69 protein-coding genes and 1 other RNA gene are annotated in these 87,244 nt (G+C 59.9%); 30 read left to right on the top strand and 40 right to left on the bottom strand.

The features are described from left to right. Window positions 1–379 precede the first annotated feature (379 nt). Window positions 380–1,762, top strand: coding sequence for an oxygen-independent coproporphyrinogen III oxidase (gene hemN, locus F2P67_RS18745; RefSeq protein ID WP_166222345.1), 1,383 nt, complete (start codon window positions 380–382; stop codon window positions 1,760–1,762). On the opposite strand, the gene F2P67_RS18740 is transcribed toward hemN, so the two are convergent. Further along, window positions 1,759–2,241: a hypothetical protein gene (locus F2P67_RS18740; RefSeq protein ID WP_166222344.1), complete on the bottom strand. Its 483-nt coding sequence runs from the start codon at window positions 2,239–2,241 to the stop codon at window positions 1,759–1,761. The two genes, hemN and F2P67_RS18740, sit on opposite strands and share 4 nt — an antisense overlap. A gap of 154 nt (window positions 2,242–2,395) precedes the next feature. Between F2P67_RS18740 and fnr the strand changes: the two genes are divergently transcribed. Next, entirely contained in the window at window positions 2,396–3,130 is a 735-nt protein-coding gene (fnr, locus tag F2P67_RS18735; protein ID WP_025110355.1) for a fumarate/nitrate reduction transcriptional regulator Fnr, read from the top strand. Between the two features lie 75 nt (window positions 3,131–3,205). Next, a complete protein-coding gene (locus tag F2P67_RS18730) occupies window positions 3,206–3,754 on the top strand; it encodes an adenine phosphoribosyltransferase (protein ID WP_166222343.1) in 549 nt (182 codons plus the stop codon). A gap of 120 nt (window positions 3,755–3,874) precedes the next feature. Here F2P67_RS18730 and F2P67_RS18725 read toward each other — a convergent pair whose 3' ends face one another. The 5 genes from F2P67_RS18725 to dnaX all read right to left on the bottom strand — a co-directional run bounded on the left by F2P67_RS18725 (window position 3,875) and on the right by dnaX (window position 9,666). Next, on the bottom strand, window positions 3,875–5,023 hold the full coding sequence (locus F2P67_RS18725) for an acyl-CoA dehydrogenase family protein (protein WP_166222342.1): 1,149 nt from the start codon (window positions 5,021–5,023) through the stop codon (window positions 3,875–3,877). 183 nt (window positions 5,024–5,206) lie between these two features. Further along, entirely contained in the window at window positions 5,207–5,809 is a 603-nt protein-coding gene (gene recR / locus F2P67_RS18720) for a recombination mediator RecR (RefSeq protein WP_166222341.1), read from the bottom strand. Window positions 5,810–5,875: 66 nt separating this feature from the next. Next, entirely contained in the window at window positions 5,876–6,910 is a 1,035-nt protein-coding gene (locus tag F2P67_RS18715; RefSeq protein ID WP_166222340.1) for an NADP-dependent oxidoreductase, read from the bottom strand. A gap of 262 nt (window positions 6,911–7,172) precedes the next feature. Next, a complete protein-coding gene (locus F2P67_RS18710) occupies window positions 7,173–7,511 on the bottom strand; it encodes a YbaB/EbfC family nucleoid-associated protein (protein WP_003223337.1) in 339 nt (112 codons plus the stop codon). Between the two features lie 67 nt (window positions 7,512–7,578). Next, window positions 7,579–9,666 (bottom strand): DNA polymerase III subunit gamma/tau, encoded by a 2,088-nt coding sequence (gene dnaX / locus F2P67_RS18705; RefSeq protein WP_166222339.1) that lies wholly within the window; start codon window positions 9,664–9,666, stop codon window positions 7,579–7,581. Between the two features lie 145 nt (window positions 9,667–9,811). Between dnaX and F2P67_RS18700 the strand changes: the two genes are divergently transcribed. Continuing rightward, the gene (locus tag F2P67_RS18700) at window positions 9,812–10,561 is read left to right on the top strand and encodes a substrate-binding periplasmic protein (RefSeq protein WP_166222337.1); all 750 of its coding nucleotides are present in this window, start codon (window positions 9,812–9,814) and stop codon (window positions 10,559–10,561) included. 64 nt (window positions 10,562–10,625) lie between these two features. Here the strand turns inward: F2P67_RS18700 and F2P67_RS18695 are convergent, their stop codons facing one another. The 11 genes from F2P67_RS18695 to F2P67_RS18645 form a co-directional block, all read right to left on the bottom strand. Then, complete coding sequence (locus tag F2P67_RS18695; RefSeq protein ID WP_166222336.1) at window positions 10,626–11,114, bottom strand: OB-fold protein; 489 nt, start codon at window positions 11,112–11,114, stop codon at window positions 10,626–10,628. 154 nt (window positions 11,115–11,268) lie between these two features. Continuing rightward, window positions 11,269–11,619: a hypothetical protein gene (locus tag F2P67_RS18690; protein WP_343045163.1), complete on the bottom strand. Its 351-nt coding sequence runs from the start codon at window positions 11,617–11,619 to the stop codon at window positions 11,269–11,271. A gap of 49 nt (window positions 11,620–11,668) precedes the next feature. Next, window positions 11,669–12,811, bottom strand: coding sequence for a polymorphic toxin type 44 domain-containing protein (locus F2P67_RS18685; protein WP_166222335.1), 1,143 nt, complete (start codon window positions 12,809–12,811; stop codon window positions 11,669–11,671). 224 nt (window positions 12,812–13,035) lie between these two features. Continuing rightward, on the bottom strand, window positions 13,036–13,308 hold the full coding sequence (locus F2P67_RS18680; RefSeq protein ID WP_166222273.1) for a hypothetical protein: 273 nt from the start codon (window positions 13,306–13,308) through the stop codon (window positions 13,036–13,038). A 240-nt stretch (window positions 13,309–13,548) separates the two neighbouring features. Further along, window positions 13,549–13,645: signal recognition particle sRNA small type (ffs, locus tag F2P67_RS18675), an RNA gene on the bottom strand. Window positions 13,646–13,756: 111 nt separating this feature from the next. After that, the gene (locus F2P67_RS18670) at window positions 13,757–14,923 is read right to left on the bottom strand and encodes a zinc-binding metallopeptidase family protein (RefSeq protein WP_166222334.1); all 1,167 of its coding nucleotides are present in this window, start codon (window positions 14,921–14,923) and stop codon (window positions 13,757–13,759) included. Window positions 14,924–15,199: 276 nt separating this feature from the next. After that, window positions 15,200–17,557 (bottom strand): NAD-dependent DNA ligase LigA, encoded by a 2,358-nt coding sequence (gene ligA / locus F2P67_RS18665; RefSeq protein ID WP_166222333.1) that lies wholly within the window; start codon window positions 17,555–17,557, stop codon window positions 15,200–15,202. An 87-nt stretch (window positions 17,558–17,644) separates the two neighbouring features. Then, window positions 17,645–18,508 (bottom strand): cell division protein ZipA, encoded by an 864-nt coding sequence (zipA, locus tag F2P67_RS18660; protein WP_166222332.1) that lies wholly within the window; start codon window positions 18,506–18,508, stop codon window positions 17,645–17,647. Window positions 18,509–18,767: 259 nt separating this feature from the next. Beyond that, on the bottom strand, window positions 18,768–22,256 hold the full coding sequence (gene smc, locus F2P67_RS18655; protein WP_166222331.1) for a chromosome segregation protein SMC: 3,489 nt from the start codon (window positions 22,254–22,256) through the stop codon (window positions 18,768–18,770). A gap of 2 nt (window positions 22,257–22,258) precedes the next feature. Further along, window positions 22,259–22,918 carry a GntR family transcriptional regulator gene (locus F2P67_RS18650; protein ID WP_166222330.1) on the bottom strand — a complete coding sequence of 220 codons (660 nt, stop codon included), beginning with the start codon at window positions 22,916–22,918 and terminating at the stop codon, window positions 22,259–22,261. Next, a complete protein-coding gene (locus F2P67_RS18645; RefSeq protein WP_166222329.1) occupies window positions 22,915–23,085 on the bottom strand; it encodes a hypothetical protein in 171 nt (56 codons plus the stop codon). The genes F2P67_RS18650 and F2P67_RS18645 overlap by 4 nt, the downstream gene beginning before the upstream one ends. A gap of 100 nt (window positions 23,086–23,185) precedes the next feature. Here F2P67_RS18645 and xdhA point away from each other — a divergent pair, with 100 nt between their 5' ends. From xdhA to guaD, 4 genes are all read left to right on the top strand, one after another. After that, on the top strand, window positions 23,186–24,640 hold the full coding sequence (gene xdhA, locus F2P67_RS18640) for a xanthine dehydrogenase small subunit (RefSeq protein WP_166222327.1): 1,455 nt from the start codon (window positions 23,186–23,188) through the stop codon (window positions 24,638–24,640). Next, window positions 24,633–27,026: a xanthine dehydrogenase molybdopterin binding subunit gene (gene xdhB, locus F2P67_RS18635; RefSeq protein WP_166222326.1), complete on the top strand. Its 2,394-nt coding sequence runs from the start codon at window positions 24,633–24,635 to the stop codon at window positions 27,024–27,026. Before xdhA ends, xdhB begins: the two co-directional genes overlap by 8 nt. A gap of 127 nt (window positions 27,027–27,153) precedes the next feature. Then, window positions 27,154–28,011 (top strand): xanthine dehydrogenase accessory protein XdhC, encoded by an 858-nt coding sequence (xdhC, locus tag F2P67_RS18630; protein WP_166222325.1) that lies wholly within the window; start codon window positions 27,154–27,156, stop codon window positions 28,009–28,011. Between the two features lie 13 nt (window positions 28,012–28,024). Next, complete coding sequence (guaD, locus tag F2P67_RS18625) at window positions 28,025–29,329, top strand: guanine deaminase (RefSeq protein WP_166222324.1); 1,305 nt, start codon at window positions 28,025–28,027, stop codon at window positions 29,327–29,329. A gap of 208 nt (window positions 29,330–29,537) precedes the next feature. On the opposite strand, the gene F2P67_RS18620 is transcribed toward guaD, so the two are convergent. Beyond that, complete coding sequence (locus tag F2P67_RS18620) at window positions 29,538–30,302, bottom strand: GntR family transcriptional regulator (protein WP_038365431.1); 765 nt, start codon at window positions 30,300–30,302, stop codon at window positions 29,538–29,540. 269 nt (window positions 30,303–30,571) lie between these two features. On the opposite strand from F2P67_RS18620, the gene F2P67_RS18615 reads away from it, so the two are divergent. Further along, window positions 30,572–31,762, top strand: a complete 1,191-nt coding sequence (locus F2P67_RS18615; protein ID WP_166222323.1) for a benzoate/H(+) symporter BenE family transporter — start codon at window positions 30,572–30,574, stop codon at window positions 31,760–31,762. A gap of 59 nt (window positions 31,763–31,821) precedes the next feature. Here F2P67_RS18615 and F2P67_RS18610 read toward each other — a convergent pair whose 3' ends face one another. Next, window positions 31,822–32,166, bottom strand: a complete 345-nt coding sequence (locus F2P67_RS18610; RefSeq protein ID WP_007952029.1) for a YggL family protein — start codon at window positions 32,164–32,166, stop codon at window positions 31,822–31,824. 234 nt (window positions 32,167–32,400) lie between these two features. Here F2P67_RS18610 and dacB point away from each other — a divergent pair, with 234 nt between their 5' ends. Beyond that, window positions 32,401–33,861, top strand: coding sequence for a D-alanyl-D-alanine carboxypeptidase/D-alanyl-D-alanine endopeptidase (gene dacB, locus F2P67_RS18605; protein WP_166222322.1), 1,461 nt, complete (start codon window positions 32,401–32,403; stop codon window positions 33,859–33,861). Window positions 33,862–33,983: 122 nt separating this feature from the next. On the opposite strand, the gene F2P67_RS18600 is transcribed toward dacB, so the two are convergent. Next, window positions 33,984–36,365 (bottom strand): sensor domain-containing diguanylate cyclase, encoded by a 2,382-nt coding sequence (locus F2P67_RS18600; protein ID WP_166222321.1) that lies wholly within the window; start codon window positions 36,363–36,365, stop codon window positions 33,984–33,986. A 144-nt stretch (window positions 36,366–36,509) separates the two neighbouring features. Continuing rightward, complete coding sequence (gene rlmKL, locus F2P67_RS18595) at window positions 36,510–38,780, bottom strand: bifunctional 23S rRNA (guanine(2069)-N(7))-methyltransferase RlmK/23S rRNA (guanine(2445)-N(2))-methyltransferase RlmL (RefSeq protein ID WP_166222320.1); 2,271 nt, start codon at window positions 38,778–38,780, stop codon at window positions 36,510–36,512. Window positions 38,781–39,311: 531 nt separating this feature from the next. Between rlmKL and rmf the strand changes: the two genes are divergently transcribed. After that, window positions 39,312–39,527, top strand: coding sequence for a ribosome modulation factor (gene rmf, locus F2P67_RS18590; protein ID WP_003223300.1), 216 nt, complete (start codon window positions 39,312–39,314; stop codon window positions 39,525–39,527). 337 nt (window positions 39,528–39,864) lie between these two features. Here rmf and F2P67_RS18585 read toward each other — a convergent pair whose 3' ends face one another. Continuing rightward, window positions 39,865–40,884: a quinone-dependent dihydroorotate dehydrogenase gene (locus F2P67_RS18585; RefSeq protein WP_166222319.1), complete on the bottom strand. Its 1,020-nt coding sequence runs from the start codon at window positions 40,882–40,884 to the stop codon at window positions 39,865–39,867. Window positions 40,885–41,107: 223 nt separating this feature from the next. Between F2P67_RS18585 and F2P67_RS18580 the strand changes: the two genes are divergently transcribed. From F2P67_RS18580 to cobA, 8 genes are all read left to right on the top strand, one after another. Beyond that, window positions 41,108–42,319, top strand: a complete 1,212-nt coding sequence (locus F2P67_RS18580) for a CmpA/NrtA family ABC transporter substrate-binding protein (RefSeq protein ID WP_166222318.1) — start codon at window positions 41,108–41,110, stop codon at window positions 42,317–42,319. Window positions 42,320–42,334: 15 nt separating this feature from the next. After that, a complete protein-coding gene (locus F2P67_RS18575; RefSeq protein ID WP_134826004.1) occupies window positions 42,335–42,910 on the top strand; it encodes an ANTAR domain-containing response regulator in 576 nt (191 codons plus the stop codon). Window positions 42,911–43,354: 444 nt separating this feature from the next. Beyond that, on the top strand, window positions 43,355–44,566 hold the full coding sequence (locus F2P67_RS18570) for a nitrate/nitrite transporter (RefSeq protein ID WP_166222316.1): 1,212 nt from the start codon (window positions 43,355–43,357) through the stop codon (window positions 44,564–44,566). A 7-nt stretch (window positions 44,567–44,573) separates the two neighbouring features. Then, window positions 44,574–46,244, top strand: a complete 1,671-nt coding sequence (locus F2P67_RS18565; RefSeq protein WP_166222315.1) for a bifunctional protein-serine/threonine kinase/phosphatase — start codon at window positions 44,574–44,576, stop codon at window positions 46,242–46,244. Window positions 46,245–46,547: 303 nt separating this feature from the next. Next, window positions 46,548–49,016 carry a nitrite reductase large subunit NirB gene (gene nirB / locus F2P67_RS18560; RefSeq protein WP_166222314.1) on the top strand — a complete coding sequence of 823 codons (2,469 nt, stop codon included), beginning with the start codon at window positions 46,548–46,550 and terminating at the stop codon, window positions 49,014–49,016. Continuing rightward, the gene (gene nirD / locus F2P67_RS18555) at window positions 49,013–49,330 is read left to right on the top strand and encodes a nitrite reductase small subunit NirD (RefSeq protein ID WP_166222313.1); all 318 of its coding nucleotides are present in this window, start codon (window positions 49,013–49,015) and stop codon (window positions 49,328–49,330) included. Before nirB ends, nirD begins: the two co-directional genes overlap by 4 nt. Beyond that, complete coding sequence (locus F2P67_RS18550; RefSeq protein ID WP_166222312.1) at window positions 49,330–52,044, top strand: nitrate reductase; 2,715 nt, start codon at window positions 49,330–49,332, stop codon at window positions 52,042–52,044. The genes nirD and F2P67_RS18550 overlap by 1 nt, the downstream gene beginning before the upstream one ends. Before the next feature lie 13 nt (window positions 52,045–52,057). Beyond that, window positions 52,058–52,801 carry a uroporphyrinogen-III C-methyltransferase gene (gene cobA, locus F2P67_RS18545; RefSeq protein WP_166222311.1) on the top strand — a complete coding sequence of 248 codons (744 nt, stop codon included), beginning with the start codon at window positions 52,058–52,060 and terminating at the stop codon, window positions 52,799–52,801. 90 nt (window positions 52,802–52,891) lie between these two features. Here cobA and F2P67_RS18540 read toward each other — a convergent pair whose 3' ends face one another. From F2P67_RS18540 to ppsA, 8 genes are all read right to left on the bottom strand, one after another. Beyond that, window positions 52,892–53,926 carry an OmpA family protein gene (locus F2P67_RS18540; protein WP_166222310.1) on the bottom strand — a complete coding sequence of 345 codons (1,035 nt, stop codon included), beginning with the start codon at window positions 53,924–53,926 and terminating at the stop codon, window positions 52,892–52,894. A gap of 107 nt (window positions 53,927–54,033) precedes the next feature. Beyond that, window positions 54,034–54,624, bottom strand: a complete 591-nt coding sequence (gene sigX / locus F2P67_RS18535) for an RNA polymerase sigma factor SigX (protein ID WP_166222309.1) — start codon at window positions 54,622–54,624, stop codon at window positions 54,034–54,036. A gap of 90 nt (window positions 54,625–54,714) precedes the next feature. Next, window positions 54,715–55,539, bottom strand: a complete 825-nt coding sequence (locus tag F2P67_RS18530) for a mechanosensitive ion channel family protein (protein ID WP_007916401.1) — start codon at window positions 55,537–55,539, stop codon at window positions 54,715–54,717. Between the two features lie 2 nt (window positions 55,540–55,541). Next, window positions 55,542–55,790 (bottom strand): hypothetical protein, encoded by a 249-nt coding sequence (locus F2P67_RS18525; protein ID WP_008076827.1) that lies wholly within the window; start codon window positions 55,788–55,790, stop codon window positions 55,542–55,544. Between the two features lie 63 nt (window positions 55,791–55,853). Then, a complete protein-coding gene (locus F2P67_RS18520) occupies window positions 55,854–56,849 on the bottom strand; it encodes a zinc transporter ZntB (protein ID WP_166222308.1) in 996 nt (331 codons plus the stop codon). Window positions 56,850–56,871: 22 nt separating this feature from the next. Further along, the gene (gene rraA / locus F2P67_RS18515) at window positions 56,872–57,363 is read right to left on the bottom strand and encodes a ribonuclease E activity regulator RraA (protein WP_166222307.1); all 492 of its coding nucleotides are present in this window, start codon (window positions 57,361–57,363) and stop codon (window positions 56,872–56,874) included. 226 nt (window positions 57,364–57,589) lie between these two features. Beyond that, a complete protein-coding gene (locus F2P67_RS18510) occupies window positions 57,590–58,579 on the bottom strand; it encodes an alpha/beta fold hydrolase (RefSeq protein WP_166222305.1) in 990 nt (329 codons plus the stop codon). Between the two features lie 98 nt (window positions 58,580–58,677). Further along, window positions 58,678–61,053 (bottom strand): phosphoenolpyruvate synthase, encoded by a 2,376-nt coding sequence (gene ppsA / locus F2P67_RS18505; protein ID WP_166222304.1) that lies wholly within the window; start codon window positions 61,051–61,053, stop codon window positions 58,678–58,680. 174 nt (window positions 61,054–61,227) lie between these two features. On the opposite strand from ppsA, the gene ppsR reads away from it, so the two are divergent. Continuing rightward, a complete protein-coding gene (gene ppsR / locus F2P67_RS18500) occupies window positions 61,228–62,046 on the top strand; it encodes a posphoenolpyruvate synthetase regulatory kinase/phosphorylase PpsR (RefSeq protein ID WP_007951980.1) in 819 nt (272 codons plus the stop codon). A gap of 115 nt (window positions 62,047–62,161) precedes the next feature. Here ppsR and F2P67_RS18495 read toward each other — a convergent pair whose 3' ends face one another. Further along, a complete protein-coding gene (locus tag F2P67_RS18495) occupies window positions 62,162–63,571 on the bottom strand; it encodes an aminotransferase-like domain-containing protein (protein ID WP_166222302.1) in 1,410 nt (469 codons plus the stop codon). A 90-nt stretch (window positions 63,572–63,661) separates the two neighbouring features. Here F2P67_RS18495 and F2P67_RS18490 point away from each other — a divergent pair, with 90 nt between their 5' ends. After that, a complete protein-coding gene (locus tag F2P67_RS18490; protein ID WP_166222300.1) occupies window positions 63,662–64,591 on the top strand; it encodes a DMT family transporter in 930 nt (309 codons plus the stop codon). Here the strand turns inward: F2P67_RS18490 and prpD are convergent. From prpD to F2P67_RS18460, 6 genes are all read right to left on the bottom strand, one after another. Beyond that, window positions 64,584–66,068, bottom strand: a complete 1,485-nt coding sequence (gene prpD / locus F2P67_RS18485; RefSeq protein WP_166222298.1) for a 2-methylcitrate dehydratase — start codon at window positions 66,066–66,068, stop codon at window positions 64,584–64,586. The two genes, F2P67_RS18490 and prpD, sit on opposite strands and share 8 nt — an antisense overlap. Before the next feature lie 307 nt (window positions 66,069–66,375). Beyond that, entirely contained in the window at window positions 66,376–67,566 is a 1,191-nt protein-coding gene (gene prpF / locus F2P67_RS18480) for a 2-methylaconitate cis-trans isomerase PrpF (RefSeq protein ID WP_166222296.1), read from the bottom strand. A 56-nt stretch (window positions 67,567–67,622) separates the two neighbouring features. Continuing rightward, on the bottom strand, window positions 67,623–70,217 hold the full coding sequence (gene acnD, locus F2P67_RS18475) for a Fe/S-dependent 2-methylisocitrate dehydratase AcnD (RefSeq protein WP_166222294.1): 2,595 nt from the start codon (window positions 70,215–70,217) through the stop codon (window positions 67,623–67,625). Window positions 70,218–70,422: 205 nt separating this feature from the next. Then, a complete protein-coding gene (prpC, locus tag F2P67_RS18470) occupies window positions 70,423–71,550 on the bottom strand; it encodes a bifunctional 2-methylcitrate synthase/citrate synthase (RefSeq protein WP_166222292.1) in 1,128 nt (375 codons plus the stop codon). Between the two features lie 43 nt (window positions 71,551–71,593). Next, on the bottom strand, window positions 71,594–72,484 hold the full coding sequence (gene prpB / locus F2P67_RS18465; protein ID WP_166222290.1) for a methylisocitrate lyase: 891 nt from the start codon (window positions 72,482–72,484) through the stop codon (window positions 71,594–71,596). Further along, a complete protein-coding gene (locus F2P67_RS18460; protein ID WP_178120942.1) occupies window positions 72,481–73,203 on the bottom strand; it encodes a GntR family transcriptional regulator in 723 nt (240 codons plus the stop codon). The genes prpB and F2P67_RS18460 overlap by 4 nt, the downstream gene beginning before the upstream one ends. A 290-nt stretch (window positions 73,204–73,493) precedes the next feature. On the opposite strand from F2P67_RS18460, the gene rloA reads away from it, so the two are divergent. From rloA to pabB, 4 genes are all read left to right on the top strand, one after another. Further along, window positions 73,494–74,030, top strand: a complete 537-nt coding sequence (gene rloA / locus F2P67_RS18455) for a retropepsin-like aspartic peptidase RloA (RefSeq protein ID WP_007916436.1) — start codon at window positions 73,494–73,496, stop codon at window positions 74,028–74,030. A 5-nt stretch (window positions 74,031–74,035) separates the two neighbouring features. Further along, complete coding sequence (gene rloB, locus F2P67_RS18450; RefSeq protein WP_166222287.1) at window positions 74,036–75,571, top strand: osmotic stress tolerance membrane protein RloB; 1,536 nt, start codon at window positions 74,036–74,038, stop codon at window positions 75,569–75,571. Further along, window positions 75,571–76,557, top strand: coding sequence for an alpha-L-glutamate ligase-like protein (locus F2P67_RS18445; protein ID WP_103303866.1), 987 nt, complete (start codon window positions 75,571–75,573; stop codon window positions 76,555–76,557). Before rloB ends, F2P67_RS18445 begins: the two co-directional genes overlap by 1 nt. A 231-nt stretch (window positions 76,558–76,788) precedes the next feature. Further along, window positions 76,789–78,132 (top strand): aminodeoxychorismate synthase component I, encoded by a 1,344-nt coding sequence (pabB, locus tag F2P67_RS18440; protein WP_166222285.1) that lies wholly within the window; start codon window positions 76,789–76,791, stop codon window positions 78,130–78,132. 87 nt (window positions 78,133–78,219) lie between these two features. On the opposite strand, the gene thrH is transcribed toward pabB, so the two are convergent. Beyond that, window positions 78,220–78,837, bottom strand: coding sequence for a bifunctional phosphoserine phosphatase/homoserine phosphotransferase ThrH (gene thrH, locus F2P67_RS18435; protein WP_166222283.1), 618 nt, complete (start codon window positions 78,835–78,837; stop codon window positions 78,220–78,222). Between the two features lie 164 nt (window positions 78,838–79,001). Here thrH and F2P67_RS18430 point away from each other — a divergent pair, with 164 nt between their 5' ends. The 3 genes from F2P67_RS18430 to F2P67_RS18420 all read left to right on the top strand — a co-directional run bounded on the left by F2P67_RS18430 (window position 79,002) and on the right by F2P67_RS18420 (window position 82,539). After that, on the top strand, window positions 79,002–79,736 hold the full coding sequence (locus F2P67_RS18430) for a phosphoadenylyl-sulfate reductase (RefSeq protein ID WP_166222281.1): 735 nt from the start codon (window positions 79,002–79,004) through the stop codon (window positions 79,734–79,736). A 480-nt stretch (window positions 79,737–80,216) separates the two neighbouring features. Further along, window positions 80,217–81,755 (top strand): NCS1 family nucleobase:cation symporter-1, encoded by a 1,539-nt coding sequence (locus tag F2P67_RS18425; RefSeq protein ID WP_166222279.1) that lies wholly within the window; start codon window positions 80,217–80,219, stop codon window positions 81,753–81,755. Between the two features lie 55 nt (window positions 81,756–81,810). Beyond that, window positions 81,811–82,539 (top strand): aspartate/glutamate racemase family protein, encoded by a 729-nt coding sequence (locus tag F2P67_RS18420; protein WP_007988885.1) that lies wholly within the window; start codon window positions 81,811–81,813, stop codon window positions 82,537–82,539. A gap of 132 nt (window positions 82,540–82,671) precedes the next feature. Here the strand turns inward: F2P67_RS18420 and F2P67_RS18415 are convergent, their stop codons facing one another. Beyond that, window positions 82,672–83,598 (bottom strand): LysR family transcriptional regulator, encoded by a 927-nt coding sequence (locus tag F2P67_RS18415; protein WP_166222277.1) that lies wholly within the window; start codon window positions 83,596–83,598, stop codon window positions 82,672–82,674. Window positions 83,599–83,724: 126 nt separating this feature from the next. Here F2P67_RS18415 and F2P67_RS18410 point away from each other — a divergent pair, with 126 nt between their 5' ends. Continuing rightward, a complete protein-coding gene (locus F2P67_RS18410; protein WP_166222275.1) occupies window positions 83,725–84,471 on the top strand; it encodes a 3-oxoacyl-ACP reductase family protein in 747 nt (248 codons plus the stop codon). Window positions 84,472–84,545: 74 nt separating this feature from the next. On the opposite strand, the gene F2P67_RS18405 is transcribed toward F2P67_RS18410, so the two are convergent. Further along, entirely contained in the window at window positions 84,546–85,241 is a 696-nt protein-coding gene (locus F2P67_RS18405) for an HAD-IA family hydrolase (RefSeq protein WP_166222346.1), read from the bottom strand. 246 nt (window positions 85,242–85,487) lie between these two features. Here F2P67_RS18405 and F2P67_RS18400 point away from each other — a divergent pair. After that, on the top strand, window positions 85,488–87,244 hold a 1,757-nt coding region (locus F2P67_RS18400), incomplete at its 3' end, for a DUF6531 domain-containing protein (protein WP_246226524.1).

Genomic DNA, 87,244 nt, shown 5'->3' with positions numbered 1-87,244 from the left:
GTTCCGGACGAATGGCGTCGGTCATGCTGTCATACCCCCGGATAGGCTGTCGGTGTGGCGTGGCCATCGGGGTGCGGGTATGGGGCTGTTGATTTGCATCAACGGTGGTGGGTGACAGCGGGTCTGTGATGAGGACGTTTATATGGGCGAGGGGATTTATCCCCGTTCGGCTGCGCAGCAGTCGTAAAACCCACCTGCTCGGTAAGGCTAGATAGTGCAGGGGCTGCTGCGCAACCCGACGGGGATAAATCCCCTCGCCACAATAAATGTCCTCATCACAGACTCGCTGTGACCCACCACCGTTGATGCAAATCAACAGCCCCATCGCCGCACCCCGATAGACTCGCCACACTGCCAGCCTATCCGGGGGAATGCCCGCATGCTCGACGCCATTCGTTGGGACACTGATTTGATCCGCCGCTACGACCTGGCGGGGCCGCGTTACACCTCATACCCCACGGCCGTGCAATTCAACAGTCAGGTCGGCACGTTCGACCTGTTCCACGCCCTGCGCGACAGCCGCAAGGCCCTGCGCCCCTTGTCGCTGTACGTGCATGTGCCGTTCTGCGCAAACATTTGTTACTACTGCGCCTGCAACAAGGTCATCACCAAGGATCGCGGCCGCGCCCTGCCTTACCTGCAGCGGCTCGAGCAGGAAATCCAGCTGATTGCCTGCCACCTCGACCCGGCACAGCAAGTCGAGCAACTGCACTTCGGCGGCGGCACGCCGACCTTTCTCAGCCACGACGAACTGCGCCAGTTGATGGCGCATCTGCGCAAGCATTTCAATCTGCTCGACGATGATTCTGGTGATTACGGCATCGAAATCGACCCGCGTGAAGCGGACTGGTCGACCATGGGTCTGCTGCGCGAACTGGGCTTCAACCGCGTCAGCATCGGCCTGCAAGACCTCGATCCGGCGGTACAACGGGCGGTCAATCGCCTGCAAAGCCTGGAAGAAACCCGCGCGGTGATCGACGCCGCGCGCACCCTGCAGTTTCGCTCGATCAACATCGACTTGATTTACGGCTTGCCCAAGCAGACGCCTGACAATTTCGCCCGCACGGTCGAGGAAGTCATCAGCCTGCAACCGGACCGCCTCTCGGTGTTCAATTACGCCCACCTGCCAGAACGCTTCATGCCGCAACGGCGGATCAACGGCAACGAATTACCCAGCCCGACGCAGAAACTTGAAATGCTCCAGCGCACCATCGAGCAATTGACCGTCGCCGGTTACCGCTACATCGGCATGGATCACTTCGCCCTGCCTGACGACGAACTGGCGATTGCCCAGGAAGAAGAAACCCTGCAGCGTAACTTTCAGGGCTACACCACTCACGGTCATTGCGATCTGATTGGTCTGGGGGTGTCGGCGATCAGTCAGATTGGCGACCTGTACTGTCAGAACAGCAGCGACCTCAACGAATACCAGAACACCCTCGCCGCCGCGCAATTGGCGACCAGCCGGGGATTGGTGTGCAACGCCGATGATCGGCTGCGCCGAGCGGTGATTCAGCAATTGATCTGTAACTTCAGCCTGGATTTCGCCGAGATCGAGCAGCAGTTCAACATCGACTTTCAGGGTTATTTCGGCGCGCTGTGGCCGTCATTGCAAGGCATGGCCAACGATGGCCTGATCACCCTTGATCGCGAACGGATCGAGGTGTTGCCCGCCGGGCGCCTGCTGGTGCGTTCGGTGTGCATGGTGTTCGACGCTTATCTGGAACAGCAGAACCGCCAGCGGTTTTCCCGGGTGATCTAGTTTTTCATCAGCAATGCGGCGGTTTTCATGGTTTGCTCCGGGGTCAGGTTCGACTGGTTCATGACCTTGGACAGCGACAGATTGGCGGTAATCAAACCATTGTTCAGGGCGGCGATGGCGCCCTTGAGCGCGGCGAGTTTGGCGATTCTCTCTTCGGTGGAGAGCGTCTTGTCGGCCATCACCGCTTTGATCCGCGCATTCTTTTCAGCGATCTGCTGCTGCAACTGGCGAATCATCTTCAACAGTTGCTGGATGTTTTCCGGCAAGCCGCTTTCTTCGATGTCGCGGTTATCCCCGCCGGCGCTGGCGGACTTTTCGATGGCGGCACCGGACAGCGACACTTTGACGCTCTCGACCAAGGTCGGGGTTGCCAGCAATGGCGAATCGGTTGCCGGCTCCTTGCCGTTAGCGCTGCCGTTGTTCTCCAGCAACGACGCAACGCCGCTGTTACCGGGGTTCAGCGTACCAATGGCGGTCATCGAAGCGTTCCTTGTATGCGGTTTGATACCTGTTTATCGGCGGCTTGCCCCGCGGCTTTATGACGGTGGGACAAAGTCGCCACAGACTGGCCTGAATGTCCTCCCGTGGGTTACCCTTACGGCTTATGTGTGTTTTCCCACAAGGATTTAAGAAATGTCCGAGCCAGTTAAACTGCGCGCTCACAACCAGGCTCATTGCAAGGATTGCAGCCTGGCCCCTCTCTGCCTGCCACTTTCTCTGAATCTGGAAGACATGGATGCGCTGGACGAAATCGTTAAACGCGGCCGCCCGTTGAAAAAGGGTGAGTTCCTGTTCCGTCAGGGCGACACGTTCGATTCCGTTTATGCAGTACGCTCCGGCGCTCTGAAGACGTTCAGCCTGAGCGACACCGGCGAAGAACAACTGACTGGTTTCCACCTGCCGAGCGAACTGGTCGGCCTGTCCGGCATGGACACCGAGAAACACCCGGTATCCGCCCAGGCCCTGGAAACCACCTCGGTGTGCGAAATTCCTTTCGAACGCCTCGATGAACTGGCGCTGCAATTACCGCAGCTGCGCCGCCAGTTGATGCGCGTGATGAGCCGGGAAATCCGCGACGACCAGCAAATGATGCTGCTGCTGTCGAAGAAAACCGCCGACGAGCGCATCGCCACGTTCCTGGTCAATCTGTCGGCGCGTTTCCGCGCTCGCGGCTTCTCGGCCAATCAGTTCCGCCTGAGCATGTCGCGCAATGAAATCGGCAACTATCTGGGCCTCGCGGTGGAAACCGTCTCGCGAGTGTTCACCCGTTTCCAGCAAAACGAACTGATCGCCGCCGAGGGTAAAGAGATTCACATCCTCGATCCTATCCAGCTGTGCGCACTGGCCGGCGGCTCGCTCGAAGGCTGATCTCGATCCGCGGTTGAGCGAACCGTTTCAGCCGCGGGTATACTGCGCCGTTTGCAGCCCTGCCAGGACACCTCGATGCCCTTCGATTCCTTCGACATCAAATCCCTGATCCGCCCTGTGATCGACTTCCCGAAACCGGGCGTGATCTTTCGCGACATCACCCCGCTGTTCCAGTCGCCAACGGCCCTGCGCCTGGTGATGGACAGCTTCGCCCACCGCTACGTCGAAGCCGACTTCACCCACATCGGTGCGATGGATGCCCGTGGTTTCCTGATCGGCTCGGTTTTGGCTTATCAGCTGAACAAGCCTTTGGTGCTGTTCCGCAAGCAAGGCAAACTGCCGGCGGACGTGCTGGCCGAAGGTTACGCGACCGAGTACGGCGAAGCGTTCCTGGAAGTGCACGCCGACAGTCTGTGTGAAGGCGACTCGGTGGTAATGTTCGATGACCTGATCGCCACCGGCGGCACGCTGATCGCCGCGGCCAACCTGATTCGCCGCATGGGCGCGCGGGTGCATGAAGCAGCGGCGATCATCGATTTGCCGGAGCTGGGTGGTTCGCAACGGCTGGAAGACATGGGGATTCCTACCTTCTGCCTGACGCAGTTTGCTTTGACCGATAAGTAAGCGGCGTCTGTACTGCCGCCTTCGGGAGCAAGCCCGCTCCCACAGGGGATTTGTGAACGCCACAGATCCAGTGTGGGAGCGGGCTTGCTCGCGAAGGGGCCGGCAACCTCAACGCAAAACCTAAAGCCCCATCTGCTTGCTGATGATTTCGTTCATCACTTCACGCGTCCCGCCGCCAATCGACAGGATGCGATTGTCGCGGTACAACCGCTCCACCAGGCTCTCACGCATGTAACCCAGCCCGCCAAGAATCTGCACTGCATCCGTGGTGATCCGGTCCGAGGTGTCCGTGGCAAAGTTCTTCGCCATGGAAATCTCCTTGATCACGCTCTGCCCCGCCGCCATTTTCGCCGCTTGCCGATAAGTGAATTCGCGCGACACTTCCAGCGCCGTGGCCATTTCCGCAAGGCGATGTTTGATGACCTGAAACTTGCCGATCGGCTTGCCGAATGCCTCACGCTCACGCGCCCACTTCAGCGCCTCTTCCAGTGCCAGTTGAGAAGTCATGTTGGCCATCAGCGCCAGGGCCAGCCGTTCGCTCTGGAAGTTGCCCATGATGCAGGCGAAGCCCATGTTTTCACCGCCGATCAGGTTCCCCACCGGTACGCGGCAATCGTCGAAGAACAATTCAGCGGTGTCCGAGGCCCACCAGCCCATTTTCTTCAGCTGACGGCCGACGGTGAAACCCGGTGTTCCCTTCTCAATCAACAACAGGCTGATGCCGGCAAAACCCGGCGCACCGGTGCGCACCGCGACGGTGTAGTAATCCGCGCGTACGCCACTGGTGATGAAGGTTTTGCTGCCGCTGACGCGATAGAAGTCGCCTTCGCGCACGGCGCGGGTTTGCAGGTTGGCGACGTCGGAGCCGCCGCCCGGTTCAGTCACGGCCAGCGCGCTGATTTTCTCGCCGCTGAGCACGTGCGGCACCACGCGTTCGCGCACCTCGGGGCGGGCCCATTTGACGATCGGCGGCAGGCCGATATCCAGCGAGCCCAGCCCTGCCACCAGGCCGCCGGAGCCGCAACGCATCAATTCCTCACTGGCGGCAACCTTGGCGAACAGGTCGCCTTCATGGCTTCCACCCAGCGCTTCGGGGTAGCCAATGCCGAGAATCCCGGCCGCGCCGGCCTTCAGGTACAACTCACGGGGAAAGCTTTCGGCTTCTTCCCACTGATCAATGTCCGGCAGGATCTCGCGCTCGACGAAACGTCTGACGCTGTCGCGGACCATTTGGTGGCTGGGATCGAAGTATTCCTGGAAGGCAGGCATCGGCGAACTCCACTGAAGGGTTCGCCGAACTTAATCGAGCGCTTGCTTGGTTTTCAACACAATTGTTTGAACCAAAAAGACCGAGGCGCCTTGATCGCAAACAGGCTCACTCCTACAGGGGAATGCATTCCCAATGTAGGAGTGAGCCTGCTCGCGATGAGGCCAGAACAGCCAATGCAGAACTCAGAGAGTGATTGGCTTGCGTCCGGCAAACGAGTGGGCCAGCGTGCCGCCGTCCACCAATTCCAGTTCGCCACCCAACGGCACGCCGTGAGCAATGCGCGAGGCGATCAGGCCTTTGTTCTGCAATAGCTGCGCGATGTAATGCGCCGTCGCCTCGCCTTCTACGGTCGGGTTTGTCGCCAGAATGACTTCGGTAAAGGTACCGGCCTCTTCAATCCGCGCCATCAACTGCGGAATGCCGATTGCCTCAGGCCCGAGCCCGTCGAGCGGCGATAAATGCCCCTTGAGGACAAAGTAGCGGCCACGGAAACCGGTCTGTTCGACCGCATAAACATCCATCGGCCCTTCCACCACGCACAGCAACGTATCGTCGCGGCGGGTATCGGCGCATTGCGGGCACAGATCGTCTTCGGTCAGCGTGCGGCACTGGCGACAGTGACCGACTCCTTCCATGGCCTGGCTGAGTGCCTGGGCCAGACGCGTGCCGCCGCTGCGATCACGTTCGAGCAACTGCAACGCCATGCGCTGGGCGGTTTTCTGACCCACACCCGGCAGAATTCGCAGGGAGTCGATCAGTTGGCGAATCAAAGGGCTGAAGCTCATGGGTAAAAAGTCCGACAAAACAACGAGACGCGGTTTATACCCGCGCCTCTGGCCAGCGTCAAATACTCAGTCCTGGGCGACCTTCACCACCAGTTTGCCGAAGTTGCGTCCTTCCAGCAGACCGATAAACGCTTCGGGCGCCTGCTCCAGGCCATCGACCACGTCTTCGCGGAATTTCACCTTGCCGTCACGCACCCACGGCACCATGGCGCTGATGAATTCCGGCTGGCGATCACCGTAGTCATCAAACACGATGAAACCTTGAATGCGTACACGCTTGGTCAGCAGCGTGCGTTGCAGCAGCGGCAGACGATCCGGGCCTTTCGGCGCCTCCGAGGCGTTGTAACCTGCAATCAGGCCACACAGCGGGATCCGCGCCGTGGCATTGAGCAGCGGCACGACGGCGTCGAATACATGTCCACCGACGTTTTCGTAATAGATGTCGATGCCTTTCGGGCAAGCCTTGGCCAGTTGCTCGGCAAAGTCCGGCGCCTTGTGATCGATACAGGCGTCGAAACCCAACTCCTCGACCACGTATTTGCACTTCTCGGCACCGCCCGCCACGCCAACCACACGCAGGCCTTTGATCTTCGCCACTTGACCGACCACCGAACCGACCGCGCCGGATGCCGCGGCGACCACCAGCGTCTCGCCGCTTTTCGGCTGACCGATGTCCATCAACCCCATGTAGGCGGTCATGCCGGGCATGCCCAGCACACCAAGGGCCATCGACGGGCTCGGCAACCCGGACGGGATCGGAATGATGTTGCGTCCGTCGCTGATGCTGTGGCTCTGCCAACCGGTGGCGCCAACCACTAGATCACCGGCCTGGAATTTCGGGTGCGTCGAGCGCTCGACCCGGCTGACCGCGCCACCGGTCATGACTTCGCCGATTGCGACCGGTGCCGCGTAAGACGGCGCGTCACTCATACGCCCGCGCATGTAAGGATCGAGCGACAGGTACAGGGTTTTCAGCAGCACCTGCCCTTCTTCAAGATCCGGCAACGCTTCGCGTTCCAGACGGAAGTTTTCCGGGATCGGCGCGCCAACCGGACGCGAGGCCAGAACATAGCGTTGGTTGAGGGTAAGAGGATCGGACATGTCAGCGTCTCCTGTGAATGGTGAATTCGGTGGTATAGGGAGCAGACCGTTGTGGCGACAGGGTGTTCGATGTTTATTCCGATGAACCGTACTGACGCATTCGCGAGCAAACCCGCTCCCACAGGAGAATGCATTTCAATTGTGGGAGCGGGCTTGCTCGCGAAGGCGTCATGACCGCCAACACATTTCTACCGGCCAGAAACAAAAATGCCAGGCGCAATGCCTGGCATTTTGTGTAGCTCATCTGCCGCCGGATGGCGAATCAGAATGGCAGTTTCATACCGGCCGGCAGGTTCATGCCAGCGGTCATGCTGCCCATTTTTTCCTGGCTGTTGGCTTCGATCTTGCGCACGGCGTCGTTAACGGCGGCAGCTACGACGGCTTCCAGCATTTCTTTGTCGTCTTCGCTCAGGCCTTCGACCAGGCTTGGGTCGATGCTCACGCTTTTAACGTCGTGACGACCGGTCATCACCACGGTGACCATGTCGCCGCCGGCCTTGCCGGTGACTTCGGCGTTGGCCAGTTCTTCCTGCATCTTGGCCATTTTTTCCTGCATCTGCTGCGCCTGCTTCATCAGGCCGGCCATGCCACCTTTCATCATGGGAATCACCTCAAAAGTACTTGGATCAAAACAGCGCCCTGTCATGAAAACCGGGCACCTTCAGTTATTAGCCCTGAGTGACCAGAGCATCGACAGGTTCAATAGTATCGTGTCGCACCACCGCGCCGAACTGCTGAACCATCTGCTGGATGAACGGATCGCCGTGAATCGACTCCTCCGCCTCGCGCTGACGGTTGGCACGGCGCCGCGAGGCTGCCTGGGCCGGGGTTTCCTGCTCGGGCTTGATCAGCTCGATGGTCAGGCCCAGCGTGCGGCCATGGAACTGGTTCAACGCATCGTTGAGACGACGCTGCTGCGTGGCGTTGAACAGCGCACTGTGCGCCGGGTCGAGGTGCATCAGCCAATGGTCGCCATCGACCGCGATCAGCGTGCAGTTGGCGGCGATGCTGCCGGTCATGCCGGAAATCGGCAGTTTCGGGAACAGCTCCAGCCATTGCAGGGCCAGACCGGTGGCCGGCGCGGCGGCAGGTTCCGGTTCGGGCTCGGGCGCCGGTTCGGCGGCGTGTTCGCTGGCCAGCTCATCGAGGTAGCTGTAGGCCGAATCGATGTCCGGCTCGATGTAATCCTCGTCCAGCGGCGGCTCGTCGTCCATGTCCATGCCCGGTGTCGCAGCATCGACGTCGGCGACCGACGGCTCTGGAATCGGCGCTGCAGCCCACTCAGGGGCGTCCGGGACGACGCTGTCCGGGGTCGGTAACGGCATCGGCGGCAGCTCGGGTTGCTCGCCAGCGGTTTCCAGTACCGGCTCGACAGCGGGTTGCTGCACCGGCTCTGGCTCAGGTTCTACCGGGTCGTTCCAAGGCAGGTCGACTACCGCTTCGACGGCGACTGGCTCCGGCTCGGGTTCCGGCGCTGGTTGCGGATCAGCCGCGACCACGGGCTCGGGAATCGGTGCAGGCGCAGCCACAGGCGCTGGCGCGGGTGTCGGTGCAACAGCCGCAGCGACCACCGGCGCAGGTTTCGGCGCGGCAGCCACGGAGTTTGCGGAATCAACTGTGGCCTGGCTGATCCCCACTGGCTTTAGCGGTTGCCTCGGGGCGTCCGCCGTGTCTGCCGGCCGGAAGGCCAGCATCCGCAGCAGAACCATCTCGAAGCCGCCGCGTGGATCCGGCGCCAGCGGCAAATCACGGCGGCCGATCAAGCCCATCTGGTAATAGAACTGCACGTCTTCGGCGGGCAAGGCCTGGGCCAATGCCAACACCCGGTCACGATCACCATGGCCGTTGTCGACACCTTCCGGCAACGCCTGGGCGATGGCCACACGGTGCAGCACATTGAGAATTTCCGAGAGTACGCCATTCCAGTCCGGGCCTTGTTCGGCCAGGTGACGCACCGCTTCAAGCAGCGCCCTGGCGTCGCCTTCGATCAACGAATGCAGCACGTCGTAAACCTGACCGTGATCCAGCGTGCCGAGCATCGCCCGCACGTCGGTGGCCAGAACCTTGCCCTCACCGAAGGCGATAGCCTGATCGGTCAGGCTCATGGCGTCACGCATCGAACCGTCAGCAGCGCGACCGAGCAGCCACAGTGCATCGTCTTCGAACGGCACGTTTTCGGCGGTGAGGACGTGGGTCAGGTGCTCGACCACGCGTTCCGGCGTCATGTTCTTCAGGGAGAACTGCAGGCATCGCGACAAAATCGTTGCCGGAAGTTTCTGCGGGTCGGTGGTCGCCAGGATGAACTTGACGTACGGCGGCGGCTCTTCGAGGGTTTTCAGCAGCGCATTGAAGGAATGGCTGGAAAGCATGTGCACTTCGTCGATCAGGTAGACCTTGAAGCGCCCACGGCTTGGCGCGTACTGCACGTTGTCGAGCAGCTCGCGGGTGTCTTCGACCTTGGTGCGGCTCGCGGCGTCGATTTCGATCAGGTCGACAAAACGACCTTCGTCGATTTCACGGCACACCGAGCACTCGCCGCACGGGCTGGAAGTGATACCTGTTTCACAGTTCAGGCATTTGGCGATGATCCGCGCAATCGTGGTCTTACCCACCCCGCGCGTACCGGTGAACAGGTACGCGTGGTGCAGCCGTTGGCTGTCCAAGGCATTGATCAGAGCCTTGAGCACATGGGTCTGGCCGACCATTTCGCGGAACGAGCGCGGACGCCATTTACGTGCAAGAACCTGATAACTCATCGAAAACCGTCGCAACGAAGGAAGCTGAAGCGGCTAATGCTAGCGGAGCAAGGGCAAAATTGCATCCGGTGTCCTCGTCTAATGTGGCTAAGCTGCATGAGCAGAGGCTTTTATCGGCTCGGGATGGGGAATTACCGGAGCATTTATGCGTTGGGCCTTTGGGGCACTGCTGGGAATCAGCCTGAGCGTGGCGGCAGCGCAACCGCCGTTGCGCTTTGCCATGCCCGATAGCTGGGCGATGCCGATGGTGCAGTTCGAACGCGGTCGCCCGACCCAGGGCATTCTCTACGACCTGATGCTCAGCCTGGCCACCCAGGTCGGCGCGCCAGCGCAATTTCACGTCCTGCCCCGCGCGCGGGTACAGAGCGCCATGGAGCACGGCGAGATCGACGTACGCTGCTACGCCGCGCAATCGTGGCTGCCGAATCAGTCGGGGGATTACATCTGGAGCATTCCGCTGCTGTTTCAGCGTGATCTGTTGATCAGCCGCAAGGATCAACCCACCAGCGCCGATCCCGCCAACCTGCCCCGCCAATCCATCGGCACCGTTCTGGGCTACACCTACCCCACCCTGCAGCCGCTGTTCGATGCCGACCGACTGCAACGCGAAGATGCGCGCAATCAGGAACAAGTGCTGGAGAAACTGCTGGCCGGGCGCTATCGCTACGCGGTGAGCAATCAATGGACGCTGGACTGGTTCAATCAGCGGCTGATGCCTGAGCAACAACTGCAAGGGGTCGCGGTGCTGCAGGAACAGAAGGTCGGCTGCTACGTGAGGAATGATCCGAAGGTGCCGGTGCAGCGGATTTTACGCACGTTGCTGCGGATGAAAATGTCGGGGGAGATTGATGAGATTATCCGGTTGTATACCGGCAGCTCGGGTAGCGAACCGTGAGCCTCTGACGAAAACAAAAAAGGGACTCATAAAATGAGTCCCTTCCTCGTATTCACCGAACAAATCAAAGCAGAGCGCAAGAACCTGACATTGGGATCTTGGCTACGTCACCCTTTCCGACACACAGCAAAGTGACCTTCGTACCCTTTTTGAGTGAAGCAAGTGCATTAGCATCACTCTTCTCGAAGGAAAACTGCGGTTCCATGAACTGATTCACACCGCCGCGCAACGTGAGATACGGGTTGCCCATAAAATCAGTGTTGATGTCTGTGACAGTGCCCGAGACTTTGAATTTTTTACCTTTAAACTTCTGATCAGCAGCAACGGTGTTGTCGTTGTATGCAACGGCGATGTCACCAGCCGTCACAGTTGGCGTAGCTGCCAGCTCCTGTTTTGCCTTTTCCAGCTCTGCTTGCGCGCGGGCCTTTTTCGCGTCGGCAAGTGCCACCGCCTCAGCTTGTTTCTGCTCTGGAGATTTCATCGCGTTGCTGATGAAACCGATGACGAACAGAACACCGATGATGATGCCGACCCATTTGAACAGTTTTTTCACGCCTTTCTTCCTCTGATAGTCGAGTTTCCATTACTGCATTGCAAACGTTCGCCGATGTTGTCCGGCGATTTGGAGCGAGGTGATTCTCTAGAACTGGCCGTAACGACGCAAGGCCAGTTGCCATCATCGAAACGATTTTAGGAACACTGGTCGATCAGGGCTTGGCCAAATCCCACTGGCACTCCTTCAAACGATCTGCGTCAGTACCACTTTCTTTCCGCATATCAATGTTGCCGTCTGCGTCGAGATAGATGTTCGTGTTTGGCCATTTGGGAGTGATGCTGATGCAATGATTACGACCACCTTTGTTGCTCCACCACGAAAACTCCATAAAGAATTCGTCGTCGGGGAAAAGGACGCCATTATCCATCGCCCCCCCACCTGGAAGCATCCCGCCTTTGTAAATGCGATCCTGCACGTTCCAGATATACCGAAACTCGTCCCGCCCTGCTTTAGAGTAGTGAACATTCACCGTCGGCAAAGCTATGTCCCAGTGAGTGATCACTAAATACGCTACCGGTATCCAGAGTATCCGCATCAACCATGTGCGACTCTTACTGACATTTGTGAGCACGAACTCCATCTCCCCAGTTCTCTGGTGGTATTGCTACAACTTCATCCATGATCATCTTCGCGGTCACTCCACCTGCAGGATACTGCTTGGCGAGCCTCATCCCGATTTGAATTGATACTCTATCGGCAACATCATCCCAGGATCGCGGTTCATACCACGGGCTCGCCGTCGTATGCGGACCGGGATGGACTCTCTCCTCCTCCGGCCTGCTCAACTCGCCAGCTTTGGTGGCGGCATCTGACAAAAACTGCGCAGCCCCGGCTCCATCCAACAGTTCGCTCTCTGACATGCCCGCTACGACTCCGACATACCCATAATGGATGTTCGACCAGATGTCGTAGAAGTAATCGTAGCCTCCCTGTTTGTGATAAACGCCAACAAAGAGTTTGCGCAACTTCGGCTTATGGTCCCAGTCCATTCTCGGGCCTACTTTACCTGCCCAGATTGCCCACGCTGCGGCTATATCCATGTAACTGCCGAGTAGACGGGAAGTTGGACCGCCCTCCCCCTTGAATAGCGGAGGCTTCCTGTCCGGTGAAGCCGGATCATAGCTATAGAGCTTTTGCATCGCTGAAACCTCAGAGCTCAGGATGTTTCGATTCATCTCAGCAGCGATATAGTTAGCCACCGGTTCCATCTGGTCAGGATGGTCGCATACAGGAGACTGCACGCTCTCTGCCTGCTGTTCCGGGGGTGGAGTGCCAGTATGTACAAGTGCGTTGGCCGCTACAGCCTTATCTTTCAACCGCGGATCGGCGAGTAGCGTGGCCATTTTTTCCTCGTCTACCGTGCCGTTTGGACGAATCGCTCCCAGCGCCATGAAGTTGATGATTGTTGCCCCTCCTGCGTCCCCCAAGACGAAGCCACCACCGACATCACCTGATCCGGTGATGATCGTTCCGCCGTGACTGGTAGGACTTCCTAAATGAGCCATAGGACGGCCATTTACCAGAATCGATGGAAATCCCGTGGTGATGACAGCGCCGCACCCACAGGAATCGCCCACACGAGCGGACCCCATGAAATTGATATTTGTATCAGCAGATGCAGACGCGATTGGGGTTGTACCGTGTCCCGGAAATGGGCAGACATGCTTGTCTCCCAATCGAGCAGAAGAAATCATTCGTCGTCCTTGTGTCGAAAATAAAACCTCCGTCATTGGAGGCGAAAGCGTGTTGCAGGCGCCGCGATGGTACCGCACGCTTCGGCGGGTGGTCTTTAGGAAAAGTCCGATCTTGAGGCAAGAATTGCCTGAGGACACAACTTCAGTTTCTGTGGATGCCGGCCTGCCTGCAACAGGCTTTCAGGTACTGCCTCCTGCAACTCTGCGGCTGGCTGCGTTGGCCACTATGTCCGTGAGAAGGCCGTCAAAGGCACGTACCAACCAAACGAAGGCGCTCTTGTGGCTTTCCCATTCGGTGTTTGTGACATGTCTTGCTGAGGTTGATCCGCGCGCTTGCTAGCGGTTGCACCACTTAGAATCGCAGCATGTTCTTCGTCCATGAGATCAAGCACCCTCGAAAGCTCAAGGGTTTTTTCGGGATGCAATTGCATCTGCTCCTTGATCTCTAGACGGCGTAGCTGCCAGTCCCGAATTTTTGCTTGGGTCGAGTTTTCCATTTCACCCACTTAGACTAGTTTTCAATACTGGGTAACGGAGTATGACAGCCTTCATCCGCGATGGTTAAAAGCACGTGCAAGACAGGGAGGACATTTCACTTCATATGGCGGCGTTGCGAGATGGGACTTTCCTACAGGAAGATTTTGCGTGCTCCGACAAATCACAGGCACAAAAAAACCGCAGTGGGCGAAACCCATGCAGTTCTGTTTGAAGCATTCGATTGTTCGTTAAGGTGGTAACCCTACCAGCCACACCCCGGCACACAATGTTCCCGCTGTGGCTGCTGCCTTCCGGCTCTGACCAGGTTCACGGGTAATCGTTGCGGGGGGACCGATAGGGTCACCATAACGATGCTTGCCTGTCGGCGAGCCGCGCCATTGTACCTATCTGAGACGAAGTTACAACCGTTGGTTTCAGATTAAAAACATCAAGGGCTTCAAGCACTTGCTATTGCGCCTGCAACACCTCGTCCGCCCTGCCGCCCGCCTGCTGGATCACCAGGTGAATGAAGTGCAGCTTGGCAATGGCCGCCGCCGGCAGCACGAACGGGTAGAAATCCGGCTGGCCCATACTGCGGGACAACTCATTGAGCATTCCGGCCAGTTCGATCCACGCGTTGACGAACGACAGGAACGCCTCGCCGCCGGGGTGTTCCGGCTCGTACAGGGTGCTGGCGGGAAACGGCTGGTAGTCGAAATCCATTTCCCGCGCGCTCATGCCGAAGCCCAGCGCCGTGTCCACCGCGTCCATCATGTGCAGGTAATGCGCCCAGGTTTCTGCCCAGTCTTCCCACGGGTGCATGGTCGCGTAGGCACTGACGTAGCGCTGCGTCCAGTCCAGCGGCGCGCCTTGCCGGTAATGGCGGTCGAGCGCTTCGGCGTAACTGGCGCGCTCGTCGCCGAACAGGTTGCGGAAGGCGTCGAGCCACGGGCCGTTGGCGATCAGTCGATCCCAGTAGTAATGCCCGACTTCGTGGCGAAAATGCCCGAGTAACGTGCGATAGGGTTCATGCATCGCCGCCCGCACCTGCTCGCGATGGGCGTCGTCGGCCTCTTTGATGTCGAGGGTGATCAAGCCATTGGCATGACCGGTCATGGGCGCATTGCCCTCGAGGTCGACGCCGATGAAATCGAAAGCCAGACCGGCATCCTCGTCCACGCTTTTCGGGATGACCTGCAAACCGAGGGTGATCAGTTGCGCGACCAGGCGCCGCTTGGCGATTTCGACTTTGCGCCAGCGTTCTGGGTTATCCGGGTCGGACAGGTCAGGGATGGTGCGATTCAGGCTGCAGGCGACGCACAAGGCGTTGTCCACGCTGTCAGGCAGCAACCAGTTGCACGCCGCCGGAGTGTCGAGGTTGGCGCAGCGGCGAAAAAGTCCCGCGCCGGGATCGGCATCCAGCGTCCAGGTGCCGTTCTGCGTACCGGGCGACAGCGAGGTGATGCGACTTTCTTCAGGCTGATAACCCAACACTGCGCTGCAGGCCAAGCACTGACTGTTGCGAAAAAACAGCGACTGGCCGCAGCGGCACGGCCAGACTTTGCTGTTGCGTGAGGATTCGCCCATGAACGGCGCGACGATGCGGGAACTGAGCTGCTCGAAAAAGCGGTACATGGCGATCTCTCCCTGGGGCTTGCCAAGACTAGATCATTCTGAAGACAACATCGTTCCCGCCCATGACAGCGCAAACAGGTGATAACACCCTTGTGGCGAGGGGATTTAGCGAAACGTCGCACCGCCCCGTTGGGTTGCGAAGCGACCCCAAATCCATACAACGCGGTAAATCAGGTGTACCGAGCCGTATGGTTTTGCGACGACTGCGTCGCCGAACGGGGATAAATCCCCTCGCCACAGGGTTTTGTGTCAGACCTGAAGGCCATGGGTTTCGCGTCAGACCTGAAGTCCGTGGGTTTTGAGGAAAGCGATGAACGCTTCTTCGTCCATCACTTTCACGCCCAGTTCATTGGCCTTGGTCAGTTTCGAGCCAGCACCCGGGCCGGCGACTACGCAATGGGTCTTGGCAGACACGGAACCGGCGACTTTCGCACCGAGGCTTTCGAGGTGCTCCTTGGCGACATCGCGGCTCATCAACTCGACTTTGCCGGTCAGCACCCAGGTTTCGCCGGACAGCGGCAGGCCTTCGACGACTTTCTTCTCGCTTTGCCAGTGCATGCCGAAGTCGCGCAGTTGTTTCTCGGACGCCTCGGCCAGTTGACGATTATCAGGCAAGGCGAAGAACTCACGCACGGCGTTTGCCTGTTTCTCCGGGAGCGCCTGACGCATGTCCAGCCAGTCGGCATTCATCACCGCTTCGAGCGAGCCAAACTTGTCCGCCAGTTTCTGCGCGCCACCCGGGCCGACCGAAGGAATGTGCAGCTTGTCGAGGAAACCGCCCAGCGTGGTGCTCGCCGCAAATTCGGCGCCCAGCTCACCTTGATCCTGAATCTGCAAACCGTGCCCCAGCAGCTCAGTGATGACCTGCTGGTTGTGCGCATCTTCGAAGAAGCTGTGAATCTCGTGCGCCACCTCCAGACCGACATCCGGCAGGTAGGTCAGCACTTGCGGCAAAGCCTGCTGAACGCGCTCCAGCGAACCCAGCGAGCGCGCCAACACCTTGGCCGTTTCTTCGCCGACATCAGGAATGCCCAGCGCATAGATGAAGCGCGCCAGCCCCGGCTTCTTGCTGTCTTCGATAGCGGCCAGCAACTTATTGCTCGACACCTCGGCAAAGCCTTCCAGGTCGACGATGTCGTCGAACTTCAGTGCGTACAGGTCGGCCGGCGAGCTGACCAGACCTTCGTCGACCAGTTGCTCGACGCTCTTGTCGCCCAGGCCTTCGATGTCCATCGCGCGGCGCGAGACGAAGTGGATGATCGCCTGCTTTAGTTGCGCGCCGCAGGCCAGACGGCCGACGCAGCGATACACCGCGCCTTCGCTGACGGTTTCCTTGCCTTTGCTGCGCTTGATCAGTTGCGTGCGCTCGACGTGCGAGCCGCAGACCGGGCAACTCTCGGGGATCGCCACTGGCCGTGCGTTTTCCGGGCGGCGCTCCAGCACCACCTGCACCACTTGCGGAATCACGTCACCGGCACGACGGATGATCACGGTGTCGCCGATCATCAGGCCCAGACGCGCGACTTCGTCCATGTTGTGCAGCGTGGCGTTGGCCACGGTGACGCCGGCAACCTTGACCGGTTTCAGTCGTGCGACCGGAGTCACGGCCCCCGTGCGGCCTACCTGAAACTCGACGTCGAGCAATTCGGTGAGTTCTTCCATCGCCGGAAATTTATGCGCGATCGCCCAACGCGGCTCGCGGGCGCGGAAGCCCAGCTCACGCTGATCAGCGATGCTGTTGACCTTGAACACCACACCGTCGATTTCGTAGGCCAGCGAGTTGCGCCGTTCGCCGATGTCGCGGTAGTAATCCAGGCACTCGCCGATGCCCTTGGCCAGTTTCAGTTCGTGACTGATCGGCATGCCCCACTTCTGCAACTGCTTGAGGTTGCCGATGTGGGTGTCGGAAATATCGTGGGAAACCTGACCGATGCCGTAGCAGCAGAATTCCAGCGGACGGTTGGCGGTGATCTTCGAATCCAGCTGACGCAAGCTGCCGGCGGCGGCGTTGCGCGGGTTGGCGAAGGTCTTGCCTCCGATTTCCAGTTGCGAGGCATTAAGACGCTCGAAACCGGCCTTGGACATAAACACTTCACCGCGCACTTCCAGCGTCGCCGGCCAGCCTTCGCCGTGCAGCTTCAGCGGAATGTTGCGCACCGTGCGCACGTTGACGCTGATGTCTTCACCGGTTGTGCCGTCGCCGCGCGTGGCGCCGCGTACCAGCACGCCGTCCTGATACAGCAGGCTGACCGCCAAACCATCGAGCTTCGGCTCACAGCTGTACTCCACCGCCGCACCACCGCCAAACAGATCGCCCGCCGGCAGGTCCAGTCCTTCGGTGACCCGACGATCAAACTCGCGCATGTCGGTTTCTTCAAAGGCGTTGCCGAGGCTGAGCATCGGTACTTCGTGGCGCACCTGGGTGAACGCCGTCAGTGCCACGCTGCCGACACGCTGGGTCGGCGAGTCGCTGGTGATCAACTCGGGGTTGGCCGCTTCCAGCGCCTTGAGCTCGTGGAACAACCGGTCGTACTCGGCATCCGGAATGCTCGGCTCATCGAGGACGTGATAACGGTAGTTGTGCTGATCGAGTTCAGCGCGCAGCTCTAGAATGCGGTTTTTGGCGGCGGTCATGGGTGTTCTCTCATAAAGCAAAAGAGCAGCCGAGGCTGCTCAATCTATATTGCCGATTGCCTCTTCAAGACGAGGCAATCTTATCAATCAGCGCTTCTGGGTCAGGGCGCGACGTTCGAACTCGACGATGCGCTGACGGTAGTGCTCGATGGTCTGCGCGGTCAGGACACTACGCTGGTCATCTTTCAACTCGCCGTTCAGTTCCTGCGACAGCTTGCGGGCTGCGGCCACCATCACGTCGAAGGCTTGCTTCGGATGACGCGGGCCTGGCAGGCCGAGGAAGAAGCTCACCGCCGGGGTGCTGAAATGGTCGATGTCGTCCAGATCGAAAATGCCCGGCTTTACCGCGTTGGCCATGGAGAACAGCACTTCACCGTTGCCGGCCATGCTTTCATGGCGGTGGAAAATATCCATCTCGCCAAAACGCAGACCGCTTTCCAGGATGTTCTGCAACAGCGCCGGGCCTTTGAAGCCAGCAGCGTCGCGGCAGATCACGCTGATCACCAGGACTTCTTCAGCTTGTGGCTGATCTTTGTCGGCAACCGCAGGCGTTGGCTTGCTGTCTTCGACGAAGTCATCGTCACGGCTGCTGAAGCTCGGGCCGCCGTCCAGATCCAGATCAAGATTCAGGTCGCCCTGGGCCGGACCGTTGCTGCCACGCTTGCCACGCTTCGAGCCGGATTCGCGAGGCTCGCGTGCTTCGCGGGCCGGCATGCTCACCGACGGCAGATCATGTTCGTCCAGTTGCGGTTCTTTGTGCGTGTCCAGAACGCGGGCCGGGCCCAACAGCTCGGCGCTGGTGTCCTCGTCCGGCAAGTTGGACAGGTTTCGGTCAAGACGGAATTTCAGTTTTCCCTTGCCGCCGCGCATACGGCGCCAGCCATCGAAAAGAATACCGGCTATCACAATGATGCCGATGACGATCAGCCACTCGCGCAGACCGATTTCCATGTAATCCCGTGCCTCTATAAAAAATGCTGAAAAATAAGGGGTTTACACTGCGTAAACCGCTTTAAAACGTGGCGCCAACTCTATGTTCTGACAGGCGTTTTGCCCACGTATACGAAAAATTGACATTAAACTAGCACGACCAAAGACAACTTTACACCGTCTGTCTCGTTGGCTTGCGCGAATATGTCGATTGGCCAGCAAGTCGAAGAAGGTAAAAAAGTCCTACAAGCCTCTAATACCTCTCCTACGCCGCGCTGACTCAGGCGTCCACCATCGCCATCGCCTCCTCGACATCCACGGCCACCAGTCGCGAACAACCCGGCTCATGCATCGTCACACCCATCAATTGCTCGGCCATTTCCATGGCGATCTTGTTGTGGGTGATGTAGATGAACTGCACGGTCTGCGACATCTCTTTAACCAATCGTGCGTAGCGTCCAACGTTAGCGTCATCCAGTGGCGCGTCAACTTCATCAAGCATGCAGAACGGCGCCGGATTCAATTTGAAGATCGCAAAAACCAGTGCCAGCGCGGTCAGGGCTTTTTCCCCGCCGGAGAGCAAATGGATGGTGCTGTTCTTCTTCCCTGGCGGCTGCGCCATGATCGTCACCCCTGTATCGAGTAGATCTTCGCCCGTCAGTTCCAAATAGGCGCGCCCGCCACCGAAAACTTTTGGGAAAAGCGCCTGCAAACCGCCATTGATCTGATCAAAGGTATCTTTGAAGCGGTTACGGGTTTCCTTGTCGATCTTGCGGATAACGTTTTCCAGGGTCTCGAGTGCTTCGACCAGATCGGCGTCCTGCGCGTCCAGATAACGTTTACGCTCGGATTGTTGCGTGTATTCGTCGATGGCCGCGAGGTTGATCGCGCCCAGGCGTTGAATCCGCGCATTGATCCGTTCGAGTTCTTCTTCGGCTTCGCGTTCACTGGCTTGCGCGGTCAATGTCGCGAGCACGCCATTGAGATCGTAGCCGTCTTCGAGCAGTTGATCCTGCAAGGCCTTGCGGCGCACGGTCAGGGCTTGCCATTCCATGCGCTGTTGTTCGAGCTGACCGCGTATCAGCTGTGATTGCTGCTCGGCCTGAGTCCGGCGTTTTTCCGCGTCGCGCAGTTCGCGGTCGGCGTCTTCCAGAGCGATCTGCGCGGTCTTGAGTTCTTCGTCGACGGTCATGCGCTTGTCGAGCAGCTCTTCGAGTTTCAGGCGCAGCTCTTCCAGCGGCGCCTCGCCCTCTTCCAGATTGAGACTCAACTGTTCGCGTTTTTCGGTCAGGCGTTCAGCCTGCATTTCGAGACGTTCCAGCGCCTGACGCGTGGAGTCGTGCTGGGCGCGCAACGAGCCGAGACGCACGGCCAATTGGTGCGCGTGATCCTTATGCTGCCGCGCCTCCTGACGCACCCGATCAAGACGCTCGCGCAGGCTGTCGCGCTGGGCCAGCAGCAACTCGCGCTGTTCAGTGTCCAGCGCCATCGCGTCGAGGGCTTCCTGCAACTGCATGCGCGCTTCGCCGATCTGCTCGTGCTCGAGTTCGCGTTGCTCGCCAAGTTCGACCAGTTCTTCATCGAGGCGAGTACGGCGCAAGGTCAGTTGTTCGGCCTTGGCTTTACCGGCAGACAACTGGGCTTTGAGTTCACCTTGCTGGCGCGCTTCGTCTTGCAGCAAACGACGCAAATGTTCGCGGCCGTTTTCCTGCTGACGCTGTTGCGCGCGCAGGGTTTGCAAGCGGGTTTCCATGGCCTCGACGGTGGCTTCTTTCTCCTCACGCTCAAGCTGCAGCGCTTCGATTTCCTGGCCACGGGCGAGCATGCCGCTTTCCGCTTCACTGGCCCGGCGTACACGCAGGAAGTGTCGGCCGACCCAGTAACCGTCACGACTGATCAGGCTTTGGCCTGCGCTTAACTGCCCGCGCAAGGCCAGCGCCTGCTCCAGGCTATCGACCGGTTTGACCTGACCCAGCCACGGCGACAAATCGACCTGTGCCTCGACTTTATCCAGCAGGCTGCCCGCCACCCGCACGCCCTCGCTGGCCGGGCTGAGCAGGCGCAAATCGCCCTGAGTGAAACCGGACAGATCGAAGCCGCTGAAATTGTCGACCAGCACCGCTTGCAGATCGGCGCCGAGCACGGTTTCCACCGCCAATTCCCAACCGGCCTCGACTTTCAGGCCTTCGGCCAGACGCGGACGCTCGGCGAGGTTGTGTTCCTTTAGCCATTCAGCGGTGCCGGTGCCCGGATCGAGCGCGGCTTGTTGCAAGGCTTCAAGGGACGCGAGACGACCGTTGAGGCGCTGCAAATCACCCTGTGCCTGCTGCTGCGCGGTCAGCGCCTGCTGCAACTCCTGACGCAGTTGTTCAAGCTTTTCGACCTGCGCTTCTTCGCTGGTCTGTAAATCTTCGAGCGTCGCTTCGGACTCGGCGAGCTGCTCGTTGAGCGCCATGATCGCTGCGTCTTCGGGATCAGCCGAGAGCAGCGCGCGTTCTTCGCCGAGACGCTTCTGCCGATCGGCGAGGCGTTCCATGCTGGTTTCCAATTGCTGGATGCGCGACTGCTGCACTTCGGCCTGACGGCGCGGTTCGGCGGCGGTCAGGTTGAATGTGTCCCACTGCTCCTGCCAGCCGTGCATGACGCTTTCGGAATCTTCCAGCGCAGCGGCGGCCTCTTCGGCGGCAGCGCTGGTGACTTCCTGCTCGGGGGTGAGCATGTCCAACTCTTCGCCGAGGGTCAGCAGCAACGTACGGTCGTGGCCCAGGTGCGATTCGGTTTCCAGGCGTGCGCGTTCGGCTTCTTTCAAGTCGTCCTGCAACTGACGCAAACGTTGCTGGCCATGCTGAATGCTCTGCTCGACCCGGGCGATGTCGCCGCCGACAGAATAAAAGCGCCCTTGCACCAGATTGAAGCGCTCAGACAGATCATGGTGCCCGTCGCGCAGGCGTTCGATGGCCGCGTCGGCATTACGCTGCTCGGCGACCAACGCTTCGAAACTGATTTCCTGGGTGCCGATGATCGACTCACGCTGGCCGACCTGATCGTTGAGATCCTGCCAGCGCAGGGCCGACAGCTGCGCCTTGAGCTGACGCTCCTCGGCCTTGAATTCCTGATACTTCTTCGCCGCTTCGGCCTGGCGGTGCAGCCGTTCGAGTTGACGTTCGAGCTCTTCGCGCAGGTCGGTCAGACGGGCAAGGTTTTCGTGGGTGCGACGGATGCGGTTTTCCGTCTCGCGCCGGCGCTCCTTGTACTTGGAAATGCCGGCGGCTTCTTCGATGAAGTTACGCAGGTCTTCCGGCTTGGATTCGATAAGCTTGGAGATCATCCCCTGCTCGATGATCGAGTAGCTGCGCGGGCCGAGGCCGGTGCCGAGAAAGATATCGGTGATGTCGCGACGACGGCATTTGGTGCCGTTGAGGTAATACGTGGTCTGGCTGTCGCGGGTGACTTTACGGCGGATGGAAATTTCCGCGTACGCCGCGTATTCGCCCAGCAAGGTGCCGTCGGAATTGTCGAAGACCAGCTCGATACTGGCCTGACTCACCGGCTTGCGGCTGGTCGAGCCGTTGAAGATGACGTCGGTCATCGACTCGCCACGCAGGTTCTTCGCCGAGCTTTCGCCCATCACCCAGCGCACGGCGTCGATAATATTCGACTTGCCGCAACCGTTCGGCCCGACGACCGCCGCCATGTTACTGGGGAAGTTCACCGTGGTCGGGTCGACGAAGGATTTGAATCCCGCCAGTTTGATGCACTTGAGCCGCACGCTTAGGCAACCGTCAGGGCAGACACCACCAGATCGCAGCTGCGCTGGGCGTATGCCGTCAGCACGATGCGGATCTGCGGCAAATCACGGGCGAGCACGGCGGCCAGCAAGCGTTCGAACAGTTCGAGGAACTCGCTCATTTCCGCCTTGCGCTGTTCGAGGGCGAGGAAATACGCGCGACTCATGGCCGGCTGCAGGTTCTCGACGGTCTCTTGCAGGTACGGGTTGTTAGCGAACGGATAGGCGGCGCGCATCACCGCGAAGCTGTCGTCGACGAACGTGCGGATGTCCTGACGCTCGTAGCTGGCGGTCAGGCGCTGCTGGATCTGCACGAACGGCGCCATGTCGGACTGCACTTTCCAGCCGTTGGCCACCGAGTTGCCGAGCAGGATGTACAGCTCGCTCATCAGCGTGCACAGGCTCTGCACCTTGTGCGCCGTCAGCTCGGTGACGTGTGCGCCACGGCGAGGCAGGATCGCGATCAGGTGGCGGCGCTCGAGGATCAGCAAGGCTTCGCGGACCGATCCGCGGCTGACATTGAGTGCCAGCGTGACCTTCTGTTCCTGAATGCGCTCTCCCGGCTTCATTTCGCCACGAATGATGCGTTCGGCGAGGTGGTGAGCGATTTGCTCGGCGAGGCTGTCCGGCGCCTTGAACGTCATGGTTGTCCTTCAAACTCTTCGATCTGCACAAGCGGCGCAGTGTAGCGCAAATGCGCGGTCATGGCGGAGTGCCCACTCAGCGGTTTTTGGCACGAATCCCGCAAAAAAGCGGGGTGACCGATGAGGGTCAATACTGAATAGACACGTTGTCGATCGACGAAACGCATTTTCCTGACCTTTAAGTCAGAAAACCATTGACCGAAAAGTCAGACCTGCTAAATTCGGTTCACGTCGGTTAACAACAATAATGAGTCTGCGAGGCCTTCCGTGATCCAGTTTTTACTTAACCAGGAACTCCGTAGCGAGCACGCCCTGGACCCGAATCTGACTGTGCTCAATTACCTGCGTGAACACGTCGGTAAGTCCGGCACCAAAGAAGGTTGCGCCAGCGGCGACTGCGGCGCCTGCACCGTGGTGGTCGGCGAGTTGCAAACGGATGACGGCGGTCGCGAACACATTCGTTATCGCAGCCTCAATTCGTGCCTGACGTTCGTTTCGTCGCTGCATGGCAAACAACTGATCAGCGTCGAAGACCTCAAGCACAAGGGCGAACTGCACAGCGTGCAGAAAGCCATGGTCGAGTGTCATGGCTCGCAGTGCGGTTTCTGCACCCCCGGCTTCGTCATGTCGCTGTTCGCCCTGCAAAAGAACAGCGATGCACCGGATCATGCCAAGGCTCACGAAGCGCTGGCCGGCAACCTCTGCCGCTGCACCGGCTACCGGCCGATTCTGGCTGCCGCCGAACAATCCTGCTGCGCCAAGCAACCGGATCAATTCGACGCTCGCGAAGCCGACACCATCGCTCGCCTGAAAGCCATCGCCCCCACCGATATCGGCGAACTCAATAGTGGCGACAAGCGCTGCCTGGTGCCGCTGACCGTCGCTGATCTGGCCGATCTATATGACGCTTATCCACAAGCACGCCTGCTCGCGGGCGGCACCGATCTGGCGTTGGAAGTCACTCAGTTCCACCGCACCCTGCCGGTGATGATCTACGTCGGCAACGTCGCTGAAATGAAGCGCATCGAAACCTTCGATGACCGCATCGAAATCGGCGCCGCCACCCCCCTCTCCGACTGCTACGAAGCACTGAACGCCGAGTACCCGGACTTCGGTGAACTGCTGCACCGGTTTGCTTCCCTGCAGATCCGCAACCAGGGCACCCTCGGCGGCAATATCGGCAACGCCTCGCCGATCGGTGACTCGCCACCGCTGCTGATCGCCCTCGGCGCGCAAGTCGTGCTGTGCAAGGGCGAAACCCGGCGCACGCTGAACCTCGATGACTACTTCATCGATTACAAGGTGACTGCCCGTCAGGAAAGCGAGTTCATCGAGAAGATTATCGTGCCGCGTGCCAGCGCCGAGCAGCGCTTCCGCGCCTACAAAGTATCCAAGCGTCTGGACGATGATATTTCCGCCGTCTGCGCCGCGTTCAACCTGCGCATTGAAAACTGCATGATCACCGACGCCCGCATGGCCTTTGGCGGCATGGCGGCGATTCCGAAACGCGCGGCACATTGCGAAGCCGCACTGATCGGCCAACCGTTCAACAACGCCGTGATCGAGCGTGCCTGCGCTGCGCTGGCCGAAGATTTCACGCCGCTCTCGGACTTCCGCGCTAGCAAGGAATATCGCCTGCTCAGCGCGCAGAACCTGCTGCGCAAATACTTCATCGAACTGCAAACACCGCACATCGAGACTCGGGTGACCGCTTATGTCTAATCATCACGGCGTAGAGAAAACTCAGGCTGAACTGGCTGAATTGTTCGCCAAGGATCTGACCTCCGGTGTCGGCCGCAGCGTCAAGCACGACAGCGCCGCCAAGCACGTGTCCGGTGAAGCGCAGTACATCGATGATCGCCTGGAATTTCCGAACCAGTTGCACCTGTATGCACGCATGTCGGACCGCGCCCACGCGAAAATCATCAGCATCGACACTTCGCCGTGCTACGCCTTCGAAGGCGTGCGCATTGCAATCACCCACGAAGACGTTCCGGGCCTGAAAGACATCGGCCCGTTGATGCCCGGCGACCCGTTGCTGGCCATCGACGACGTGCAGTTCGTCGGTCAGCCGGTGCTGGCCGTTGCCGCGAAAGACCTGGAAACCGCACGCAAGGCCGCCATGGCCGCGATCATCGAATACGAAGATCTCGAGCCAGTGCTCGATGTAGTCGAAGCGCTGCGCAAACGCCATTTCGTGCTCGACAGCCACACCCATCAGCGCGGCGATTCGGTCTCGGCGCTGGCCACCGCTGAACACCGTATTCAAGGCACGCTGCACATCGGCGGTCAGGAGCACTTTTATCTGGAGACGCAAATCTCCTCGGTGATGCCGACCGAAGACGGCGGCATGATCGTTTACTGCTCGACGCAGAACCCGACCGAAGTGCAGAAACTGGTCGCCGAAGTGCTCGACGTGTCGATGAACAAAATCGTCGTCGACATGCGTCGCATGGGCGGTGGTTTCGGCGGCAAGGAAACCCAGGCCGCCAGCCCGGCGTGCCTGTGCGCAGTGGTTGCGCACCTCACCGGCCAGCCGACCAAGATGCGCCTGCCGCGCGTCGAAGACATGCTGATGACCGGCAAGCGCCACCCGTTCTACGTCGAATACGACGTCGGTTTCGACAGCACCGGACGCCTGCACGGGATCAACATGGATCTGGCCGGCAACTGCGGCTGCTCGCCTGACTTGTCCGCGTCGATCGTTGACCGCGCTATGTTCCACTCGGACAACTCGTACTACCTGGGCGATGCGACCATTCACGGTCACCGCTGCAAGACCAACACCGCGTCGAACACCGCTTACCGTGGTTTCGGTGGCCCGCAAGGCATGGTCGCGATTGAAGAAGTGATGGACGCGATTGCCCGTCATCTCAACCTCGATCCGCTGGCCGTGCGCAAGGCCAACTACTACGGCAAGACCGAGCGCAACGTCACCCACTACTACCAGACTGTCGAGCACAACATGCTCGAAGAGATGACCGCGGAACTTGAAGAAAGCAGCCAGTACGCCGAGCGCCGCGAAGCGATCCGCCGCTACAACGCCAACAGCCCGATCCTGAAAAAAGGTCTGGCGCTGACCCCGGTGAAATTCGGCATTTCCTTCACCGCGAGTTTCTTGAACCAGGCCGGCGCGCTGATCCACATCTACACCGACGGCAGTATTCACCTGAACCACGGCGGCACGGAAATGGGTCAGGGTCTGAACACCAAAGTCGCGCAGGTTGTGGCCGAAGTGTTCCAGGTCGAAATCGACCGCGTGCAGATCACCGCGACCAACACCGACAAGGTGCCCAATACCTCGCCGACCGCTGCATCGAGCGGTGCTGACTTGAACGGTAAAGCGGCGCAGAACGCTGCGGAGACCATCAAGAAACGCCTGGTCGAATTCGCCGCACGGCAGTACAAGGTCAGCGAAGAAGACGTCGAATTCCACAACGGTCATGTGCGCGTTCGCGACCACATCCTGACCTTTGAAGCGCTGATCCAGCAGGCGTATTTCAATCAGGTATCGCTGTCGAGCACCGGGTTCTACAAGACCCCGAAAATCTACTACGACCGCAGCCAGGCCCGTGGCCGTCCGTTCTACTACTTCGCCTTCGGCGCGGCGTGCTGCGAAGTGATCGTCGACACCCTGACCGGCGAGTACAAGATGCTTCGTACCGACATCCTTCACGACGTCGGCGCCTCGCTGAACCCTTCCATCGATATCGGTCAGGTCGAGGGCGGTTTCGTCCAGGGCATGGGCTGGCTGACCATGGAAGAGCTGGTCTGGAACAACAAAGGCAAGCTGATGACCAACGGCCCGGCCAGCTACAAGATCCCGGCCGTGGCGGACATGCCGCTCGACCTGCGGGTGAAACTGGTGGAAAACCGCAAGAACCCGGAAGACACGGTGTTCCACTCCAAGGCTGTCGGTGAGCCGCCGTTCATGCTCGGGATTGCCGCGTGGTGTGCGATCAAGGATGCGGTGGCGAGCCTCGGTGACTACAGGCACCAACCGCAGATCGATGCGCCGGCGACGCCGGAGCGGGTGTTGTGGGGCTGTGAGCAGATGCGCCAGCTCAAGGCGGTGAAGGCCGTCGAAACTGAAACCGAGGTTGTTTGATGATCGTTCCCACGCTCTGCGTGGGAATGCAGCCCGCGACGCTCTGCGTCGCATCCTGAACAGCGGACGCGGAGCGTCCAGTGATGCATTCCCACGCAGAGCATGGGAACGATCTGAGAGGTGAGATATGTACAACTGGATCGACGCCCTCGCCGACCTGCAGAACCAGGGCGAACCCTGCGTTCTGGTGACGATCATCGAAGAACTCGGCTCGACGCCACGCAATGCCGGTTCGAAGATGGTCATCAGCGCCAATCAGAGCTTCGACACCATCGGTGGCGGGCATCTGGAATACAAAGCCATGCAGATCGCTCGCGACATGCTCGCCAGCGGCAAGCAGGATACGCATCTGGAACGCTTCAGCCTCGGCGCCAGTCTGGGCCAATGTTGCGGCGGCGCCACCGTGTTGCTGTTTGAACCGATGGGCCAGGTGCAGGCGCAGATCGCCGTCTTCGGTGCCGGGCACGTCGGCCGCGCCTTGGTGCCGCTGCTCGCCAGCCTGCCCTGCCGGGTGCGCTGGATCGATTCGCGCGATGCCGAATTCCCCGAACAGATTCCCCATGGCGTGCGTAAAATCGTCGCCGAAGAGCCTGTGGATGAAATCGATGACCTGCCCGCCGGCAGCTACTGCATCGTCATGACCCACAACCATCAGCTCGATCTGGAACTCACTGCCGCGATCCTCAAGCGCAACGATTTCACCTGGTTCGGCCTGATCGGCTCGAAAACCAAACGAGCCAAGTTCGAACACCGCTTGCGTGACCGTGGCTTCGACGCCAGTGTCGTGCAACGCATGCGCTGCCCGATGGGCATCGGCGAAGTCAAAGGCAAGTTGCCCGTGGAAATCGCCATCTCCATCGCCGGCGAAATCATCGCCACTTATAACGCCAATTTCGGCCAGCAGACCGCCAGCGCCGAACCGATTGCCAAACTGCTGCCGGTTTCGCGGCGCAGTCAGGCCGCCAAACTCAAAGCCTCAAACTGATTAGAGAACCCTCATGCCTCTGACTCGTAAAGCCTACCGCGCCGCCATCCTGCACAGCATCGCCGACCCCGCCGAAGTCGGGATCGAAGCCTCCTACGAATATTTCGAGGACGGCCTGCTGGTGGTCGATGACGGCAAGATCAGCGCCCTCGGCCACGCCAGTGAACTGCTGCCGACACTGCCGGCGGACATCGAAATCGAGCATTACCAGGATGCGCTGATCACCCCGGGCTTCATCGACACCCACATTCACCTGCCGCAAACCGGCATGGTCGGCGCCTACGGCGAGCAATTGCTCGACTGGCTGAACACCTACACCTTCCCGTGCGAAAGCCAGTTCGGCGACAAACAGCACGCCGATGAAGTCGCCGATATTTTCATCAAGGAACTGCTGCGCAATGGCACCACCACCGCACTGGTGTTCGGCAGCGTGCACCCGCAGTCGGTGAACTCGTTCTTCGAAGCGGCTGAAAAGCTTGATCTGCGCATGATCGCCGGCAAGGTGATGATGGACCGCAACGCGCCGGACTACCTGACCGACACCGCCGAATCCAGCTACGTCGAGAGCAAGGCACTGATCGAGCGCTGGCACGGCAAGGGCCGCCTGCACTATGCGGTCACTCCGCGTTTCGCGCCGACCAGCACCCCGGAACAACTGACCCTCGCCGGGCAATTGCTGACGGAATACCCGGATCTGTACATGCAGACCCACATCAGCGAGAACCTCAAGGAAATCGAGTGGGTCAAGGAGCTGTTCCCGGAGCGCAAGGGCTATCTTGACGTTTACGACCACTACCAATTGCTCGGCGAGCGTTCGGTGTTTGCCCACGGCGTGCACCTGTGCGACGACGAGTGCGCGCGTCTGGCGGAAACCGGTTCGGCGATCTCGTTCTGCCCGACGTCGAACTTCTTCCTCGGCAGCGGTCTGTTCAACCTGCCGATGGCCGAGAAGCACAAGCTGAACGTGGGCCTGGGCACCGACGTGGGCGGCGGCACCAGTTTCTCGCTGCTGCAGACGCTGAACGAAGCGTACAAAGTGATGCAATTGCAAGGTGCGCGCCTGAGCCCGTTCAAGTCGCTGTACCTCGCCACTCTCGGCGGTGCACGGGCGCTGCGTCTGGAAGACAGGATCGGCAACCTGCAACCGGGTTCCGACGCCGACTTCCTGGTGCTGGACTACAACGCGACACCGCTGCTGAGCTACCGCTTGAAGCAGGCCAACAACATCGCCGAGACGTTGTTCGTGTTGATGACGCTGGGCGATGACCGCACTGTGGCTCAGACCTATGCGGCAGGCGCGCTGGTACACCAGCGCTAACTCTCCGACACTGCTCGCCCCCGCGCTGATCATTCCCACGCTCTGCGTGGGAATGCAGCCCGTGACGCTCCGCGTCACTGGACGCGGAGCGTCCCCAGAGGCGTTACCACGCAGAGCGTGGGAACGATCGGACGATCAAGATCAGACGGACAAAAAAATCCCCCGGTACTTTGCAGTCCGGGGGATTTTTATTGCCTGTCGATTCGCCTCAGAGCTTGGCGCTCGGACGCCCTGGCTTCTTGGTCTGCAACAGATGCGAGAACACCGCATGCAGATCATCCGACGCGCCTTCCTCATCGAGGTTGAGCTTGCTGTCGATGTGATCCATGTGATGCATCATCAGGTTCACCGCCAACTCACCGTCACGCTTTTCAATCGCGTCGATCAATTGGGTGTGCTCGTCGTAAGAGCAGTGCGAGCGGTTGCCGCTTTCATACTGGGCGATGATCAGCGACGTCTGCGAAACGAGGCTGCGCTGGAAGCTGATCAACGGCGCGTTCATCGCGGCTTCGGCCAGTTTCAGGTGGAATTCGCCCGACAGGCGGATACCGGCACCGCGATCGCCGCGGGAGAAGCTGTCGCGTTCGTCGTTGACCATCTGGCGCAGTTCGGCGATCTGCTCGGCGGTGGCGTGCTGCACCGCCAGTTCAGTGATCGCGCGCTCGACCAGACGACGCGCGAGAAACACCTGACGCGCCTCTTCGACACTCGGGCTGGCAACCACGGCGCCACGGTTCGGCCGCAACAGCACGACGCCTTCATGGGCCAGACGCGAGAGCGCGCGGCGAATGATGGTGCGGCTGACCCCAAAGATTTCCCCCAGCGCTTCTTCGCTCAACTTGGTGCCGGGCGCCAGACGCTGTTCGAGGATGGCCTCGAAGATATGCGCGTAGACAATATCGTCCTGGGTTCCGCTGCGGCCGGCTTTGCCTGCTCGCGGTTGTTTCTTGAGGGGTTGCAACTGTTCGTTCATGGGCACTCGAGTCGGGAGAACTGCGGCGAATAGACCGTGACTGTAATACGGCACAGTAGGTCGCTGGCAAGTATCGCGTAAAAAACAGCGCGATTGTACACAATGGACGGTGGCAACACGACTGTACGGCTGTTTGTCACTTCGGCTGTATTGCAACGATCCGTTACGATTGAGTTTAGGCTTGTTCGCAGAATCCGCCTTCAGCGCACAATCCCTGTAGGGTTTGCGTCAAAGGGGACATCTTCATTGGTATAAGGAACACCGCCGTCATGAACGACGCCACCCACACGCAACTGCGCCCCTTCTCCGACACCTCGCCCTCGGCCATCGTCGCCGGGTTCATTGCGATGATGACCGGCTACACCAGCTCGCTGGTGCTGATGTTTCAGGCCGGGCAGGCAGCGGGCCTGAGCAGCGGGCAGATTTCTTCGTGGATCTGGGCAATCTCCATCGGCATGGCGGTGTGCTCGATTGGCCTGTCGCTGCGTTATCGCACGCCGATCACTATCGCCTGGTCGACCCCGGGCGCGGCGCTATTGATCACCAGCCTGGGTGGCGTCAGTTATGGCGAGGCCATCGGCGCCTACATCACCTGCGCCGTACTGGTGACCATTTGCGGACTGACCGGCAGTTTCGAAAGGTTAGTGAAGAAAATCCCGGCATCGCTGGCGGCGGCCTTGCTGGCGGGGATTCTGTTCAAGATCGGCAGCGAGATCTTCGTCGCCGCGCAGCACCGCACCGGGCTGGTGCTGGGGATGTTCTTCACCTATTTAGTGGTCAAGCGCCTGTCGCCGCGTTATGCCGTGCTCGCCGCGCTGCTGATCGGCACGGCACTGTCGGGCTTCATGGGATTGCTGGACTTCAGCGGTTTTCATCTGGAAGTGGCCACGCCGATTTGGACGACGCCGCACTTCTCACTGGCGGCAACCATCAGCATCGGCATTCCGTTGTTCGTCGTAGCGATGACCTCGCAGAACATGCCCGGCATCGCCGTGCTGCGCGCCGACGGTTACAACGTCCCCGCCTCGCCGCTGATTACCACTACTGGCATCGCCTCGCTGCTGCTGGCGCCGTTTGGTTCTCACGGCATCAACCTGGCAGCGATCAGCGCGGCAATCTGCACCGGGCCACACGCCCATGAAGACCGCAACAAGCGCTACACCGCCGCGGTGTGGTGCGGGATTTTCTACGGGATTGCCGGGGTGTTCGGCGCAACGTTGGCCGCATTGTTTGCCGCGCTACCGAAAGAACTGGTGCTGTCGATTGCCGCATTGGCGCTGTTCGGCTCGATCATCAACGGCCTGAGCATTGCCATGACCGAGGTGAAGGAGCGCGAAGCGGCGCTGATCACCTTCATGGTCACGGCGTCGGGGCTGACGCTGTTTTCCATCGGTTCGGCGTTCTGGGGAATTGTCGCAGGCGTGTTGACGTTGCTGATTCTGAATTGGCGCAAAGCCTGATCAAGGCAAAATCCGGACATAAAAAAACGGCGACCCTCAGGTCGCCGTTTTTTTCAGTATCACTTAGCCGCGTTGATCGGCTTTTCCGGATACCAAACGTCCAGCAGCGGGCTGATTTCAGTGCTGGTCAGCTCGGAGCGGGTTTTCAGCCAGGCTTCAACGGCAGCGCGCTGCTCTTCGGAAACCGAGCCACGCTTCTGCAGGCAAACCAGACCGAAGTCGTCGCCGCCGACATAGCCCAGACCATTGGCTTCCATGGCTTCTTTGATGAATGCTTCGAGGAAAGCGTCAATGGCTTCTTCGGACAGGTCTTCTTTGAAGCCCAGGTTCAGTTCGAAACCCAGCTCTTGAAATTCATCGACGCACAGTTTTTTGCGCAGACGCTGGGAACGGTTAGTCGCCATTGGAACAATCCTCTTAAGTAATAACGGCCGGCACTTTACCAGTTTAAGGCGGCGATTGCCCGCCTATCCGGGACGAGCGTGCGACCGCCCGTAAAAAAATAACGAATTGGCACCCTTGCGAAAGGCACAAGCTGTTACACCTTGGGGCATAATGCCGACACTTTCGTGACCACTGAGGACTTTTTCATCCATGTCCTCGCCTTTTTCCCCCTCGGCTGTAGGGTTTTATTTCTTATGATCAAATCGTTGCGTCCACTGTTTCTCGCCGGCCTTCTTCTGCCTCTGGCCCTGCCTGTTTCTGCTGCCCCCATCAATACGTCCCTGACCCCCAACGTCGAAAAAGCCCTGAAGGCCAGCAAGCTGCAGCCCACTGCCCTGTCGCTGGTGATGGTGCCGCTCGACGGCCCGGGCACGCCGACCGTGTATAACGCCGACGTGTCGGTCAACCCGGCCTCGACCATGAAGCTGGTCACCACCTACGCGGCGCTGGAAATGCTCGGCCCCAATCATCAGTGGAAGACCGAGTTCTACACCGATGGCGACCTGAACGGCGGCATCCTCAACGGCAACCTCTACCTCAAGGGTGGCGGCGATCCGAAGCTGAACATGGAAAAACTCTGGCTACTGATGCGTGACCTGCGCGCCAACGGCGTCACTCAGGTCACTGGCGACCTGATCCTTGACCGCAATTTCTTCGTGCAACCGCAATTGCCGGAATTCAACGATGACGGCAATGACGAGAACAAGCCGTTCCTGGTCAAACCCGACGCCCTGCTGGTCAATCTCAAGGCTCTGCGTTTTGTGGCGCGCAATGACGGTGGCCGGGTGTTGATCTCGGTGGAACCGCCGATTGCCAGCATCCGCATCGAAAACACCGTTAAAGCCCTGCCCTCCAAGCAGTGCACCGGCGGCGTACGCTACAACCCGGTGCCGCAGGCCGATGGCAGCGTGACCGTGACCGTCGCCGGCCAGTTGGGCGAAGGTTGCAGCTCGCAGACTTACCTGTCGCTGCTCGACCACGCGACCTACACCGCCGGCGCCGTTCGCGCGATCTGGAAAGAACTGGGTGGCAGCATTCAGGGCAAGGATCGCCTCGCGTCGACCCCGGGCAACGCCAAACTGCTCGCTCGCGCCTACTCGCCGGATCTGGCGGAAATCATCCGCGACATCAACAAATACAGTAACAACACCATGGCTCAGCAACTGTTCCTCAGCCTTGGGCAGAAGTTCCGCAACGAGGCTGACGGCGACGACGCCAAGGCCGGGCAACGCGTGGTGCGTCAGTGGCTGGCGAAGAAAGGCATTACCGCCCCGCACCTGGTGATGGAGAACGGCTCTGGCCTCTCCCGCGCCGAACGGGTCAGCGCCCGCGAGATGGCGGCCATGCTGCAAGCCGCCTGGCACAGTCCGTACGCCGCCGAATACATCAGCTCGCTGCCGATTGCCGGCACCGACGGCACCATGCGCAAACGCCTGAAGACCACGGCGGTGCGCGGCGAAGCCCACGTCAAGACCGGCACCCTGAACACCGTGCGCGCGATTGCCGGCTTCAGCCGCGACGTCAATGGCAACACCTGGGCGGTGGTGGCGATCCTCAACGACAAAGCACCGTTTGGCGCGTCGTCGGTGCTCGATCAGTTGCTGCTGGATCTCTACAAGCAGCCACGGACGCCGCAGACGGCTTCGGTCCTGTAACCACCACAGATCCAAATGTGGGAGCGGGCTTGCTCGCGAAGGCGGAGTGTCAGTCACCGAAATATTGACTGAACCAACGCTTTCGCGAGCAAGCCCGCCCCCACAAAGCTTGGCGTCACGGCTTAGCTCATCTGCTCAACCCGATCCCGTCCGCTCTGCTTCGCCGCATAAACCCCCGAATCCGCGCGTAGCAGCAGCGAATCAGCGCCCTCCCCCGGCCGCCAACTGGCGATGCCGAAACTCGCGGTGACCACGCCGACTACATCCACCGGCGCGCTGCGCAAGCCCTGCCACAATTCCACCGCCAGCATGTAGGCGTGTTCGCCGTCGATGTCCGGGCACAGCACCATGAACTCCTCGCCGCCCAACCGACAGAACACATCCGTACGCCGCAGGCGATGACCAATGCGCTCGCACACCGCTTGCAGCACGCGGTCGCCCACGGCATGGCCGTACTGGTCGTTGATGCGTTTGAAGTGATCGATGTCGAGCATGATCACTGACAGTTCGCCGCCACCGCGCTCGACCCGGGCCATTTCGGTGGTCAGGCGCTCCTGGAAATAGCGGCGATTGTGAATACCGGTCAGCGAATCGGTCACGGACAGTGCGCGCAACTCTTCCTCGACCCGCTTCAGATCGGAGATGTCCGAAATGTAGCCATGCCACAGCACGCCACCACCCGGCAGCTCCTCCGGGGTCGCCTCGCCGCGCACCCAGCGCAAGCCGCGCTCGGGCAATTGCACGCGATACTCCTCGCGCCACGGGCTGAGGTTGTCCGCCGAGGCGCGGATCGACGTGCGCACGCGGGTGATGTCCTGCGGATGGATGCGGGTGAAGATCGCTTCGGCGTTGAGCAGCAGCACATCCGGCTCCAGCTCGTAAATCTCGCGGATACCGTCGCTGGCGTAGATCACGCTGAAGCGCCCGTCGAATTCCATCTTGAATTGATAGATGCCGCCGGGCACGTGTGCGCTGAGCTTCTTCAGCAAGACGTCCCGCGCCGCCAGCACTTCGTGCACCCGCTTGCGTTCGGTGATGTCGATGCAGATCACCAGGTGCCCGACCCACAGGCCCTGCTCATCGAGAACCGGCGTGGCCAGCATGTTCACCGGTAAATGGCTGCCGTCGCTGCGCACCAGCGTCCATTCGCGCGCCTCGTGGCCGCCGACTTCGCCGCCCTCGACCAGCATCGCCTGACAGGTCGGGATGGTCTTGCCGTAACGCGCACTCAATTGCGTCGCCCGGGCAACCAGCTCGCGGGGTAAATGCAGGTTTTCCAGGGTCATGTGGCCGATCACGTCGGCGCCTTGATAACCGAGCATCTGCTCAGCGCCGGGGTTGAACGTATTGATCACCCCGCGCAAGTCGGTGGCGATGATTGCCACCTGCGTCGCGGCATTGAGGATGCCGCGTAACTGACCATGGGTGCCGCGCAACTCCTGCTCGCGGGCGTGCAACTCCTGGGTGCGCACTTCAACCATGCGCAAGGCGCGCTGACGCTGACTGACCAGCACATACAGCAAGGCGCTGAGCAGCAAACTGAGCAAGCCACCCAGAATGATCACGCTGCCGACCGACGAGTGATTGGCTTGCAAAAAGGCCTCGCTCGGCAGGATGTCTACCTGATAGTCGTGATCGGCCATGCGCACCAGACGCGTGGCCGACAGATCGCTGGCGGCCGGTTCATTGGTCGATTCGAACAACACTTCGTGCTGGTCATTGGTCGACAGATCGAGAATGCGCACCGACAGATAGTCATGGAACGCATCCGGCAAACCGTCGGCCAGCAACTGACGCATGCTGATCACCGCCATCACGTAACCGAACGGCTTGCGCTCACCGGCGCGGCTGACCGGCGCCACCAGCAGCACGCCCCGCGCATACGACGGCTCGATGCTGACCAGATGCATCGGCTGCGACACCGCCAGACTGCCCAGCTTTTCGGCGCGTTGCAGGGTATCGCGGCGCAGCGGCTGGGCCAGCAAGTCGTAGCCCAGCGGCGAGCCCAGGCGACTTTGTGTCTGGCTGAACAGCACCGGCACGTATTCGTCGCGCACACCGGCCAGTTGCAGCTCACCCTGCGGATTCAGCTCACGGATGGTAAACGTGCCGAGGCCTTCGTCACGCACGTGCTGCTCGAACGCGGCGCGCTCGGCACCATTGACCCGCATCGCAAAGGAATAGGCCTGGGTACGCAGCAAGAGGGGTTGGGTGTAACCGTCGAATTCGGCGCGGGACACGGATTCGGAATTGGCGAAGAACCGTCGCAGGCCATCAAGACGTTGCTCCTGATCCTGAAAACGTTCTTCGATGCGGCTGTAACGTTCGTTGGCCAGCAGTTGAAAGCGCTGACGCAGTTGTTGCTCGAATTGATTGAAAGTGGCCCAGGCGAGCAGCCCCGTGAGAATCCCGCCGGCGAGCAATACTAGCATCGCGACCAGCCAGGCCGAGACTTCTTCGCTGATGAAACCCAGGATCTTTGGGCGCACGGGGTGCAACGACATAAGGGCAACTCACTACGCCAGTGTTCCGGGGAAGCCCCATTGGCCATGAGTGAGTTATAGCTATTAGCCATTAATTTGGCTAGCACTGACTGGATCCAAGAGCCTTTAAAAATCAAGGCTCTGTGGATCCAGTCCGGGCAAGTGTCAACGAGCCGTGATTTTCCAGGCGCGGTGAATCTTGGTGTTGCGGGCGAAATCCGGATCAATGGTCTGCGCGCTGATCTCCTCGACCGCGTAACGCTCGGCGAGGTTTTCTTCCAACTGGAACTTGCGGAAGTTGTTGGAGAAGTACAGCACGCCCCCCGGTGCCAGGCGGGCCATGGCCAGGTCGATCAACTGTACCTGATCACGCTGCACGTCGAAGATGCCTTCCATGCGCTTGGAGTTGGAGAAGGTCGGCGGGTCGATGAAGATCAGGTCGTACTCGTCACGGCTGCTTTCCAGCCAGGCCATCACATCGCCCTGCTCCAGACGGTTCTTGTCGGAGAAGCCGTTCAGCGACAGGTTGCGGCGCGCCCAGTCGAGGTAGGTTTTCGACAGGTCGACGCTGGTGGTACTACGCGCGCCGCCCTTGGCCGCGTGCACGCTGGCAGTCGCGGTATAGCAGAACAGATTGAGGAAACGCTTGCCGGCGGCCTCTTTCTGAATGCGCATGCGCATCGGCCGGTGGTCGAGGAACAGCCCGGTGTCGAGGTAGTCGGTGAGGTTGACCAGCAGCTTCACGCCACCTTCGCTGACTTCGTTGAACTTGCCCTGCGCGGCCTGACGCTCGTATTGCTTGGTGCCGCTCTGCCGCTCGCGGCGCTTGACCACCACACGGCTCTTGTCGACGTTCAACGCCTGCGGAATCGCCGCCAGTGCGTCAAACATGCGCGCCGAGGCTTTTTCCGGGTCGATGGACTTCGGCGCGGCGTATTCCTGGACATGCACCCAGTCGTGATACAGGTCGATGGCCATCGCGTACTCAGGCATGTCGGCGTCGTAGACGCGGTAGCAATCGATGCCTTCGCGCTTGACCCACTTGCCCATGGCCTTGAGGTTCTTTTGCAGGCGATTGGCAAACATCTGCCCGCCTTCGCTCAGGCGCGGCTGCTCGATTACCGGCGCCGGGGCTGGCGTCGGCTTGATCGGGTTGCCGTTCTTGTTGAACTTGCGCTCTTGCGGCTCGTCCGGGGTCTGATCGTAAGCGGCTTGCTCACGTTCCGCCTGACGTTGCTCCGGGGTACGACGCTCGCCGGTGACGAACTGATCCGGCAGCACCTTGATCAGCAGCAGCTTGCACGGCAGCGCGCCGTTCCAGAACGAATACTGTTTGTGGCTGCGAATACCCATGCGCTTGCCCAGATCCGGTGCGCCGGTGAACACCGCCGCTTCCCAGTTCAGGCAGGCCTGACGCAGGCGCTCGCCGAGATTCTGGTAGAGGTACAACAGGCTGGCTTCGTCACCGAGACGCTCGCCGTACGGCGGGTTGCAGATCACCAGACCTTTCTGATTCTGATCCGGGCGCGGCTCGAACGTCGCCACTTCACCTTGGTAGATCTTGATCCACTCGCTCAGGCCGGCACGTTCAACGTTGTTGCGACCGGGCTGAATCAGACGAGGGTCGGCTTCGTAACCGCGAATCCACAGCGGCGGCTTGGCCAGACCGGCAGCGGCGCGCTGGGAAGCTTCTTCGTGCAGTTTTTTCCACAGCGCCGGCACGTGGCCCAGCCACGCCGTGAAACCCCACTGCTCGCGACGCAGGTTAGGCGCCATGTCGGCGGCGATCATGCCGGCCTCGACGAGGAACGTACCGACACCGCACATCGGGTCAGCCAGCGCGCCACCTTCGGCGGCAATGCGCGGCCAGCCGGAACGGATCAGGATTGCCGCCGCAAGATTTTCCTTCAACGGTGCCGCGCCCTGCTGCAGGCGATAGCCGCGCTGGTGCAGGCTGTGGCCGGAGAGGTCGAGCGAGAGAATCGCTTCGCCGCGATCCAGGCGCAGATGAATACGCAGATCAGGGTTCAGCTTGTCGATGCTTGGGCGGTCGCCCTGCGGGGTGCGCAGTTTGTCGACGATGGCGTCTTTGACTTTCAGCGCGCCGAAGTGAGTGTTGTCGATGCCCGAGCCGTGGCCACTGAATTCGACGGCCAGGGTGCCATCGCTGAGCATGTGATCCTGCCACTCGACGTCGAGCACGCCGTGGTACAGGTCTTCGGCGTCCTTCATAGGGAAACGCTTGAGCACCAGCAATACCCGGTTGGCCAGACGCGACCAGAGGCACAGGCGATAAGCGGTTTCCATAGTGGCCATGCCACGCACGGCGGAGGTGTGCTCGCGCGCTTCTTCAAGGCCAAGCCCGACGGCTTCCTCGATGAGCAGGCCTTCAAGGCCTTTGGGGCAAGTGAGGAAGAGTTCGAAACGGTCGGACATGGTATTTCCAGAGCCTTTGGCTAGTGAATCGGCAACGCATTGCCGATCCGGTTTTCAATCAGGCGCTTTTCTAAAAGAACGCCCGCGTGGCACGAAGGTGTGCCATTCCATCCCCGCTGCTCGGGTTAAAAGAGCTTAGATGCAAGGACAGAGAAAATAGTTGGTGCAACAAAAAGACTTAAAGCGACCCTTCGTCGAATAGTACCTGACCCTAAACGTGGGTCATTCTCACTAAAGAATTAAGCCCATCATTCAGCGCGGGGCCGATCATACCGGGGTTTGCTCAATAAACACTCAATAAATACGCAGTTACTTATCGCCTTAGCACGCTTTTCGTTACGTCCTTATGACAAAACGATCATTCCATCGCTGTGACTCATTGGTTAGAACTGAACACAGGTTGACGTCGCAACGGCGTCAACACCTTGGCTCGCCACGCCGGCAGCGAGCCGCCCCACGGCAGAGTTTTTCTGCCAGACCTCGGTTGAGGTCAACGCGACACAAACAGTCAACAAGTGAGGGAAACACCCTATGAGAAGACTTAAGCGTGATCCGTTGGAAAGAGCATTTTTGCGCGGATATCAATATGGCGTTGGTGGCAAATCCCGTGAGCTTTGCCCATTTACTCTACCGTCGGTACGCCAAGCCTGGATTAACGGCTGGCGCGAAGGACGCGGCGACAACTGGGACGGTATGACCGGCACTGCGGGAATCCACAGACTCAACGAACTTCACGCCGTCGGCTGACACAGGGCATTTATTCCGACACGACAATCTGAATTTGTAACGACTTACCATGCACGTCCTTCCCGGACGGCGGGCTGCGGCCCAGGGGCTCCTTCGAGGAGCCCTTTTTTATGTCTGAAAATACCGGAGCATGCAGATTATTGTGATGACTGGATTTCAGAAATCACTGGATCCTGTGGCGAGGGGATTCATCCCCGTTGGGCAGCGAAGCAGCCCCAAAACCATCCGCCTCGGTGTGTCAGGTCAATTGAAGGTTATGACTTCACGACTGCTGCGCAGCCGAACGGGGATAAATCCCCTCGCCACAAAGCCCCTCACAACAAGACCTCGGCAAGCCTCAGCGCAGCGCGGCGATCGCGTCTACCGATTCGCGGATCAGCGCCGGACCTTTATAGATGAAGCCAGAGTAGATCTGCACCAGACTCGCACCGGCGAGGATTTTTTCAGCCGCGTGCTTGCCTTCAGTAATGCCGCCCGCCGCGATGATCGGCAGTCGCCCGCCCAGCTCACCCGCCAGCACTTTCACTGTGTTCGTGCTCTTCTCGCGCACTGGCGCGCCCGACAGACCGCCCGCCTCGTCGCCATGCTCCATGCCTTCAACGCCGACACGGCTCAGGGTCGTGTTGGTCGCGATGACCGCGTCCATGCCGGTTTCGATCAACGCCTGAGCGACCTGCGCAGTCTCTTCATCGGTCATGTCCGGCGCGATCTTGATCGCCAACGGCACATGTTTGCCGTGACGCAACGCCAGTTCGGCGCGGCGCGTCGCCAGATCGGCCAGCAGTTGCTTGAGCGAATCGCCGAATTGCAGGCTGCGCAGACCCGGGGTGTTCGGCGAGCTGACGTTGACCGTCACATAGCTGGCGTGGGCGTAGACCTTGTCCAGACAGATCAGGTAATCGTCCACCGCACGCTCGACCGGGGTGTCAAAGTTCTTGCCGATGTTGATGCCCAGCACGCCGGTGTACTTGGCCGCTGCCACCCGCGCGAGCAGGTTATCCACGCCGAGGTTGTTGAAGCCCATGCGGTTGATGATCGCCTCGGCTTCCGGCAGGCGGAAGATCCGTGGTTTCGGGTTACCCGGCTGCGGACGCGGGGTCACGGTGCCGATTTCGACAAAACCGAAACCCAGTTGCGCGAAGCCGTCGATGGCCGCGCCGTTCTTGTCCAGACCGGCTGCCAGGCCCACCGGGTTCGGAAACTCCAGACCCATGACGGTCACCGGCTTCTTCGCCGGCGCCTTGCACAGCAAGCCGTTGAGGCCCAAACGTCCGCCCGCGCCGATCAGATCCAGCGACAGATCGTGGGAGGTTTCCGGGGAGAGTTTGAACAACAGCTGACGGGCCAGGGTGTACATGGGCGGCTTTGACTCGAGGCGGCGAAAAGAGGCGGCGATTATAGCCGGGCAACGACTTGTGACGCGAGGCACACGCGCAAATCCCATGAGTGGCATATGCCTTGCACCCTCATCGCTATCAGTTCGCAGGCCAATGGCGGCAGGTGGGCAAGGACAATGGCGTCGTCATCGGGTTTTGCCTGCGCAAAGACCGGGGCGGCGTTTTTTTTCGAGGTGGCTTTAGATGAACGAACCTACGGCAGGGCCGCTGGCCTGGGTCAACGGCAGCGATGCCCCGGAAAAGACTGCGATCAACCTCGGCTTCATGGCGCTGAGCGATTGCGCCTCGGTGGTCGTCGCGGCGACACAGGGTTTCGCACAGCCATACGGTTTGACGCTCAATCTCAAGCGCCAAACCTCTTGGGCAGGGCTGCGCGACAAACTGGTCAGCGGCGAACTCGATGCCGCCCACAGCCTTTACGGCCTGATCTACGCCGTGCACCTGGGCATTGGCGGCGTCGCGCCCACCGACATGGCGGTGCTGATGGGCCTGAACCAGAATGGCCAAAGTCTGAATCTGTCCCGCGGTCTGCAAAACCTCGGGGTGACCAGTCCTGAAGCACTGGATCGCCACGTGCACCAAAGCCGCGCAAAACTCACCTTCGCGCAGACTTTCCCCACCGGCACCCATGCCATGTGGCTTTATTACTGGCTGGCGAGTCAGGGCATTCACCCGTTGCAGGACGTCGATAGCGTGGTGGTGCCACCGCCGCAAATGGTCGCGCACTTGCAAGCCGGGCGTATCGACGGTTTTTGCGTCGGCGAACCGTGGGCAGCCAGCGCGGTGCAGCACAATCTTGGCTTTACCCTGGCCACCAGCCAGAGCATCTGGCCCGATCATCCGGAAAAAGTCCTTGGCTGCACCCGTGAATTTGTCGAGCAATACCCCAATACCGCACGCGCCCTGGTGATGGCGATCCTCGAAGCCAGTCGCTTCATCGAAGACAGCCCGGAGAATCGCCGCAGCACTGCCCAATTGCTCAGCGCTGCGGAATATCTGGACGCGCCGGTTTCATGCATCGAGCCGCGTTTTCTCGGTGACTACGCCGATGGCCTCGGCAACCGCTGGCAAGACCCGCACGCCCTGCGCTTCCACGGCAGTGGCGAAGTGAATTTGCCCTACTTGTCGGACGGCATGTGGTTCATGACCCAGTTCCGTCGTTGGGGCTTGCTGCGCGAGGATCCGGACTATCTCGCCGTCGCCCGTCAGGTTCAGCAACTGGACGTTTATCGCCAAGCCGCGACCGCTGTCGGCGTTGCCGCGTGGGGCACGGACATGCGCAGCAGTCAGTTACTGGATGGCAAAGTATGGGACGGCAGCGATCCGGCCGGTTATGCGCGCAGCTTCAAACTGCATGCCCTGAGCGACAACGCTCCCCTGCTCGCTCGCCGCTGACAGGAGATCGCGAACATGTTGCGCATTCTGCTGATCAACGACACGGCGAAAAAAGTCGGCCGCCTGAAAGCGGCATTGACCGAAGCCGGTTTCGAGGTGATCGACGAGTCCGGCCTGACCATCGACCTGCCCGCGCGCGTCGAAACGGTGCGCCCGGACGTGATCCTGATCGATACCGAGTCACCGGGGCGCGACGTCATGGAACAAGTGGTGCTGGTCAGCCGCGACCAGCCTCGGCCCATCGTGATGTTTACCGACGAGCATGACCCGGGGGTGATGCGTCAGGCGATCAAGTCCGGGGTCAGTGCCTACATCGTCGAAGGCATTCACGCCCAGCGCTTGCAGCCGATTCTCGACGTGGCGATGGCGCGCTTCGAGAGTGATCAGGCGTTGCGTGCGCAGTTGCAGGCGCGTGATCAACAACTGGCCGAGCGCAAGCGCATCGAGCTGGCCAAAGGCTTGTTGATGAAGATGAAGGACTGCAACGAGGAAGAGGCGTACACGCTGATGCGGCGCCAGGCGATGAGCAGGCAGCAGAAACTGATCCAGGTGGCCGAACAGATCATTGCCATGAGTGAGTTGCTTGGCTGAAGTCCTGCGCTGCTTTTGCGGCATAAAATCAAAAGCTCCCTCACCCTAACCCTCTCCCGGAGGGAGAGGGAACCGACCGCAGTGTCTTGCGTCATACATCGACCTGAAAAACCCGGTCGATTATGGATTCAAAGCCGATCGTTCACGTCGGCGTATCTCTCGAATATACCCCGATCAGTCCCCTCTCCCTCCGGGAGAGGGTTAGGGTGAGGGGCTTTTGATTTTGACTTGGCACAAATCTCGCTAAGCAATCCCTACAGGTAACCAACGGCGGTTGCCCCACCCACGACAAAGACGTCGCTCACCCGTTCGCCCAACCGGCGCAACAGGTAGCGGCGTTTTTGCGTTTTGGCCCCACAGACCGGGGCCGGTGGTGCGGCCGTGGCGGCGCCCCACCTGCTGTTGCACGACTCCTTTCGAGACTCTTTTCAGCTGAGGTGCGCGATGAATTCAAGCTTCTGGAAATCCGGCCACACCCCGACCCTGTTCGCAGCTTTCCTCTATTTCGACCTGAGTTTCATGGTCTGGTATCTGCTCGGCCCGCTGGCCGTGCAGATCGCCGCTGATCTGCACCTGACCACCCAACAACGTGGTCTCGTCGTCGCCACACCGATCCTCGCCGGTGCGCTATTGCGTTTCGTGATGGGCATGCTCGCGGATCGCCTGTCGCCGAAAACCGCCGGGCTGATCGGCCAGGTTATTGTCATCTGTGCACTGTTCGGTGCCTGGAAACTCGGTATCCACAGTTATGAACAAGCCCTGCTGCTCGGCCTGTTTCTCGGCATGGCCGGGGCGTCATTCGCGGTCGCCCTGCCGCTGGCGTCGCAATGGTACCCGCCACAGCATCAGGGCAAAGCCATGGGGATCGCCGGTGCGGGCAACTCCGGTACCGTGTTCGCCGCCCTGCTCGCGCCGGTACTCGCCGCTGCGTTCGGCTGGAGCAATGTATTCGGTTTCGCCCTGATCCCGCTGATTCTGACGCTGGTGTTGTTTGCCTGGCTGGCGAAAAACGCACCCGCGCGGCCGAAACCAAAAGCCATGGCCGACTATTTCAAAGCCTTGGGCGACCGCGACAGTTGGTGGTTCATGTTTTTCTACAGCGTGACCTTCGGCGGCTTCATTGGCCTGGCCAGCGCCCTGCCCGGCTATTTCAACGATCAGTACGGCTTGAGCCCGGTGACCGCCGGTTACTACACCGCTGCCTGCGTGTTCGGCGGCAGCCTGATGCGACCATTGGGCGGTGCGCTGGCGGATCGCTTCGGTGGCATCCGCACGTTGCTGGCGATGTACACCGTCGCCGCCATCTGCATCGCCGCCGTCGGTTTCAACCTGCCAAGCTCCTACGCCGCGCTCGCCCTTTTCGTCTGCACCATGCTCGGTTTAGGGGCAGGCAACGGCGCTGTTTTCCAACTGGTACCGCAGCGTTTTCGTCTGGAAATCGGCGTGATGACCGGACTGATCGGCATGGCCGGCGGCATCGGCGGTTTTGCCCTCGCCGCCGGTATGGGCGCGATCAAACAGAGCACCGGCAGCTATCAACTGGCGCTGTGGTTGTTCGCCAGCCTTGGCGTGCTGGCATGGTTTGGCCTGCACGGCGTCAAGCGTCGCTGGAGAACCACGTGGGGGTCGGCGGCGGTGACCGCGGCGCGAGTCTGAGGCGCCGATGGCCCTGCAACTGAGTTTCGCCGAAGCCAGCGCCACCGGGCCGCGCGCAGAGAATCAGGACGCTTTGCGCTCGGTCACGCCGGCTCCGGCGCTGGCGGCGAGCAAGGGTTGTCTGTTCGCCATCGCTGACGGCGTCAGCCAGTGTGCCGACGGCGGACTGGCTGCGCAGTCGACCCTGCAGGCCCTGGCGCTGGACTACTACGCCACCCCGGAAACCTGGGGCGTGGCGCAGGCGCTGGATCGTCTGCTGATCGCACAAAATCGCTGGCTGCAGGCCAATGGCGGTGGCCAACCGCTGCTCACCACGGTGAGCGCCTTGGTCATGCGCGGGCGGCGTTTTACCCTCGCCCATGTGGGTGATTGCCGGGTTTATCGCTGGCACGCCGACAGCTTGCAGCGGATCAGCGAAGACCACGTCTGGGAGCAACAGGGCATGCAGCATGTGCTCAAGCGTGCGCTGGGTCTGGATCAGCATCTGGTGCTGGATTTTCTCGACGGCGAACTGCGCGAGGGCGAGTGTTTCGTACTGCTCAGCGACGGCGTCTGGTCGACGCTGGGGGACACTGCAATTGCGGCGATTCTGCGTGATCAACCGGGTCTCGACAGCGCAGCAGACACCTTGGTGAATGCCGCGCATCGGGCTGGCAGCCAGGACAATGCCAGTGCTTTGCTGGTGCGCGTCGATGCGCTCGGTGAGGCCAACATTGGCGATGCCCTGATTCATTTGCAGCAATGGCCATTGCCGCCGCCATTGAAACCCGGCCAGGCATTCGAAGGCTGGCAGATCCAAGGCGTCGCGGCACAGAGTCAGCAATCGCTGCTTTATCGAGTCGTCGACAGTCAGGGCCAGACATGGCTGCTGAAAACCTTGCCGACGCGTCTGGAGGAGGATCCACAAGCCGCCCAAGCCTTGTTGTCGGAGGAATGGTTCCTCAAACGCGTGGCCGGGCGGCACTTTCCTGAAATCCATGGCTGCCTGCAGCGTCAGCATTTGTACTACGTGATGCGGGAATATTCAGGGCAGACGCTGGCGCAATTGTTTCAACAATCCGGCCCATTGCCTTTAGCGCAGTGGCAGGAAATCGCCGAGCGCCTGCTACGCGCGGTCGGTCTGCTGCACCGGCGGCAGATTTTTCACCGTGACATCAAACCGGACAACCTGCACTTGGGCAATGACGGTGAATTGCGCCTGCTGGATTTTGGTCTGGCGTATTGTCCCGGCCTCTCCGAGGACGCGCCTGCGACGCTGCCCGGAACGCCGAGCTACCTCGCGCCGGAAAGTTTTGGCGGTGTGCCGCCAAGCGCACAGCAGGATTTGTATGCGCTCGGTGTGACCCTGTACTTCCTGCTGACGGGGCATTTCCCTTATGGCGAGATCGAAGCGTTTCAGCGGCCACGATTCGGCGTGCCGGTGAGCGCCGGTCGTTATCGGCCTGATGTGCCGCACTGGCTGGCGCACAGTCTGGAGCGAGGGATTGCTGCTGATCCGCAGCAACGTTTTGAAACGGCGGAAGAATGGCTGCTGGTGCTGGAAAAGGGTGAGCGTCGGAGTCTGAGTGTGCGGCCCCGACCGTTGCTGGAACGCGAGCCGCTGAAGGTCTGGCGGACGATGGCATTGGTGGCATTGCTCGGAAATCTGGTTCTGCTGTTTTTGTTGTTTCACCGTTGAACCGCGTCGCACCATTCACGAGCAATCCGCATCGATTCGGTGCAAAAAATCATCTTTAAAATCAGGTAATCCCCCAATGAAACCGGGACTACTCCCACTTGGCACAACCACTGCATTAACTCCTTCAGCACACACATAAAGCCCAACCTTCAACGACGAAGGCTGCGCTTCCCGAGAGAACGGGACCAGGACAAAGGCGTCCTCGCTAGGCAACTAGCGGGACGCCTTTTTTTGTTGCGCAAAATTTGTCGAGCAAGGCCTGACTGCCCACAAGAGGCCAGCCGCAGCTCCCCGGAGAACCTGATGAAAAAACTCAAACTGGTGATGATCGGCAATGGCATGGCTGGTGTCCGCACGCTCGAAGAACTGCTCAAGCTGAGCAACGAGCTGTACGACATCACGGTCTTCGGTGCCGAACCGCACACCAACTACAACCGCATCCTGCTGTCGCCAGTGCTGGCCGGCGAGCAGACCTTCGAAGAGATCGTCCTCAACGATCTGGACTGGTACCTGGAAAACGGCATCAAACTGCTGCTCAACCGCAAAGTAGTGGAGATCGACCGGGTCAAACGCCGGGTGATCGCCGAGGACGGCACCGAGGCCGAATACGATCGCCTGCTGATTGCCACCGGTTCGACGCCGTTCATCTTGCCGATCCCCGGCAACACCCTGCACGGCGTGATCGGCTACCGCGACATCGCCGACACCCAGGCGATGATCGACACGGCGAAAACCCACAAGCACGCCGTGGTGATCGGCGGCGGCCTGCTCGGCCTCGAAGCCGCCAACGGTCTGATGCTGCGCGGCATGCACGTCACCGTCGTGCACATCGGCGAATGGCTGCTGGAGCGGCAACTGGACAAGACTAGCGGCCAGCTTCTGCAAACCGCCCTCGAATCCCGTGGCTTACACTTTCGCCTGTGCGAACAGACCCAGGCCCTGCACGACGCCGGCAATGGTCGGGTCGGCTCGGTGCAATTCAAGAACGGCGACATCATTCCTGCCGATCTGGTGGTTATGGCCGCGGGCATTCGCCCCAACACCGAACTGGCGGAAAAGGCTGGCATCCCGTGCAATCGCGGGATTCTGGTCAACGACACACTGCAAACCTACGACCCGCGCATCTACGCCATCGGCGAATGCGCCAGTCATCGCGGCATTGCCTATGGTCTGGTCGCGCCACTGTTCGAACAGGCCAAGGTTTGCGCCAATCACCTCGCTCAACTCGGCTTCGCCCGCTATCAGGGATCGGTGACGTCGACCAAATTGAAAGTCACCGGCATCGACCTGTTTTCCGCTGGCGACTTCATGGGTGGTGAAGGCACCGAGACCATCACCCTCTCCGACCCGATCGGCGGGGTGTACAAAAAACTGGTGATCAAGGATGACGTGCTGGTCGGCGCCTGTCTGTACGGCGATACGGCGGATGGCGGTTGGTATTTCCGACAGATTCGTGAGAATCACGACATTCGGCAGATCCGCGATCACCTCATGTTCGGCGGCTCTTCTTCTATGGAGCATGCACTCGGCGATGTAGGACATCAGGGTCAGGACAAAGCCATGAGCATGGCCGACACCGCCGAAGTCTGCGGGTGCAACGGTGTGTGCAAAGGCACCATCGTCAAAGCGATTCAGGAACACGGCCTGTTCAGCGTCGATGAAGTGAAGAAACACACCAAGGCGGCCAGCTCATGCGGCTCCTGCGCCGGTCTGGTCGAGCAGATCCTGATCAACACCGTCGGCGGCGCGGCGGACGTCAAACCGAAAAGCGAAAAAGCCATCTGTGGCTGCAGCGACCTCAACCACGGCCAGATCCGCCAGGCCGTCCGCGAGCAGCATCTGCTGACCATCGCCGACACCATGAGCTACCTCAACTGGCGCACCCCGAACGGCTGCGCCACCTGCCGCCCGGCCCTCAACTACTACCTGATTTCCACCTGGCCCGGCGAAGCCAGGGACGATCCGCAATCGCGCCTGATCAACGAACGCGCCCACGCCAATATTCAGAAGGACGGCACTTATTCAGTGGTGCCACGGATGTGGGGCGGCGTGACCAACCCGTCGGAATTGCGGCGGATCGCCGACGTGGCGGACAAATATCAGGTGCCGATGGTCAAGGTCACCGGCGGCCAGCGCATCGACTTGCTGGGGATCAAGAAACAGGACCTGCCCGGTGTGTGGAAAGACCTCGACATGCCGTCCGGTCACGCCTACGGCAAATCCATCCGCACCGTAAAAACCTGCGTCGGCAGCGAGTTCTGTCGCTTCGGCACACAGAACTCGACGCAACTGGGCATCGAGCTTGAGCACGACCTGTTCAACATGTGGTCGCCGCACAAAGTGAAACTCGCGGTCTCCGGATGCCCGCGCAACTGTTCGGAAGCGGGAATCAAGGACGTAGGAATCATCGGCGTCGACTCCGGCTGGGAGATGTACATCGGTGGCAACGGCGGGATCAAGACCGAGGTCGCCGAGTTCTTCGTCAAGCTGAAAACCGCCGAAGAAGTGCGCGAATACAACGGCGCTTTCCTGCAGCTCTATCGCGAAGAAGCCTTCTACCTCGAACGCACCGTGCACTACCTGCAACGGGTCGGCATGGAGCACATCAAGAAAGCCGTGCTCGAAGACCCCGAACGCCGCAAGGCCCTGAACGAGCGCCTGCAATTCTCTTTGTCGTTCGAACAAGACCCGTGGAAAGAGCGTCTGGCGCAGCCGCAATTAAAGAAAGAATTCGACGTGATCCCCGTAAAAAACCTGGAGGTGCCGGCATGAACTGGCTGGATATCTGTGCCCTGGAAGAGATCAATGCCCTCGGCTCGCGGATCATCGCCGGGCCGAAAGGTGACATTGCGATTTTTCGTACGAGCGACGATGAGGTTTTCGCCCTCGATGACCGCTGCCCGCACAAGGGCGGCCCGCTCTCCCAAGGTCTGATCTACGGCAAACGTGTGGCCTGCCCGCTGCACAACTGGCAGATCGACTTGCAATCGGGCGAAGCCCAGGCACCGGACGTCGGTTGCGCGCACCACCACCCGGCGCGGGTTGAGAACGGTCGGGTGCAGTTGGCCTTGCGGGAAGCCATCTGATGAACCGCCAGACGACCGCCTCGACCTGTTGCTACTGCGGCGTCGGCTGCGGCGTGCTGATCGAGCATGACGGCGAGCGGATCTCCGATGTCAGCGGCGATCCGGCGCACCCGGCCAACTTCGGCAAACTGTGCAGCAAAGGCTCGACCTTGCACCTGACCGGTGATCTTGCAGCCCGCGCGCTGTATCCGGAACTGCGTCTGGGCAAGGGGCTGGCGCGCAGCCGCACCGATTGGACTACCGCGCTGGAGCACGCCGCCAATGTGTTTGCTGACACCATCGCCGAACATGGCCCGGACAGCGTGGCGTTCTACATTTCCGGGCAGTTGCTGACCGAGGATTACTACGCCTTCAACAAACTGGCGCGGGCGCTGGTCGGCACCAACAACATCGACAGCAATTCACGGCTGTGCATGTCTTCAGCGGTGGTCGGCTACAAACGCAGCCTCGGCGCCGATGCACCGCCCTGCAGCTATGAAGATCTGGAACTCAGTGATTGCGTGATGATTGTCGGCAGCAACATGGCCTACGCTCACCCGGTGCTGTTTCGTCGGCTGGAGGAAGCAAAAACCCGCCGTCCACAGATGAAAGTCATCGTCATCGATCCGCGCCGTACCGATACCTGCGATCTGGCGGATCTGCATCTGGCGATTCTGCCGGGCACTGATGTCGCCTTGTTCCATGGGATTTTGCACCTGCTGTTGTGGGAAGACTGGGTCGACCGCGAATTCATCCAGGCACACACCGATGGGCTCGCCGAACTGAAAAACCTGGTACGCGATTACACTCCGCAGATGGTTTCCCAGCTGTGCGGGATCAGTGTCGAGCAACTGCAGCAGTGCGCCGAATGGGTCGGCACCGCGCCGAGTTTTCTGTCGCTGTGGTGCATGGGCCTGAACCAGTCCACCGCCGGCAGCGCGAAGAACAGCGCGCTGATCAATCTGCATCTGGCCACCGGGCAAATCGGCCGTCCGGGTGCAGGACCTTTCTCCCTGACCGGTCAGCCGAATGCCATGGGTGGTCGTGAAACCGGCAGCCTGTCCAATCTGTTACCCGGCCACCGCGAGGCCGCCAACCCTGAACATCGCGCCGAAGTGGCGGCTTATTGGGGCGTTGACCGGTTGCCGGAAAGCACCGGTCTCAGCGCCATCGAACTGTTCGATCAGGTGCGCAGCGGCAAGATCAAGGCGCTGTGGATTGCCTGCACCAACCCTGCGCAATCGATGCCTGATCAACATTCGGTGCGGGCAGCGCTGGAGGCTTGCCCGTTTGTGGTTCTGCAAGAAGCCTTTCGCACCACCGAAACTGCTGCGTTCGCCGACCTGCTGCTGCCCGCCGCCAGTTGGGGCGAGAAGGAAGGCTCTGTCACCAATTCCGAGCGGCGCATTTCTCACGTGCGCAAAGCCATTCTCCCACCCGGCGAGGCACGGGCGGATTGGGCCATCACGGTAGATTTCGCACAACGGCTGGAGAAACGTCTGCGCCCCGGTGAATCGAGCCTGTTCGGGTTCGATCAGCCTTCACAGTTGTTCGATGAATTCAAAGGGCTGACACGCGGGCGGGATCTGGATTTGTCCGGCATCAGTCATGCGCTGATTGACGAGATCGGACCGCAGCAATGGCCCTTCCCCGCCGGCGCCCGCGCAGGAACAGCACGGCTGTATGTGGACGGTGTTTTTCCTACGGCCAACGGTCGGGCGCACTTCATTAGCGACCCGTATCGCGCCGCCAGAGAACAGCGTGATGCGCGCTTCCCGTTGACCCTGATCACCGGTCGTTTGCGTGACCAATGGCACGGTATGAGCCGCACCGGCACCGCTGCGCAGCTGTTCGGGCATGTCAGCGAAGCGGTACTCAGTCTGCACCCGGATGAGTTGCGACGACACCGCTTGCAGGCCGGTGATCTGGTCAATCTCAAAAGTCGTCGGGGCGCAGTGATCGTCGCTGTCGGCAGCGATGACAGTGTGCGTCCGGGCCAGGCTTTTTTGCCGATGCACTGGGGCGACCGGTTTCTCAAGGGCGGCGTGAACAGCTTGACCCTGCCGGCCTTCGATCCACTGTCGAAACAACCGGAACTGAAGCACAGCGGTGTACGCCTGGAGCCGGTCAACCTGCCCTGGCAGCTTTTTGCATTGATCGAAGGAGATGTTCAGCAGCATTTCGAAAGGTTACGGCCGCTCTGCGAGGCATTTTCCTACGTGAGTCTCAGCCTTGTCGGACGTGAACGATCGGCATTGTTGATACGTGCAGCCAGCAGCGTGGCGCCCGAACCCGCGTTGCTGGGTGAAATTGACCACTGCCTGTCGTTGATCGACGGCCCGGTATTGGCCTATGACGATCCACGTCGGGCCATCGGTAAACGCGTACGTATTGAGAACGGTCGGATCACCGCGATTCGACTGGCCGGTGAAACCCTCGCTCAGCATTGGCTGCAAGGGTTGTGGCTCGAAGGTCGCGCCGACGAACAACTGCGCCGCTGGCTGCTGGCGCCGGTGAGCGCACCACCGGGCAGCGTCGCCGGAAAGGTCGCTGCGGATAAAACGCTGTGCAACTGCAAGAACGTCAGCCTTAACGCGATCAGTGCCGGCATTCGCCAAGGCTTGGATTTGCAGGGTTTGAAAAACACGCTGGGCTGCGGCACGCAATGCGGCTCGTGCGTCCCGGAGATTAAGCGCTTGCTGGCTGCCGAGCTGCAGCCGATCGCCGTCAACTGATGAGGAAAACAGCATGAATGCAAAAGTCTGGCTGGTGGGCGCTGGCCCCGGTGACCCGGAATTGTTGACCCTCAAAGCGGTACGCGCCTTGCGTGAGGCCGATGTCGTGCTGATCGATGACCTGGTCAACGACGCGGTGCTGGAACATTGCGCTGGCGCGCGAATCATTGCAGTGGGTAAACGTGGCGGCTGCCGATCCACCCCGCAGGCGTTTATTCACCGGCTGATGTTGCGATATGCCCGTCATGGAAAGTGTGTGGTGCGACTCAAGGGCGGCGATCCGTGCATTTTTGGTCGCGGTGGAGAAGAAGCGCAGTGGTTGCGTGAACGTGGGGTTGAGGTCGAGCTGGTCAACGGCATCACCGCAGGATTGGCGGGAGCGACGCAGTGCGATATTCCGCTGACGCTGCGCGGGGTCGCTCGCGGGGTGACGCTGGTGACGGCTCACACCCAGGACGACAGCCAGTTGAACTGGCAGGCGCTGGCACAGGGAGGCACGACACTGGTGATTTACATGGGTGTGGCCAAGCTGGGGGAGATTCGCGATCAGTTGCTGGCGGGCGGGATGGCAGCGGATACGCCAGTGGCGATGATCGAAAATGCGTCGTTGCCGGAGCAGCGGGAATGTCGGAGCGATCTGACAGCAATGAACGAGGACGCCTACAGATTTCAATTGAAGAGCCCGGCGATATTGGTGATCGGCGCGGTGGCGGTGTATGCGGAGCAAGCCAGCAAGACGCGTGTAGCCTCAATGTAGGATTCACCTGACCTTTTCAATGCTGGAAACTCAAATCGCAGACAAAGAAAAGCCCGGCCTGAGCCGGGCTTTTCTCGTAGCGGCAGCTAATTACTTAGCTTGAGCTTCAACCTGCGCTTCTACGCGACGGTTAACAGCACGGCCAGCTTCAGTTTTGTTGTCAGCAACCGGGCGGGATTCGCCGTAGCCAACAGACTGAACGCGGGACGATTCAACACCGTACTGGTTGGTCAGAACTTGCTTAACGGCGTTTGCACGACGCTCGGACAGTTTCTGGTTGTAAGCGTCAGGACCGACGGAGTCAGTGTGACCTTCAACAGTAGTGGTGGTCGATGGGTACTGCTTCATGAAGTCAGCCAGGTTCTTGATGTCGCCGTAGCTGTTTGGCTTCACAACCGACTTGTCGAAGTCGAACTTGACGTCCAGCTCAACACGAACAACTTCAGCAACTGCCGGGCAGCCGTCAGCGTCAACAGTTACGTTGGCTGGGGTGTCTGGGCACTTGTCAACGTTGTCGCAAACGCCATCGTTGTCGCTGTCGGAGCAGACTTCAGCTGGTGCTGGAACTGGAGCAGCAGCAGGCTTGGAGCCGCCACCGAAGTTCACACCGATACCGACGCTAGGAGCCCACTCGGTGTCGCCCTGGTCGATGTTGTACTGAGCTTCAACGCCGGCACGGGCGTAGAAGTTTTCGGTGAAGTACAGTTTTGCACCAGCGCCAACGTTGGCGAAGGTGGAGCGGTCACGACCGCTGGAACCGTTCTGACCGATGCTCTGATCGGAGAAACCAGCCGAAACGTATGGACGAACCATGTCGCCTGGGTTGTTGAAGTGGTACAGAGCGTCCAGAGCGGTGTTGGCGCCCTTGATGTTACGGCCGTCGTCGGAACGCACGTTGTGCACTTCGTCGTAGCCCAGACGCAGTTCAACGTCGTCGGTCAGGAAGTAACCAACCGAACCACCGAACAGGTTGCCGTTGTTTTTGAAGTTACGAGCGCTGTCGAATTGTTCTTTCTTTGCGAAGCCTTCGATTTCAACTGCGCCTTGGCCTTGTGCCAGAGCGCCGAACGAAGTGGCGGCAATCAGAGAACCAATGGCCAAGCCCAAGGTGTTTTTCAGTTTCATCCGTTAAATCCCCATCTGGTGATTGTGAAGCAGTCCCGCAAACCGGGGGACAACTCGGCGGCAAGTCTATCAGAACTTGCCTACACGTAAGAGATATTTGCGCCGAACTAAGTTTCAGCAATGCCTGCAAATTTCTCACGCAATTTATCTAGAGCACGTTTGTAACGCATTTTTGTCGCACTCAAACCCATGTGCATGATGTCTGCGATCTCTTGAAATTCCAGCTCTGCGACAAATCGTAGCACCAGAATTTCGCGGTCAATCGGGTTCACATACACCAGCCAGCGATCAAGCCCGCCCTTCTCCTCGGGTTTGGGCGCCTTTTCTTCGGACGCTTCCTCGAGGGGGTCAAGACTCAATGCGTCCATCAAGCGACGCTTTCGCCGTTCTTTCCGATACTGCGTAATACATTCGTTGTACGTGATGCTGTAGAGCCACGTTTTGAACTTCGATTTCCCCTCGAAGTTCTTCAGGCCATACAGCACCTTCAACATGACTTCCTGACAGACATCGTCTGCATCGCGATCGTTCCCAAGATATCTCGCGCAGACGTTAAATAATGTTCGCTGGTAACGCCGCATCAACTCTTCATAGGCGCGCGTCACGTGAAACAGCTCGGTATGCGAGCGCGCGACCAACTCCTCATCAGAGAGCTCGCGGGGGTCGTAGCGCGTGGATAGCGTATGGGCTTTATTCAAAACAAGTCGTGCCGACAGTCAGGTCAATGTCCACCGCAACCAGCATCAGCTGGCGTTTTGCGGCGGCATACATTAGCAGGGTTTGCCGGATTAGCGGCTACTCACATGCTGTTCCAGCAGGATCCGATTGGAGAGAGAGACTAGCTCACCCTCATCGGTCAGCAATGTGGTTTTAACCGTGCCGATCTCTTCGATCTGGCCTTCGACCTCGCCAACACGCACTTGTTGCCCAACCTGATACAACTCACGCACATAGATTCCCGCAAGAATCTGACCGGCAATTTCCCGGCTTCCCAGACCCATGGCCAGCGCAACCGCCAGACCAACGGTAATCAAAACAATGACGATCACATGGTTCAGCAGGTCAGTCTTGACCTCAAGCTGACTGATCGCGACCGAGATGCTGATGATGATCACCAGCCCCTGAGCAATTCGCCCCAATCCGGAAGCGTAGTCCAGGCCTACGCCTTCTGCCGCCCCGCGCACCAGCCCATTGGCCAGTTGCGCGAGCAAAACCCCCACTAGCAAGACCAGCGCGGCGCCGAAGACTTTCGGCAAATACAACGCCAGCATATCGAGCGTAGCTGAAACTCGCTCAAGGCCAAGGGATTCTGCTGCAGAAACCAGAAAAATAAGCAGAACGAACCAGTAGACGATCTTGCCGATCAGTGTCGAGATCGGCACCTGCAGCCCCGCACGCGACATTAATTTGGTCAGCCCGGTACCGCCCATCAGGCGATCGAGACCCAGTTTGGCCAGCAGTTTGGACAGCAAGGTATCGAGCAACTTGGCCACGACGAAACCCAACAGCAGCACGACCAGTGCGCCGAACAGGTTCGGAATGAAATTCGCGACTTTGGTCCACAACGCAGTCATTGCAGTGACGAGGCTCTGAGTCCAGAGATCAAGTTCCATATTCAATCAGCCTTATCAGCAGTGCGAGCGGTAGGTTTACGAAGACGGGATACCGGCGAGACATGCGCCGATCCATTATTCAGGGCGATCATCAGCGCGGGCAACCAGCGGCCCAGCAGGCTGAACAGATCGCCGGCGCCGACCTGGCGGTTGGCGGTTTTGAGTACGCGGCCCAGACAGGCATCGTCGTCGCGGCTGGACGGCGAAGCGTTGAGCATGTCGCGCAAAGACTGTTCAAACGGATCGTGCATACGCACCTCTCGTGATGTCTGTGAAAGACGCGGGCCAATTTGGTCGGGTCACATACGGCATGGTCAGACCCAGCGCAAACGGCGGAACAACCACCATTGTCCGAGGGCCACCGACACCATCAGCAGGCACGCCACGAGGAAGCCATAAGGACTCCCGGACAGCGGAATGCCACCGACGTTGATGCCGAGCAGGCCGGTGAGAAAACTCATCGGCAGAAAAATCCCGGTGATGATCCCGAAGCGGTACATCGTGCGATTCATGCGCACGCTCAAACGCCGGTCTTCAGCCTCCAGGACAAGCCCCACGCGCTCTCGGGTCAATTCGAGTTCTTCAAGATAGCGCGTCAGGCTGTTGTTCAATTCGTTCCAGTAATCAGCATCGTCGTCGACGAACCACGGCATTTTGATCCGTGTCAGCTGACCGAAGATATCTCGCTGCGGAGCCAGAAAACGCTTCAGTCCGGCCGCCCTGCGCCGGATGTGCAAAATCGATCCGTGCTCCGGGGTATACCGTTCGTCGGCATCCATCTTTTCTTCTTCCTCGTCGGCGATTTCCGAGAGGCAAGTGACCAGATCCTGCACCTTGTTGGTGAGGAACTGCGCCAGATAAAGGATGAGTTCAGACGAGGTTTTCGGGCCTTGACCCTCCGCCAATTCAGCCAACAACTCATCGGTGGCGCGCAACGGACGCAGACGGAGAGAAATCACCCGCTGGGCGGAAGCGAAAATCCGCACCGAGACCATGTCTTCAGGTTCGGCACCCGGATTGAGATTGACCCCACGCAGGAACAGCAGCAGCTCGGAATCGGGCAGCGGCAACAGGCGCGGTCGGGTGTTTTCTTCCAGCAGCAGGTCGCAGGTGAATTCGTTGAGACCACTGGATTTGCGCAGCCAGGTCTGGGTTTGCGGATGACTGCGATCCCAATGCAGCCACAGGCTTTCATGGGCCTGTAGCTGCAATTCGTCGAGTTCAGTCCGGGCTATCGAACGCGCACCGCCTTTACCGTCCAGCACCAGGGCATGCACCAGCCCCCATTGCGCGTTTTCTTCCTCGAACATCCGCATCCCTTTGTCGAAAATCTTATTCAGGCATCTTCAGCGGGCTCGGCGAAACGATCACGCCGTTGTTGTCCGCATAAAGGTAGTGGCCCGGGTGGAACGTCACGCCGGCGAACGTCACAGGGACGTTGAGATCACCGATGCCACGCTTTTCAGTCTTCATCGGGTGGCTGGCCAATGCCTGCACGCCCAGATCAGTCTGGGCAATAACGTCCACGTCGCGGATGCAACCGTAGATCACCAGCCCTTCCCAACCGTTTTTAGCGGCTTTTTCGGCGATCATGTCGCCCAGCAACGCACGGCGCAGGGAACCGCCACCATCGACAACCAGCACCTTGCCGTTGCCCTTGAGTTCCGCTTGTTCCTTGACCAGCGAGTTGTCTTCGAAGCACTTGATGGTCACGATTTCGCCGCCAAACGAATCACGGCCGCCGAAATTGCTGAACATCGGTTCCAGCACCTGCACCAGCTCCGGATAAGCGTCGCACAGGTCAGGCGTAAGGTAATGGTTCATCGAAAAACTCCTGTAAAAAGGAAGACGATCAAGGATGACGCACTCTGAAGAGACGAGTTCCGGCAGTCGCTGTTTACCTTAGTCCATCCCATGGTCGCTGAACGAACCTGAACAAACCCTGAAACGTAATAGCTAAACAGCCACCAAATATGACCAGAACCGCACAATGCGTCATATCTTAGCCGCAAGACGACCCGAACGAAATGCCCTCTTCAGCGCCTGCGGCTTAGACTGCCGCAGCCAGATCTGGCTTCTCGCCCAGTAACGGCGTCTGCTGATCGTTCAGCCAACGCGCCACCAGCGGCCACACTTCAGTCTGCGCCGCTTTGCTCACCAACATTTCGACATGACCGAAATTATCGGCAAAACCGTGTTCGCGCCCCAGATTGATGAACTGCTTGTGTTCGGAACCGATCTGCTCGAACAGTTTGCGACAGGCCCAGGCCGGATCCTGATGATCCCCCGCCGCGCTCACCGCCAGTACCGGCACCTGCACCTCGGCAAGACCGGCCCACCAATCCTTGTCCTTGTCGCCAAATCGGCCGAACAGGCCGTACCAGCGCATGCTTTCGATGGCCAGACCGATCGGCTCGTCTTCAGGGCCGCGCTTGAGACGTGAACCGGACAACTGCGCAAAACGCTTGAGAATGAAGCGCCCGCTCCACTCCACCGGCGGGATTTTCAGCGGCCAGTAAGTACGGCTGACTTGTGTGCCGAAAAACGCTGCCGAGGCCACTGCCGGCTCGCCCAGGTATTCGCCACCCAACGCGGCGGCCAACGTGATGCCGCCCAGCGAATGGCCAATCCAGTGCGGCACCTGCCCGCTCTGCTCACGCACGAATGCGGCAATCGCCGGCAAATCGTAGCGAGCGTAGTCGGCAACGCGATTGCGCCGGTATTCCTCGTTGCGTTGCGACAAGCCGTGGCCGCGCATCTCCGGAATCCACACGTCGAAACCCAATCGCGTCAGGTAGGCGCCAAGCCCCAGACCTTTGGGTGAAAACCAGAAGCGCCGATTGGAAAAACTGCCGTGCAGCAAAATCACCGGCACGCCACGGGCCGCCGGCTCATCTGCCAGCCCCAGTCGGGTGACGGCGATTTCCACAGACCAGTCAGGGCTGTTGCCGGGTTTCAAACGATAAACGTCTTCGCTCAGATCGCCGCGCCGTTCGGCGCTGATCAGGGCGACAGGAAATAGGTTGCTGCTGCTTTGCATAATGCTCTTGCACAAAAAAGGGCGGCATCTACAGGAGCCCGCCCTACTTCAATCTCAAAGCCCCGACCCGGATAACAGGCCGAGGCTTCATTCACGGCTTACTGCGCCGTTTGGCCTTCCGCCAGGAAGAACCAGGTTTCCAGCACGGTGTCCGGGTTCAGCGACACGCTTTCGATGCCCTGTTCCATCAGCCACTTGGCGAGATCCGGGTGGTCCGAAGGGCCCTGACCGCAGATACCGATGTACTTGCCGGCCTTGTTGCACGCGGAAATCGCGTTGGCCAACAGCTTCTTGACCGCCGGATTACGCTCGTCGAACAGGTGCGCGATGATACCGGAATCACGATCCAGACCCAGAGTCAGCTGAGTCAGGTCGTTGGAACCGATCGAGAAACCGTCGAAGAATTCGAGGAATTCTTCGGCCAGAATCGCGTTGGATGGCAGTTCGCACATCATGATCACGCGAAGGCCGTTTTCGCCGCGCTTCAAACCGTTTTCGGCGAGCAGATCGACTACCTGGCTAGCTTCGCCGAGGGTCCGCACGAACGGCACCATGATTTCGACGTTGGTCAGGCCCATCTCGTTGCGCACACGTTTCAGCGCACGGCATTCGAGTTCGAAGCAATCACGGAACGATTCGCTGATGTAACGCGAAGCGCCACGGAAGCCCAGCATAGGGTTTTCTTCTTCTGGCTCGTACAGCTTGCCGCCGATCAGGTTGGCGTATTCGTTGGACTTGAAGTCCGACAGACGCACGATGACTTTCTTCGGTGCGAACGCAGCCGCCAGGGTGCTGATGCCCTCGACCAGTTTCTCGACGTAGAAACCGACCGGATCGTCGTAACCGGCGATGCGTTTGTCGACGCTTTCCTTGATGTCCTGCGGCAGACCGTCGTAGTTCAACAGCGCTTTCGGGTGCACGCCGATCATGCGGTTGATGATGAATTCCAGACGGGCCAGACCCACACCTGCGTTCGGCAGTTGTGCGAAGTCAAAGGCGCGATCCGGGTTGCCGACGTTCATCATGATCTTGAACGGCAGTTCAGGCATGGCGTCGACGGAGTTTTTCTTGATGTCGAAGCCCAGTTCGCCTTCGAAGATGTAACCGGTGTCGCCCTCGGCGCAGGAAACGGTCACACCCTGGCCATCCTTCAGTAGTTGGGTGGCGTTGCCGCAACCGACGACTGCCGGAATACCCAGCTCACGGGCGATGATTGCCGCGTGGCAGGTACGGCCGCCACGGTTGGTGACGATGGCGCTGGCGCGCTTCATAACCGGTTCCCAGTCCGGGTCGGTCATGTCGGAGACCAGTACGTCGCCTGGCTGGACTTTGTCCATTTCCGACACGTCTTTGATGATGCGCACTTTGCCGGCGCCGATGCGCTGGCCGATGGCACGACCTTCCACCAGTACAGTGCCGGTTTCTTTCAGCAGGTAACGTTCCATGACGTTGGCCTGGGTGCGGCTCTTCACGGTTTCCGGACGGGCCTGCACGATGTACAGCTTGCCGTCGTCACCGTCCTTGGCCCATTCGATGTCCATCGGGCAGCCGTAGTGCTTCTCGATGATCATCGCTTGCTTGGCCAGTTCACTGACTTCGGCGTCGGTCAGGCAGAAACGTGCGCGCTCGGCCTTGTCGACATCGACAGTCTTGACCGAACGACCGGCCTTGGCCTCGTCGCCGTAGATCATCTTGATGGCTTTGCTGCCCAGGTTGCGACGCAGGATCGCCGGACGACCCGCTTCCAGCGTGCCTTTGTGCACGTAGAACTCATCCGGGTTGACCGCGCCTTGAACGACGGTTTCGCCCAAGCCGTAGGCGCCAGTAATAAACACCACGTCACGGAAGCCGGATTCGGTATCGAGGGTGAACATGACGCCGGCGGTGCCGGTTTCCGAACGCACCATGCGCTGCACGCCAGCCGACAGGGCGACCAGTTTGTGGTCGAAGCCCTGGTGCACGCGATAGGAAATCGCACGGTCGTTGAACAGCGAAGCGAATACTTCTTTGGCGGCGCGGATGACGTTTTCCACACCACGGATGTTCAGGAAGGTTTCCTGCTGACCGGCGAACGATGCGTCCGGCAAGTCTTCGGCGGTGGCGGAAGAACGCACGGCCACGGCCACTTCAGGATTGCCGGCCGACAGCGCGGCGAACGCGGTGCGGATCTCGGCATTCAGTTTTTCGGGGAATTCGGCTTCCATGATCCATTGACGGATCTGTGCGCCGGTCTTGGCCAGAGCGTTGACGTCGTCGACGTCGAGTGCGTCGAGCGCCTTGTGAATCTGGTCGTTGAGGCCGCTCAGTTCGAGGAAATCACGATAGGCCTGAGCCGTCGTGGCGAAGCCGCCGGGGACCGAAACACCGGCGCCTGCCAGGTTACTGATCATCTCGCCCAGGGATGCGTTCTTGCCCCCCACATGCTCAACATCGTGTTTGCCGAGCTTATCGAGGGAAACTACGTACTCTACCAAGGTGATCTCTCCACTAACTGTGTTGGAAAAGCTCAGAAACCGGCGGCCCGGGGGAGCCTTGGCCGGTTGTATGGCCTGGACCTGGAAAATAAGTGAGAATGCTGGCCATTGGCGGCCGGCAAATCGCGCCTATCATATCCAGAAATACTCATTAGCTTAAGGCCCAAGGTGCAAATGAAACGATCTGCTTTCTTTATCTCCGATGGCACCGGCATCACCGCCGAAACCCTGGGTCAAAGCCTTCTGGCGCAGTTCGAAAACATTACCTTCAGCAAATTCACGCGACCGTACATCGACAGCGTTGAAAAAGCGCGGGCCATGGTACAACAAATCAACAAAGCCGCTGAAACCGACGGCTTTCGTCCGATCATCTTCGACACCATCGTCAATCAGGACATTCGTGAGATTCTCGCAACGTCCAATGGTTTCATGATCGACATCTTCTCGACCTTCCTCGCCCCGCTCGAGCAGGAACTGACCGAGCATTCTTCCTACACCGTCGGCAAATCCCATTCGATCGGGCACAACTCCAATTACATGGAGCGCATCGAGGCGGTGAACTTCGCCCTCGACAACGACGACGGTGCGCGCACGCATTACTACGACAAGGCCGATCTCATCCTGGTGGGCGTGTCACGCTGCGGCAAGACCCCGACGTGCCTGTACATGGCGATGCAATTCGGCATTCGCGCGGCCAACTATCCGCTGACCGAAGACGACATGGAGCGCCTGCAACTGCCGGCCGCCCTGCGCGCGCATCAGCACAAGTTGTTCGGCCTGACCATCGACCCGGATCGTCTCACCGCGATCCGCAACGAGCGCAAGCCCAACAGCCGCTATTCGAGCTACGCCCAGTGCGAATTCGAAGTGCGCGAAGTGGAGAATCTGTTCCGCCGCGAGAACATTCCGAACATCAACTCCACGCATTTTTCGGTGGAAGAGATTTCCGCGAAGATCCTCGTGGAGAAAGGCGTGGAGCGGCGATTCAAATAGGATGGTGGCGGCTGATCTGGCGCCTTCGCGAGCAAGCCCGCTCCCACAGCTTGATCGAGTCTATCCCGTTGGAATGCGATCAAATACGGGAGCGTGGATTGCCCGCGAAGAACAGTTACACGGTCTCGGTCAGTGCCCGGTTTAAAGCTTCAAAGCCCCTCAGCAATAATTGATCATCCCCCACCGAATTACACACACTCACCCGAACAAACTGTGGCACCGCCGTATGCCCCACCGCAAACGCCTCAGCGGTGGCGACCAGATAGTTATTTTCCTTGAGCTCGGCAGCAATCTGCGACGCCCGCCACGCCGCCGGCACTTCCACCCAGAAATGCGGACTGTAGGTGTGCGTCTTGTAATTCAAGCCTTGCAAAGCGCCGGCCACCAACGCCTTGCGTCGACCAATCTCGCTGATCTGCTCGTCGAGCAAACGCCCGGCCATGCCGTTTTCGATCCACAGACTCGCCACCTCCATCGACAACGGATTGGCCATCCAGCACGTCCCGCGAATCGCCGAACCGATGCGCCCGATCAACGTCTGCGGCGCATGCAGATAACCCACGCGCAATCCCGCTGATACGGCCTTGCTCAGGCTGCCGATCAACACCGAACGCTCAGGCGCAAAGTAACTCAGCGGCAACGGGCGCTGCCGATCCAGCACGGCATGGGCTTCGTCTTCGAAGATCAACAGATTGTGCTGGCGGCCAATATGAGCAATCGCTTCACGCCGTTGAAGCGACATCACCGCCGCTGTCGGATTCTGAATGGTCGGCGTGCAATACAGCGCAGATACCCGATGCTGACGGCAGATGTCCTCGAGAGCCGACGGCAACAGGCCTTCGTCGTCCATCGCAGCGCCGATAAGTTTTATCCCGAGCTGACGTGCGACGCCGATCAATCCCGGGTAGGACAAATGCTCGGTCACCACTGTGTCGCCGGCCTTGAGCAATCCCATCATTGCGCACAACAAGCCATGCTGACCGCCGTTGACGCATAGCACCTGATCGGCGTGCGGCACGAAATTTTCATGGCGCAACCACACCGCGCCCGCCACCCGATGCCGCGCCAGCCCGCCCTCGCGGGTGTAGCCCGCCAACTGCTGCAATACGTGAGAATCACTGGCCAGGTCCTGCAGGCTTTGGCGCATGAACTCGGTTGCCTGCCCGGGAATCGGCTGATTCCGGCTCATGTCAAAGCAAGAGGGTGGTTCATCGCTGACATTGCGAAAGCCTTTGTCCCGCGGCCGCTCCATACCGCGCTGACGCACATAAGTGCCATCGCCTACACGGGCGACGACCATTCCCACGCGCTCCAGCTCGCCGTAGGCCCGACTGATGGTGCCGATGGTCACGCCGAGACTGTCGGCCAACAAACGATGCGGCGGCAGCTTGCAACCGGACTCGATCACACCGGCATTGATCGCTTTTTCGACCGCGTCCGCCAAGCGTTTGTACTTCACGCCCACGCCACTGGCCAGGCCGTCGCGAAGGATTGACACCATGGCAATACTTGGTTTGACAGTCATTGCTACCCCGAATAGCGTGCTGAAAACAGGTTCAATCATGGATAGACCTTTTCCACGACGAGGTCAATTCCGCCGTTTGGAGCACACCGCATGTCGACCGCTCTCAGTACACCGCTCAGCATCAGCAAACCCTGGCTCGCCGGCCTGATCACCAGCCTGCTGTTTCTCATTGTCTGCCTGAGTTGGGGCACCACGTGGCTGGGGATCAAGATTGCCGTCGAAAGCGTGCCGCCGCTGACCGCTGCCGGGCTGCGTTTTCTGATCGCTTTTCCGCTGTTTCTGAGCTTCGCCGTGTTACGCAAGGAACCCCTGCTGTTCCCACGCCAGAGTCGCTGGTTTTTTGTGTTTGTCACGCTGTCGTATTTCAGCCTGCCGTACTACTTGCTCAACTATGGCGAGATGCATGTGTCATCCGGCCTGACCGCGCTGCTGTTCAGCTGCATGCCGGTGTTTATTCTGCTGTTCTGCGCGCTGTTTCTACGCGAAAAAATCTACCCGTCGCAGATGCTCGGCATCGCTATCGGTTTCGCCAGTCTGTTCATGATTATCCGCAGCCAGGGTCTGCACCTGGATCACGCCGAATGGCTGGGGGTACTGGCGATTCTGTGCGCGGCGGTGATGCATGCGCTGTGCTACGTGGTGACCAAAAAACACGGCAGCGCGATCAGCGTGATCACTTACAACACGCTACCGATCGGCATTGCCGGGGCGATGTTATTTATTGTCGGACTGGGCGTAGAGGAACCGGTATTCCACGACGTCACGGCGCGTTCGTGGGGTGCGCTTTTCTACCTCGGGCTGGTCGCGTCAGTCGGTGGATTCATCGTTTACTTTTTGCTGCTCAAGCGCCTGAGCCCGATCATTCTGTCGTTCGTGTTTATCATTTTCCCGGTCTTCGCCGTGATCATCGGCGCCTGGTACGAGGGGCAAACCCTGTCCCGGGAACTGATGATCTATTCGGCGATTTTGTTGAGCGGTTTTGCGATCACCAAATTGCCTGTGGAAAAGTGGTTCAGATGACCCACTTATCCACAAAGCGATTGACCGGAGTCGCCTCAAGCGCTGCCTGATCCTTGCACAAGGCAAAAATCTCGGCACTGCGCTGGCCGGTGAAACGCGTGGCCAGATTGGCCCTGAATTTGGCTTCCAGCAACGCAATGCCTTCGGCGCGGCGACGACGATGGCCGATCGGGTATTCCACCACGACATTTTCAGTGCTGCTGCCATCCTTGAAGAACACCTGCACGGCGTTGGCAATCGAGCGTTTGTCGGGTTGCAGATACTCGCGGGTGAAACGCGGGTCTTCGACGATGACCATTTTCTCGCGCAGCACATCGATGATCGGATGGGCCTTGTGGAATTCGTCCTCGTACTGCTCGGCCACCAGATTGCCGAACGCCAGCGGCACAGCGGTCATGTATTGAATGCAGTGGTCGCGGTCGGCGGCATTCGCCAGCGGCCCGACCTTGGAAATGATGCGGATCGCCGATTCGTGGGTAGTGATGACGATCCGGTCGATCTCGTGCAGACGATTGCGCACTTGTGGATGCAGTGTGACGGCGGCTTCGCAAGCGGTTTGCGCGTGGAATTCGGCCGGAAAACTGATTTTGAACAGCACGTTCTCCATCACGTAACTGCCGAACGGGCGCGAGAAACTGAAGGCCCGTTTACCCTCCGGTTTCAACGCCAGATCGTTGTTGGTGTGGCTGAACAGCACGTCATAAAACCCCCACTGTTTTGCCGTCAGAACACCGGGAATGCCCATCTCGCCACGCAGGGCGATGTCGGCCAGACGCACGCCACGGCTCGACGCATCCCCCGCCGCCCACGACTTGCGCGAGCCGGCATTCGGCGCATGCCGATAAGTGCGCAACGCCTGACCATCAGCGAACGCATGGGACAGCGCCGACAGCAATTGCTCGCGACTGGCGCCCATGAGTTTGGCGGTGACGGCCGTCGAGGCGACTTTCACCAGAATGACGTGATCGAGTCCGACGCGGTTGAAGGAGTTTTCCAGAGCGATCACGCCTTGAATCTCGTGGGCCATGATCATCGCGTCCAGCACATCCCGAATCGTCAGCGGCGAGTCACCGTGAGCAATGCGTTTTTGCGAGAGATGATCGGCCACGGCGAGAATAGCGCCGAGGTTGTCGGACGGATGCCCCCACTCGGCGGCGAGCCAGGTGTCGTTGTAGTCCAGCCAGCGCACGATGCAGCCGATGTCCCACGCGGCCTTGACCGGATCGAGCCGATACGGCGTGCCCGGCACCCGCGCACCGAACGGCACGACGGTGCCTTCGACGATGGGGCCAAGGTGTTTGGTGCATTCGGGAAAACGCAGCGCCAGCAGGCCACAGCCGAGGGTGTCCATCAGGCAGTTGCGGGCGGTATCGAGGGCTTCGGCAGATTCGGTTTTGAAGGTGAGGACGTAATCGGCGATGTCCTGCAGGACACGGTCGTAGTCGGGGCGGTTGTTCAGGTCGACATTGGCGCTCATTGCGGTTCTCCTGGTGGGGAATGATGAGTGGTGGGGTCTTCCTCAGGGGCTGATTGGTTTTTTTTGTTTAGAGCAGATCGTGGGTGTCTGCATTGGGGTGTTTCGTCAGTTGGATTGTTGCCCTCACCCTAGCCCTCTCCCGGAGGGAGAGGGAACTGACCGGGATGATCTTTCGGGATACACCGACCTGAAAGTGTCTCTGTGAATCCATAATCGCCGAGATGCTTCAGGTCGATGTATCCCGCAAAACACCTCGGTCGGCCCCCTCTCCTTCCAGGAGAGGGCTGGGGTGATGGAGCTCTTGATCTTAAAAGGAGTCGCCAGGAACGCGCACGTAACCTTCCATCAAAACCCGCGCACTGCGGCTCATGATCGCTTTCTTCACAACCCACTCACCGTTTTCCAGACTGGCCTCGGCGCCCACGCGCAGGGTTCCGGACGGATGCCCGAAGCGCACGGCGTTGCGTTCAACACCGCCGGCCGCGAGGTTTACCAAAGTGCCAGAGATGGCCGCCGCCGTGCCAATCGCCACCGCCGCCGTGCCCATCATCGCGTGGTGCAATTTGCCCATCGACAAGGCGCGTACCAGCAGATCCACGTCGCCGGCGCCAACCGATTTGCCGCTCGACGCCACGTAATCCGCAGGTTTGGCGACAAACGCGACTTTCGGCGTGTGCTGCCGTTTTGCCGCTTCATCCAGATTGGCAATCAGGCCCATGCGCAACGCGCCGTAAGCGCGAATCGTCTCGAACATCTGCAGCGCTTTCGGATCGCTGTTGATCGCACTCTGCAGCTCGGTGCCGGTGTAACCGATGTCTTCGGCGTTGACGAAAATCGTCGGAATCCCGGCATTGATCATGGTCGCCTTGAAGGTGCCGACACCCGGCACTTCCAGCTCATCGATCAGGTTGCCAGTGGGGAACATTGAGCCACCGCCGCCCTCTTCTTCCGCCGCCGGGTCCATGAATTCGACCTGCACTTCGGCCGCCGGGAAGGTCACGCCGTCGAGTTCGAAATCACCGGTTTCCTGCACTTCGCCGTTGGTGATTGGCACGTGAGCGATGATGGTCTTGCCGATGTTGGCCTGCCACACGCGAACCACCGCGACACCGTTGTGCGGAATGCGGCTGGCATCGACCAGACCGTTGCTGATGGCGAACGAACCGACCGCTGCCGACAGGTTGCCGCAGTTGCCGCTCCAGTCCACGAACGGCTTGTCGATGGACACCTGACCGAACAGGTAGTCGACGTCGTGATCGGCCTTGATGCTTTTCGACAGGATCACGGTTTTGCTGGTGCTGGAGGTGGCCCCCCCCATGCCGTCGATCTGCTTGTCGTACGGGTCGGGGCTGCCGATTACCCGCAGCAGCAAGGCGTCGCGGGCCGGACCGGGAATCTGCGCCGCCTCGGGCAGATCCTTGAGACTGAAAAACACGCCTTTGCTGGTGCCGCCGCGCATGTAGGTGGCGGGGATTTTTATCTGTGGTGCGTGAGCCATGAGTGCTCCTTCAAAACGACCAAAGGACTCGTCATCCCTTGGTCGCTTAATATGATTTAAACGGCAACCGCCGACTCTTCGAGGAAGTCCTGAGCGAAGCGTTGCAGCACGCCGCCGGCCTCGTAGATCGACACTTCTTCGGCGGTATCCAGACGGCAGGTCACCGGCACTTCGACGCGTTCGCCGTTCTTGCGATGGATCACCAGCGTCAGGTCGGCACGCGGCGTGCGCTCACCAATCACGTCGTAGGTTTCGCTGCCGTCGATGCCCAATGTTTTACGGTCGGTGCCCGGCTTGAATTCCAGCGGCAACACGCCCATGCCCACCAGGTTGGTACGGTGAATGCGCTCGAAACCTTCGGCGGCGATCGCTTCCACACCCGCCAGACGCACGCCTTTGGCCGCCCAGTCGCGGGACGAACCCTGACCGTAATCAGCGCCGGCAATGATGATCAGCGGCTGCTTGCGTTCCATGTAGGTCTCGATGGCTTCCCACATGCGCATCACTTGGCCTTCCGGCTCGACACGGGCCAGCGAGCCCTGCTTGACCTTGCCGTTTTCCACGACCATTTCGTTGAACAGTTTCGGGTTGGCAAACGTTGCGCGCTGCGCAGTCAAGTGGTCACCACGGTGGGTCGCGTACGAGTTGAAGTCCTCTTCCGGCAGGCCCATTTTCGCCAGGTATTCGCCGGCGGCGCTGTCGAGCATGATCGCGTTCGACGGCGACAGGTGATCGGTAGTGATGTTGTCCGGAAGCACCGCCAGCGGGCGCATGCCCTTGAGCGGCCGCGCTCCGGCCAGCGCGCCTTCCCAGTAAGGAGGACGGCGGATGTAGGTACTCATCTCGCGCCAGTCGTACAGCGGCGTGACTTTCGGGCCAGTGTCTTCGTGGACGGCGAACATCGGAATGTAGACCTGTCGGAACTGCTCGGGCTTGACCGAAGACTTCACCACCGCGTCGATTTCTTCGTCGCTCGGCCAGATGTCCTTCAGGCGGATTTCCTTGCCGTCGACCACGCCGAGCAAGTCTTTTTCGATGTCGAAACGAATGGTGCCGGCAATGGCGTACGCGACCACCAGCGGCGGCGATGCGAGGAACGCCTGCTTGGCGTACGGGTGGATGCGGCCATCGAAGTTGCGGTTACCGGACAACACAGCGGTGGCGTACAGATCGCGGTCGATGATCTCTTGCTGGATCACCGGATCGAGTGCGCCGGACATGCCGTTGCAGGTGGTGCAGGCGAAGGCGACGACGCCGAAACCGAGCTGCTCCAGCTCCGTGGTCAGCCCCGCTTCGTCGAGGTACAACGCGACGGTTTTTGAGCCTGGCGCCAGCGAGGACTTGACCCACGGCTTGCGGGCCAGCCCGAGCTTGTTGGCGTTGCGCGCCAGCAGGCCGGCAGCGATCACGTTGCGCGGATTGCTGGTGTTGGTGCAACTGGTGATGGCGGCGATGATCACCGCACCGTCGGGCATTTGCCCCGGTACGTCTTGCCACTGGCCGGCGATGCCTTTGGCCGCCAGATCCGATACCGCGACACGGGCGTGCGGGTTGCTCGGGCCGGCCATGTTGCGCACCACCGAGGACAGATCGAAGGTCAGACCGCGCTCATACTGCGCGCCTTTCAGGCTATCGGCCCACAGGCCGGTGGTCTTGGCGTAGTGCTCGACCAACTGTACTTGCTGGTCTTCACGACCGGTGAGTTTTAGATAATCGATGGTCTGCTGGTCGATGTAGAACATCGCTGCGGTGGCGCCATATTCCGGGGCCATGTTGGAGATGGTCGCGCGGTCGCCGAGGGTCAGCGCAGCGGCGCCTTCGCCGAAGAACTCCAGCCATGCGCCGACGACTTTCTGTTTGCGCAGGTACTCGGTCAGCGCCAGCACCATGTCGGTGGCGGTGATGCCCGGTTGCAGCTTGCCGGTCAGTTCGACGCCGACGCTTTCTGGCAGGCGCATCCACGACGCGCGGCCGAGCATCACGCTCTCGGCTTCAAGCCCACCGACACCGATGGCGATCACGCCCAGCGCATCAACGTGCGGGGTGTGGCTGTCGGTGCCGACGCAGGTATCCGGGAATGCCACACCGTCGCGCACCTGAATCACCGGAGACATTTTCTCCAGGTTGATCTGGTGCATGATGCCGTTGCCCGGCGGGATCACATCGACGTTCTTGAACGCCTTCTTGGTCCAGTTGATGAAGTGGAAACGGTCTTCGTTGCGACGGTCTTCGATGGCGCGGTTCTTCTCGAACGCCTGCGCGTCAAAACCGCCCGCTTCCACGGCCAGCGAGTGGTCGACGATCAGTTGCGTCGGCACCACCGGGTTGACCTGCGCCGGGTCGCCACCCTGCTGGGCAATCGCGTCGCGCAGGCCGGCCAGATCCACCAGCGCAGTCTGGCCGAGAATGTCGTGGCACACCACGCGGGCCGGGAACCAAGGGAAGTCGAGGTCGCGTTTGCGCTCGATCAATTGCTTGAGGGAATCGGTCAGCGTGGCCGGATCGCAGCGACGCACGAGGTTTTCCGCCAGCACGCGAGAGGTGTACGGCAGGGTGTCGTAGCTGCCGGGCTGGATCGCATCGACAGCCGCGCGGACATCGAAAAAGTCCAGCGGCGTGCCGGGCAGGTTCTTGCGAAATTCTGTGTTCATCGGGTCAGGACTCGGGTCACGGTAATTACAAAAGGCAAGCGTTGCACCAGTACTGGATTCAACTCGGTCAACTGTGGGAGGGGGCTTGTTCCCGAATACGGTGTGTCAGTCAATGACGTGTCGATTGATACACCGCTTTCGGGAGCAAGCCCCCTCCCACTAGGGTTTCCGGTTTATCCAGTTACCTGTGTGGCAGCTTCACCATTCAGCGACGTTCGATTGGCACGAACTTGCGCTGTTCGACGCCGGTGTACTCGGCGCTTGGACGAATGATGCGGTTGTTGGCGCGCTGTTCGAACACGTGCGCGGCCCAGCCGGTCAGGCGCGAACAGACGAAGATCGGCGTGAACAGCTTGGTCGGGATGCCCATGAAGTGGTACGCCGAGGCATGGTAGAAGTCGGCGTTGGGGAACAGTTTTTTCTGTTCCCACATGGTTTTGTCGATGGCTTCCGAAACCGGGAACAGCACCTTGTCACCGACTTCGTCAGCGAGTTTTTTCGCCCAGCCCTTGATCACTTCGTTACGTGGATCGCTGTCCTTATAGATCGCGTGGCCGAAGCCCATGATCTTGTCTTTGCGCTCGAGCATGCCGAGGGTGCCTTTGATCGCCTCTTCCGGCGACGAGAAGCGCTCGATCATTTCCATCGCCGCTTCGTTGGCGCCACCGTGCAGCGGGCCGCGCAGCGAGCCGATGGCTGCGGTGACGCAGGAATACAGGTCGGACAGGGTCGAAGCGCACACGCGAGCGGTGAAGGTCGAGGCGTTGAACTCGTGCTCGGCGTAGAGGATCAGCGACACGTTCATCACTTTGACGTGCAGCTCGCTCGGCTTCTTGTCGTGCAGCAGGTGCAGGAAGTGGCCGCCGATGGTTGGCTCGTCGCTTACACAATTGATGCGTTTGCCGTCGTGGCTGAAGCGATACCAGTAGCACATGATCGCCGGGAACGCGGCCAGCAGGCGGTCGGTCTTGTCGTGTTGCTCGGAGAAATCTTTCTCCGGCTCGATGTTGCCCAGGAACGAGCAACCGGTGCGCATCACGTCCATCGGGTGGGCGTCGGCGGGGATGCGTTCGAGCACTTCTTTCAGCGCTTGTGGCAGGTCGCGCAGCTTGCTGAGTTTGCCTTGATAGTCGGCGAGTTGTGCCTTGCTCGGCAGTTCGCCGTAGAGCAGCAGGTATGCCACTTCTTCAAACTGTGCGTCTGCCGCCAGTTCGCGCACGTCGTAGCCGCGATAGGTCAGCCCGGCACCGGCCTGGCCCACGGTGGACAGTGCGGTTTGCCCGGCAACCTGGCCCCGGAGCCCGGCGCCACTGAGTACTTTTGCTTCAGCCATTGTTGTCTCCAATCTTGAATTTGTTAGGGAGTACGGTTGCGGCTTACTTCTTCGCCGCAAACAACGCGTCGAGCTTCTGCTCGAAGGTGTGGTAATCGATGCGATCGTAGAGCTCCATGCGAGTCTGCATGGTGTCGATGACATTTTGCTGGGTGCCGTCGCGGCGGATCGCGGTGTAGACGTTTTCCGCAGCCTTGTTCATCGCACGGAACGCCGACAGCGGATAAAGCACCAGCGACACGTCAGCGCCGGCCAGTTGCTCGGTGGTGTACAGCGGCGTCGAACCGAACTCGGTGATGTTGGCCAGGATCGGTGCTTTCACGCGGTTGGCGAACAGCTTGTACATTTCCAGCTCAGTGATGGCTTCCGGGAAAATCATGTCGGCGCCGGCCTCGATGCACGCGGCGGCGCGATCCAGTGCCGATTCCAGACCTTCCACCGCCAGCGCGTCGGTGCGCGCCATGATCACGAAGCTGTCGTCGGTGCGGGCATCGACGGCGGCCTTGATGCGGTCGACCATTTCCTGCTGGCTGACGATCTCTTTATTCGGGCGATGACCGCAGCGCTTGGCGCCGACCTGATCTTCGATATGAATCGCCGCTGCGCCGAACTTGATCATCGACTTGACGGTGCGCGCGACGTTGAACGCCGAGGAGCCGAAACCGGTATCGACATCCACCAACAGCGGCAGGTCGCAGACGTCAGTGATGCGGCGCACGTCGGTCAGCACATCGTCCAGCCCGGTGATGCCCAGGTCCGGCACGCCGAGGGAACCTGCGGCCACCCCGCCACCGGACAGGTAAATCGCCTTGAAACCGGCGCGTTTGGCCAGCAGCGCGTGGTTGGCGTTGATCGCGCCGACCACTTGCAATGGATGCTCGCTGGCGACCGCGTCGCGGAAACGCTGGCCGGGAGTGTTCGGGTTGGAACTCATGACTCACCTCGTTCAGTGGCTGTCTTATTGGGGGCGCCGTCCTGGTAATGACGAGCGATGTTGCGTTTCGAGGCGCCGATGTGACGGCGCATCAGCAATTCCGCGAGCTCGCCGTCACGGTCGGCGATGGCATCGAGAATGCGGTGGTGTTCGGCAAAAGCCTGACGCGGGCGATTCGGCGTGGTGGAAAACTGGATGCGGTACATGCGCACCAGTTGATACAGCTCACCGCAGAGCATCTGCGTGAGCGTGCGATTGCCGCTGCCCTGGATGATCCGGTAGTGAAAGTCGAAATCGCCTTCCTGCTGGTAATAGCCAACGCCGGCCTGAAACGCGGCGTCGCGCTCGTGGGTTTCCAGCACCCGGCGCAGTTCGTCGATTTCCTCGACGCTCATGCGCTCAGCCGCCAGACGGCAGGCCATGCCTTCGAGGGATTCGCGGATTTCGTAGAGTTCGAGCAATTCGGCGTGGCTTAGCGAGACCACTCGCGCGCCGACGTGCGGCACGCGCACCAACAGGCGCTGGCCTTCCAGGCGATGGATGGCTTCGCGCAGCGGCCCACGGCTGATGCCGTAGGTGCGCGCCAGTTCCGGCTCGGAGATCTTGCTGCCCGGGGCGATCTCGCCTTTGACGATGGCGGCCTGAATGCGCCGGAAGACGTTTTCCGAGAGCGTCTCGGAATCGTCGCCGCTGATGACCGGGGGATCGAGTTGATCCAGCATGATTGTCGACACCTTCAAATCCAATGCGGCAAAAACTAGCCAATTAGCCCGCATCAGTCAAAGGATAAATAGACATTGTCGACAATCGTCTAATAACCCACTCCGACAGCCCCAAGGGTTATAGACCCGCTCGGGCGCTGGCGCCATAAAACCACCGTGCTAGAATGCCGCCCGCATTTGCTGGCCATTTGTACGGCTTGTCATAAAAAGCTGATAGGCACACGCAGGGCTTGCGCAAGCATTGCCAAGGACCTGAACCGACAACGGAACGCTGCGCACCAGGATTTATGAGACTCAAGCCCTTTCCCACTTTTTTTGCTCTGTTTTGCCTGCCCGGCCTCGCTGCGGCGGGGGAAAAAACCGTGTATGGCCTCAACGAATACGCCTCCCTTGATGGCATCAATCTGGAAGTCGCGGCCAAACTCGACACCGGCGCGAAAACCGCGTCGCTGAGTGCCCGCGACATCAAACGCTTTAAACGCAACGGCGAATCCTGGGTGCGCTTTTATCTGGCCATCGACGCCGCGCATTCGCACCCGATCGAACGGCCGCTGGCGCGGGTCAGCAAGATCAAGCGCCGCGCCGGCGATTACGATCCGGAAGAAGGCAAGAAGTACACCGCCCGTCCGGTGATCGAGCTTGATATCTGCATGGGTTCGGCTTTACGCAGTATCGAAGTGAACCTGACCGACCGAAGTGCGTTCCAATACCCGCTTTTGATTGGCTCCGAAGCGCTGAAACGCTTCGATGCGCTGGTCGACCCCAGTCTTAAATACGCTGCCGGCAAACCCGCCTGCACCATCGCCGCTCATACCGCCGAGTAATTTCCATGCGTTCTCTAACCTTCCACCTGAAAATCCTGATCACCATTCTGGTGCTTCTGGGCGTTTCGGTTACGGCCTATCAGATTTTCGTGCTCGGCATCCCGGTGACCGAAGACGCCACCGACGACTTGTGGAACATCGACGCCAAGGTCGAGTTCGTCGCCAGCACCAAGGATCCGGTGAAGATCCAGATGTTCGTGCCGCCCCTGAGCCGCGACTACGTCAGCCTCAACGAAAGCTTCATTTCCAATAATTACGGCGTGGCGGTGAACCGCGTCGACGGCAACCGCAAGGTCACCTGGTCGGCACGCCGGGCCAAGGGCAACCAGACCCTTTATTACCGTCTGGTGCTGACCAAGCGTTACACCGCCGAAAAAACCAAGATCAAAGGCCCGACCTTCCGTGACAGCATGGCCATCGAAGGCCCGGAAAAAATCGCCGCCGAAGCCTTGCTCGCGCCGATTCGTCAACACTCCGCCGACGTCGAAACCTTTATTGGCGAGGCGATCAAACGCGTCAACAACCTCAACGACGACAACGTCAAACTGCTGCTGGCCGGCGATCCGTCGACGCCGCACAAAGCCAAAATCGTCGAACTGCTGCTGTCCATCGCCCACGTACCAGTGGAAAAAGTCCACACCATCCGCCTCGTTGCCGATCAGCCGCAAACCCCGGAACTGTGGCTGCGCAGCTTCAACGGCAACGACTGGCTGTACTTCAACCCGGAAACCGGCGAGCAAGGCCTGCCGACCGACCGCCTGCTGTGGTGGACCGGCGATGAAAACCTGATCACCGTCGACGGCGGCAAGAAAGCCAACGTGACCTTCAGCCTGAACAACAGCGAGATGAACGCGATTCGTCTGGCCAAGCTGACCGACGAAAACACCGACGCCAATTTCCTCGAATACTCGCTGTACGGCCTGCCGCTGCAGACCCAACAGACCTTCATGATCATGGTGATGATCCCGATTGGCGTGCTGGTGATCCTGATCCTGCGCAACCTGATCGGCCTGCAGACGCTCGGCACGTTCACCCCGGTACTGATCGCCCTTGCCTTCCGTGAAACGCAACTGGGCTTCGGTATTTTGCTGTTTACCGTGATCACGGCGCTGGGACTGTCATTACGTTCGTATCTGGAACACTTGAAGCTGCAAATGCTGCCGCGACTCTCGGTGGTGTTGACGTTCGTGGTGGTGCTGATCGCGGCGATCAGCCTGTTCAGCCACAAACTCGGTCTGGAACGCGGCTTGTCCGTGGCGCTGTTCCCGATGGTGATTTTGACCATGACCATCGAACGCCTGTCGATCACCTGGGAAGAACGCGGTGCCAGCCATGCGATGAAAGTGGCGATTGGTACGTTGTTCGCGGCGTCCCTGGCGCACCTGATCATGACCGTGCCTGAGCTGGTGTACTTCGTGTTCACCTTCCCGGCAATCCTGCTGATTCTGGTCGGCTTCATGCTGGCGATGGGTCGCTATCGCGGCTACCGCCTGACGGAACTGGTGCGTTTCAAGGCTTTCCTGAAGAAGGCTGACGCCTGATGTTCGGTTTCTGGAAGACCTGGAAGGCTCTGGAGGCGCGGGGCATCATGGGTATCAACCGGCGTAACGCCGACTACGTGCTCAAGTACAACAAGCGCAGCCTGTACCCGATCGTCGATGACAAGATCATCACCAAGGAACGCGCGATCAAGGCCGGCATTCACGTGCCGGAACTGTATGGCGTGATTTCCACCGAGAAGGAAATCGACAAGCTCGGCGAGATCATCGGCGGGCGCAGCGACTTCGTGATCAAGCCGGCGCAGGGGGCTGGCGGCGACGGCATCATCGTCGTCGCCGACCGCTTCGAGGGCCGCTACCGCACGGTGTCGGGCAAGATCATTGCCCACGAAGAGCTTGAGCATCACATCTCGAGCATTCTCACCGGCCTGTATTCGCTGGGCGGCCACCGCGACCGTGCGCTGATCGAATACCGCGTGACTCCGGATCAGATTTTCAAAAGCATCAGCTACGAAGGCGTGCCGGATATCCGCATCATCGTGCTGATGGGTTACCCGGTGATGGCGATGTTGCGTCTGCCAACCCGGCAGTCCGGCGGCAAGGCCAACCTGCACCAGGGCGCCATTGGCGTCGGTGTCGACCTGGCGACCGGTCTGACATTGCGCGGCACCTGGCTGAACAACATCATCACCAAACACCCCGACACCACCAACGCGGTGGACGGCGTGCAACTGCCCTATTGGGACGGTTTCATGAAACTCGCCGCCGGCTGCTATGAGCTGTGCGGCTTGGGGTATATCGGCGTAGACATGGTGCTCGATCAGGAGAAGGGCCCGCTGATTCTGGAACTGAATGCACGGCCGGGGCTGAATATCCAGATTGCCAACGACTGCGGGCTGACCTTGCGCACCCATGCCGTAGAAGCGCGGCTGGAAGAGCTTAAGGCGCGTGGGGTGACTGAGTCGGTTGAAGAGCGGGTGGCGTTTACTCAGGAAATGTTTGGGCATATTCCTGCGGTCGAGGGCTGACTTCCCTTTCATGATCGTTCCCACGCTCCGCGTGGTAACGCCGCCATGGACGCTCCGCGTCCACTGTGACGCGGAGCGTCACGGGATGCATTCCCACGCAGAGCGTGGGAACGATCAATCAAGTCGCGTGATCCTGCCGCCAATCTGCCAATCCCCGACATCCCCTCTAGGAGCAATTCCCGCAGAGGACTACAATCCCCACCCCGCCTCAATGGCCGATCTGCCCCGCCCATGTTGACCTGTTCCGTACACCCGCTGCCCTATCGCGCCAATCCCGCCGACTATTTCGCGGCCATCCGCCACGTTCCTGGCGCCGTGCTGCTCGACAGTGGCCGGCCGAGTGCCGACCGTGGTCGATATGACTTGCTCAGCGCCTGGCCGCTCGATCAATTGGCGGTGTTGCCGGACGAAAGCGGTGGCCACTTCCTGCAACGCCTGCGCGACAATCTGAATCGCTTGGGCGAGGCTGATTTGCCTATAGGTTACGAGTTGCCGTTTGCTGGCGGTTTGATCGGTTACCTGAGCTACGATTTCGGCCGGCACCTGGAGAATTTGCCGAGTCAGGCCCGAGATGACCTGCAACTGCCGGATGCACGGTTTGGCTTGTATGACTGGGCGCTGATCAGCGATCACCAGACCGCGACCAGCCAATTGGTGTTTCATCCATCGGTGGATGATATTCAGCGACGACGCCTGATCAAACTTTTCTCTGAAGCGGTCTCGCCCCCGCTGACACCGTTCAGATTGAACAACCCGATGACCGCCGATCTCTCGGCTGACGACTACCGCCAGGCCTTCGAGCGCATTCAGCACTACATTCAGGCCGGTGACTGCTATCAGGTCAACTTCGCCCAGCGTTTCCGCGCGCCCTGCGAAGGCGATCCGTGGCTGGCCTATTGCGCGTTGCGCGAAGCGTGCCCGACACCTTTTTCCGGGTTCCAGAGCCTGCCCGAGGGCGGCGCAGTGTTGAGTCTGTCGCCGGAGCGCTTCGTCAAGGTCAGCCAGCGTCAGGTGGAAACCCGCCCGATCAAGGGCACCCGCCCGCGTGGCGCTAACCCGGACGAAGACGCCGCGAACGCCGCCGCACTGCTGGCCAGCCCCAAGGATCGCGCCGAGAACCTGATGATCGTCGACCTGCTGCGCAACGACCTCGGGCGCACTTGCCGCATCGGTTCGGTGCGGGTGCCGGAGTTGTTCAGCCTGGAAAGCTATCCGAACGTGCATCACCTGGTCAGCAGCGTGACGGGTGAACTGGCGGACGATCGCGACGCCCTGGATCTGATCGCCGGCAGCTTCCCCGGCGGCTCGATCACCGGCGCGCCGAAGATTCGCGCGATGCAGATCATTGACGAACTGGAGCCGACCCGGCGCGGCTTGTATTGCGGTTCGTTGCTGTACCTGGACGTGCGCGGCGAAATGGACAGCTCCATCGCCATTCGCAGTCTGTTGGTCAAGGATGGGCAGGTGTGCTGCTGGGGCGGCGGCGGGATCGTCGCGGATTCGGACTGGCAGGCGGAGTATCAGGAGTCGATTACTAAAGTGAAGATCCTGCTGGAAACCCTGCAGAACCTTTAAAAGCTATCGCGAGCAGGCTCACTCCTACATTTGGAATGCGTTCCTTTGTAGGAGTGAGCCTGCACGCGATGGCGTCTTTTCAGACGACTACAAACTCAACTCTCTACTAGAAGCTTTCAAGAATTCCTGCTTCAACTCGGCAAAGGTGTGCACGGCAGGGAATTGTGGGAACTCGCGAATCACGTTGTCCGGCGCATGGAACAGAATCCCGGCGTCCGCCTCGCCCAGCATTGTCGTGTCGTTGTACGAGTCGCCGGCCGCAATCACCCGGTAATACAGGCTCTTGAACGCCAGTACCGACTGACGTTTCGGGTCTTTCTGACGCAATTGATAGCCGGTCACCCGCCCGGCTTCATCGGTGATAAGGCGATGGCAAAGCAGCGTCGGGAAGCCCAGTTGACGCATCAGCGGCTGGGAGAATTCATAAAACGTGTCCGACAGAATCACCACCTGAAAGCGCTCGCGCAGCCAGTTGACGAACTCCACTGCGCCGTCCAGCGGCTTCAGCGTGGCGATCACTTCCTGAATATCCGACAGCTTCAAACCATGTTCATCGAGGATGCGCAGACGCTGCTTCATCAGCACGTCGTAGTCGGGAATGTCCCGGGTGGTGGCCTTGAGGGATTCGATTCCGGTTTTTTCGGCGAAGGCGATCCAGATTTCCGGCACCAACACCCCTTCAAGATCCAGGCAAGCAATTTCCACAAGACACTCCCGTTTGTATTGATTATTTGAGTCGAGCGAGGCCGAACTCTAGCGACTCAATTCCAGTCGCGCAACGCACAGCACGCCCCGAGCGCTGCAGCTTTTTGTTACCATCGGCCCCATATAGAGCGCCCAGCGCCACTGACCTGTAGGAAGCCGCCCTGATGAGTGCAACGTTCGACGTCGTGGAACTCGCCACGACCTATGCCAACAAATCCGCGCAAGACATTCTCAAACTCGCCTTTGCCGAGTTCGGCGATGACTTGTGGATCTCTTTCAGCGGCGCCGAGGATGTGGTGCTGGTGGACATGGCCTGGAAGCTCAACAAGAACGTCAAGGTGTTCAGCCTCGACACCGGCCGCCTGCACCCGGAGACCTACCGTTTCATCGATCAGGTACGCGAGCACTACAAGATCGACATCGAACTGGTGTCGCCTGACTACACGAAACTGGAACCGTTCGTGAAGGAAAAAGGCCTGTTCAGTTTCTACAGGGACGGCCACGGCGAATGCTGCGGCATCCGCAAGATCGAGCCGTTGCGCCGCAAGTTGTCCGGCGTCAAAGCCTGGGCCACCGGCCAGCGCCGCGACCAGAGTCCGGGCACCCGCAGCGCCGTGGCGGTGATGGAAATCGACACCGCGTTCTCTACGCCTGAGCGCACCCTGTACAAGTTCAACCCATTGGCGCAGATGACCAGCGAAGAGATCTGGGGCTACATCCGCATGCTGGAGCTGCCGTACAACAGCCTGCATGAACGCGGTTTCATCAGCATCGGCTGCGAACCCTGCACCCGTCCGGTTCTGCCAAACCAGCATGAGCGCGAAGGCCGCTGGTGGTGGGAAGAAGCGACGCAAAAAGAATGCGGGCTGCACGCCGGTAATATCATCAGCAAGGCGTAAATCACTGCCACGATGATTCCCCTTTGTAGCGACTCGAAAAATGTGTACACACGAATGTCACCATCGGTGCCATTTATGTGTGCACTTTTTTGTTTCCGCGCCCTGAAAAGTTACATCCCTTCCGAACGCTCTTTCCTTTTGCCTCGCCCTCAAAACCCCCGCAAAAAATAAATACCTGCTCAACCGGTCAACTTATATCGCTTTTATTTCAGTCACTTAGTGCCAATCGATAACTTTTCGAAATGAACAGCGCTGGCGATAGATCGATGACTGGCACAAATCTGGCTTTAGTGCATACATGTTTTGTATACAAAACTGCAAAACATAAACACTTTCGATCCGCAAGCCTGAAGCGCCCTATCCCGTACAGGCTGCAGATGCCCCGTAACCAGTGATGTTTTCATTGCCGCGACGAAGATTTGTCGAGCCGGGCGGCTCATGCACAGTCATCGCGGCACTGAACATCAGGAGCCTGCCGGAATGCGTACAAGTCTCTCCAATAACATCGCGCTGAATCTGCCCGCCTCTGCCCTCGATCAACCGTTACCCCATGACGGACTGACCGAGCCGTTACAACTGAGCCCACGCCTGCACAACAGTGATCTGGCGCCAACCAAGGCCGAAGGCCGGCGCTGGGGCAAGTACAGCATCTTCGCCCTGTGGACCAATGACGTTCACAACATCGCCAACTACTCGTTCGCCATCGGTCTGTACGCCCTGGGCCTCGGTGGTTGGCAGATTCTGCTGTCGCTGGGGATCGGCGCGGCGCTGGTGTATTTCTTCATGAACCTGTCCGGTTACATGGGACAGAAAACCGGGGTGCCGTTTCCGGTGATCAGCCGGATCAGTTTCGGTATACACGGCGCGCAGATCCCTGCGTTAATCCGGGCCGTGATCGCCATCGCCTGGTTCGGCATACAAACGTATCTGGCGTCAGTGGTTTTCCGCGTATTGCTCACTTCCGTGCATCCGGGCTTTGCCGAGTACGACCACAACTCGATTCTCGGCCTGTCGACGTTGGGCTGGGTGTGCTTTGTGGCGATCTGGTTCGTGCAACTGGCGATCCTTGCCTACGGCATGGAAATGGTTCGTCGTTACGAAGCCTTTGCCGGACCGGTGATCTTGCTTACCGTCGCAGCCCTCGCCGCGTGGATGTACTTCCAGGCCAACGCAACCATTGCCTGGTCGATCCGTGAACCGCTGACCGGCGGCGAGATGTGGCGCAACATTTTTGCCGGTGGCGCATTGTGGCTGGCGATCTACGGCACGCTGATTCTCAACTTCTGCGACTTCGCACGCTCGTCACCCTGCCGCAAGACCATCAAGATCGGCAACTTCTGGGGCTTGCCGGTGAACATTCTGGTTTTCGCCGCGATCACCGTGCTGCTCTGCGGCGCGCAGTTTCAGATCAATGGCCGGATCATCGAAAGCCCGACTGAAATCATTGCGTCGATTCCCAACACGTTCTTTCTGGTTCTGGGTTGCCTGGCCTTCCTGATCGTCACCGTCGCGGTGAACATCATGGCCAACTTCGTCGCCCCGGCGTTCGTCCTCAGCAACCTCGCGCCGAAATACCTGACCTTCCGCCGTGCCGGGCTGATCAGCGCGACCATCGCCGTGTTGATTCTGCCGTGGAATCTCTACAACAGCCCGTTGGTCATCGTGTATTTCCTGTCCGGTCTGGGCGCCCTGCTCGGCCCGTTGTACGGCGTGATCATGGTCGACTACTGGCTGATCCGCAAAGGCCGGATCAACGTCCCGCAGCTCTACAGCGAAGATCCCAATGGCGCTTATTACTACAGCCGAGGCGTCAATTTCCGTGCGGTAGCGGCGTTCATTCCTGCAGCGCTGATCGCCATCGTCCTGGCACTGGTGCCGGGCTTCCACAGTGTCTCGCCGTTCTCCTGGCTGATCGGCGCGGGAATCGCCGGAATGCTTTACCTGATCATCGCCAAACGTCAGCCGCACTACGCCGACGTCAGCGGCGAGTCCATCGCCGTCGACAACGTCTGCCATTAATCCCCTTCGCGGCCCGGACTTCGGGCCGCAGAACTGCCCGCTATAAGGACTTCACATGCGAATTCTCGTGGTCAACGTCAACACCACCGAGTCCATCACTCAGGCCATCGCTCGCTCGGCGCAGGCTGTCGCTTCACCGGGTACCGAAATCGTCGGCCTGACACCGCACTTCGGCGCTGACTCGATAGAAGGCAATTTCGAAAGCTATCTGGCCGCCATCGCCGTTATGGATCGAGTGATGTCTTACGATCAGCCGTTCGATGCGGTGATTCAGGCCGGTTACGGCGAACATGGCCGCGAAGGTTTGCAGGAATTGCTCAACGTGCCGGTGGTCGATATCACTGACGCGGCGGCGAGTACGGCGATGTTTCTCGGCCACGCGTATTCGGTAGTCACCACGCTGGATCGCACCGTACCGCTGATCGAGGATCGCCTGAAACTGTCCGGTCTGTGGGATCGCTGCGCCTCGGTGCGAGCCAGCGGTCTGGCGGTGCTTGAGCTGGAGCATGAACCGCAGCGGGCGCTGGAAGCCATCGTGCATCAGGCTGAGTTGGCGGTGACGCAAGACAAGGCCGAAGTGATTTGCCTGGGCTGCGGCGGCATGGCCGGGCTGGATGAGCAGATTCGTCGGCGCACCGGAGTACCGGTGGTGGACGGAGTGACGGCAGCGGTGACAATTGCGGAATCGCTGGTGCGCCTGGGATTGTCGACGTCGAAGGTGCGGACTTATGCAACGCCCCGGCCGAAAAACATCATTGGCTGGCCGGGGCGATTTGCCCGCTAGACAGCGTTATCGTTCATCGCGGGCAAGCCTCGCTCCCACAGATTATGAGTTGCCCACACATTTTGTGTGCCACGCGAGACCTGTGGGAGCGTGGCTTGCCCGCGATGGCCGCGCCTCGGTTTCAAGCCAGATTCAGATAGCACTGAACCGCTGAGCCAGTCCCTGCTGCGCAAACTGCCCAATCACAAAATCCACAAACGCCCGGGTCTTGCCCGGCAACAATTTGTGCTCGGCGTAGTAGATCGAAATGTTGCCATCATCGACAAACCAGTCCGGCAAGACCCGCTGCAACGATCCCGCCTCAAGATACCCCACCGCAAACGGCATGCTCACCAGCGCAATGCCCAAGCCCTGCGCCGCTGTCCTGCAAGCGGCCTCGGAATCGCTCATGGTCATCCGCGCCTTGAGCATCAACGGGCGACAATTCTGTGGATTGCGCCCGACTAATTGCCAGGAACGCACGCGCCCGGTTTGTGGCGAGCGGATCAAAATGCCGTCGTGATGGTTGAGGTCTTCCGGCTCGACGATATTCGGATTGGCCTGCAGATAATCGCTGGACGCCACCAGGATCCGGTGCGCCGGGCTCAACTTGCGCGCGATCACACCTTGCGGCAGCTCGAAACCACCACCAATGGCGGCGTCGAACCCCTGCCCGATCAGATCGACCTGTCGATTATCGAAATGCCAGTCCGGATTGATCGCGGGAAATCGTCGCAGAAACTCACCGAGCATCGGCACGATGTGCAGGCATCCAAAGGCTGCACCCATGCTGACTTTCAGCGTACCCGCCGGCAGCCCTTCAACACTGGACAGGTTGGCCACGGCATTTTGAATGGTCGTCAGGCTGCCACTGACCTGATTCAGGAACAGATGCCCGGCCTCGGTCAGCGTCAGGCTGCGTGTACTACGCTGGAACAGCCGTACACCGAGCCGCCCCTCAAGCTTCGCCACACTTTTGCCGACGGCTGCCGGGGTCAGGCTCAAACGTCGGGCGGCCTCGGCGAAGCTGCCGACTTCGGCGCTACGCACGAAGCATTCGATACTGCTGAAAGTTTCCATGATCGCCACTATAAACTTCTGGTTTACACAGACTATAGCAATCATGGTCTACACGGTTGTCGATGCGAGGCCGATACTCGGTTCCAACAACAAGGCATTCCGCCTTGAAACATCTGGAGATCGAACATGACCACTCAACACCTCAGCGGTAAAGTCGCTCTGATTCAAGGCGGCTCTCGGGGCATCGGTGCCGCCATCGTCAAACGCCTGGCCGCTGAAGGCGCAGCAGTAGCCTTCACTTACGTCAGCTCCACCGCCAAAGCCGAAGCGTTGCAAAACAGCATCACCGCCAACGGCGGCAAGGCTCTCGCCATCAAGGCCGACAGCGCTGACGCCGCGGCCATTCGCCATGCGGTCAGCGCAACGGTTGAAGCTTTCGGTCGACTCGACATTCTGGTCAACAACGCCGGTGTGCTGGCCGTCGCGCCGCTGGAAGACTTCAAACTTGAAGACTTCGATCAGACCCTGGCAATCAACGTACGCAGCGTCTTCATCGCCTCGCAGGAAGCCGCCAAACACATGGGCGAAGGCGCACGGATCATCAACATCGGCAGCACCAACGCCGACCGCATGCCCTTCGCCGGTGGCGGTGTGTATGCGATGAGCAAATCGGCACTGGTCGGCCTGACCAAGGGTCTGGCACGGGATTTGGGCCCACGCGGCATCACCATCAACAACGTGCAGCCTGGCCCGGTCGACACCGACATGAACCCGGCCCACGGTGACTTTGCCGAAAGCCTGATCCCGCTGATGGCGGTGGGTCGTTACGGTAAAGCCGAAGAGATCGCCAGCTTCGTCGCTTACCTTGCAGGCCCGGAAGCGGGCTACATCACCGGTGCCAGCCTGACCATCGACGGCGGTTTCGGCGCCTGATCTTTCCACGTCGCCAGAACGAAAAACGCCGCCCCTCTTTCAACAGAAGGGCGGCGTTTTTTTGTTCAGGTTGTTTAAGCCCAATCCAGCGCCGGCAAACCACAGGCGCTCGGGGTGAACGCTTTCAACGTACGAAGAATCCCGTCGGCGTGTGCGTACTTTTCATCGGCCATGGCGGCGTCCGGAATGGCGATGGCGGTCATTCCTGCGGCTTTGGCCGCCGTGACGCCAAACGGCGAATCCTCGAACACCAGACAATCCTCGGGGGCAACCCCCAGACGCCGGGCCGCCGTAAGGAAAATGTCCGGCGCCGGTTTGGCTGCACCGACTTCCGGGTCGTCCGCCGTGACGATGAAATCGAACAGCGCAAACCAGTCGCGGTGCAACGTGGTTTTCTGGCCAAACGACTGTCGCGACGAACTGGTGCCCACGGCGATCGGAATGTTGTGCGCCTTGAGGTGGCGAATCAGCTCTTCAGCGCCCGGCATCGCTTGCGCGGTGGGGAAGCGCTCGCGCATCAAGGGTTCGCGAATGACCAGAAACTCTTCAGCGGTGATCGGCAACTCCAGCGCCTTTACCACGTAGTTGGCCAGATCGTTGGCGCCACGACCGATGATGTTCTGCTTGACGCTCCAGTCGAAGGTACGCCCGTAACGCTGGGCAATCAGCGAGGTGACCTCGGTGTAGATGCCCTCGGTGTCCAGCAGCAAACCGTCCATATCGAAAATCACGGCCTTGATCGGGCCGAACGCCTTCAGCGGTGCATTCATCATCGGATCCGTTTTCAAAGACATCCCGGGCGACGCCTGGCGCCGCTGCTCGGATCTGATTAAAGGGTTCAGCAGCATAACGAGCGTGGCAGACATTGAGCAACGGGCAATGTCCATTGAGCCGATGAACAACTCGCCAGCATTTAGCGAAACGTCCTACAGGTAGTTCCTACTTGCCCGACTTCTTTCCTGTTTGATCCCCCGCAAAGTCCTCGCACCTTTTTCCATGTGCGCGAGTGACAGCGAATGCTCCAAACCGATCGGCTTCTGGCACTGAACAACAGCATCGGTCTGCTGGTGGTTGCCGCGCTCAATCCCGAACACCCGGAATTCGAAAACCTGATCCGCGAATTCCGTCTGTGCCTGAACAACTACGAAGCCTGGGCCGAACAGTTCTGGAGCGGTTCGGCGCTGGATGTCGAGCAGGTGTTCAAGGTCGGCAATGACGTACACCTCAGCGCGCCGGTCAAATCGCGCCAACCCATCAGTTCAGCCGTGGTCATGTGCCCCGCCAGTGGTCCGTTGACGCTGGTGCACGTGTTCGAAGCATCGCGATTTGTCCCGATCGGCGACACACCGGTGACGCTCGAACCAGTGATTGCCGATGTCGCTGGCGTGTTGACCTTCGGCGAACCGCTGCATCACACCATCGGGCCGAGCGGCATTCTGGAAGTGACTGACTGCGATCGGGGCCAGCGTTATCGCATCACCTTCTTTCCCGATGTTTCCACGCGGCATGTGCAAGCGTTGTATGCCTCTTATGAAGCGGTGATCGGTGGCCTGGAAGAGTGGCTGCGCGGGGAATGGACGGGGTTTCAGCCGCTGTGGACGGAGTTTTCCAGCGCCGGATTTGTTGCACGATACGGTCAACTGCAACAAGCCGACTGGCGCGGATTGGAGAAAGCCCTCCACGGTGTCTGGGACGACATCAAACAATTGTTCGCCCTGTTCGCCGACTTGCAGGCCAACAGCGAAAAGCTGCTCGAGTACCTCAGCGACATCGAGCTGGACGCACTGCTGCAAGCCTCCGGTGACGCAATCGCCAACGGCCTGCTGATCCTCAGTGACGAACCCTTGCTGTTCATTCATCTGGCCGCATTCACCAGTTGGCTGAAGATGTTGCCGCCGCAGTATCTGGCCGAGGTGGTGGCTGAGGTTCGCGTCGAACTGTTGATCAGTTTTCTGTTGATGCGTGTGTCCGGCGGCGTCGGCGTGCAACTGCGCTTGAGCAGCAAAGTGCTCGACAAGATCAAGTCGCCGCGAGCCCGCGAGTGGCTGGCGGCGTCTGCCCTGCGCTTGTCCGAGCTGACCTCGACGCCGGATTTGACCGGGCATGCCGGCGTGCTGAAACCGTTGGTGGTCCATGCGCGGAATGTCGAGCTGAAACCGACGCCAGCGATCCCGTTGAATATTCGCCAGGCCGATTCGCTGGTGTTGACGGTGCCGAACCCGGCGCCCATAGCGCGGGACAAGTCGCACGCGGGCACCCGGATGGAGCGTCATGAGTCCCACGACGACGCCCCCGACCAGGCGAAAAACCCCAACGGCGACAGCGTCGATTGCGTGCCCAATACCTGCACCAACGGCTGCCCGGTGTCGATGGTCACCGGCGAAGAACTGCTGACCCTCACCGATGGCACGCTCGACGGGCGGCTGCCGTTTGAATTCACCCGTTTGTATCGCAGCAGTGCCGCCGAGATCGATATCGGGTTGGGCTTTGGCTGGAGCCATTCGCTGGCGCATCGGCTGGAGTTTGAGGGCGACTTCGTGGTCTGGGTCGACCACGAAAACCGCCGCACGCGGTTTCCGCTGCCCGGCGCCGAGCGACCGGCGATTCATAACAGCCTGTCACGGGCGGCGATTTTTCTCGGCGATGAGCCGGAAGAACTGATTCTTGCGCTGGCCGGGGACACCGCGCGGTTTTATCACTTTCGCGCCGGACGCCTGACAGCGATCAGCGATGCGTATGACAACCGTCTGCGTATTTCGCGGGATCGTCAGGA

The organism is Pseudomonas atagonensis, from assembly GCF_011369485.1.
GTDB classification, from domain to species: domain Bacteria; phylum Pseudomonadota; class Gammaproteobacteria; order Pseudomonadales; family Pseudomonadaceae; genus Aquipseudomonas; species Aquipseudomonas atagonensis.
The sequence above is the reverse complement of the archived record's forward strand: the minus strand, read 5'-3'. Positions and strand labels throughout refer to the sequence as shown.

Excerpts from the sequence above, each read along its gene's own strand:
- hemN (WP_166222345.1), top strand. The coding sequence starts at position 380 with ATGCTCGACGCCATTCGTTGGGACACTGATTTGATCCGCCGCTACGAC.
- F2P67_RS18740 (WP_166222344.1), bottom strand. The coding sequence starts at position 2,241 with ATGACCGCCATTGGTACGCTGAACCCCGGTAACAGCGGCGTTGCGTCG.
- fnr (WP_025110355.1), top strand. The coding sequence starts at position 2,396 with ATGTCCGAGCCAGTTAAACTGCGCGCTCACAACCAGGCTCATTGCAAG.
- F2P67_RS18730 (WP_166222343.1), top strand. The coding sequence starts at position 3,206 with ATGCCCTTCGATTCCTTCGACATCAAATCCCTGATCCGCCCTGTGATC.
- F2P67_RS18725 (WP_166222342.1), bottom strand. The coding sequence starts at position 5,023 with ATGCCTGCCTTCCAGGAATACTTCGATCCCAGCCACCAAATGGTCCGC.
- recR (WP_166222341.1), bottom strand. The coding sequence starts at position 5,809 with ATGAGCTTCAGCCCTTTGATTCGCCAACTGATCGACTCCCTGCGAATT.
- F2P67_RS18715 (WP_166222340.1), bottom strand. The coding sequence starts at position 6,910 with ATGTCCGATCCTCTTACCCTCAACCAACGCTATGTTCTGGCCTCGCGT.
- F2P67_RS18710 (WP_003223337.1), bottom strand. The coding sequence starts at position 7,511 with ATGATGAAAGGTGGCATGGCCGGCCTGATGAAGCAGGCGCAGCAGATG.
- dnaX (WP_166222339.1), bottom strand. The coding sequence starts at position 9,666 with ATGAGTTATCAGGTTCTTGCACGTAAATGGCGTCCGCGCTCGTTCCGC.
- F2P67_RS18700 (WP_166222337.1), top strand. The coding sequence starts at position 9,812 with ATGCGTTGGGCCTTTGGGGCACTGCTGGGAATCAGCCTGAGCGTGGCG.
- F2P67_RS18685 (WP_166222335.1), bottom strand. The coding sequence starts at position 12,811 with ATGATTTCTTCTGCTCGATTGGGAGACAAGCATGTCTGCCCATTTCCG.
- F2P67_RS18680 (WP_166222273.1), bottom strand. The coding sequence starts at position 13,308 with ATGGAAAACTCGACCCAAGCAAAAATTCGGGACTGGCAGCTACGCCGT.
- F2P67_RS18670 (WP_166222334.1), bottom strand. The coding sequence starts at position 14,923 with ATGTACCGCTTTTTCGAGCAGCTCAGTTCCCGCATCGTCGCGCCGTTC.
- ligA (WP_166222333.1), bottom strand. The coding sequence starts at position 17,557 with ATGACCGCCGCCAAAAACCGCATTCTAGAGCTGCGCGCTGAACTCGAT.
- zipA (WP_166222332.1), bottom strand. The coding sequence starts at position 18,508 with ATGGAAATCGGTCTGCGCGAGTGGCTGATCGTCATCGGCATCATTGTG.
- F2P67_RS18650 (WP_166222330.1), bottom strand. The coding sequence starts at position 22,918 with ATGACGTTCAAGGCGCCGGACAGCCTCGCCGAGCAAATCGCTCACCAC.
- F2P67_RS18645 (WP_166222329.1), bottom strand. The coding sequence starts at position 23,085 with ATGCGTTTCGTCGATCGACAACGTGTCTATTCAGTATTGACCCTCATC.
- xdhB (WP_166222326.1), top strand. The coding sequence starts at position 24,633 with ATGTCTAATCATCACGGCGTAGAGAAAACTCAGGCTGAACTGGCTGAA.
- xdhC (WP_166222325.1), top strand. The coding sequence starts at position 27,154 with ATGTACAACTGGATCGACGCCCTCGCCGACCTGCAGAACCAGGGCGAA.
- guaD (WP_166222324.1), top strand. The coding sequence starts at position 28,025 with ATGCCTCTGACTCGTAAAGCCTACCGCGCCGCCATCCTGCACAGCATC.
- F2P67_RS18620 (WP_038365431.1), bottom strand. The coding sequence starts at position 30,302 with ATGAACGAACAGTTGCAACCCCTCAAGAAACAACCGCGAGCAGGCAAA.
- F2P67_RS18615 (WP_166222323.1), top strand. The coding sequence starts at position 30,572 with ATGAACGACGCCACCCACACGCAACTGCGCCCCTTCTCCGACACCTCG.
- F2P67_RS18610 (WP_007952029.1), bottom strand. The coding sequence starts at position 32,166 with ATGGCGACTAACCGTTCCCAGCGTCTGCGCAAAAAACTGTGCGTCGAT.
- dacB (WP_166222322.1), top strand. The coding sequence starts at position 32,401 with ATGATCAAATCGTTGCGTCCACTGTTTCTCGCCGGCCTTCTTCTGCCT.
- F2P67_RS18600 (WP_166222321.1), bottom strand. The coding sequence starts at position 36,365 with ATGTCGTTGCACCCCGTGCGCCCAAAGATCCTGGGTTTCATCAGCGAA.
- rlmKL (WP_166222320.1), bottom strand. The coding sequence starts at position 38,780 with ATGTCCGACCGTTTCGAACTCTTCCTCACTTGCCCCAAAGGCCTTGAA.
- rmf (WP_003223300.1), top strand. The coding sequence starts at position 39,312 with ATGAGAAGACTTAAGCGTGATCCGTTGGAAAGAGCATTTTTGCGCGGA.
- F2P67_RS18585 (WP_166222319.1), bottom strand. The coding sequence starts at position 40,884 with ATGTACACCCTGGCCCGTCAGCTGTTGTTCAAACTCTCCCCGGAAACC.
- F2P67_RS18580 (WP_166222318.1), top strand. The coding sequence starts at position 41,108 with ATGAACGAACCTACGGCAGGGCCGCTGGCCTGGGTCAACGGCAGCGAT.
- F2P67_RS18575 (WP_134826004.1), top strand. The coding sequence starts at position 42,335 with ATGTTGCGCATTCTGCTGATCAACGACACGGCGAAAAAAGTCGGCCGC.
- F2P67_RS18570 (WP_166222316.1), top strand. The coding sequence starts at position 43,355 with ATGAATTCAAGCTTCTGGAAATCCGGCCACACCCCGACCCTGTTCGCA.
- F2P67_RS18565 (WP_166222315.1), top strand. The coding sequence starts at position 44,574 with ATGGCCCTGCAACTGAGTTTCGCCGAAGCCAGCGCCACCGGGCCGCGC.
- nirB (WP_166222314.1), top strand. The coding sequence starts at position 46,548 with ATGAAAAAACTCAAACTGGTGATGATCGGCAATGGCATGGCTGGTGTC.
- nirD (WP_166222313.1), top strand. The coding sequence starts at position 49,013 with ATGAACTGGCTGGATATCTGTGCCCTGGAAGAGATCAATGCCCTCGGC.
- F2P67_RS18550 (WP_166222312.1), top strand. The coding sequence starts at position 49,330 with ATGAACCGCCAGACGACCGCCTCGACCTGTTGCTACTGCGGCGTCGGC.
- cobA (WP_166222311.1), top strand. The coding sequence starts at position 52,058 with ATGAATGCAAAAGTCTGGCTGGTGGGCGCTGGCCCCGGTGACCCGGAA.
- F2P67_RS18540 (WP_166222310.1), bottom strand. The coding sequence starts at position 53,926 with ATGAAACTGAAAAACACCTTGGGCTTGGCCATTGGTTCTCTGATTGCC.
- F2P67_RS18530 (WP_007916401.1), bottom strand. The coding sequence starts at position 55,539 with ATGGAACTTGATCTCTGGACTCAGAGCCTCGTCACTGCAATGACTGCG.
- F2P67_RS18525 (WP_008076827.1), bottom strand. The coding sequence starts at position 55,790 with ATGCACGATCCGTTTGAACAGTCTTTGCGCGACATGCTCAACGCTTCG.
- F2P67_RS18520 (WP_166222308.1), bottom strand. The coding sequence starts at position 56,849 with ATGTTCGAGGAAGAAAACGCGCAATGGGGGCTGGTGCATGCCCTGGTG.
- rraA (WP_166222307.1), bottom strand. The coding sequence starts at position 57,363 with ATGAACCATTACCTTACGCCTGACCTGTGCGACGCTTATCCGGAGCTG.
- F2P67_RS18510 (WP_166222305.1), bottom strand. The coding sequence starts at position 58,579 with ATGCAAAGCAGCAGCAACCTATTTCCTGTCGCCCTGATCAGCGCCGAA.
- ppsR (WP_007951980.1), top strand. The coding sequence starts at position 61,228 with ATGAAACGATCTGCTTTCTTTATCTCCGATGGCACCGGCATCACCGCC.
- F2P67_RS18495 (WP_166222302.1), bottom strand. The coding sequence starts at position 63,571 with ATGACTGTCAAACCAAGTATTGCCATGGTGTCAATCCTTCGCGACGGC.
- F2P67_RS18490 (WP_166222300.1), top strand. The coding sequence starts at position 63,662 with ATGTCGACCGCTCTCAGTACACCGCTCAGCATCAGCAAACCCTGGCTC.
- prpD (WP_166222298.1), bottom strand. The coding sequence starts at position 66,068 with ATGAGCGCCAATGTCGACCTGAACAACCGCCCCGACTACGACCGTGTC.
- prpF (WP_166222296.1), bottom strand. The coding sequence starts at position 67,566 with ATGGCTCACGCACCACAGATAAAAATCCCCGCCACCTACATGCGCGGC.
- acnD (WP_166222294.1), bottom strand. The coding sequence starts at position 70,217 with ATGAACACAGAATTTCGCAAGAACCTGCCCGGCACGCCGCTGGACTTT.
- prpC (WP_166222292.1), bottom strand. The coding sequence starts at position 71,550 with ATGGCTGAAGCAAAAGTACTCAGTGGCGCCGGGCTCCGGGGCCAGGTT.
- prpB (WP_166222290.1), bottom strand. The coding sequence starts at position 72,484 with ATGAGTTCCAACCCGAACACTCCCGGCCAGCGTTTCCGCGACGCGGTC.
- rloA (WP_007916436.1), top strand. The coding sequence starts at position 73,494 with ATGAGACTCAAGCCCTTTCCCACTTTTTTTGCTCTGTTTTGCCTGCCC.
- rloB (WP_166222287.1), top strand. The coding sequence starts at position 74,036 with ATGCGTTCTCTAACCTTCCACCTGAAAATCCTGATCACCATTCTGGTG.
- F2P67_RS18445 (WP_103303866.1), top strand. The coding sequence starts at position 75,571 with ATGTTCGGTTTCTGGAAGACCTGGAAGGCTCTGGAGGCGCGGGGCATC.
- pabB (WP_166222285.1), top strand. The coding sequence starts at position 76,789 with ATGTTGACCTGTTCCGTACACCCGCTGCCCTATCGCGCCAATCCCGCC.
- F2P67_RS18430 (WP_166222281.1), top strand. The coding sequence starts at position 79,002 with ATGAGTGCAACGTTCGACGTCGTGGAACTCGCCACGACCTATGCCAAC.
- F2P67_RS18425 (WP_166222279.1), top strand. The coding sequence starts at position 80,217 with ATGCGTACAAGTCTCTCCAATAACATCGCGCTGAATCTGCCCGCCTCT.
- F2P67_RS18420 (WP_007988885.1), top strand. The coding sequence starts at position 81,811 with ATGCGAATTCTCGTGGTCAACGTCAACACCACCGAGTCCATCACTCAG.
- F2P67_RS18415 (WP_166222277.1), bottom strand. The coding sequence starts at position 83,598 with ATGGAAACTTTCAGCAGTATCGAATGCTTCGTGCGTAGCGCCGAAGTC.
- F2P67_RS18410 (WP_166222275.1), top strand. The coding sequence starts at position 83,725 with ATGACCACTCAACACCTCAGCGGTAAAGTCGCTCTGATTCAAGGCGGC.
- F2P67_RS18405 (WP_166222346.1), bottom strand. The coding sequence starts at position 85,241 with ATGAATGCACCGCTGAAGGCGTTCGGCCCGATCAAGGCCGTGATTTTC.